This window comes from Rhizobium brockwellii (assembly GCF_000769405.2).
Taxonomy (GTDB): Bacteria; Pseudomonadota; Alphaproteobacteria; order Rhizobiales; family Rhizobiaceae; genus Rhizobium; species Rhizobium brockwellii.
Window position 1 is genome coordinate 1,949,466 of record NZ_CP053439.1, and the last position, 114,137, is coordinate 2,063,602.

Below are 114,137 nucleotides of genomic sequence, written 5' to 3' on the forward strand. Positions count from 1 at the left end.
GGTGCCGCCATAGAGATGGTTGGTGGCCGGCGGCGTGCTGGCGCCGCTGCCTGCTACCTCGATGATAACGGGATGGTCGACGACATCGAGCGTCAGCGACGAGACGTTGCTGAGGCTTTTGATCGCCGTCGTTCCGGAGACCGGGTCGAAGACCTTAACGGAGCCGAACGAGGCGCCGAGATTGACTTTGACGGCTGTGGTTGCGGCCTGAATGGCCGTGTCGGAGGACTGGTTCCAGATATCGGGCTCGTTCCAGATGGTGATCTGGTAGCTTCCGTCCGATTTTTCCGTCAGCAGGCTCCGGGCCGAGGACGGCAGGCCGTCGATCGAATAATTGAGGGTCCCCGTGCTGAAGTTCGCCTTCTGAGCGCCGTCATCCGCAAGGATTTCGGTCAGATTGTGGATCGCTGTCGCAGCCGGTTTGGCGGAATAGTCGAGATGAAAAAGGCCGAAATGCTTTTCCTGATTGGTGCCCTGCGGATCGGAATAGGCGTCTAGCAGCTCGTAGATGAACGTCTGTTTCGATCCAAGTGCGGCGCCGTCCATCAGCGTATTGAGCAGGAGTTTTGCCTGCGTCGCTTCGCTGACGCCTTCCCAGCCGCCATTGGTGTCGGCGGTGAGCGAGGTGTGGTAACCGGTTTCGGTGATCGCCAGCGGCTTGCCCGGATCGGCAGCGCGCTGAACGCCGGATTCTCGGGAAAGCCATGAGAATGGCTGGTCGCCATCCTTCGCATAGGTGTGGATCGTCGTGTAGTCGGAGGCGGAAGCGACGGTATATCCGGTAAAGCCGAGGACCGGGATGTTCTTCAGCAAAGGATCGGTATTGACGGCGGCAGACAGGTCCTTCTGATAGGCGACCGCTGCGGCCTGGCCGCTCAGGCCATGGTAGCTGACCGGCCAGTTGTTGACCTCGTTCGGACCTTCGATGCCGACGACCGACCCGGGATGGGCCTGCACGAAGGCATGCAATCGCTGGGCCACGGCGGCGGGGTCGACTTCCCGCTGGGCGCTGAAGACGAATTGCACGCCGGCTTCGGCCGCATCGCCGAGATGCGTTTGGCCGTTGGGATCGGAAGCGGAGTTGGGGGCGTGATCGCGGACTGTATCAAGACCAAGATAGTCGAGAGCCTTAACAACTTCTCCGACACTGGAATATTTCCCGTCGGTGTAGTCGATATGCGTGTCAATTCCAAAGGAACGAATAATATCGTTTATTCTAACGGCTTGAGCCATAAGTTCTTCTCCCAGTTTACGAGGGAATTGGCGATGGGAATGAATCCCTATTTGTTGATGCCAATTCGATTTAATACACGAGGAGGGTCGTGCGGCGCGGTCTCGTTAACCATGATATGTTGTTGCGAATGTGGCCCGTTTCGGATTGTATTTATTATAAAATCTGCGCTTGCATTTTTTCGTCCGGCCGGCTGATCATGCCCGAGTGGGACGGCCCATAGGCAGAGTCTGGCGAAATCCGACATGGTTTTGGAGGATCCGATGACCGTCAATGTTCAATTCCGGTTTCGCTGCGGCTTGCCCTCGATGGCGTTCGACAATGTCCGTCTCCGCGGCAGTTGGGACGAACAAGGCCGCCCCTCGAACGAGTGGACATCTGTTCCAATGCAACGCTCTCGTGACGAGGATGGCTATGATGTCTTTGTCATCAGGGTTCCCTTTCCCGATGACGAGATCGGCACGCATTTTCGCTGGGGGATCGAACTCGATCGACCCGGCGCTTCAAGCCTGTGGGCGATCGCCGCCGAATTGGACGACGAGGCCTCGACGCGTCGCGAACGCTCCTTTGATCTCCAGCAGGGGATAGCGCCGCAGACCTATTATCTGACATGGATCGGCCGTCTGGGGGCAAACCGGGTTGAAAGGCGCGACGGTGTTGACGGCATCCGCATTTCGGTCTGGGCGCCGAACGCCAGGGACGTCTTGCTCGTGCTCGCCGATCCGGCCGTCGGCTATATCGCCGATGACGGCACCGGAGCGCTCGCAACCATCGGGATGCGCAGGACCGTTGATGAATTCTGGAGCGTCGAAACCGGCGACGACGACAGCCTCTCCGATTTCGACAGCATGGTCGGCACGGCCTATATGTACCGCATCACCAAGGATGATGGATCGCTCGCCTACCGCACCGATATCTGGTCCCTCATGCAGATCGGCGCCGGAGACTTCGATCCCGACGGAGCCGCCTATCACGGATCGCCGGCGGCATTGGACGGACCGCAAAGCTGTTCGGTCGTCTGCGACCTGAAGCGGGTGGTGCTACCGTCGGGGCAAGAGCTTGCCGCCGAGGCGTTCTGGGCCGACGAATTCGTCGGCGGCCGAAAGCTTCCCGATCGGCTCGAGGATCTGGTGATCTACGAATTGCACGTCGGCGCACTCGGTTTCGGCAAGGCCGCGCCGGGGACGCTTGATGATGCCATCGCCTTCGTCGAGCATCTCTCGGCGCTCGGCGTCAACGCCGTGGAGCTGCTGCCGATTGCGGAATTCGAGACCCGAGCCAACTGGGGTTACGGCACGTCGCATTTCTTTGCCGCCGATCAAGGGGCCGGCGGCACCGACCGGCTGAAGATTTTCGTCAAGGCCTGCCACCAGCGCGGCATCGCCGTCATCCTCGATGTCTGTTACAATCACTTCGATCCGGATGGCGAGCGGGCGCAATGGGCCTATGATTCCAACGATCACACCCGCAATATCTATTATTGGTACGCGGGACGTCCCGGCGATTACGCCGATCCGACAGGCGGCTACATCGACAACATCTCCACGGGATGGGCGCCCCGCTTCCATGAGGAAGCGGTGCGACAGCTTTTCATCTCGAGTGCGGCCTTTCTCGTCTCGGTCTGCCATATCGATGGTTTCCGGCTCGATCAGACAAGTTCGATCCATCAATATCCGGTCCTGCATGCCGATGGACGGCGCGCCGATCGGGCCGCAGCCTTCGGCGCCAAATTCCTGAAGCAGTGGACCCGGACGATGCGGCTGATCAAGCCGCAGCTTTTCCTGACGGCCGAGGACTATTCCGACTGGTCGGCGATGACGGAGCCAAGCCTGACTGGTGACGGGCTCGGCTTCGATGCGACCTGGTACGGCGATTTTCATCACAATCTGGTCGAATATCACGGCGGCGCGCAGGCGCAGCTTCTGAAGAATGCCGGTTTCGGGGACAAGCGGGCGCTGACCATGTCGTCTCTTGCCAGTGCATTGCAGACGAGCGCGCACTCCAAGGTGGTCTACAACCAATCGCATGACGATTGCGGCAATCGCGAGGGGTCGGCGCGCACTGCTGTGATCGCGGTCAATTTCGCGCCTGTTGTCGGTGAGACCAAGGCGTGGGCGGAGGCGAGATCCCGGTTCGCGGCGGCGATGACGCTGCTATCACCGGGTACGCCAATGTTTTTCATGGGCGAGGAAATCGGCGCCCGGAAGCCCTATCGCTACAATGATTTCCTCGAGAACCGGGAGAATATTCTCGGCGAAGCGGAAGGCCGCGGCGCAGGGATGCTCAGCTGTTATCGCGATCTGATCGCGCTCAGCATCCGTCAGGACGCCATTCGCTCCCGTAACATCGCCACACCCCTGGTTCACGACGAAAATCGAGTGATCGCGTTTCATCGATGGAATGACGGCGAGGATTTCCTCGTTGTGGGGTCGCTGAACGACGCTCCCTTCGAACACGGCTATCGGCTGTACAGCGAACGTCTGGGCGATGGCCTCTGGGAGGAGATCTTCAATACCGATGCTGACAAATATGGCGGCTGGAATGTCGGCAATGGCGGCGGAAAAATCAGAGCCACGGCGGGAGTGCTGAATGCCGTGCTGCCGGCATCAGGCGTTCTGGTCTTTCGCAGGCTGTGACGCGCCACGCCCGGAACGCTCAGGCAAAGCCGAGCGGTAGATTTTCGACTTTCCTGTCATTGCCGTAGTCGCGCTCATGCGGCGAGCGACGGCGCCCGTCGCTGCGAGCGGAAAGGTCGATGCGGTTTTCAGCGAAGATCCCATCAGGCCAGGTGCCGGTGTCATTGCAATCGGCATCGATCTTGGGGGCAAGAATTTTAAGGATCATCGGGGTTCCTCCACGGCGCACCATCAACACTCGAAAAGGCCGTCTGGTTCCGCTTATAAACCCCGAATTATTAATAAATTAACCATAAAGCTTGAGGGCAAGAGCATTGCTGCATCGATCCCGTCATTCTCGCAAGGGGTGACATTAGTGGACGACTGATGACGAGGACATTGACGCCAGCATCCCCTCGGTCGCCCGGATCAGCCGCGCTGCGCGCGCCATCACCTCGGCTCCGGCCTCCGTCTCGGCAATCGCGGTTGCCATACTGTCCAGTCCGTCCGCCACCTGGATCAGCCTCGGCAGCATATCTGCGCGTCCGACCGCCTCGGTCGATCTGGCGAGCTTACGCAGCGTCTCCGAATAGCTCGATATCAAAGCGAGTTTCTGGTCGGCGGGAATAGTGGAGAACGAGCGTTTCCCGGAAGGCGACAGCGGCAATTTCGGCATGGATGGCAACCTGTTGAACTGCGTGTGAACTCGCATCGCCGCTTTTTGTTCCGAGCGGCCCCATGGTCCCGAGGGCCGATCGCTTGCTTTGAAATGGAACTCCGGAGCTTGCTTGCCGTTGAGATGCATGAACACAGGAGGCTTCCATGCAGTTGATCGATACGCGAGTGACACAGACCGGTGACACTTTCACCGTAGAATTTTTAGGCGAGGGAGGAGAATCGATTTCCGTCAAAATCGACAACTCCAATGGCGAACTCGATGATACGACGGCGGTCGACCACGCCAAAGTCATGATGGTTCAGCTGACCGCCTTTGCCGGCGGGGAAGCAGACGGCAGCATCAACCGTTACGATGCCTTGAGCAACGGCAATTTCGACGAAGGCAGCAAGGGCTTGATCGGCCAGCCGAGTGCGCGTTCGGCCGGCGACAGGCAAACGCTGGAAGAGGAACTCGATGAAGGACTCGAGGACAGCTTTCCTGCAAGCGACCCTGTCTCGGCAACGGTATCGTCCATTCCCGCCAACGCGCCACGGCACTGATTTCAACGCAATCTCAAATCCAAATGCAGGCGAAGGCTGCCTCGGTTCCCGTCGGCAGCCTTCTTGTTGGATGACAGATTGATGTCAAAACTGAGAAACAGCTGAAAACTTCAGCTGTGTGATTGACATGGGAGCCTTCTAGAGAGGGCACGAGAAGGGCGCGCTCGTGAGGCGCTGCCGACCTCTCGGAGACGCACCCATGAAAATCATTCAGATCACCGACACCCATTTCAGCCCCGACAAGCCGCATTTCAATGGCAACTGGGCGCCGCTTCTGACCTGGATCGAAGAGACTGGCGCAGACCTGATCGTCCATACCGGCGACCTCACCGTCGACGGCGCCGACAAGGACGCAGACATCACCTTTTCGATGGATCTGATGCGCCAGGTGTCTATCCCGATGCTGATGGTCCCCGGCAATCACGATGTCGGGCACCTCAAGGGATCGAACCAGCCCGTCAATGCCGAGCGGCTGTCCCGCTGGCGCAGCCTTGCCGGCGACGACCGCTGGCTGGAGGATGCGGCCCGCTGGCGCTTCATCGGATTGAACTCGCTGCTTCTTGGTCACGAGGACGAGGAGGAGGAAGCCCAGTTCGAATGGCTAGCTCAGGCGCTTTCCGACAGGGCAGGGCGACGCGTTGCGCTCTTTGCGCACAAGCCGCTATTCGTCGACGCGCCAGATGAAGGTGATACCGGATATTGGAGTGTTCGCCCGTCTCAACGCCGGCGGCTCTATGATCTGATCGCGGCTCATGACGTGGCGCTGTTTGCGAGCGGCCATCTCCACTGGGCCTGGCAGGGTCGCTTCGACAATACCCAACTGACATGGGGTCCGTCGGCCGCCTTCATCATTGACAAGATGGAGCGCGAGATGCCGGGCGAACGCCTGATCGGTGCGGTCGTCCATGAATTCGATACTGGTGTCGAAAGCACGATCGTTGCCGTTCCCGGCATGACCGCACATGTGCTCGACGATGTCGTGCACGAAGTCTATCCCCAGGCGGTGAAGCAGCGGGAACCGGTCGAATGAGCGCGCTCTCGCTTCGCGGCATTACCAAGGCTTTCGGTGGCAACCAGATCCTCGATGGCGTCAGCCTGGATGTCGCCGCCGACGAATTCATCGCGCTGGTCGGCCCTTCCGGCTGCGGCAAGAGCACGCTGTTGCGCGTCCTTGCCGGCCTCGACCACGCCGACCAAGGCGAGATCCTGATCGGCGGGCAGGACATGTCCGGCGTTGCGGCAGCCGACCGCAACATCGCCATGGTCTTTCAGTCCTACGCGCTCTATCCGCATCTGACGGCCTCTGAGAATATCGCCGTGCCCTTGGCGATGCGCCGGCTGTCTAGGATGCAGCGGCTGCCCTTCATCGGGTCGTTGATGCCGGGCCAGCGCGCCACCCGCAGGGCGATCGCCCGCGACGTCAGGGATATGGCGACGTCGCTGAAGATCGATCACCTGCTCGACCGCAAGCCCGGCCAGATGTCGGGCGGCCAGCGTCAGCGCGTGGCGCTGGCCCGCGCCATGGTGCGCCAGCCGAGCATCTTCCTGATGGATGAACCGCTCTCCAATCTCGACGCCAATCTGCGCGTTCACGCCCGCGGCGAGATCGTCGACCTGCATCGCCGCGCCGGCGTGCCGACGCTCTATGTCACCCACGACCAGGCGGAAGCGCTTTCCATGGCCGACCGTGTCGCCGTGATGATGGGCGGAAAGCTGTTGCAGATCGCCAGCCCTGAGGTCATCTACGACGATCCCGCCCATATCGAGGTCGCCCGCTTCATCGGCCAGCCGCGCATCAACCTGCTGCCGGCCTTTGCCGAAGGCGGCGTCGTTCTCTGCGGCGGCCTGCGCCTGACGCTTGAAAATTTGCCCGACAGAAAGATGCCGGTCACGATCGCCATTCGCCCCGAATTCGTCTTTCTTTCCAAAAGCCGACATGACGGCCTTGCCGCCCGGATCGAGCGCGTCGAATTCCTGGGCTCCGAAGTCATCCTCCATTGCCGGCTCGAGGCGATCGGCGAGACTATCGTTGTCAAGGTTCAACCGGCCGAAGCCTCCGGCCTTGTGGCCGGCGATCCGGTCGGGCTGCGGCTTTCGCCCGGCCGCACGCTGATCTTTGCCGAGGACGGCAGCCGGCTGCCCGGCGGCGTTGCAACGGGTGATGCCGGGCTCGGCGCTGCCGATGCCGGGCTCGCTTCAAGCGATGCCGGGCTCGCCAATAGCGATGCCCAGCGGGAGAGGGCGCATGGCTAGCATCGTCTCCATGGCCGTGCCGCACGATGCCGCCGTTGCGCATCGGCGCAGCGAGGCCCGCATCGCCTGGATGCTGGTGATGCCGGCGATGGTCCTGATGTTGCTCTTCGTGCTTCTGCCGGTCGCAGCTGTCATCGTGCTCGGCTTCACCGATTTCGAACTCGGCTACGGCAAGTTCCGTTTCGTCGGCTTCGAGAATTACGCGCACCTGATCACCGACCGGACGTTTCGCAAGTCGCTCTGGAATACGACAATCTATACCACGATCGTCGCACCGGTCTCGATCCTTCTCGGCCTTGGCATCGCCATGCTCATCGAGAGCGAGACCAAGGCGCGCAGCTTCTTCCGCACCGCCTATTTCTTGCCGGTCGCCTCCTTGATCGTCGCCATGGCGACCGTCTGGCAATATATGTTCCACCCCACAATCGGGCCGGTCAATGCATTGCTCGCCCTCGTCGGACTTCCCGGCCCGAACTGGCTGGGCAGCTCCGGCACGGTGCTTTACAGCCTCTCGATCATCGGCGTCTGGCAATCGGCCGGATTCAACATGGTGCTGTTCCTGGCCGGACTGACGGCGATCCCGCGCGAGCTTTACGCGGCCGCCGAGGTGGATGGGGCCAGATCCTCCCTCGACCGCTTCTTGCTGGTGACCTGGCCGATGCTCGGGCCGACGACGCTCTTCGTCATCACCATCAGCATCACCAATTCAGTCAAGGTCTTCGAAACGGTGAAGACGCTGACTGACGGCGGCCCGAACAAGGCGTCGGAAGTGCTGCTCTTCACGATCTACCAGGAAGGCTTCGTCTATCTGCGCGTCGGTTATGCCTCGGCGATGACGGTGGTCTTTCTGCTGATCCTGGTGGTGCTGATGTTCCTGCAGTACCGCGTTCTCGATCGCCGGGTGCATTACACATGATGACGAGCGCTTTTTCCCTCGGCAGGATCATCCGCCTGACCCTTCTTTCCTTAGGCGCGATGATCTTCCTGTCGCCCTACGTCTTCATGATATCCACGGCCGGCAAGGCCCAAAGCGACATCTTCACCTCGTCGCTGTCGCTGATCCCGGCACACCTGACCTATGTCGAGAATTTCACCAAGGCCTTGAGCCGGGTGCCGATGGCGCAGCTGTTGTGGAACGGCGTCGTCGTGTGCGGGCTGATCTTCTTCTTCCAGGTGCTGGTGGCGATCCCTTGCGCCTACGCCATGGCGAAGCTGCGCTTCGGTGCTGCCCGCGCCATGATGGTGCTTGTCATGCTCGGCTTGCTGGTGCCGATCCATGCGACCGCGCTGCCGCTCTATGTCGCCTTCGACCGCGCCGCGCTGCTCAACAGCTATGCCGCCCTTGTCGCGCCCTTCACCATTTCGGTCTTCGCGATCTTCATGTTCCTGCAGTTCTTCCGCGCCATGCCTGACGATCTGATCCATGCCGCGCGTCTCGATGGCATGTCGGAACTCGGCATCGTCGCCCGCGTCATCGTGCCGAATGCCTGGCCTGGTGTCACCGCCTTTGCCATCTTTTCGGTCGTCGCCCATTGGAACGATCTCTATTGGCCGCTGATCGTCATCAGCAAACAGGACTACGCCACGCCGCCGCTCGGCCTGATGTATTTCCGTGCCGCCGAGGCCGGCGACGACTACGGCGCTCTGATGGCGGCGACCCTCATCATTACCCTTCCCCTCGTCATCGCCTTCCTGCTTGCGCAGAAGCGCTTCGTCGAGGGCATCACCATGACCGGTCTCAAAGGCTGACCGGTTTCAACCCAGGAGAACGAGCGATGAAACATATCACCCAGCTTCTCGCCGCAGCGGCCGTCTCGATGGCAATCGCGCTTCCCGCGCATGCCGAGACGACGCTAACGGTTCATTACCCGATGCCGGGCTTCTTCAAGGACGTGATGGACACGATCTCGAAGAAGTTCATGGAAGAAAATCCCGATATCAAGATCCAGTTCGCCAGCCCGTCGGCCACCTATGAAGAAGGCATCCAGACGATCCTTCGCCAGGTCGGCACCAGCGAGATGCCCGATATCACCTTCATCGGCCTCAACCGCCTGCGCATGCTCGACGAACGCGACGTCGCCGTCGACCTCGGTCCGCTCGTCCAGAAGGACGGCAACATGGCCGAGCAAGGGTTCTCCGACACGATCCTCAAGCTCGCCCAGGTCAAGGGCAAGCAGGTTGGTCTGGCCTTCGCGACCTCCAACCCGATCATGTATTACAACGCCGATCTCGTGAAGGCGGCCGGTGGCGATCCTGAAAACCCGCCGAAAACCTGGGATGAGGTCATCGCGCTCGGCGGCAAGATCAAGGCGCTCGGCAATGGCGTCGACGGCATTGATTACCGCTGGCAGGGCGACGACTGGATGTTTTCGGCACTGCTCTTCGGCGCCGGCGGCAAGATGCTGAGCGACGACGAAAGCAAGGTTGCCTTCAACGGCCTGGAAGGTCAGAAGGCCGTCGAGGTCCTGCATCGCCTGGTCACCGAAGGCGGCATGCCTGTGTTCACCAAGGCCGCCGGCGAACAGGCTTTCGCAGCCGGCAAGGTCGGTTTCGAGTTCCAGACAACGGGCGCGCTGCGCAACACGATCAAGAATGTCGGCAACAAGTTCGATCTGCGCACCGCCAAGATTCCGTTGATCGATCCGGTGAACGGCCGCCTGCCGACCGGCGGCAACGCCGTCGTCATCCTGACACATGACGCCGCCAAGCAGGATGCTGCCTGGAAGTTCGCCAAATTCGCCGCCGGCCCTTACGGCGCCTCGGTCGTCGTGCCCGGTACCGGCTATGTCCCGAACAACGAGCTCGCCGCGAAATCGGCCGATTATCTCGGCGACTTCTACAAGCAGAACCCGCTGTTCCAGGCAGGCCTCAGCCAGATGCCGGTGATGATCCCGTGGTATGCCTTCCCCGGCTCGAACGGCGTCAAGGTCACGCAGACGATCGTCGACAACCTCTCGCGCATCGTCGACCAGTCGGCCGAACCGAAGGAAGCGCTCGACGACGCAGCCGCCGATGTCGAGGACATGCTGCCGCGCAGTTGATCGGCTTCCCGATCGGGAACAGGGCAGGGCCGCCACGCCGGGCGCGTGGCGGCCTTGTTGTTTCGCAAGCGTCAGATGGCGCGGACGGTGCCGCCGCGGCGAAGCGTATAGGCGACATCGAGATGGCGGGCAGGGGCGGCATTCTCCGCCATATCGAGAAGCAGCGAGGCGGCCGTTGCCCCCATGCTGGCATCCGGCATTTCGATGGTCGTCAGCGGCGGATCGATCAGCCGGCCGATGGCGATGCCGTCGAAGCCGGCGACTGAAACATCCCCAGGCACCGACAGCCCCTCGCGCTTCAGCGCGCCGAGGACGCCGAGCGCCAGGAGATCGTTGGAGGCGATGATCGCCGTTGGCGCAAGCGAAGTCATCGTGACGCCAAGATCGAGCTGATCATAGCCGCTGACGAACGGGATCTGCACGGCATCGAGGGGTGTCAGCCCGTTCTCCGCCATGGCGTCGAGATAACCGCGGTAGCGAAGATGAGCACGGTCGGAGGCGGCGAAGTTGCCGGAGAGAAACAGAATGCGGCGATGGCCCATGCTGATCAGGAATGTCGCGATCTCGCGGCCCGCGCCGCGATTGTCGGCGGTGACGGCCGCCGGAAACTGCGCCGTCGGCAGGTTGTTGAGCAGCACGGTCGGCGGGAGCTTCGCAAGCAGCGCCTTGCTGGTCGAGGGGTCACAGACAGTGAGGATCAGCCCGGTCGGCCGGTCGTTCAAAAGTGCGGCGACGGCATCGGCCTCGCGCGCCGGATCGTAATTCGACTGGGCGATCAAGACGCCATGCCCGGCCACCAGCATGCGGTTCTGAATGCTCGACAGCGACGAGGCAAAGACCGGATTGGTGATGCTCGGGATCAGCACGCCGACCACGGGCCTGCGCCCGAGCCGGCCGGCAGACAGGCCGCCCGGGCGATAGCCGAGTTCTGCGGCCGCACGGCGCACCTTGCGCACCATCAGATCGCTGGCCGGTCCGTTGCGGTTGAGAACGCGGCTTGCGGTCGCCAGCGAGCATCCTGCCCTGAACGCGACCTGCTCCAATGTCGCCATCGAAAACGCCTCCTGGTGACAGCATCGAGGCGCAATCCCTTAGGCGGGTTCGATGACATTGGTCTGACACCCAGACTATGATGCCGAAAAGTGTGAGCGGTTTTCGGACGACATCAGGCTCTAACTCTTTAATTGAGAACAGGATTCAGATTTTAGGTCGACCGGGCCTGAAATCATCCTGTTCTAGGCAGAGTCATCTACTTCTTATTCATTACAAACATGGAAGTTGATGGGAAATGCAACCTGTGGAATAGTCGGATTGAAGCCATCTGCCCCTTCATTCTCATCACCTGGACAAGAATGTCTCACAAGAAAATGGAATGCTCCACGGCGTGGCGGTTTCTTGCAGCGGTCTCGCTTGTCGCAAACTTCACGTCGCCAGCTTATGCGGACAGCCCGTCCGTGTCTTGGCCACAAACGCAAAGCGACATCCAAGCCGAGTCCGATGTACATTTTGGCACGCTCGCCAACGGTATGCGGTTTGCGATCATGCGCAATGTCACGCCGCCCGGACAGGCAGCTATCCGCTTTCGCATTGGCTCCGGTTCGCTCGACGAAAACGACGACCAGCAGGGCTTGGCGCATGTCCTGGAGCACATGGCCTTCAAGGGTTCGACACATGTCGGCGAAGGGGAGATGGTCCGTATCTTGCAGCGCAAGGGCTTGGCCTTTGGGCCGGACACCAACGCCAATACCTCATATGAGGAGACTGTCTATGCACTCGACCTCCCTGAGGTCGATGCAGACACTGTTTCGACGGGCTTGATGCTCATGCGAGAGACGGCGAGCGAGCTGAGCCTTGATGCCAGCGCCTTCGATCGCGAACGCGGCGTCATCCTGTCGGAAGAGCGGTTGCGTGATACGCCGCAGTACCGCGCGGCGCTCGGCATCATGAATTCGCTGCTGGCCGGTCGGCGCGCGACCATGCGCGTGCCGATTGGTAAAGTTGACATCATCAGCAACGCGCCCGTCGACCTGGTTCGTGATTATTACCGGGCCAATTACCGACCCGATAGGGCAACGCTGATAGTGGTGGGCGATATCGACCCCGCCGCTATGGAAACGGAAATCCGGCAGCGCTTCGGTGACTGGAAGGCCGTGGGTCCGACGCCGACAAAACCGGATCTTGGCACCCTGGAGACGAAAGGCGAAAGCGCCGACCTCATCGTTGTTCCCGGCGGCATGACGAGCGTACAGATCGCCTGGACGCGTCCCTATGACGCCGCGCCTGACACCTTCGCCAAACGCCGCACTCAGCTCATTGAAGATCTCGGTCTCATGGTGCTCAATCGCCGGGTGAGCGCCATCGCCAGCAAGGCGAATGCCCCTTTCATCAGTGCGGGCGTCGGCTCCCAGGATATTCTCAATTCCGCGCATGTGGTCCTGATCGCGGCGAACTCCCAGCCGGACAAATGGCAGGCGGCGCTCGCAGCCATCGACCAGGAACAGCGTCGTATCCAGGAGTTCGGCGCTACACAGGCGGAGATCGATCGCGAAATCCTCGACTATCGCTCGGCCCTGCAGGCGGCGGCTGCCGGAGCCGCGACGCGCATGACCACCGACATTGCTTCGGTGCTGGCGAGCAGCGTCGATGACGATCAGGTCTTCACCTCGCCCGCCGAAGACCTCTCGCTGTTCGAGACGATGACGAGCGGCGTTACGGCCGCCGAGATCAATCGGGCTTTGCAGCATGCGTTCTCCGGCAACGGTCCGCAGGTCGTGCTCCAGACGGCCCAATCACCTGAGGGCGGAGCCGACACGGTTCGCCAAGTCTATGACGCCTCAAATGCCGTTGCCGTCTCGGCACCATCCGGTGCAGCTGACGTCGCTTGGCTCTACACCCATTTCGGCGCGCCGGGCGCTGTGATCGAACGCCGCGCCGTCGTCGATCTCGGCTTGACCATGGTGCGCTTTTCCAACGGTGTGCGGCTGACCGTCAAACCAACCAAGCTGCGCGCCAACGAAGTGCTGGTGCGCGAAGATATTGGCCGCGGTCGGCTAGGCCTGCCTAACGACCCTTCCGCCCCGATCTGGGCATCTCCGGCCGTCGTGCTGTCCGGCGTTAAGGCCATGGATTACCAGGATATCCAGAAAGCACTGACAGCCAACATCGTCAGCATCGACTTCTCGGTCGGCGACAGCTCCTTCAGGTTCGACGGTCATACAAGGACGGAAGATCTTGTGACCCAACTGCAGCTCATGACCGCATACACCTCGGATCCCGCCTACCGTCCCGAGGCGTTCAAGCGCGTGCAGCAAGCCTATTTGAGCGGCCTCGATCAGTACGAGGCGACGCCTGGCGGCGTTGTCAGCCGCGATTTCCCAAGTCTCGTGCATTCCGGCGACCCGCGCTGGACCTTCCCCGACCGCGCGCAGTTGTCCGCCGCCAAGCCAGACGTTTTCGAGGCGCTGTTCCGGCCTATGGTCTCCAACGGCCCGATCGACATCACCATCGTCGGCGACGTGACGGTGGACGACGCAATCCGGCTGACAGCTGAGACTTTTGGTGCCTTGCCGCCACGCCCGGAGACGGCGTCGAGCAACGATCGGGACGACGTGCGTTTTCCGGCGACGACCGAGAAACCCGTTGTGAAGACCCATAGCGGCAGGGCAGATAACGCCGCCGCCGCGGTAGGGGCTCCGATTGGCGATTTGCTTTCCAATCTGCCACGCTCCTTCACCGCCAACATTGCCGCCCAGATTTTTCAGAACAGGTTGATCGACCAGTTTCGCATTGTCGAAGGAGCAAGCTATGTCCTGGAGGGCGACGTTGACCTGTCACGGGAAGTCCCCGGCTACGGCTACGCATATTTCTACGTCGAGACAGACCCGGCAAAGATCGCGCGCTTCTACGCACTTGTCGAGGAGATCGCCAAGGACCTGCGGTCACGTGATGTTTCCCCGGATGAGCTCGCCCGCGCCAGGGAACCCATCATCGAGACACTGAAGCATCAGCAGCAGGGTAACGAATATTGGATCGAATATCTGCACGACGCTCAGACGGATTCGCGTGGCTTAGACCGGATACGCGACAATCTCAGCGGCTACGACAAGGTGGCCGCCGCAGATATCCGCGCGTTTGCCACGGCCTATTTCAGCCCGGAAAAATTCTGGAAATTCGAAGTGCTGCCGCCGGCAGTGCGATAGGTCGCGAGCACTGTTCAGGAACGGCGTTTGACCACGCGCATGTTCATTTCCGAGCGAAGAGCGAAGCCCTGCGTTTCGTAAAGAGAAATGGCCGAGGTATTCGCCGCATAGGCATGCAGATAGGCCGTGTCGCCGCTGGATGCGATTTCGCCGGCGACGAAACGGAAGAGCAGGGTGCCGAGGCCGCGCCCCTGAAAATCGGGATGGGTACAAAGCCCGCTAAGCTCGGTAAAGCCGGTCTGCCGCATCCGCTGCCCGGCCATCGCCACCAGGCGGCCCTCGCTTCTGATCCCCCAGAAGCTGCCGAGGCTCTGGGCTCGCAGGGTGAACGGCCCGGGTTTGGTCAGTGTCGCCAGCGCCAGCATGTCGGCGGCATCGGTCTCCGTCAGCGGCTCGATGCGGGAATCCGAAATCCGCCCATGGGGCCGCTCGGCCACCATCTGGACCACCGACGCCTCCGTCATAACGGCAAGACCCGGTGGAATGGCAATCGGCCCGGATTCGACGAGAATCATGCTCTCCTCCCGCGAAGGCAGGTTCTCCAGGGCGTCGAGGCTCTCCGGCGTGTCGTCGGCGGACGCCGCGAAAGGCACGATGGAGGGTGGGTATCGCCGCGCGGACTTGCCGCCTTCGGCAAGATCGGCATGGTCCGTCTCCAGCGCGCTCCAGATGGGTCGGTCGAGGATATGGGGCATTATCGTTCCTCCTTGGCGGCGTTGCGGCGCGCAAGCGGAACCGCCGCAAGCCCGTCCTCGATGGCCGCGAGCTGTTCGAGGATAGGCCCGTTGAGATCGCCGCAGAGATCCGCAACGGCGGCGGCGATGCGCGGCCAGATCACCTTTTTCGAATGATCGACGAGGTCCTGTCCCTTGTCGGTCAGCGAGACCAGTCTGCGGCGCTGATCATCCGGCGCCGGCTGCATGTCGACGTAACCGAGTTCGAGAAGCTGGCCGGTGGTCCGCGTTGCGCCGGGCTGGGTGATGCCTACCGCCTGCGCCAGCTCGCCGACCGTCAACGGTCCGGCCCGGTCGATCGCTGCAAGGAATGGATATTGGCCCGCCTGGATGCCGAGACCGGCCTCGTCTATGACCTGCTGCGTATCGGCCTGCAGCCTCTCTGCGATGCGCCGCAGCCGGCTGCCCATGCACAGAAACCCCAGCGTCCGGACCACATCCTCGACCATGCCGATCTCCATTTGTTTGGCAAGTTATATAACATGTTATACAATAAATGGCAATTCTTCTCCGCAAAGGGCCGGCAGGTTAAGCCGGGGCAGGGCGGCACGAGCGTGCCTCGATCAGTCCCGCCATCTCCTGGCCATCAGAAACACCGCCAGCACACAGCTGAGCAGGCCTAGGGACAATGGCAGACCCTGATGTCCGATGAGTTGCATGGCCAGTCCTGTTGCCGGCGAGCCGACGATGCCGCCGATGCCCCATACCAAGGCGAAGGCGGCGTTACCGGCGATCAGGGCCTGGCCGGTGAAACGCTCGCCGAGTTGGATCAGCGACAGGGTGTAGATCCCGAACGAGACCCCGCCCCAGACGAAAAGCAGCGGCCAGATAAGCCACGAATTGAAGGCCGACGGCAGCAGTAGGCAGCTGGCGAGGCAAGCCAGGACGCAGAAGAGCATCATCCGTGTCGAGCCGAACCGTTCAGCCACGCGCCCGAGCAAAATCTGCAGCACGGCATTGCCGGCGATGAAACAGGTGATGAGCGATGCGATGCGCTCCTCGGCGCTGCCGAGTGCTGCGCCATAGACCGCGAAGAGGGAAAGCAGAATCTGCTCGAAGGCGGCAGCCGTTAAAACCGCAAACAAAAGCAGCGGCGCCATGGCGAAGAAACCGCCGACCGACGTTGCCTCGCCTTCACCAGGCTTCTCAGGCAGGCGAGGGGCGACGGCAAGCACGATCAAGCCGCAGAGAAGAAAGGCCGCAATGCCGATCACGAAGGGCGGCCAACCCTCAGAGCCGGTGAGCCAGAGCGAGAGCGGGCCGATGGCGAAGCCGCCCGAAACGATCGACGAATAGAGCCCCATGATCCGGCCCCGGCGCGACGTCGGCGTGATCGAAATCAGCCAGGTCTCGCTGATCACATAAAGCGGATTGGCGAAGACGCCGAGCAGGAAGCGCAGCGGCATCCAGGCCCAGACGCCCTCGGTCCAGGCAATCGTCATCAGGGTGACGGCGGCCAGGATCGAACAGAGGATCGCTAGCCGCGCCTCACTCACACGCCGCGAAAGCGCCGGAATGAAGGGCGCCGATACGATGAAACCCAGCGGCGTCATCGCCGCCGACAGGCCGATCAGGCCTGATGTCGTGCCCTGCCGCTCCAGGATGAAGCTGAGCAGCGGATAGGTCAGCCCCTGCGCCACGGCAAACACCGTGACGGTCGCGATGATGCCCGCCATCGCGGCCCAGGGGATCCGATCCGCGCGCGCTGATGTGATGCTTTCGGCAGTCATGCAGATGTCCTGGTCAGACCGTATGGTTTGAGGGCCGGGGAGCCTCAACGTCAAAGAGGATGAATTCTGCAGGAGGCAGGGAGCGTCGTACTTAAGTTTTTCCAAAAAGTTCTCAAAAACGTCCAAAGGGACTAAACAGGTCAGCATCGCATTTTGCCCCGACCCAAAGTCGTCACAACCGAAATTTTAGCCAGACATCATCAGGACGATCCGGAATGACCACCTCACCTTCCTTTCTCGGCCTTCCCGATCACCTTGCCGATGGGTGTTTGCCCCGTGCGGTGATCTACGCAGCCGCTCATGGCAGCACCTATCCCGGCAAAGACAGCAGCGGCTACGCCCTGGCCGCCGGCGCCATCCGCGCTGCGAGTGAGGAGGATGCCGGCCTCATCGAGCATTGGGATTTCGATCTCGGCGGGCCGCTGTTCGACGGCAGGCCGGTCTCATGCATCGACGCTGGAGACATTCCAACCGCCCTGCACGACAATGCCGGCAACCGAGCCCGGATCGAGGCAAAGACGCGCGAGGTCCTGGAATTGCCGGCCATACCGATCCTGCTCGGCGGCGATTGTTCCGTGACCATTCCCTTCCTCGCCGCCTTTGCGGATCACGGACCGGTCTGGATCCTGCAGATCGACGCCCATATCGACTGGCGCGACGAGGTGCATGGCGAGCGCCACGGCTATTCGAGCCCGATGCGTCGGGCGAGCGAGATGCCGCATGTCGCCGGCATGGTCCAAGTGGGCCTCCGCAGCGTCGGCAGCGCCCGCCTCGCCGACATCGAAGCGGCGCGGGCCTACGGCAGTTGCTTCGTGACCGCCCGCGAGATTCATGCCGAGGGGGCCGAAGCCGCTCTCAGACACATTCCGGAAGGAGCGCGGGTCGTCGTCACCCTCGACTGCGACAGCCTCGATCCCAGCATCATGCCGGGCGTGGCGGCGCGTACGCCCGGCGGCCTTACCTACACCGAGGTGATCGACCTGATCGCGGGCCTCGGCAGGCGGGCGAGGATCGCAGGATTCGACCTTGTCGAGCTCTATCCTCCTGCCGACATTGACGGCCTGTCGGCCCTGACCGCCGCGCGCCTTCTGGTCAATGCGGTCGGCGCCATCGTCCGGCAAGACTGAAATCCTGCGTCCTCTGGCAACAAGCAGTGCATGGTGCGGTGCGTTTTCGCTTCTAGGCGACCTTGCCCAGACGAGGCTCCGTCCCGGCCAGTAGCCGCCGAATGTTGGTGCGATGGCGTGCAATCACGTAAATGCCGCCTGCGATCACCAGCAGCCGATGGGGCAGCGGTTGTTCCAAGCCGCAGACGAGAGCGATGGCCGTCAACGCCGCCAGCATCGAACTCAGCGAAACAATCCGGAAGGCAGCCAGTGCAACGCCAAAAACCACCACAGCGCCCAAACCTACGGGCCATGACATCGCCAGCAACACGCCGAGTCCCGTGGCAAACGACTTGCCTCCCGTAAAGTTGAGCCAGACCGAACGGCCATGCCCCAACAACACGGCAAGTCCCGCCAGGCAAACAGCCCAAGGCGCCGAGCTTTGCAGATCAAAGGCTGCCGGTGGCGTGCCCGATGAGACTGTCGCGAACCAAGGGTAAAACCAGCGGGCAAAGATGACTGCTCCCACACCTTTTAAGACGTCGACCAGAAGCACCACCAATGCAGGCCATTTGCCGAGCGTTCGCAATACATTCGTTGCTCCGGTGGATTTAGAGCCATGCTCCCGGATATCGATGCCCTTGAGCAGTTTGCCCGCCAGATAGCCCGTGGGTGTGGAGCCGAGGAAATAAGCGATCGCCAATCCAACCGCAACCGCTATCCAGAAAACCATGGGTGTCACCTCGATGCTCTATTTCAGGCGGTCATTATTCGGTCGCTACCGCCATCAGCCACAGAAACCGATTTACACTGCTCGCGTCTTCGATGCCACGCGGCCTAAGCGGACGAACAGTTCCATCCAAGCTTTAAAGACTCTAGGATGCGCCTCATGCAAGGATCGCGTTTTGCCTTTGGTCCGTTCGTGCTTGATCCGGCTGCGGGAACGCTCCTTCGGAACGACGATCCCGTTGCCGTTGGCCATCGCGGGGTAAAGCTGCTTGTCGCACTCGTCGGACGACCCGGCGAAATCTTGGGGAAGGCCGAGTTGATGGACGCGGCGTGGCCGGGCAGGGCAGTCGAGGAAGGCAACCTCACCGTCCAGATCGCGCAGCTGCGCAAGCTGCTCGGTCCGGCCGCCGACGGTGGTGAATGGATTTCCACGGTGCCGCGCGTCGGCTACCGCTTCACAGGCGCCATCAATCAGCTCGGCAGCGTCAGACGAAAACCTTTGCCGCTGCCTGATAAACCATCGATAGCAGTGCTGCCCTTCGTCAATATCAGCAACGATCCCGAACAGGAATCCTTCGCGGATGGGCTGACCGAAGACCTGATCACCGACCTGTCCAGGATGCCCGGCCTCTTCGTCATCGCCCGCAACTCGGCCTTCGCCTACAAGGGAAAGGCGAGGGATGTGCGCGAGATCGCCGAGGAGCTCGGCGTGCGCTACCTGCTGCAGGGAAGCGCAAGACGCGCGGCGGGACAGGTGCGCATCAACGCCCAACTGGTCGATGCTGCAAGCGGCGATCATCTATGGGCGGAACGCTTCGATCGCAGCCTAGACGATATCTTTGCCGTTCAGGACGAGGTCACCGGCAAGATCGTCGAAGCGCTGTTCGGGCGGTTGCGCGCACCGCCATCGCGCAATCGGCCCAAAAATCTCGAGGCTTACGATCTCTGTGTGCGGGCGCGCAGGCTGATGGATGATACGCCGCAGGCGGCGCGGGAAGCGCATCTGATGCTGACGCGCGCGATTTCCCTCGATCCCGACTATGCCGAGGCCTATCGCTGGCTTGCCATGAACCACTGGATGGGAGAGGTGCATTCCGGCGGACCAACGCAACCCGCCCGCAGCCTTGCTTTGGAGCTGGCGCGCAAGGCGGTGGCGATCGATCCCAACGACGCCGGCTGCCGTTGGATCCTGGCTTACCTGCTTGCCTATGAGCGCAGCTTTGCCGAGGCTGATGCGGAATTCGCCAAGGCGATCGAACTCGACCCGAACGAGGCCGACACCTTCGCGGCACTATCCGACATTGCGGTCCTGGCCGGGCGGGTCGGGGAGGGTCTTGAGCATATCGCCAAGGCCTTCCGACTGAACCCGTTTCCGGCGAGCTGGTACTATCTGACGCTCGGCCAGGCGCAATATGCTGCTGGCCAATACGAAGCCGCCGTCGAGACGCTGCGCAGGGACGAGACCTATCGGACAAGCTCACGCCGTTTCCTGGCAGCAAGTCTTGCACAACTCGGCCGGCTCGACGAGGCACGCGCCGAGGCCGAACTGTTCCTGGTCGCCAACCCGCATTTTTCAACCCGCCACTGGGCGGCGACGGAACCCTTCCGCGACGCTCGGACGCTTGAGCATTTCGTTGGCGGCTATCGCAAGGCGGGACTTCCGGAGTGATGCGCCCCCAAAACCATCGTCATCCGGCCATCGATCACCTTTGACTAGCATCTAAAAGGGGACTGCCACCGTCATTACGGATGGGTGTCGGCGAGCCAACCAAGATCAAAATGCTCATCGACCTGGTAGGCGAAAGGTTCAAAGGGCAGTGGTCGGGCGCGACCCAAAATTAAGCTTGAGAACAAGACCCAGTTGCAAAAGATTGAGCTGAAGTTCTAGTCTGCTGACGCCTGGGGAAATTTCAAATGTCAGCTTTGTCTCGCGTATTTATAGCCGGTGCTCTGTCTGTGGCACTTGCTTCCAGTTGCTTTGCCGAGAGCCCGACTTCTTCGGGCACTGGCTTCGCTGTGACCGGTGACGGGTGGCTCATGACAAACGCCCACGTCGTCCAAGGCTGTGAGCGGATCGAAGTGAAGGGGAAAGGCGATGCGTCCGATCCTCGCATCGACGCGACGAATGACCTTGCCCTAATAAAGGTTCAATCGCCCTCCCCCCTCAAACCGGTAGTCTTCCGTCAAGCTCCGACTCGTCTCGGAGAAGATATCGTCGCTGTCGGTTATCCGTTGGCGAGCTTGCTCGCGGATTCCGTCAAGGTCACGACCGGGAACGTCAATGCGCTCGCCGGGCTTCGAAACGATACACGTTACATACAGATTTCGACGCCGATACAGCCGGGTAATTCGGGTGGCCCGGTTGTCGACCGCGACGGATTCTTGCTCGGGATCACAAGCGCGACATTCTCGAAGCAGGCTGCTGACGAAATTGGAATCACGGCGCAAAACATCAACTTTGCCATCCGCGCATCGGTTGCCGAGCTATTCATGCAGTCGCAGAGCATAGTCGGTCAGTCCGGTGATCGCGCTGCCGATCAGCAACCAATATCTACGGCCGACCTTTCGGACAAAGTGACGCCTTCTGTATTTCAGATCCTTTGCTACGGGAAGCCCGAGGAGCAGGCGTCGATCACGCCTTCGGGCGCGGCGACAAGCCTACCCACGCCGTCGGTCAGATCCGCTCTCATAGACGCCCGCGGTTACGACGCAATCGGGTTTGACTATCGGACCATCAAGGACGTTACTTTCGCCGGCTGCCATGAAATCTGCGAGGGCGACAGCCAATGCAAAGCGATCACATACAACACGAAATACCGCGCCTGCTTCCTTAAGGACAATGTCATGGCGCTGATCCGAAACGGCGACGCGGTGGCAGCGTATTCGTCGGCCAAGGCAGCCGACGTTATTATGTCTGATTTCACGAGCTACAGCGGCATGGATCTGCCGGGTGGCGACTACAAGCGGCTCCGCGAAAGCAGCTATATCCAATGCTTTACGGCCTGCATTGGTGACAATTCATGCAAAGCCTTCTCGTACGTGCCGAAGAAGTCCGAGTGCTGGCTCAAGGATGCTTTGGGGCGCCCAAAAACAACCAAGGGTGTCGAGCTTGGTGTGAAGTGACACAGACTCAACTTCTTAGCTGACCGCATGACTGTTCAACTCGGCCGGCTCGCCGAGGCCGAGCTATTCCTCGTCGCCAACCCGCATTTTTCAACCCGCCACTGGGCGGAGACCGAGCCATTCGGCGACGCTCGGACGCTGAACATTTCGTTGACGGCTATCGCAAGGCCGGACTTCCGGAATGACTCCGGCCTCAAAGACGGCCCGAGATTAGATGGTGCCGGGCCGCGCGGAGGTCGTAAATTGGCTCGCGGAAGACAGAAAATCCTCTTCGGCGGTAGGGAGTTTTCCGTTTGGCGTCAGGTCGTCGACCGCTTTGGGAAGATCGCGCTTCAGTCGCCCCAGAATCTCTTGATGCGAAAGGCCGGTATTGGCAGCGATCTCGTTCAGAACATCCGGGCCCAGTGCTTCCGCGAGCTGGCCGTCATCGATGTCCGCATTCGGACCGGGCTTTACCCAAGACTCCGCCGTATCACCGTGACCATTCTGCTGGAACGTCTTCAGCAGATCGCCGAGACCACCGCTGACGATACTGCCGGATGTGAGCCCGCCCAGAAGGCCGCCGAGACCACCCGAACCGGCCAGCCCGCCAAGAAGGCCACCAAGCCCGCCGGGCTGCGGGTTTCCCGCGCCATCCGGCTGAGGGTTCTGGATGCCCCGCAGAAGCTCTCCGATCTTGTCTCTGTTTTGGTAGCCGGCAACGGCAAGGACGGCGAGAAGCGCCTTCAATTGACCGCTCATCATGATGAATCCTCCTATGGTGCTCCAAGATGCACGCGACCCAAAACAGAGCGCTGCAAGGGCAGCAATGTCCAGAGGGGCCAAAGGTTCCGCCGCTTTGAAAACAAGGCCGAAGGCTGCAATCCTTCGATGATCTCGAAGGCTCGGCCGTCCACCTCATTTGCTCACGCCGAGGTCAGATTTCCGGGCAGCCTCGCCGGTTTGCAAAGGTCATTCGTTCCGGTCCACGGCGCGTCATCCCCTGCACAACGATACTGCGGGGAGACATGCGTACGATCTGCGCTCTGCGAAGTCCTTCGCTACGTGCGATGTCGAGAGCATCATTCGGGTCGCATCCGCGCGGTCCGCGCCGATCATACCCGTCACGATCGCGATTGCGATCGTAAACGCCGACGCCACCAGGGCCAACCCGCAACTCCAAGTCTTGCGCTGCCGCGATCGTCGGCGAGATCGTCAAGCCGCTTATCGCAGCCAAGCCAACCAGTACGAATTGAAGAGATTTCCGCATGAGTTCCTCCCATGGTTCTATGTTTATCGTAGTGACAACATCGCCATGCGAGATTTGTTCCTTTAGGTAAGAGTACTCGGTGCGGACGCCGAACGTGTTGTTCGTCTCATCGAAGGCGCGTCGCATGAATCCGATTCGATGCGACGCGCTTTAAAGATCATTCGTTTCAAACAGCCATGTTCGACGCTGCCGACATCACTTCCCGAGGGGCGGGACCGCCGAACATATGGCGGCCATCCTCCTCGACTTCCGTGAAACACCAGCGCACGACGCCATCCCGATCGAGCAGGAATTCGCCAACGAGCTGGCCGCGGCCGGTGGCGATCATCTGCTCGTCATCCTCGGTGATTTCATAGCCGTCCGCCTTGTCGAGGAATTCCGACGCCGCCATCGGGTCCATAGGCACTGGAAGCTCGCCCGGCATGTCCATGCGCATCGACATCACCGTGCTCATGCTGACTTTGCGCGGCCACTCATTCTCATCTTCGGTGAATTGAAGATTCGGCAGGCCGAAGGCCCTGTGCGATACCCGTTCCGGGTCGGAGGCGGCCAGCAGATTGGGAAGCGGATGGTAGCGGAAATAGAGGCGGGCGCGGTCGATCGGCGTGTTGACGACGGTCAGGCTGTCGATGCCTTTCTCCTGCAATGCGCCGGTGAGTTCGGCCATGGCGGCGATCTGCCGGCGACAGAAGGGGCAATGCAATCCGCGGAATAACCCGACGAGCACCGGCTTCTGGCCGCGAAAATCGTCGATGGCGACCTTGCCCTGGCGGGTGATCGCATCCAGCACCACGTTCGGCGCCCGATCTCCCGGCTGCAATGGTCTTGCGGCGTGGTTCTCCTGCATGTTTCGTTCCTCCCTTTATGTTTTTGAATCGATTTGCCAAATCGATCTCCGGCGATCACTGCAACGAGGACAAGTCAGTCGAGAAACGGCAAGACGATGAGCGTGCCTGGATCGAGGTTGTGGCGGATGCACACATCCTGTGCCAGCGTAAAATACCGTTCCGCCTCGTCCATGTCGTCATGCTCGAGGCTCAGTGTCGCCAAGCCATCATAGCACGGAAAGAGCAGTTGCGGTTCATCAATTTCCTTCGCAACCTCAAGGGCTTCTTCGTAATACTTACGAGCTAGCTTCGGCTGCCCGTGGCATTGATGAATCTGGCCCAGCACGATCAGCGGCACGGAGAGATGGTCTCGCTGATCGAGCGCCCGGTCGATTTCGACGGCCTTCTCCGCCGCCGGTACACCCTCGGCGGCGCAGCGATCGGTGAAGGTACAGCAGGCAACGGCGAGGTTGGCGAGAAGGCGCGCCTGGAAGCCGAGATCGCCGATACGGGTCGCGAGCTCCAGTCCGCGCCGGCAGATTCTGATGGCGTTGGCCGGGTCGACGATCGTGTAGAGAACGCCGAGATTGGAATAGGCGCGACAGGCGGCACTTTGCAGATCGGCCTTTTCGGCAACCGAGAGGCTGCGCTCCACTTCCTGTACGGCCTCGCGGCGACGCCCGAGCCGCGCAAAGGCCGCACCCTTGGTATTCAGCGCCTCCGCCATCGCTCGCGCCGTCTCCCGTCCGGCCTCGGTCGTCCCGTCGATCGGCAGTGTTTGCAGGCACTGCAGCGCCTGCGTCGCCCACTCTGCGGCAGCGGCCTGATCCCCCATGCGGAAGGCCAGATGGCCGCGCTCCTGCAGGACATGTGCACGTTCGACTGGCGCATCGATCGTTGCGATCATCGCTTCGGCCTCGGCCAAATGTGTCTCCGCTTGATCGCGGCGTCCTGCATCGAGATGCAAACGGCCGATCTTGCGTAATATCCGCGCCGCGGCGATAGGATCGTCTTTGGTGCGGTGGATCGCCAGCGCTCGCTGATAATGGTTCAAGGCGGCGTCGCGCAGGCCCGCTGGGCCGCAGAGATCGGCAAGACGCTCCAGGAGCGCCTGTTGCTCCGGTGTCACCTCCGCCTCGTTTGCGAGGGCCGCAAGGGCCTGACGGTAGAGGCGCATTGCATCGTCATTGGCGTAGGCCTTGCGCGCCAGATCGCCCGCCGCCATCAGATAGGTTGCGCCCTTGGCCTTTTCTGCGGTCAGGCTGAAGTGATGGCCGAGCTGCGCCAGATGTTCCGGCCGGTCGGGCGCTGCACCATATTGACGTTCCAGAGCCTGACCGATCCGTCGATGAAGCTCTATACGCCGTTGTAGCAGGAGATTGTTGTAGATGACGTCGTGCATCAGCGTCTGGCTGAAGCGATAGCCCGGCGACCCGCCGGCATCGGGCCCGCGCAATTCCTCGATGATATTGGCATCGCAGAGATGATCCAATGCGGCATCGATGGCGGCCGGGTCCGTGGCGATGGTGCGGAGCAGGGCGGTATCGAACTTCGGGCCGACCACCGCCGCCTCTTGCGCCAGCCGTCTGATGTCCTGCGGCAGACGATCGACGCGGGCAAGCAACAGGGCTTGCAGGTTCACCGGGATATCGACGTCCGTGTCTTCCGCTGCGACATGCCAGCGCTGGCCGTCATTGTGCAACGTGCCCATGTCGATCAGCGCCCGAAGGATTTCTTCGATGAAAAGCGGATTGCCGCCGGCTCGGTCGAGGATGCGCTTGCGCATCGTGACCGGCAACTTGCCATGATCCTCGCCGAAAAACGCAGCAAGCAGCTTCTGCCCGTCGGCCGCAAACAGTGGTGCAAGACGCTGCACGGTGACGCTGACACGATTGGAGTCCAGTGGGTCAGTCTGTGATGTCGGTCGGTAGACCGCCAGCAGCATCAACCGGCTGCGCTCCAGCCGGTCCATCATGAAGCGAAGCACTTCCAGCGAGGCGGCATCCGCCCAGTGCAGATCCTCGATGACGAGCAGCAGGGGACCTTGCGCCAGCCGCCGCTCGAAGACGGTGCGGACGCCATAGAAGATCTGCCGCCGCAGCTGCTCCGGCTCGATGTACCGCAAAGCGCCATCGGGATCGCCGAGACCGAGGACATGCAGAAAGAGCGGCAAAAGTCCCTCGACCTCCTCCTGCGTCAGATCGAGCGCGCGGAACCCCGTTGCCAGCAATTGGCGCGCCCTGTCGAGATCGTCCCGCTCGCCAATGCCGTAGGCGCTGCGCACGACCGCGCCGAGCGTGCCATAGGATTGTTCGCCGAGGGGAGAGCAGGTGGCTTTGCGGATGGCGAGGCCCTGAAATTGGGCGGCATTGCTGGCTATCGCGACGAATTCATTGACCAGCCGCGACTTGCCGATGCCCGCTTCGCCGATCAGACGGACAAGCTGCGCAGCACCGCCGCAGGCAAGATCGAGGCATGTCAGCAACCGCGACAGCTCCGTATCCCGTCCGATCATCGGCGCCTGAAGGCCGAAACTTTCGAGTCCGCGCGCCGTATGCGGCGCTTCCGACAGCCCTGTCAGCCGGTGGACAAGGACGTTGCCGCTTTTGCCACGCAACGCCTGCGCGCCGAGACTCTCGAAGGCAAAGGCATGGCGGGTGAGGCGATAGGTCAGCGGCCCGACAAGAATATCGTTTTCACCGGCCATGGATTGCAGGCGTTGGGCGGTGTTTACCGTGTCGCCGGTCACCGAATAGGATTTTGTACTGACCGCGCCGAAGCCGCCGGTGACGACAGGGCCGCTATTGATGCCGATATGCAGACGCAGCGGCACGCCGGCGCGGGCGCGCCAGCGCTCGCCGACCTGCGTCGCCCGACCGATCATATCGAGTGCGGCACCAAGTGCCCGGACGGGATCGTCCTCATGAGCGACCGGCGCGCCGAACAGCGCCAGCAGCGCATCGCCGACGAACTTGTCGACGAAGCCGCCATAGGCTTCGACTGCCTGGGTCATCTCTTCGAACAATTCGTTCTGCAGCACCCGCATGACTTCAGGGTCGATCTGCTCGCTCAACGTCGTGAAGCCGCAGAGATCGGCAAAGAGCACGGTCACCGGCCGCCGGTCGGCATCGTTGTCTGATTTATAGGATACCGCCTCGATCTTCGGCTTCGATGAGGATTGGATTTTGCCTGATATCGACGCGCCACATCCGGGGCAGAAGGCAAAATCGGGCTGACATGCATAGCCGCAGGCGGCGCAGGTGACAGGCTGCCTTGCGCCGCATCGCGGACAGAAAGCAAAACCACTCTGAATATCGAACCCGCAGCCGCTGCACTCCATCGGACGCATCTCACGAAACCCCGATGTACGGCTATTTCAGCCGCAACCAGCAGGCCTCAGACAGGGGACAAGCATGAACCTGCTGCCCCAGGCCCGCAAGCACTAAGCAAGCGGCGGATCTGGCGACAGCTTTGGCAGCTTGAGAACGGTGATCTGCGGGCTGCAGGATCGCACGGTTTGCTTTTGGGGTGTTCGATCACCGGCCGTTACTGCCGAAGGGCGTCGGCGAACCTTGCAACCCGGCAGTCAAAGAGCACCGGCCGGTCCACATTGATCATCTCCTCGATCCTGGCATCGAGTTCGCTCGGGCTCTCGCAGCGAAGGCCGACGGCGCCATAGGCTTCCGCGAGCTTGGTGAAATCGGGCAGCGAGGCCGAATAAGCGCGCGATCGACCATTGCCATCCGGTACCTGACGCCATTCTCGCGCCATGCCCGGATGCTCATCGCTCAAAATGAAGATCTTGATCGGCGCTTGATGTTGTATCGCCGTCGACAGCTCCTTCATCGTCGTTTGCACCGACGCGTCGCCGGCAATATCGATGACAAGGCGGCCGGGATTTGCGATCTGCGCCCCCAGCGCGGCAGGAAGACCGAAACCCATAGTCCCCAGTCCCCCGGAGGTAATCCAGCGATTGGGTTCGTCGAAACCGAAGAACTGCGCCACCCACATCTGCTGACCGATCTCCGTGGCGATGATGGGGTCGTACGGCTTTGTCAGCGCATGCAGACGCTCCAGGGCATGTTGCGGCATGATTGCATGGTCCAGCCGCTCGTAGGAAAACGAATGACGGGCTCGCCAATGATCGATCTGCGTCCACCACGCCCGCAATCGCTTCTGGTCGGGGACAGTGGAAAGCGACTGCCAGGCACGGATCATGTCCGCCAGCACATGCGCGGCGTCGCCTTGAATGCCGATATCGACGGGAACGCGTTTGTTGATCGACGAGGCATCGATATCGATCTGGATCTTCTTCGAGCGCGGTGAAAACTCATGGACGCGCGAGATCGCAAGGTCGTCAAACCGCGCACCGATGGCGACCATCAGATCGCACTCGCCAACTGCCATATTGGCTTCATGTGAGCCGTCCTGTCCGGCGACTCGCAGCCAGTTCGGCCCGGTGGCGGGATAGGCTCCAAGCCCCATGATGGTGGACGTTACGGGAAAGCCCGTGAGGTCGACGAACTCGCGCAACAATCTCGACGCCTCAGGTCCCGAATTGATGATGCCGCCGCCGATATAGATGATGGGGCGCCGGGCTTCGGCCATCAATGCGACCGCCGACCGGATCGCGTTCTGATCGCCTTGCATTGCCGGCTGGTAGCGCGGCAGCGGAGCTACGTTGTCAGGTGAGACGTAGATCCCGCTGGCAAACAGCACGTCCTTCGGCATGTCGACCAAAACAGGACCGGGTCGACCGGCCGCCGCGATCTGGAAAGCCAGATGGATCGTCTTGGCCAGATCGTCGACGTGTTTGACGAGGAAATTGTGCTTCGTGCAGGGACGGGTAATGCCGACCGTATCGCATTCCTGAAAAGCGTCCGTGCCGATCAGACTTGTCGGCACCTGGCCGGCGAGGCAGACGAGCGGAACGGAGTCCATAAGCGCATCCTGCAGCGCCGTAACCGCATTTGTAACGCCTGGTCCCGATGTCACCAGCATGACGCCAACTCGTCCCGTCGAGCGGGCATAGCCTTCGGCGGCGTGTCCGGCGCCTTGCTCATGGCGCACCAGGAAATGTTTGATGTCCTCCTGTTGGAAGATTTCGTCATAGATCGGCAGCACCGCTGCGCCGGGGTAACCGAAAATGTGTTCGACACCGTTGTCGCGCAGCGCTTGCAGAACGATCTCGCCGCCGTTCATGAGACGATCAGAGGGCTTGTTGAGGAAAGAGTTGGCTGTCTCGCCGGTCATATCTGGGTTCCGTCGTGAGTGAGGTGATAGTTGCGACGGGGCATAAAAAAAGGCCCCGTCAGGGACCTGTTTTCGGCGCATGGGTGGCTATTGCCGGACGATCAGACCGTCCTGCCCATGCGCGATATCACGACTACGAGAACCATTGCGATTTTCATGGGCGATAGAGCTACCTCCGAATCTACACGTCGTCAACGACGTCTCTGCGTAGATTGTATCTGCGGTTGAGAATATTTGAGATCGGTAGGGTAGCCAGTGACGAGGCAAGGGCAGGGGCGATCCGTTCGCCAGCCTATCTGGCCCGGCGCGAACCCAGGTTCTATGACGAGGTATGGGCGCCATCGAGGATCTGCCGCGCCTCGGCCCGCGGCGCGGCGACGGAATGACGCTTAACGAGCGAGCATTCGAGCTTCGCGATTGGATAGCGCTTGCCCGGTGTACTTTCCGGGTTGAGATGTTCGATCGCCCATTGCCCCATGGCAAGATGTGGAAGGACCGAAGTCGTCAGCGGCGGTACGAGATGTCGTGAAATTTCTTCGTCGTCATAACCCACCACCGACATGTCCTGGGGAATGCGAAGCCCTGCATCCTTGAGCGCTTCGTAGCACCCGATGGCAGTGCGGTCGTTCTGGCAGAAGATCGCGGTGGGCGGCTCTTTCAGAGCAAGCAGTTTCATCGTGGAGGCATAGCCGGCACTGGCCGACCAGTCGCCTTCAATGACCAATTCAGGATCGAAGGGTATATCGGCGGTCGCTAGGGCGCGGCGATATCCCGTCAGCCGGTCCTGCGCAGCCTGCATCCAGATTTCGCCGGTGATCGTCGCGATGCGGTGGTGTCCGTGCGTGATCAGGTGCCGGGTGGAGCTCTGCCCTCCCGCGATCTCGCTCGGCACCACGGCGGGAAAGGCATGGTCGGCCGTATAACAGTTCAGCAGGACCGTCGGGATGTTGAGCTCGCAGACATAGGAGGGAAGCTCTACCTGGCGGGTATAGATCGTCATATAAATGAGCGCCGATATGCCTCCGCACGTCAACGCCTCGATTGCCTTCGGCTCCATGACGGGATCACTGAGCGTCTGGGTTACCAAAAGGACATTGCCGGCGTTCCAGGAGGCTTGCCGCGCGCCTTCGATCGCAACGATCGCTTCCGGGCTGGTGGCGAGCTGATCGACGGCGAAGCCGATGACGTTGTCCAGTCCCGAATAAGAGGCCTTCGTTGCATAGGTCTTCTCCATGTAGCCGAGCTCGCGCGCCGCCTCCCATACGCGATCGCGCGTCTGCTGGGAGATACGGGTGCCGGGCGTGTCGTTGAGGACGAAGGAGACGGCCGCCTGCGAGCAGCCAGCTGCGGCGGCGATATCCATCATCGTCACACGCACAGGCTTATTCCTCTTTTGGGTCTTGGGTTTTCGCATTCGTGGAAACTGTCTCTGCTTCAGATAATGGGGCAGGGTGATTGATTGTCGTTTTCTGCTAATAATATTAGCATCTATCTGAAAGCGTTGGCAATTGCATGAATTGCTTCAACACCAGCGGTTATTGGCAACTTCCAGTACGAAATTGCAGCCCTGACCACTGGGCGATGAAATGTTTCGATCTGCATTGATAATACTATTTACTAATTAAAATTCTTGTATACCGTCAGGGAGCGATCGGAACCTATGCCACTCGTCGCTTTGCGACGGCCCTGGGAGGGGGCGCATCCGGCCGGCCGTAAATCGGAAACGGGCCCGTGCAACTGCGGCCCCTCGGGAGGTGTATTATGAAACAGCTGAAACGCAATGCAGCCTTGTTTTTCGCCGGGTTGATGCTGAGCGCGGCGCCGATTGCCGTATCGCATGCTGCCGACAAGCCGACACTTGCATTTGTCGTCAATGGCGCATCCGACTTCTGGAAAGCCGCAGAGGCGGGCGTGAAGAAGGCGCAGGGCGAGATGCCAGACTACCAGATGGAGCTGAAGTATCCTGAGCAGGCATCGGTCGCCGTTCAGCAACGGCTTATGGAAGACTTGGTCAGTGCCGGCGTCAAGGGGGTGATGGTCTCCGCGGTCGATCCCAAGACCCAGACGGACGGCTTGAACAAGATCGGCTCGCAGACTGCTCTCTTCACGACCGATAGTGACGCGCCGCAGACCAACCGCGTCGCCTATATCGGCTCGTCTAATATCGATGCCGGCATGCAGGCCGCCGAGATCGCCAAAAAGGCGATGCCTGACGGCGGCAAATGCATCGGCTTCGTCGGCCTGCTCGGCGCCGACAATGCCAAGGAACGCATCCAGGGCATGAAGGACGGCCTGAAGGGCACGAAGATCGAGCTGACGGATGTCCGCGGTGACGATATCGACCAGACGCGCGCAAAGAAGAACGTCGAAGACGCGCTGGTGGCCAGCCCCGACGTCACCTGCATGGTCGGCTTCTACTCCTACAATACGCCGCGCATCTATGAGGCGCTGCGCGACGCCGGCAAACTCGGCCAGATCACCGTCGTCGGCTTTGATGACGATCCGATCACGCTCGGCGGCGTCAAGGAGGGCACGATCGCAGCGACCGTCGTGCAGCAGCCGTTCGAGTGGGCCTATCAGGGCATGAAGCTGATGGCGGCCTATCTCAAGGGCGACAAATCAGGCGTTCCCAGCAACGGCTTGATCATCATCCCGACGGTGATCATCGGCAAGGATGACGTTGACAAGTATGCCGCCAGCCTGAAGGCTATGTCTGGAAAATAACCCTCCTTCGCGGCGGCGGCACTTGCCGCTGCCGCGACTGACGTGTCGTGCCGACACAGCATTAGTTGCCATGGACAGGCGATGAACCACAGCTCTGACATCCCGTCACCGGACCCGCTTGCAACCCCGTTCCTTTCGCTTTCCGGCGTTGGCAAGACCTATCCGGGCGTCGTTGCGCTTGAGGGCCTGTCGATCGACATCATGCCGGGCGAGGTCATTGGCCTCGTCGGCGAGAACGGGGCTGGAAAATCGACCCTGATGAAGATTCTTGGCGGCGTGATCGCACCCGACCGAGGCACGATCCTGCTCGACGGCACAGAGCTTCGCTTCCTCACTGTGGAATCGAGTATCGCATCCGGCATCGCCTTCGTGCACCAAGAACTCAATCTCTTTGAAAATCTCGACGTTGCCGCCAATATCTTCCTGGGCCGCGAACCGCTGAAGGCGGGACCTTTCAAGCTCGTCGATCGTGATCGACTGCGAGACATGGTGAAGCCGCTTTTGAAGCGGGTGGGGGCTCATTTTTCCGCCGACACACCCGTGGCATCGCTTTCCCTTGCCGAGCAGCAGATGGTGGAAATCGCCAAGGCGCTGTCCATCAACGCCAGGCTCGTCATCTTCGACGAACCCACGTCCAGCCTGCCGCTGGCCGAAACCGAGCGGCTCCTGAGCATTATCAAATCGCTGAAAGCGGATGGCATCAGTGTCATTTTCATCTCGCATCGCCTTCACGAGGTCGAGCGCGTCGCGGACCGGGTCGTAGTCCTGCGCGACGGCACGCTTGTGGGCACGCTCACCAGGAAAGACATCGGCCACGACCAGATGGTCAAGCTGATGATCGGCCGGGTGCTTGCGGCCCGGACCGCAAAACCGCAGCGCTCGCCCGGCTCGGTTGCGCTGAAGGCAAGCGGCGTGCGCACCGAGGCCTATCCCGGCCGTCCCGTTGATCTGGAAATCCGATATGGAGAAATCATGGGGCTTGCAGGGCTCGTTGGGTCGGGGCGCACCGAGCTTGCAAAAGTACTCTTCGGCATCGACCGGAGCTACGGCGGAGCCATCCTGCAGGACGGGCGGCAAATTGCGGTCAGTTCTGCCCGGGACGCCGTCGCTCGTGGCATTTTCCTGGTACCGGAGGATCGCAAGCGCAACGGCATTCTTCTTGATTTCCCGATCGCCCAGAACATAACCCTTGCCGATCTCCCCAAGCTCTCCAGCCGCTTCATGCTTTCTGCTGAGCGGGAGAGGGCGGCGGCCGAAAAGCAGCGCGTTCGCCTCGGTATCAAGGCGCCCTCCGTTTCGACGCGAACCGGCACTCTGTCCGGCGGCAACCAACAGAAGGTGGTGCTTGCCAAATGGTTGTCGATGAGCCCGAAGGTGATGATCTTCGACGAGCCGACACGCGGCATCGATATCGGCGCGAAGAACGAGATCTACGGCCTGATGCGAGCGCTTGCCGATGCCGGAGTCGCCATCCTGATGATCTCCAGCGACATGGAAGAGGTGATCGGCGTTTCCGACCGCATCGCCGTCATGCACGAGGGCCAGATCGCCGGCATATTGGAAGAGGACGAAATCAGCCAGGAAAGTGTCCTTTTGCTTGCTGTCGGCAAAAGGGTAAAATAGCGGCTGCGGCCCATAAATAAGTATCGGGGGATGGATCTCGAATGATCAAAAAAGATCTCGGACTGCTGCTTTTGATCGTCGTCGTCGGCATCGTCGTCGCCATCATCAACCCGCGCTTCCTCCTACCGATCAACCTGGCCAACACCGCCAACTTGATCGGCCTGTTCGGCATCCTGTCGATCGGCCAGGCCTTTGTCATCATTACAGGCGGTATCGAGCTTTCCGTGGGCTCGCTCGTTGCGCTTCTCGGTGTGCTGTTCGTCGATTTCATCGCGGTCCAGGATATGTCATGGATGCTGGCGCTGCCGTTCATTCTCGCACTCGGCGCGGTCATAGGCGCCGTCCACGGCTGGCTGATCACCCGGCTCAACCTGCAGCCCTTCGTCGTCACCCTCTGCGGCCTCCTGATTTATCGTGGGGCAGCGCGCTTCTATACGGCCGACGGAACGGCGGGCTTTGCTTTCGGCCAAAATTTCCCAGACCTCGAATTCCTGACCGCCGGACGGTTTTACGGCGTTCCCAACACCTTCATCGCACTCGTCATCATTGCCGTGGTCATGTGGATCATGCTGCATCGCTCTGTCTTCGGGCGTTATCTTTACGCGATCGGGAAGAACGAGGAGGCGGCCCGCTATTCCGGTATCCGTACCGGCCGCATGATCATGTCGGCCTATGTCATCTGCGGGCTGCTGACGGCGCTTTCGGCGATTTATTTCGCCATGTACACGCGCTCGATCTCGCCGGCGAGCCATGGCCAGTTCTACGAACTCTACGCGATTGCCGCTGCCGTACTCGGCGGCTTTTCGCTCCGCGGCGGCGAGGGGTCGATCGTCGGCGTCGTGCTGGGGACGGTCCTGCTCCAGGAGTTGCAGAATCTCGTCAACCTACTTGGTATTCCCTCGTCGTTGAATTTCGCTGTCATGGGTGGCGTGATCCTCATCGGCGTCCTGATCGACCAACAATGGCACGCGATCCGCGCAAAGCGCCGCCTCGTCTTTGCCGCCCGGCAGACCGAAACCCGTCTTTCGAACGAAGGCAGTTTGCCGGTGGTTGCCAATCAGGACTAAGTCGGTGGATGGGCCATCGCGCTCGGCAAGCTTCTCGGCCGCCAAGGTTGGTCCGAAGTCTGCATAGCGTTAGCGAACCAGCGTCACCGCGTAATCCCGAACACCATCGCTGATCCGGTTGTTCGACGGCCGACCGATCGCCTTGTGCCGGATCGACGCCGCACCACCAATTCGGATCCGCTCCAGCAGCCGACGCACCTGGCGCGTACTCAGATCAAGCATATGCGCCGCCGACACCAACGTCATCCGGCCGGCGATGACTTTCGACAAAATCTCGATCCGCTGCAGATCGCGCTCGCTCATCGCAATCAGTCCCATCCGCAATCTCCCAGGTCATCAAACCCGGGGAGTGTGACATTCCAACTTTGCAGAAACAGGACACTTCAACTTTGCGGCTACATACATGTATCGCATAAGATAGATTATGGAACATATAGCCTAATGAAATAGCCTCTCAGACCGCTGAAGATGCGGCTATCGCCGATTGGCGTTACGATTTAGATATCAATGTGTTCGATGGCGAAGTTACGACTTCGGTAGAGTATGAATTCGAGATTTCCCGATGTACAATTGTCGAGATGTCTTGCCTGAGGCTGCGCGTCCAATTCGGCATTACACACATCAGGTTTGATTGAGAAAAGTCAGCATGCCTCCGAAATCGATCAAGGAACCCTTCTCTTGCAAGAGCACAATCCGGGACTCCACCAGTTCCTTTAACTGACTACTCGTTGACTTGAACCCAAGCCCGCGCGCGACCGCATTCACCGCCTGATCTACGGTGGCCCCGAGGCTCGTTCTGATGACTGTGATAAGCCCTTCGTCAATTTCCATCGGCGGCAGCATTTCGATCCGACGCAGGCTGAGAGACGTGACGCCGCTACGATCTCTGAGCGTGATTTCCTTGTCCGGCCAAAGCAGAAACTCTCCGTCGCGCACGATCTCCTGAGAATTCTGGGCGATCGTGATCGCCGCGCCGACATGGGCATCGATCCGGTTTCCCGCCCGCTGAAGACCCCAGGCCGACCTGATGCGGGTGACGACCTCGTCCTGATGCACTGGTCCTTCTGCTCCGACCGTTTGCTTTACCAGCGCGATCACCACGCCGATCGGCGCTTCGTGAAGTTCGCCTACGATATTCGGTCGCAGCACGGCCTCCTGATACAAGGTTGCGCTCGAAATTTCGTCGACGATAACCGGCTGCAGACCAATCTCTGTAACGTCCGCACGTTCGATAGTGACGACCTCGACCGGTACCGCTCGCCTCGACAGGTGTTCCTCTGTTCCCGACCTGACGTCGGCCTTGGCCCGCTCGATGGCGGCAACGAGGCGTTCAAGTTCCGCTTTGGGCCTTTGGAACCAGTCTGCACTCCAGATGCGATAGATATTCCAGCCATGATCCTCGAGGACCGCCTGTCGAAGCCGGTCTCGGTCACGAGCCGAACGCGAGTCATGGTATGCGGCGCCGTCGCATTCGATCCCCAGAATATATCTGCCCGGTATCTGCTCGTCGGCCACCGCCAGATCTATGAAGAACCCGGCGATTCCAACCTGCGGATGAACCTGATAGCCCCTCTCCTTAAGCGCAGCCATGACCTGTTCTTCAAAGACGCTGTCCATGCCACGGTCGGTGCGCTGGGTCATCGAAAGCCTGCCCGTCCGAGCGTAATGGAGAAACAGTTTGAATGCGAAGACGCCTTTGCCTTTTCCACGTTCGAGATCGATGTCCTCGTCGGTGATCGAAGCGTATACCTCGCAGCGCCGCTTCGCGCGGCTGATAAGAACATTGAGACGACGTTCGCCTCCCTCGGCTCCCAACGGCCCGAAGCGCATGCTCATTGGCGCGCCACTTGGCCCCTTGGCATAGGCGACGGAAATGAGGATGACGTCGCGCTCGTCGCCCTGAACGTTTTCAAGGTTCTTGATGAAGAAAGGCTCGCTCGGATGCGAGTGGAAGAACTCCTCGGTTTCTGGGTTGAGGCGTCGCAGCAGTTCCAACTGGTCCTGGATCTCTCGACGCTGCTTGATGGAGAATGCCGCGACGCCGAGCGACAGGCTCGGCGATTGAAGCGCATGCCGTATGATCGCTTCGGCGACGACCTTAGCCTCTACCTTGTTGACGCCATCCTCGAAGACGCCGCCAGGCACATGCTGAAAGCGGAGGCCCATGCCCGCCTCGGCCGTATAAGGACTCGGTACAATGAAGAGCTTGCTATCATAGAACTGGCTGTTTGAGACCGCGATCAGAGACTGATGGCGGCTTCGGTAGTGCCATCGGAGCATCTTTTCCGGAAGGCCTCGGGCGGAAAAGAGTCCCAGGATACTTTCAATATCTGACACCTGAGCGCCGTCCTGGGCGTCGTCGTCATCCGACGTGCTGGAGGTCATTTTCGAGAAGAAACGGGTCGGCGGCAACTGACGCTCGTCCCCAACGACGACCACCTGTTTAGCGCGGGCTACCGCTCCCAACGCGTCTACCGGCTGAATTTGACTGGCTTCGTCCATGACGAGGAGATCGAACTGCAGAAGACCGGGCGGCAGGAACTGTGCTATGGAAAGCGGGCTCATCATGAAGACTGGCTTAAGGGCCTGTATCGCTACGGACGCGCGCTGCATGAGCTGGCGGATCGGCATGTGACCGCGACGGCGCGCCATCTCTCCCCTAAGGACTCCGACAGGACCGATCCCACTGACGGCAGGAATTCGTTTGTGGTGAGCGCGGACGACCTCAAGACGGGATAGCGCCATTCTGCTCCGGTCCAATGTCGCGAATTCGTTCACGAGTCGCCCGTGCACCTCGCCGTCGAAACGAGATAATTCGGGGTCGGCGGAATGCTGATGTCTGAGGATCCCTTCGTAGATCGCCATCTCCACATATGGCACGACGTCATCCGGCTTCACCCGCCCATCTTCGAGGCGTTCAACAACAAGACCGACGCCGGCGTTCGCAGCGTCTTCCGCTCTTCCGCGATAGGCGGCCCATTTGGATAGGTGCTCCTCGGTCTCGACCCATTTCGCGAGCTTTTGCGCGACCGTCGCAAGCTCCGTCTGTCCGATTTCGTGCGCGCCGAACACAATCGACACATCCGCCTTCAGGAAGCCGAGCAAAGCTTGGAGATCGTGTTGAAGGATCGCTCCTCTCGCCAATGCATCGCGAGCTTTCACAGCCACCGCGGGGCGGTCGGATACGCGCGAGCTTAGCAGGCGGATGTCGGAGTTGTATGAAATCCACTCAGTCGTGCGAGACAGCAGCGACCAGTCCGACTCCGTCCCCTTCCAAAGCGGACCGAAGGAAGCCCGGCCGAGGGAGTCCAGCCGCTCCAGCGTGGATTTCAGGCCGCGCGCCAATGCGAGCAGCTTCAATAGCGCAAGACGGTGTGCGTTGGTTTCCGGAACAGAGCGGACCAGCGTCAGGAAGACCTTGTGGGCATCGGCGATTTCGCGGGCGAATTGCGATGTCTGTGTAAGCGAGACGCCATCTGGGCCTGGAGCGTCCGAAAACAAAACTGACGCCTTCTCACCAAGATCCTTCCATAGACTGAGCAGAAGACGTCGTGACTCGTCCAGCAGCGCCCTCACCTGCTCACAACGGCCCGCTACCGACGTCCTGTCGGAGAGACGGCCGGCTATCAACCGTGCTTCGACACCGACACCGCGCAGGCTTCGCATCCAAAGTACGAGGTTTTCAAGCGGCTTCGGGTCCGACTTTTCTCCGCGCCAGTCCGCTCCGAAAGCAGATCTGCCGAGGCTGTCGCCGTCCTTGATCACAGCGCGGGCGCTCTTGCCCTTCTGGAGAAGATCAAGGATTCGAACAGTTTCGTCGGGCGAAGTCTCGTTGGGCATCACGCTGCGCAGAAGCGCCTTTGCCTTCCGCCACTCACCGCTCATGAACCTGAAGAGACGCTTGCCATGGACGGCGACCGCTGCCCGCACCTGCATAAGGTCGATATCCCAGGCCTGCTCAGAGATCTTGCCTTCAAGCTCGGCACGAATACGCCGAAAGTCTCCCACGGCCTCAGCGAGATCGGAGGCCTGGTCAAGGCCTCGTTCCCAGATGGCGGCAACGAAGGCGTCGGGGCTCGCGTCCGGGGCTTCGGCTACGCGCTGTCCGATGACGATGAGCCGATCAATCGATGCCAAGGTCGGAGAGGCATTGACGCCGAGCAGGGTACGCAACGCGCCCGCGCCCGCCAGGAAGCGCGGCAGCACAGACGCAAGCTGTTCGATCGTGGCAAACCCGCTTTGTGAGAAGTCTGCAGAAAGACGGACGAATTGCGTGGCAATCGGCTCCGGATCAGATTCCCATGCGGACGGCGTCATGCGGGCCGCGACTTCGGCCGCGTATGTCGAGAATTCGGCGCCGCCAACGACAAGATCGCGTACCCGATCCAGTTCGGTCGCCCATGCGTCGTTTGCCAATGCCTCCGAAGATATCTCCGAAGGACACGAGGCGACCCTTTCCGCGGTCGACGCGATGTCCATAAAGTTTGCCAGCGAGTGAGGCGATGATAGTTCGAGCGTCTGCGATACGTCATCCATCTGGCTGCGCAATTCAGCCAGTTCCGTGGCCGCCGTTTTCAATCTCGTCGTCAGACGTTCAAGATCGAGCGGGGTAACTCCGGTAAGCCCGACGCCGTACCACGGATGGTGCTTTGGCAGGCCGATGTCCTTGATGCGTTCAGCAAGTTCCGTCAGCAGCGCCTTCGCCCGCTCGCGCACCTCTGGCGTCCAGTCCGCAGCAACCGGCAGCTCGATATCCGATGGAGCCATGCCCTCGCGACGCAGCCTTGCAAGGTGTCCCATGACTTGGAACGGGGAAAGCGAGTAGGGTTGATACACGCGGTGAATGCGTGCCGGATGGGCGTTAAGTAAATCGCGTGCGTCCGTGAGGCGCTGGTCGAGCGCACTGCCGGATTCCCCTTTGGGCGTGCCGAGCTCCCAAGTATGCTGCAGCTCTGCGAGGACGGCGCGCTTGTTCGCCTTGTTACTATGGAGTTCGAGGCAGGCTTCACCGACGCTCGCCTGGTCAAGGCGTCGTTTCACGACCTCGAGCGCCGCCATCTTTTCGGCTACGAACAGCACCGTCTTGCCGTCGGCGACCGCCGACGCGATAATGTTGGCGATTGTCTGGGATTTTCCCGTGCCCGGCGGGCCTTGAATGACGAGGTCCCTCCCTCGCCTGACTTCGTGGATCGCGGCCGTCTGCGAACTGTCGGCATCGACGATATGCGTCATCTCGGAAGGCGAAATGTGCTCGTCGATCTTGACGTCCTCGCCAAGCAGCTGTTCGCCGCCCTCGAAGCCATCGGAAACCAAACCGGTGATGAGTGGCAGCTCGGTGAACTTGGCATCCTTAGGCCAGAGCGTGGGATCAAGGTCTCTGTACATGAGGAATTTGGCGAAGCTGAAGAAACCGAGCACGATGTCGTCGGGTTGGACGGACCAGTTTGGCTTCATCGAGATGCACGCCGCCACCTTCGCGGCGTAGTCCTCGAATGTGAAGTCGTCGCTCGCCTCGAACGCCGGCATTGAGATCTGATGGACACGGTCGAGAAAGGCCTCGAGGGAGAGGTTTGAAGCGAGGTCCTCCTGGCGTGCTCGAAGCTTGAAGCGCTCGGCTGCGCTGCCACGCTCCAACGACACCGGCACGAGGATGAGCGGTGCGTAGCGGACGTTCTCCGCATTGTTGGGATCGATCCACTTTAGAGTGCCCAGCCCGAGGAACAGGATATTCACCCCCTGCTCTTCCTCTAATGTCCGGGCATCGAAGTAAAGGTCCAGCAGACGCTTCTGGAGAGCATTTGGCGTCATGCGGGTCTGGAGCTTGGTGTCGCCATGACGGACAAGCCGACCGTCGCCGTCGCGCTCATCATCGTCCGGGAGCGCGAGTTCGATCAGTTCGTCACCGTCGCCGTCATCCTTGGATTCCCGCCCCTTCGCCCCCGCCAGGAAAGTCATGGTCCTTCCATCGGTCACAAGGATCCGAAACACTTCGGACGACTTCTCGTCGACAACGTCGATGGTTTTCGCACTTTTCGAAAAGCGGGGAACGTTCAAAAGGCGGTTGCGCGCAGAAAGGTCAAGTAGTTCGGTTCTGGCCTTTTCGATCTTGGCTTCTACGGACAGATTACTTTGAAAGATAGACGTTTCATTTTGCTCAGATGCGCCGTCTGCCATGTCGATCATATTCTCGCTCCCTGCTAACCTTTAGATGCAGTAAATTGATCAATCAGTCTAGCAGGACGTGTAGTCATGTTAGGTCAGTTGGCTCTTCCCGGAGAGCGATTCGTGCGGCCGGTGCCGCCGGTTGGCAGCAATGTTCGGGCGGCGAACGACATTGGAATGGACTCCCGGACGCTCCCTGCTGGCGCTGGCGGCGCGCAGTATGGGCGGACCGCTGATGCGGCGAGCCGCCAGGAGGCCGCTCTCGGAAGTTTGAGATCAGACCTATGTGTTGCTTTGACGGGATTTGATGGAAAGCAAGCACGTGGGGCTCGCCGCGGCTATTCCTCAAGTGTCGAGATGACTTTCGATGGTCTTTGCAGCTCTGACGCGGCGGCGGTTGCCGCTGCATCGGCGGGACCGCCGGAAACATGAACGGTCGGCGTTGCAAACTGGATGCCTTTTTCCGCGAATGTCTTCTTGAGCATGGCAAGGGCCTTTCGGCGAACGCCGAACTGTTCGCCGGGTTTCGTCATGAACTTCAGCCGTATCTGCACACCATAATCCGCCATCTGCTCGATCCCTTGCATTTTCAAGGGCTCGATGATGTTAGGCCCGAGTTCGGCATCCTCCTGAAGCTCAACGCCGATACGCTTGATGGTCTTGCGCACCTCCTCGAGGTCGCTGTCATAGTTCAGGGTGAGCGTAATGATGTCGATGACCCAGTCACGGCTGAGGTTTTGCACCGCGCCGAGTTCGCCGAAGGGAACGATGGTGACCGGGCCGCGGTGATGGCGCAAGCGGATCGATCGCAGCGAGAAACCTTCTACCGTCCCCTTATATTTCGCCGCCTGGATGTATTCGCCGATGCGAAAGGCATCGTCGAACAGATAGAAGACGCCGGAGATGATGTCCTTGACGAGTGTTTGGGCACCGAAGCCGACGGCTATGCCGACGACACCGGCGCCCGCCAGCAGCGGTCCGATCTGAATGCCAACGGCATCCAGGATCATCAGGAAGCCGACGGCTCCGATTGCCAGGAACAGCACATTGCGAAGAATGGGAAGGAGGGTATTCAACCGCTGACGTCGCCGCGCGTCGGGACCCTCGTGATGTCCCCCCTGCTCGCTTCGCGACGCCACCGCCATCTGGCTGTCGATCAACGTGCTTGCGAGCTTCCAGATTACGTCGGTCACCAGCAGCACGATAACGATGCGGATTCCTGCGCGGATCAAACGCGTGGTCACCGTTTCGGCTGCGGCGAGATCACTGAGATTGACATTCCACGCCCGGGCAATGAGCAGCGCGGCGACCACGATGAGGCCGTTCCGCAGCGTTTGCATGATGACAACAGACCATCCGACGATGGCCGGATCCTCGACCGCCTGCCCCTCCCCGGATTGAATAATGCGCCGAATGATATCACGAGCCACCGCAACGGTAAGAGGCAGAAGCGTAATGATGATCACCGTCCAGAATGCCCCGTGGAGCCCGGACACCCATAACAGCCACGATACTATGATGCTCGCGCTGAAGCCGACACAGACCAGCCGGCTCACCGGCGGCCCGTCGGAACGAAAGTGCCGCAGCCAGATCATAACGATCAGAGCGATTGAAACGACACCAAGCCATGCTGCGGTAAAGAGGTCGAGCAAGATGGGTGAAGCCCCGATCGTCCCGATCATTTCAATGGTGGCCCAGCCAGCCGCCAGCACAGCGACGATTCCGAGGAGCCAGTAGTACCAGAACCAGGCAAGCGAGGTGACAAGCGTCAGAAGCCGCATATGCGGCAGGCGGGCGCCTGGCGCGATGACAATGCGGCCCACGAGCACGCCAAGGCGCACCATGAGCGCGGCTGACAGCATGATGAGTGCAATATCGCGAAACACGGCAGGCCATGGAAAGAGGATAAACGCGCCGAGACTTCCGATCAGGTAACCGATCAACGCCAGAAGACCCATTGAAAGCCGGGCGGCGTGGAGCCTGATCCGCTGCCGGACTGTGTCGGCAGGCGCGTTCAGTACAAAATGAAGCAGCCCTCGCCCTGACCACCAGGCAAGGCGCTGCGCAACGAACCCGCCTGCGACGAAGAGTATGACCGCCAAGATCAGGCCGACAGGTTCGATACGATCATCCGTTTGGAAGACCTGGATCGCCGATTGGATCTGACCGGGCAGCGTCGGAACGGCATCGACGAGTGTGAGCAACCTCTGGCGCAAATCCTGCAGCGACGTGGCGATCGACGTCGGTGCCGCCTCTTGCGAGACTGCTACCGGCTGCGCCGGTTCCTGATTGCCCGGAACGATCCGATTGACCAGCGCTCGTCCGGAATCATCATTCGGCAATTCGATAATAACCCGGATCGGCGCCGAGGAATTGGTCGGCTCAGCCGCCGATGCGGGGTTTGCACTCGCCAGCAGAAGCATTGAAAATACCACCGTCAGGAATGCGCACACTCCTCGGCGGGGATGACGGTCGTCGTTGATGCGCATATAGCCGTGGTCCCCGCGACGGTGTCGTCGCTTTTGCTGGGTTGGTCGAAACTTCGGACTTTGTGAAGCGTTGCACGACCAACGTCAATCGACGAACCCGTCTGGCGGACGCAGACTGCAAACCACGGGCTAGGCGGCTTTAAGACCGCAGGCTTCTGAAAGCGTCCCTGATCTCATGACTAAAGAGTTCTGGCTCCTCCCAAGCGGCGAAGTGACCGCCCTTGGAAGCGCGATTATAGTAGATGAGCTTCGGATAGGCTTTTGACAGCCAATGCCTTGGCGGCTTGTAGACCTCGCCGGGGAACACTGTGACGGCGACCGGTACTTTGACGGCCGTGAGCTTGGCGCCCGACATGACGTTTTCCCAATAGATCCGACCACTCGAGGGGCCGGTGTTCGTCAGCCAATACAGTGTGATGTTGTCGAGGATCGCATCCTTGCCAAGAGCCTGTTCGGGATCGCCGCGTGTATACACCCAGTCGGCGATCTTGTCGTAAAGCCAGGCGGCCAGGCCAACTGGAGAATCCGCAATACCGTAGCCGACCGTCTCCGGCCGTGTGCTCATGATCGCTGCGTAGCCGAAGCCGTTGTTGAGGAAGTCCCGGGCCTCAACGAAGACAACCTTTTCATCTGCAGACAAGCTGTCGGGAGCCGGGCCTCCATTTTTAAGAGCCTGCGCTGCGTCCGACGGGAAAGTCGTAGCACGCTCGACTCGGTTGACATGGATCGCGAGCAGCCCTTCGGGTGCCTGCCGACCCAAGGCGTCGCTGATGATCGCGCCCCAGTCGCCGCCCTGCGAGACATAGCGGTCATAGTTCAGTCGCTTCATCAGCACGTCCCAGGCAACGGCTATCCGCTGGGGGTTCCAACCTGTTGCCGGAGGTTTCCCGGAGAAGCCGAATCCTGGAATCGAAGGGATCACCAGATGGAAGGCGTCTTCCGCCGTGCCGCCATGCGCCGTCGGATCCGTGAGCGGCCCGATGACATTAAGCAGTTCGAAGACCGAACCTGGCCAGCCGTGAGTCATGATCAGCGGCAGCGCGTTTTCATGACGGGAGCGGACATGGATGAAATGGATGTCCAGTCCATCGATATTGGTGAGAAACTGCGGAAATGCATTCAGCCTGCTCTCCGCCTTCCGCCAGTCATAGGACGACTGCCAGTAGCGCACCAGTTCCTTCAGCCTGTCGGGCTGAACGCCCTGCGAACGGTCCATGACGGTTTCGCCGTCGGGCCAGCGGGTCTCGGTGAGACGCCGCCTGAGGTCTGTAAGCGCCGCCTCGGAGACATCAACCTTGAACGGTCGGATCTCCTCGGACGCGACAACGACATCAGCGGCGTCGGACGCGCGCGGAAGGAGCACAGCGGTTATGCCGGCCGCGGCAAAGCCTGACAGCAGCGAGCGGCGCGATACGTCGCGGTGTTTCAAAACGTTCAGCATTGCCATGATGCCGTGTCCTTTCGTGATATCGAGGAGGGGAAAACCATGGCCCTGCCCCGCTTCAATGCCGAAAACGTCAGGCCGCGTCGGCGCCGGAACGAAAGATCAGAAACTTGTTGCCTTCCGGATCGCGAAAATATGCGCAGTAAGGACCCGCACCGTTCTCGCCACGCGGACCAGGAGCCCCTTCGTCCGAGCCGCCCGCTGCCAATGCCGTTGCATGGGCTTCGTCGACCTTTGAACGGGACGGAGCTTCGAAAGCAACCATTCCACCGTTGCCGACGGTGGCAGGGCGGCCATCGAACGGCTTGATGATGCCGAATTCGAGCGTGCGATGACCGTAGTAGATGGCTCGGTTAGGCTGGACGAGGACTCGTCCGATTCCGAACACGGCCAGAAGTCTGTCGTAGAATACCGACGCGGCATCCAGATCATTCGTGCCGACAGTGGCGTGGCCAGGGAGGCTGCGGACCTTGTTGGGGTCGGCTGCCAGCTGTCTGCTTTGGGTAATGTCGTTCATATCAGTTCTTCCTTATATTGTCGCGGCCGACGCTCTGCCTTCCGCACGCAAACGCCAACGAGCTGTCTCAAATCGGCGGCTGGTGAATATTTGGGCGGGTCGACGGCCGGCCGGCACCTCGGGAAAGTGAGAGGCACCCTCTCGTTCAGATGTCAGCCTTGGGCAGCGGGTTGCAGCGCTGCCGCCGTCGAGAGGGTTCCTCTCGCTTTCTCCGGCTACCGCGAGCTGACGCCGTGCCCAATTATTTGTGGAGACAGCCGGCTCTTTGGGCTTTGGCTGACCGCCGTTCAGAAAGGACATCCTATGTCTAAGGACAAAACCGTAAATGCTGCATCAGTTGCGGCAACTCCCGCTTCCCACTCGTCTGAAGCCTTCGCTTCTACGCAAGCCGCGCACGCCGCCGTCGGCTTCATCGAGATCGACGAAGTCCTGACGCTGAGGAGGATGATTGTTCGCGCCCCCGCGCCAAAAGGCACCGTGCTTTTCCTGCATGGATTTCCGGAAACGCTGACAGTCTGGAACGACATCGCGACAACGCTTGCTCTCGACTACGACGTCCATGCCTTCGATTGGCCGGGCTACGGGCAATCGTCGCGCCCGGCTTCGGAACGGTTTTCCTATGCCCCGAGGGCGTACGCCCAGGTGTTAAAGGCCTATATCGAACGGGCAGGCATCGATCGATCGAAGCTCGTGATCTACGCGACTGACATCGGTGCCCTCCCCGTCCTGCTGCTTGCTCTCGACGAGCCGACGATCGCCAGGCAGCTCATCGTCGGAGACTTCGCGCCGTTCGACCGACCGCAATATATGTGGGAGAACCTGCAGAACCTCAAAGCCGAGCCGACCGCTTCGCCGACCCGGGCCCACATGAATAAGACGAGCGACGAGATCCTCCAGAACGTGCACAGGCGCGGCCTCTCTCCCGCTGAACAATTCGATCTGCCGGCTGACGTCCAGCAGGACATGACCCGTTCTTGGAGCCTTGACGGGATGACTTCAGCGGATGCCTTCGCTCATTACTATGCGAATTTCACCGGCGATCAGCATTATCTCGAGGCCAACCTCACCCGGCTGAAGACGCCCGTGAAGGTGGTCTGGGGCGAGAAGGACATCTACATCACAAGCGAGATGGGCATCGAGTTCGCCGGCAAGATCGATGCAAAAGTCGATATCCTCTCAGGTGTCGGTCACTTCCCGCATCTTCAGAACTCGAAACAAACGGTTGAAGAGATCCGCGCATCATTCAGATAATGTTTGATTATCTTTGTGATGACTCGCGCAGCCGTGGCAATGACCAGTCGACGAAAGCCCGTACCTTCAAGGCGAGAAGCCCCTGGCGGGCGTAGACGATATGAATAGGCTGCGGCGCGCCGTCGAAATCGCGGAGGATGGGAACGAGCGCGCCAGACGCCAGTTCGTCGGGAACCTGATAATCGAACAGCCGCGCGATCCCCGCCCCGCCGACGGCCGCCGCCACGCAGTTCGCCGCGGTATTTACCTCCAGCCGGTTGCAGGGCACCGCCTCCATCGGCGTGCCGTCGACGTCGAATGTCCAGAAGAATGTCCGCTTGTTGAAGATGATCCCGTCTCGATGGATGAGATCGCCGGGACGCTCAGGTGTGCCATGCCGCTCAAGATAGGCGGGGCTGGCGCAGGTCAATAGGCGGAATTCACCGATCTTGACGGCATGGAGGGCGCTGTCGGCGAGCTCGCCGAGACGGATCGCGATATCCACCTGCTCGGACACGAGATCGACCGTGCGGTCGAGCGACAGAAGGTTCAGCGATACCTCGGGATATTTTTCCATAAAGCTCAGCGCAACGGGCAGGACGTAGCGGCTGCCGTACTCGATCGGCATCGTGATCGTCAGCACGCCTCTGGGTGTCTGGTATTCCCCGGACGCCCTTCGCTCGGCCTCCTCCAGATCCGCCATGATCTTTCGGGCGGCGTCGACATAGTCGCGCCCCGCATCGGTAAGCTGAAGATTACGGCTGGTGCGAACGATGAGGTTCGCCCCAAGATGGCGTTCAAGTTCGGCCACCTTGCGACTGACGCTGGGTAGAGGCGCGTTGAGCTTCCTGCTGCCGGCCGAGATGCTTCCGGCGTCGACGACGGCCAGCAACATGCGCATCGCTTCGAGACGATCCATCGGACACCGCCAATACCGCTTATGTGCAACCCAGCCTAAGGCTAGGCTTTAGAACATGATGCCAAAAAGTGTGCGCGTTTTCGAACGGCATCATGCTCTAACTCTCAGATTTAGAACAGGATTCAAATTTTAGGCTGACCGCGCCTAAAATCATCCTGTTCTAGTCAAGCAGCTTGCGTATGGCCATGATCCCCTTTGCGGCATCCGACCAGGATTGACGCCAGATCAAAATGCCGACGCTCAGGATGGTCGCAACAGCGAAGGGGATTGGCCCGAGAAACCAGAAGGCGGCTGCGAAGGTGAAGTAATAAGACCGGACGCCGACGCTGAACGATCGAAGCGCAGGGTTCAAAACCAGGGTCAGGGCGTTCGTCCAGCCGGCGATGTCCCTCTCCTCATCGCGGGATGGGCTCGCCCCGATCGCCGCCAGGCAGTAGTTGATCTGCCGGACCGCCCAGATGAAATCGGATAGTCCCCGCAGCAGCGTCGCCATGATCAGGAGGACTTTGCACTGGAAAAACCACGCTGGGTCCTGGGCCGCAAACATTGCGATCAGCCCGCCACCCGACCCATAGTTCGGCTCCATGAACAGCGCGCCGCTGAGCCCAACGATGACGATGAGATTGGCGGAGCCGAAGAAGGATGCCGAATTGATCGTGTGCCCAAGGATCGCGGCGTCGCCGATGAAGTTGTTGTCACGCGTCAGAACCTCGCGCATCCAGGCTGTGCGAATGCGCACCATATCGACGGAAAGGCTATCGTTCCTTCTCGGCCATCCCGCTGCCATCAAAGGCTCGACCGCCACCCAGACGAGAAGGAAGAAAACGATCGCCGCGACGTTCAGAAAATCCATGGTGCCCCCGAATTCTATCTGGATTTTCTGAACACTACTTCGAGCTAACGGCAGCTCCAAGCGTCTATCGCCGCCCTGCCCTTCAGATCGACACGCCTATATAAGGACGTTCCATGGTCCGTCGCGGACCGCCGCGAGGTAACGGGACATAGTCGCAGCCCGAAGCCGAATGTTCTCGATCGCCTGCTGCGGCGTCACGGCCAGGAAGCCGACATGGTCGCGTGGGCGTAGCTGGACGAAGGCGTCCAGATCCGAATCCACCACCGTGGCGATCTTGGGATACCCTCCGGTCGTCTGGTGGTCGGCCAGCAGAATGGCGGGAACACCGTCTCCGGCAACCTGCACCGAGCCCCGCACGATCGCTTCCGACGGCATGTCCAGCGCGACGCTTGGTGCAAGCGACGGACCTTGTAGGCGTACGCCCATGCGGTCATAGGCGTCACTCAGGCGGAAAGGCGACGAAAGGAAATTCGACAGGGTTTCTTTCGAGAAGAACCGATCCTGTGGACCAACCACCACACGCAGCTCGGATCGCGGTCTTGCGATGACCGGACATATGATCGGACCATGTCGATCATCCCGCACGTCCGGATCGGCGACGGTGACCGTTTGACCGGCTGCAAGGCGCCCGCCGCCGAGGCCGGAGAGACTGTGCGTCGACATGCTGCCCAGCCAGGTCTTCGCCTCGATATGACCGGCGAAGGCCAGATATGTCCAGCTTCCCCAGTGTCCCGGACGGATGGCCAGCCGCTCCCCGGCCCTCAGCGTGGCGACCATCCATGCGCCGCGCTTGTCGCCGGCATGCTCTACGATGAAGCCTCCTCCGGCGACGGCGAATGTAACGTCCCCCGACACGCAGTCGAGAACCAGGCCGCCCATGGAGACTTCGATTGCGGGCTGACCGGCAGGATTGCCGACGGCGGCGTTGGCGGCGGCAAACGAGGTCCTGTCCATCGGACCGGAGGCCGGAACGCCATACCGCATCAATCCGTGACGTCCTTCGTCCTGGATCGCGACGTGAGGACCCGCGAAGTTGATTGCAAGCACAGCTTCGCTCATGCGAGGCACCTCGCGTCGAATTCGGCCCTCGATATGCGGCGGAAACGCACCGCGTCGCCGACGTCGAAAAGGAATGGACGGTCGTTGGACGCGGCATCGAGGATCTTCGTCGGCGAGCGGCCGATGATCCACCAGCCGGTCGGCATGGTGAGCGTGCTGACCAGGCACTGCGGACCGGCGATCAGCACGCTTCCGGCGGCGATGCCGCGAATAGGCGCCGGCTTTCTCGGCTGCTGAATGGCTTTGGGCACGCCTGCAAGATAAGCGTATCCCGGAGCGAAGCCGTACATGAAGACGTTGTAGTCGCCGGAGAGATGGGCGGATACAACGTCTTCCGGCGATAATCCGCTTGCCTCGGCGACGGCGGCAAGATCGGGCGCAAGATCAGGATCGTAGCAAATTTCGACTTCGCGCATCGCTCCAATCGTCTCTGGAATCTCAGCCCCCAGACGCTCGGCAATGGCCGCCCCCGTCGTCCGGTGATCGGCCACGAGCGGATCGAAGCAGACGAGAATGCTGGCATAGGCCGGAACGGCTTCGACGAATCCTGGAAAGGGTGCCGCCTTCAAGGCGGCGTCCAGCTTGACGACCCGATCGTGGATCCGTCTATCGATGGTCGTGCCGAATTCGACGAGTACCGCGTGCCCGCCCACCGGGCGGTAGTTCGGAACGCTGCCGGACGATGCGGAAGAGTCCTGTGACACGTCAGTCGGCGCCTTCGATCAGAATGAAGTCCCCATCTGCGGCCCGCGCGCAGGTCCCATAGGCATCCGGATTGGTAAGGGTAACCTGGGCGATAAGATAGCCTTTGGCCATCACCTGTTTTCCTTTGTCGGTTGGAGGAATGGTGCCACCTCGATACCTGCCTTCTGCAGTTCCCGGCGTACGTGGACGGCCATGGCAAGTGCTCCTGGGCTGTCCCCATGAACGCAGATCGAGTGCGCATCAAGAGGGATCGGAACGCCGTCGACCGTCGGCATGAAGCCGCTGGACAGGTACCCGATCAATCTCGATGCCGCCTCTGCTGGGTCATGGATCATCGCTCCCGGCAAGTTGCGCGGAACGAGCCGACCCGTGGAGAGATAGCCGCGGTCGGCAAAAATCTCGCTGAAGACGGTCATCCCGGCATCGCGGGCCGCATGCTCCAGCTCTGTGCCGGAGATCGCCAGTATGGCAAGATCCGGCGAAACCGCTCGGGTTGCGCGGATGATGGCGTCGGCGACCGGCCGTTCGTCGGCGGCCCAATTGGCGAGTGCGCCGTGTGGTTTGATGTAACGGACTCGGGCGCCCGCCAGAGCCGCAGCTCCCATCAGCGCCCCTGTCTGCGTCGCAACAAGCTGCTCCACTTCCCGAATGCCCAAGGGGATCAGCCGTCGTCCGAAACCCTCGCGATCTGCAAAGCCCGGATGGGCTCCGGCGACGACACCCCGCTCGCTTGCAAGGGTAAGCGTCTCCACCATGGTCGCGGGATCTCCTGCGTGCCCCCCACATGCGATGTTCGCACTCGTAACGACGTCAAGGATCGCCTTGTCGTCGCCCATGCGCCAAAGTCCAAACGCCTCCCCCAGATCAGAATTGAGATCGATTTTCGTCATGATTTTCGTCAACCCTTCGCGCCGGTCTTGTCAGCTTCGTCGCATGTTGGAACCTCGAAGCCGAGGTGGAGCACACCTTCGCCATACGCGTCAAGAAAACCACGCTGCTGGCTGCGCGTGGCGAGCTTGTGTGGCGGTTTCGGGTCGCCTTTAGCGCGGAGCTTCGGTGGCAAGCTTACCATTCATCCGGCACAGATCGAACCCGTCAAAGTGGTGTCCTGCTAAACGAGGAACCCTTAAATCGATTCCGATTTGAGGAATTATGCAGTAAGATCGGCGGCGAAATGGTCGAGCACGTCCTATTCTCTCAAGAGCCGGGGGGATGTGATCGACCGGCAGCAGCGGGGATGTGGAATGAACCTTGTTAACAGCATCGGAACGTCCGAATTTTCCGTTGCCGAAGAGCCTGGCATTTTCACCTGGGATTTGGCGACCGACACGGTCTATGCGGATTCGGCGCTGGCAAACCTCTTTGGGCTTGATCCGGAAGAGACAATCTCGGGGTTGCCGATCATAAGGTACCTTGACCGGATTCACCCGGACGACAAGCCATCTGTCGCCAAGGCGATTTCAGAATCGGTGATCACGGGAGATCCGTATCGCCATGACTATCGGGTGTTTGATCGAAGCGGGCAAATAGTAACCGTGGCTGCCTTCGGCCGGTGCTTCAAGAATGAAGCCGGAAACCCGTCGCAATATGCGGGCATCGTCTTCCCGACGAATGATCAGGTCAAGCAGGACCAATTGTCTGCTCACTGCAGTGAGGCCTTGAAAATTGCGCGGTCATCCGGCCTGCAGGCGACGGCCGAGGCGCTTGAAGCGATTCTCAAAGAGCTTGCCAAGCCGATGCCTTCGGACACCGTGCAGGTCCATTGATTATTTCCCAAGTGTCAGTTGTCGCATCAGACCTTCGTGATGGCGATGGTTTGTGCGAGCCTTGGATACTTGGCACCCTCAGAGGACGCTCTTCTCCTGGAAGTTATGGACGTTGCGGTCATCGGCAACGCGCCGCGCGCACTGCAGTTAGTGGCAAAGAACAGTGGGCATTTCGAGGCGGGTCAACAGCGATCGTGTGACCCCTCCCAGGATGAATTCGCGCAGCCTCGAATGACCGAACGCGCCGGCGATAAGCAAGTCTGCCTTGCGTTCTAGGGCGGCAGCTTGAATGACGCTGGCCGGTGAGTCTCCCTTCCCTTGCACGGCTGCGACATCGACGGCAAGCCCAGCCTTCCGAAGTGCAGCCGCAAGGTGATCTCGACTGCGCTCGTCAATCTGCTTATCATCGGTGATGGAAATCAGGACGACACGCGAAACCTGTTCCAGCAAGAACCTGGAACCCGCCAGTGTCCGCGCGACAGTGGCTCCTCCATCCCAGGCGACGGCAACAGCATCGATCCGGCCGCAGAAATTATCCGGGGGAAAAAGCAGGAGCGGTCTCCCGCTTTCAAACAGCACGCTCTCGATCAGCGGCCTCATCAGCACAGATGCTTCCAAAATGGAAAGATCGTATGCGCGCGACAGCTCGGCAAGAGTTTGTGCGACAAATGGCTCCCTCGCATCGAATGGCTGGATCTCGACCTCGACCTCAGCTTTTCTCGCATAATCATGGAGTGTCTGCCCGAGAACGGTTCCATTGTCCTTACTCAAGCGCTCCGCGTCCGCACGCATTTTGTCTACGTCAAGGAGCGATGGAAATCGCGGCTGAAAGGATTCGATCCTGACCAGCGGCATGCTTGCCGTCAAACCGGCCTTCTGGTGAAGGGAAACAGCGACGGCGTTCTGAAGGAGCGAGAACGAGCTTGCGTCTGGATAGGTGGCCAGCGGTAAATGGAATTGCGCTTTCACGGCTGATGTCCTCCCGATGATTGGAGTTATCATAGCGCAGAGGTGTCTGCCGCGCTTGACGAAGATCAAGGTCGTTCCACCGCGAAAGCGCGAGCGTGATATTGAACCCCATCATGAGGAAGGAAGCGGAATTCATTGGGCGAAGCGGCAAAGATCTATGCTAAGCGATGAAGTGCGATGCGCGATTGAATATCAGCACTTCGCGGAGCAGACCCGTCCGGACGCCGCCGAGCAGCAGCTTGCGGATGAACAGCAATGGCATATACGGCGCAGCTGCCTTCGATGAAACGGCCGGCGCGTCTGGACCCATCGGATGATGACATCATTGGTGACGACAGAAGCATTCCAGCGCCTCAGTCTGGCGCTTGCAATCGGCATTCTTGTCGGTATTGAGCGCGGCTGGCAGGATCGTGAGGCTGCTCCAGGCAAAAGAGTAGCCGGTATCCGCACCTATGGCATGTCAAGTTTCCTGGGCGGCTTCTGCGGTTTCCTGCAGCCTGTGACAGGGCCGATTTTACCGACAGCTATCTTTGTATTCTTTTGCATCACCGTTCTCCTCTTCAGCCGCATGCAGGCGGCACAAGAAGAGGACTACAGCGCCACCGCCACCATTGCGGCCCTGGCGGTTTTTGCGCTGGGCTTTGGCGCGGTCGTGGCGGATATGACGGTAACGGCCGCAAGCGCTGTGGCAATAACGGCCCTTCTTGCAGCGCGGGAGCCGTTGCATGGATTTCTTCGCCGGTTGACCTGGCTTGAACTCAGGGCCGCCCTGATCCTGCTGACGATGACCATCGTCATCCTCCCTATCCTTCCCAATAGGCCGATTGATCCTTGGCAGACAATCAATCCTTTCGAGCTTTGGATGATGACAATCCTGGTGGGAGCCGTTTCCTTTGCCGGTTATATCCTCATCAGGCTGAGCGGCGCCCGCGCCGGAATACTGCTGACGGGGGCCAGCGGCGGCATCGTTTCCTCGACGGCCTTGACGCTTTCCTTTGCCCGTCAGTCGAAGCAGATGCCTGCCCTCTCGCCACTCCTCTCAGCGGGAGCAATGCTAGCGGGAGCCGTTTCTCTCGCCCGCGTGCTTTTGATTTGCGGCGTCATAGCACCGGCAGTTTTCGGAGAGCTTGCTCCATCACTTGCTCCGGCTGCTGCCACCCTCGCCATAGCAGGCGGCTTCGCCGCATTGCTGCAACGTCCGGATGACAGCAACGATTTTTCACCCCGAAACCCGCTCGAGGTGATGGTCGTGCTGCGCTTCGCACTCGTTCTCGCCGTCGTGACAGTCCTGACGCGAATGACCTTGATCGTTTTTGGTACTCAGTCGCTGATGGTCCTTGCATTCATCACAGGACTGGGCGATCTCGATGCGATAACGCTTGCCATTGCGAAACTGTCATCCGTCCACGTGCCTGCAGACACGGCCGCTCGAGCCGTAGCGGTCGCCGCTTTTGCCAATCTTCTTGCGAAAGCCGTTCTTGCAGGAAGTATGGGGAGCATCGCTTATGCGGTTCGTTTTGCGATCGCAGGTAGTGTCGCGACCTTGGCCGGAGTTGCCGGCTTGGTTTTGGCATGAGCGCATCGGTGCCTGGAACGATATTCGTCCGCACCAGGCAGTCACCATCAACGATCGTCACCGCGGTCTCGCCTCGGAGAAATGACCGGCAAATCCCGCAAGCATGGCCCCGAGCGGAAGACGCCGAACCAGCGTGGCTGCAATGAAGGTTGCGCCGATTGCCGCGGCAAGTTTCAGCCAGGGATACTCGCCTAGCTGGACATGCGCGCTTGCGTCCACCGATGCCGCCTTGGCTTTCAACGCCGCTTCCGCATCCTCGCGCAGCATGCCTATGCGGGCATTCAGCAGCCTGACCTCATGCTGCAGGGCGTTCAGGCTCTCGTCGGCCTTTTCACGCGCGGTTTGCTCAGCGGCATCGGCAAAGGGCGGATCGCCTTCTGCGATCAGTTCGTCGGGATCTGGCGGAAGGCCGTGGCGGTTGATGGATGATTGCATGGACGTATCCTCGAATAGGTGAGCGAGAGGCAATAAGGCCCGGCATTGCGGCCGGGCCTCATAATATTAGTGGTCGCGCCGGAAACCCTGGCTCTCGTGAGATCCGCCTTGCGATTGTGTCTGCGATTGGCGATTGGTTTCGTCCGATGACGGGGTGTCGGGGTCGGGCAAGGTATAAGCACGCACCTTGGCGCTTCCATGCGTGGTGTCGCGCATTGCAACCGGGCGCGCATCATCGAACGCGCTCTCGGACACAGCGAGATCTTCCGACGATTTGCCGCCAGAGGGTTGGCCGGCAAAGCCGGTATTGGATGCGCCTTGCTGTCTGTCCTCCAACGACCAGAGATCTGCCCGCTCATCCATGTCGATGCTGCCCTCGTCGTCCAGAATATCGTGGACGGTCTCATAAAGCGCGTCATCGATATCATTGACCTGGACGAGGAAGCCGCCTCGCCGCAGCCCTTCTGCGTAGACCGCACGATCCTCGTCGGGGAAAAAGAAGTCTGCCAGCGCGTCGAAGAAGCCACTGCGGTCGTCGCTCGTCGCGCCGGCATTTTTTCCATCCGCCTCATATCCGGGCATCAGCCTTATTCTCGCAACCGGCACGCCCGCGTCTTCAAGACGGGAGACGGCGGATTCGGCCTCCGATCGGTTGTCGAAAAATGCAGCAAGGCTGCTGCCGCCTGTCGGGCCTGAGAAGGCCGGGTTGGTATCGCTGTAAATGCTGCCCATGGGACTCTCCTCTTGATCTGGATCCAGCCGCCAATCCGAAGTTGGCCGGAATCTGGTTTCCTGACTTGAAGAACCGGTGGCTGAGTTGAATGTTCCAAGGGAATGGCAATGGGAATAACGATGCTTCGCCATGTCACCCGCGGTTCCATAACGTTGCCGGCAATACGCAGAGTCGCAAATTGCGCCGTTCGCGAAATCCCTCGGCGGTTGACGTCAAACCTTCGAGACGCTAGCACGGCTTTGACGCATTGGGGATAATTCATATGGACATGTTTACGGCAGCCGGTCTGACGGCTTTGCTGCAGGTCATCGCTATCGACCTCGTTCTCGCCGGCGACAATGCCGTGGTTATCGGCCTTGCCGCTGCCGGCCTCGAGGCCACGCAACGCCGCAAGGCGATCATTGTCGGCATTCTGGCCGCGACCGTTCTGCGTATTCTCTTTGCCAGCGTCGCAGTCTATCTGCTGGCAATCGTCGGCCTGCTGCTGGCCGGCGGCCTGCTGCTGCTCTGGGTCTGCTGGAAGATGTGGCGCGAGCTTCGCGCCGGCCATGGCGAGAACCACGAAGCCACAGGTGCCGAAGGCGCGCCGAAAAAGACCTTCTTTCAGGCGGCGACCCAGATCGTCATCGCCGACGTCTCGATGTCGCTCGACAACGTACTCGCCGTTGCCGGTGCAGCGCGCGAACATCCGAGCGTACTGGTCATCGGTCTTGCCCTGTCGATCGCGCTGATGGGTATCGCCGCAAACCTGATCGCCCGCCTGCTCACCAACCATCGCTGGATCGCCTACGTCGGTCTGCTGATCATCCTCTATGTCTCGCTCGACATGATCCACCGCGGCAGCGTCGAAGTGCTGCCTTACGTGCAAGCGAGCGGGTTCAAGCTTTAAGCCTGACCTCGGTCTCGAAGCTCATCTGGTCATACGCCGGCACCACATGGTCCGGCGTCTCGGCCATCACTACGTCGTAGTCGAGCGGCGTGTGCATATGGGTGAGGATCGCCTGTTTTGGCTTCAGCCGGCCGATCCAGTCGAGCGACTGTTCCAGCGACAGATGGCTTGGATGGTAGGTATATTGCAGCGCGTCGATGATCAGCACGTCGAGGTTCCGAAGCTTTTCGACGGTCTGCGGCGGGAAATCGCTGATATCGCTGCAATAAGCCACATCGCCGATCCGGAAGCCGAGCGAGTGGATGTCGCCATGCTGCTGGATATGGGGATGGAAAGCGATCGTGCCTCCGGGACCGTGGATTTCTAAGGGCTCGTCGAGGTTTCCGATGACGATCGGCAGCACGATCGGCGGATAATTGCTGCCCGGCGGCGTTTCCAGGCAGTAGCCGAAGGCTTCCCGCAGCCTGTCCATGGTAAATTGGTCGGCAAAGATCGGCACTCGGCGGCGGCTATTGTGAAAATAGCCGCGCAGATCATCGATGCCATGAATATGATCGGCATGCGGATGGCTGTAGAGCACGGCATCGACATGGTCGGCCCCTGACCTGATCATCTGCTCGCGGAAATCCGGCCCGGTGTCGATGACGACGGTGGTGACACCGCCATCGGGTGCGAATTGCTGCACCATGAAGGCAGCGCGGGTGCGCCGGTTCTTCGGATTGTCGGGATTGCAGGCGCCCCAGTCGCCGGTGATGCGGGGCACGCCCGGTGACGACGAACAGCCGAGAATGGTGAAACGCCGCCGGTAGAGCACGCCGCTAGATCCTCGGCATCTTCGAGAACAGGCGGAAAGCGTTCTCCGTCGTGATCCGCGCGACCTCTTCGGTGGAAAGGCCGATCGTATCGGCGAGCACCTCGGCCGTGTTGACGACGTAGGACGGCTCGTTGCGCTTGCCGCGCCAGCGCTTCGGCGCCAGATAGGGAGCGTCCGTTTCAACCAGCAGCCGCTCATGCGGGATCGTCCTGGCGATCTCGCGCAGCTCTTCCGACTTCGGGAAGGTCAGGATACCCGAGAAGGAGATATAGCCGCCGAGCGCGACGCCGGTCATGGCCAGCTCCGGGCCTGCCGAGAAGCAGTGGAGAATGAAGGGGAAGGCCCCCTTCCCGCTTTCCTCGGTCAGGATGTCGGCCATGTCCTCGTCGGCGCTGCGGCTGTGGATGACGAGCGGCAGCTGCGTTTCCCGCGCCGCCGCGATGTGGCGGCGGAAGCCGGTCTGCTGGTCCTCGGGCTTTTGCGTGTCGTAGAAATAGTCGAGGCCGGCCTCGCCGATCGCCACCACCTTCTCATGGGCATTGGCGAGACGCACCAGCTCTTCCGTCTGGATATCCAGCTCTTCGTCGGCATTGTTCGGATGCGTGCCGACCGAGCAGAACACCGAAGGATATTTCTCTGTGATGGCAAGCAGCGTCTCGAGCTTGCGCACCCGTGTCGAGATCGTCACCATCTGCGCAACACCGGCCTGATGCGCGCGCGCGACAATCTCGTCCCGTTCCGCCTCGAAGTCGGCGAAATCAAGATGGCAATGCGTGTCGATCAGCACGGCCTCAAGCCTCCGGAGCCACGTAGCGCGGGAAGACCGGCGTCGGCGCTTCGAGGGTCGTTCCGGCAATGAGACGGCCGGCTTCGCCGAGGGCAGCAAAATCGCGCTTGTCTGCAGGTGCCGCGACCAGATCGAGCAGCTTGCCTGATGAATCCGGCATGAAGGGTTGCAGCAGGATGGCAATCTGACGCACGACTTCGGCAGTCACGTAAAGCACGGTGCCCATCCGCTCCGGATCTGCCTTCTTCAGCGCCCACGGCGCCTGGCCGGCAAAGTAACGGTCGGTCTCGGAGACGACCGAAATGATCGAGGCGAGCGCCCGGTGGATCTGCTGCTTGCCCATATCCTCGCGGGTCGATGCATGCAGCGCGTCGACCTCAGCCAGCATGGCCTTGTCCTCGTCGCTGAGCGCCCCGCATTCCGGGATCTTGCCGTCGCAATTCTTGACAATCATCGACAGCGAGCGGCTGGCGAGATTGCCGATGCCGTTGGCGAGATCGGAGTTGATGCGCGTACCGATCGCCTCTTCGCTGTAGCTGCCGTCCTGCCCGAATGACACTTCGCGCAGGAAGAAGTAGCGCACTTGGTCGAGGCCGAAATGGTTCACCAGATTGACCGGATCGACGACGTTGCCGAGTGACTTCGACATCTTCTCACCCTTGTTGAGTAGGAAGCCGTGGGCAAAGACCCGCTTCGGCAGCGGCAGCTTCGCCGACATCAGGAAGGCCGGCCAGTAGACGGCGTGAAAGCGGATGATGTCCTTGCCGATGATGTGCACGTCGGCCGGCCAGTATTTCGCCCGCGGGCCGTTCCTGTCCTCGATATAGCCTGTCGCGGTGATGTAGTTGGTCAGCGCGTCGACCCAGACATACATGACGTGGGCGGGATCGTCCGGCACCTTGATGCCCCAGTCGAAGGTCGTGCGCGAGACCGAGAGGTCCTTAAGGCCCGACTTGACGAAGGAGATCACCTCGTTGCGGCGCTCGGACGGGCCGATGAAGTCGGGGTGTGCTTCATAATGCGCAAGCAGCTTCTCCTGGTATTCGGAGAGCTTGAAGAAATAGCTTGCCTCTTCCACCCATTCGACGGGCGTGCCCTGCGGCCCGTAGCGCACGCCGTCGGCGCGCAGCTCCGTCTCGTTTTCCTGGTAATAGGCCTCGTCGCGCACCGAATACCAGCCGGCATAGCTGTCCTTGTAGATGTCGCCATTGTCGGCCATCAGCTTCCAGATGTTGCGCGACGTTTCGTGATGGCGCTCCTGCGTGGTGCGGATGAAATCATCGTTCGAAGCGTTGAGCAGCGTCGCCATCGCCTGGAATTCGCCGGAGTTGCGGTCGGCGAGCGCCTGCGCGGTGATGCCTTCGGCGCGCGCCGTCTGCTGCATCTTCTGGCCGTGTTCGTCTGTGCCCGTCAGGAAGAAGACATCCTTGCCATCCAGGCGCTGGTAGCGCGCCATCGCATCGGTTGCGATCAGCTCATAGGCATGGCCGATATGCGGCTTGCCGTTAGGGTAGGAAATCGCGGTGGTGATGTAGAAGGGTGTCTTGTCTGTCATGGCGGCCAATGTCCGGCTAACTCTATAAAATGGTCAGCCGCTCTTAGCGCATGTCACCGTCAAGCGAAACCTCAACTTTCCAGCCGTCGATGATTTCCGGGACGATGGGGCGTGAACTTGACTCAGCTTCTCGCCCGATCTACCCGTCTTGGGAAAGAGGACGGGACAAGAACGAAGTGCCAGTTTTTATCTGCCGGATTTGTCGTGGCCCCGCGCCGTCGGGGGCGCTTGTTTGACATTCGAGCCGCTCTATTCGCTTTCCGGCCTGTTCGTCGGCGCCCTCGTCGGCATCACTGGCGTTGGTGGCGGTTCGTTGATGACGCCCGTGCTGGTGCTGCTCTTCGGCGTCCATCCCGCCACCGCCGTCGGCACCGATCTTCTCTATGCGGCGATCACCAAGACGGCGGGTACAGCCGTTCACGGCATGCATGGGCGGATCAACTGGAAGATCGTCGGCAGCCTGGCCATCGGCAGCGTGCCGGCCGCCCTGCTGATGCTCTGGCTGTTGGCCGGCGTCGACCGCAAAAGCATCGGCGTCACCAATACCATCACCACGGCGCTCGGCTGGCTTCTCGTCATGACCGCGATCATGCTGGTCTTTCGTGGCCCGATCCTCGAATTGGCGCGCCGCGCCATCGGCGATCGAACGCCGCCGAAGCCGACAACCATCCTCGCGCTCACCGTCATTCTCGGATTCGTTCTCGGCGTCCTCGTCACCTTGACCTCGGTCGGCGCCGGCGCGCTGGGGGTGACGATCCTGCTGATCCTTTATCCCAGGCTCGATGTGCGCGAGATCGTCGGTTCCGATATCGTCCATGCGGTACCGCTGACCTTGATCGGCGGCACGGGCTATTGGCTGATCGGCGAGATCGACTGGCCGATGCTGTTTGCCCTGTTGATCGGCTCTATCCCCGGCATCATCATCGGAAGCCTTCTGGCGCCGAAACTGCACGAACGCACCATCCGCATTGTCCTTGCCGCCACGCTTGCTGTCGTCGCATTGAAGCTGCTGACCGGGTGATCAAGGCATGATGCCGAAAAGTGTCAGCGTTGACGCGCTTTAGAGGCCCGGCTGCTTGATATCGGCGAGGATGCTGATGATCGTCTGCTTGCGGTCGAGATTGTAGCCATCGGAAATGGTCAGCCGCTCGGTGATCTCGGAATAGAGCCGCGCCAGCCGCTCCGCCGCGGCGATCTGCCCCTCGCCGGCCGCCGCGCGGGCGCGGTTCATGATGTCGTCGCCGACATGGCTGACGAAGAAATCGAAGATCGTGTCGCTTTCCCGACCTGAAAGTGCGTCGGCCAGCCGATGCATTGCCTTGCGGGCTGTCGGTCCCTCGGCGGTAAGCATCTCGTCATAGGCAGCGATGATCTCGCCGCCGCCGTAGTTCAGGAGTTTCAGTGCCTCGCCGACGCTGCCCTTGGCGGCCGAAAGCACCGCCCCGCCTTCGCCTGATATGCCGAGATGGGCAAGGGCCGCGAAGAGTTCATCGTCGGCAAGCGGCGCCAGCTTCAGCGGCAGGCAGCGCGAGCGGATGGTCGGCAGCAGCCGTCCCGGCGCATGCGAGAGCACCAGGAACAGCGCCCGCTTCGGCGGCTCTTCCAGGATCTTCAGGATGGCGTTGGCCGCATTGCGGTTCATATCGTCGGCCGGATCGATGATGACGATCCGCCAGTTGCCGGTGCCAGAGGTCTGCGAGAAGAATTTGCCGGCGCGGCGCACCTCGTCGACGGTGATCGCCGATTTCACCTTGCCGGTCTTTTCATCCACCGGCCGGGCAAGGTGCAGCAGATTGTGCGAGGCGCCCGACGCGATCTGCCGGCTGACGGGAGAGGCAGGATCGGGATCGCCGATCGTCTCAGGCGCTGTCTCGGGATCGGGATGCGAGAGCACATGATTGGCAAAGCGGAAGGCGAGTGTCGCCTTGCCGATGCCCTGCGGCCCCTCGATCAGGATGGCGTGATGGCCCTTGCCGGACCGATAGGATTGCGCAAGGAATGCTTCCGCCTCCTTATGGCCGAACAGCCTGGTGTTTTCCCCTGGCCAGATGGCGCCGTCGAGCAGTCCGGGCCTTTCCTCACTCATAATGGGCTTCACTCATGATGGGCGGCTTCCGGCATTCGGGCACGGCCGGCGGGCGACAGCAGTTGTTGGACGATCGCCAGGATCTCGGCGGCGATTGCCTCCTCGCTCTGCATGGCGTTGACCACGTGGCAGCGCTCCGGTTCGCGCGCGGCGATATCGAGAAAGGCCTCGCGCCGTTTTTCGTGCGTTTCCAGCCGCTCCTTCTCGAAGCGATCGGGACCGTCGGCGGCGGCGCGCTTCTGCGCCCGCTCCAGCCCGACCTTGGCGGGGATGTCGAGAATCACGGTGCAATCCGGCATGACGCCGTTGATGGCGATGCGCTGCAGCGTCTCGATGAAATCGGGCCCGAGATTGCCGGTGATGCCCTGATAGACGCGGGAGGAATCCATGAAGCGGTCGCAAAGCACGACCTTGCCTGATGCAAGTGCCGGCCGGATCACCTCTTCGACATGGTCGTTGCGGGCCGCGGCAAAGAGGATCGCCTCCATCCGCGTGCCGAAGGCTTCGGCAGCCCCCGACAGCAGCACATGGCGCACGGCTTCGGCGCCCGGCGATCCGCCTGGTTCGCGCGTCATCAGCACGTCGTGACCTTCGCCCTTCAGCGCCTCGGCGAGGCGGCGGATCTGCGTGGATTTCCCAGCGCCTTCCCCGCCTTCAAACGTAACGAACAATCCCGTACCGGATGACAATGACAACTTCCCGCATTCCAGGCGCCGCACGCGCCTCGCTCCTTCTATCTATCTATCCGAAGATATCAGGGAGGAAAACCTTTCGCCGCGGCGACATATTCACCTTTCCCGGCAATTTGCGTTGGAAACAGCTGTCAGACGGGTGCGGGCTTGTCCCAGAGCCAGGAGAAGAACAGCGATTCGCCGAGTTCCAGCATGGCGTCGACCGCCCGGCTGCTGAGCGAACCCTCGCCGACCGCCTGCACGGTATAAAGCGGCACTTCTCTGAGCAGCCGGCTGCCGGCGAAAATCCTCAGCGTCCCTGCCTGGATATCTGGCTTGACCGGCGCCGTCAGCGGCCAGCGATAGATGATGCGCGCCGACAGCCGGTCGGGATTGCTGATCGGGATATAGACGCTGACCGGTGCCTTGGCGACGAGATCGACGGTACGCGCCGTGCCGCCATAGACGCTGGCAGCACCAATCACTTCCTTCTCGCCGAAGATCTGCCGGTTCTCGAAGGCCGTCAGGCCCCATTCGAGTACGCGTTTGGCTTCCTCTGTCCGCTCCTTGTCGGAGGCAATGCCGGCAAGCGCCACAAACAGCCGCCGGCCGTCACGCTCAACCGAAGCGACGATCGAATAGCCCTCGCCCTCGGTAAAGCCTGTTGCAAGCCCGTCGGCGCCGAGATCGAGCCCGAGCAGCGGGTTGCGATTGCGCTGGAAGATCTTGTTCCACTCGAAATCCGGTTGCGCAAAATAGGGATAGAGGGTCGGATAGGATTGCTGAAGGGCGGCGGCGAGCGTCACCATCTCGCGTGCCGTCACCTTGCTCTTGCCATCAGGAAGGCCGGTGGAGTTGCCAAACTCTGCCTTCTCCATGCCGAGCTCACGAGCACGCCGTGTCATCGACACGGCAAATTGCTGCTCGCTTCCGGCCATGCCCTCGGCGAGGATGATGCAGCTGTCATTGGCGCCCTGGATGGCGACGCCCTTGATCAGGTCCTCGACGCGCACGCGCGATTTGAGGCCGGCAAACATCGTTGCCGTCCGCGACGGCGCGCCGCCCGTCCGCCAGGCATATTCGGAAACGGGATATTCGGTGTCGAGCGTGATCTGGCCCTTGGTCACCGCCTCGAAGACGAGATCCATCGTCATCAGCTTGGCAAGCGAAGCCGGCGAAAAGCTCTGGTCCTCGTTCTTGGCGAGAAGCACCGTGCCGGTGGCAGCCTCGATCATATAGGCCTGCGCCGCCTTGGTGGCGAAGCCGGCGGCACCGCCATCGGCTGCAAAGGCGCCGGTGGCGAACGGCATCAGGCATGCAAGCAGGCGAAGCGCGGGCTTCAGCATCGCAATTTCCATTTATGGAGCGGCGTATGTCGGGAGGTTAGAGCGAGGGGGAATTCGATGCAATGCCATGCTCAGCGGGCGGCGGACTTTGCGTGCTGGCGCTTGGCCGATGCAAGGATGGACTCTTGCGTCAGCCCGTCATTGCGAACCATCACGGCGTCGAAGGCGAGATCGACGGTCACCGTCTTCACCTCTTCGTTCTGGTAGCCGAGCGCCAGCGAATTCTGGGGCCGCTCATAGGGCATCGGACCGATTTCCGGCAGCACGACCATCTGGTCCATGGCCTGCGCGCCATTGTTGAAGGACGGCGCTGATGGCGCCACCAGAACATGGGCAGCCGGTGCCACAGCGGGTGCTGCATTGTAGCGTGCGCTCGGCGTCGAGCCGGCATAAGAAGTGGCCGACCTCGGTACCGGCACGTTGTCCGGCGTCTCGTAATCCTCCGAACTCTGCAGCTGGTCGCGGCTGATCTTGCGGCTGTTGGAGGCGACCATCACGCCGGTTGCAATCTGGCCTTCCGGATTGACGCCGGGAATACGGCTGCCCTTCGGCGCGTAGGAGGCCATCAGATAGGGCATGTCGTGGCCGTCCATGCGGGCGCGGCCGACATATTGCACGCGCACCTTGCCGGTGCCGCTGTGCTGCAGATCCAGCATGTCGGCCGTCTTGTTGGAAAGGTCGATGATCCGGCCTTCGTGATAGGGACCGCGATCGTTGACGCGCACGATGACGGAGGAACCGCTTTCGAGATTGGTGACGCGCGCATAGCTCGGGAGCGGGAAAGTCGGATGCGCGGCGGAAAGATGCATCTGGTCGTACACTTCGCCGTTCGCCGTCAGGCGCCCGTGAAAGGCCGAACCATACCAGGAGGCGACGCCGACCTTGTTATAGGCGAAATCTTCCTTCGGATAATACCACTTGCCCTTCACCTCGTAAGGGTTGCCGACGATGTAGCGGCCGCCGCCCTTGGGGATATTGTTGCCGGTGGCGACTCGCGGGCTCGCCTTCACGCCATATTCGGATTCGGAGAAGTACTCTTTGCCGTGGGATTTTTTCTTCGGCACCGCCTGTGTCGTGCCGCACGCCGCAACCGTCGCACACATCGCCGAGATCGCCAGCCACCGTGCTGTCGTTGCGAAAGACGCCGCCCCGTAATCCAGTTTCATATGCCCCACGCCGCTCAAAGATCGTTATGGTTAAGGAACCTTGCCCCATCTTGGGCCAACAACGCCTTATTCCCACCCGCCTAACGAGGCTTTAATCTTGCTAAGTTCGTGGCAAATTTACGAACGATTTCGCAGCGATAGCGACAATTCTAATGATTATGGTTTATAAATCACTAACGAAAGCGCTTTCCGCCTGCCCTTCCGCCGCCGCAATGAGGCCCGAAATCATCGTGCCGAAGCGGGGCATATGGTGAACATCCGGCGCTTCCGGACACCCCAAAGCTCCATGTTGAAACATGGCCCGCGCGCATCTAATGCGCGGCAGCGGGGCGGCGCTTCCTTCTGTATGGGAACGAATTGTCCGCCACGGACTTTGAAGTTTTAGACCTTTGGAGGATCACCATGAACGATGAAACCATTATGCAGCTCGAGACAGTCAGCCAGCAGTTGCATGCCCGATCTCGCGCGCTTTCCCAGCCAGATAACGACAATGACGTAGCAATCCTGATGTCAGCACTCGCCGTGACGATGGAGGCAGTTCGATCTCTCAGCGAGGATATGAACCAACTCAACGGCCCGAGGGGCCTGGGATCTGACGGAAGTTAGATGTCTCATGTCTCCGGCGCAGTTCAAAGAGAGCTTGCGCCGGAAACGAGACACGCGCGAAACACTCATCGTCGACATGGATAGGAAGCAGTAGGCCGCCACCTATGCTGCCGGTGGACGATATCGAATCGACTTCGCTTTTTCCAAGGCTTCGATCGTATCCTCGACGCTGAGGAGGACAGTGGTCTCCATGGAGCTGAGCGCGCCTCCTGCACCGATAGCAAGCGCGACTGCCGCCATCGATACGTTGTCAGGCGCCTCCCACAGATTCCAACCATCATGCTCGCCGAAGGCGTACCAGAACCCATGGAGCTTTCCGCCCACGGATTCAATGTAACTACCTGCCGCCTCTCGGCGATCCTCGGGGGTTTCGATCATCCGTGCCCAGGTCTCGGGCGTGTAGCTGAAGCGCGTGAGATACATGGCCATGGTTTGTTTCCTCCGCCAGAACAAAACAGTTAACGCTCAAGTCGGGGAGAACGCGAGTCATTTCCAATATATGGAACGGGCTCCCAACGGTCTCGGTCGGCAGTCTCCAGAAGAGCAGCGAGTTCCGCCGTCAGAAGGTCGCGCGGCGTTCATCGAAAAGTAGATTTTAGCCGCTATTCGGAAGCCGCTTCTCATCTCACATCGGATTCCGGCGATGGATCTTGCGACAGTCCTTCTTCTACACAAGTCTTCCTTCATCGTTGGAGCGATCTGCTTCTTTTACGTGAGATGGCGTTCTGGATCGACGCCAGGGCTCGGCGTACTTGCCCTCGGTTTCTCTTTAATGGCGATCGCCTCGACGCTCGCCGGTTTAGATGAGAGCCTTCACATGTCCAGTGATGCCAGGACGTTCTGGAGCTTTTCGCTGGGTGCCAATGGCTACGGGCTGATGGCAGTTGGGCTTTTCGGCCTCAGCCGGCGTCAAAACTCTCTACGAGACTGGTGGCCGTTGCTCCTGCCCATCGTCCTGACGCTGAGTGCGACGATCACGCCATGGTATTTGAACAATGGGTTGAGAGCATCCGTATTCAATGGCAGCGCCACCATCCTGCTTGCCTTGTCAGGTTTCGTGATCGCCCGCGACTTCTTCCGCGAGCGTCTTACAGCACGGCTCGGCCTTTCCGCCTCAATATGGGTGGCGACGTCTCTCTCTGCTTTGGTCGTCGTTGGTTTCATCTTTCCAGACGATGCGCCTCTTCCCCCGCGCTACGCATTCTTTCTGCTGATCATCTGTCACTTTGCAGTGGCTCTGTTCGTGCTCGTCCTCGTCCAGGAAAGAGCCGAAGAAAAGCTTATCAGACTTGCAAATACCGATATGCTGACCGGCATTCCCAACCGGCAGCATTTCTTCAATTCCCTTCCGAAGGTCCTCGGCGCTGGGGACGCCTTCGTCCTCATCGATATCGACTTTTTCAAGCGTGTTAACGATATGTACGGACACGACAAAGGCGATGTCGTTCTCATAAATGTGGCCCGGACGATTGCTCAGAGTGTCCCCCCTTCCTGTGCGTTCGGTCGGCTGGGCGGCGAGGAGTTCAGCCTCTTTCTTCGCGGCCAAACGCAATCCTCTGCTTTTGCGGTCGCTGAGCAGATACGCGAGGCTGTCAACGCCGTGAGCCTTGTCTTCGAAGGAAATCAGATCACACCTTCCGTCAGTGCAGGTGTGGCACTTTGGGAAGCGGGTCTGACCGAACAAAACGTCCAGAAGCGTGCAGATCAGGCGCTCTATTTTGCCAAAAACAAGGGTCGCAACAGGGTTGAGCTGTTCAGCAGCATCGGGTTGACCAGCAGCTCACCTTCGCTGGAACTGCGATCGGCTCGCGCGGGCTGAGGAACAGCTGAAGATCGGCCCAGCTCGAGCTATTCGCCCGTCACAACGGAGATGCCGGCAAATGCTGAAGAGCAAGTTGACGCTGCTATCAAAGCTGCTAAAAAGCCAGCCATCGAGTGATTGGGTAGCAAATCGGCTGCAATGTCCGGTTGGTAGAAATCAACACAATGTTGATGACCTTTTCAATCAGATGGAAGAGTGTCCGAGTGGTTTAAGGAACCGGTCTTGAAAACCGGCGTGCGGGAAACCGTACCGTGGGTTCGAATCCCACCTCTTCCGCCATATGTCGTTTTCCGAAAATTGCGAGTTTGCACGAGATCCAACCGTCAGGAAGGTTGGTCTTCCCTGAGGGCAATAAATGAGTTTCACGCCTGCTCCTTTGCGTCGACAATGAGATGATGTAGATGCTGCCGTAGGACGCGACCGCCATTAACTTAAGAATGGGGTCGGGCGGCAGATTGACGTCACGTCGCTGCCACGAGATCACGTGGCCGTCCTCCGGTCGGCATGCGCGCAGCTTGACCCTGCACGAGTGCAGCAGTCGCCTATCTCGACTGATTTGATATTATTGGGCCGCAACGGCAAGGGAAGTGACTTTGTTTGGCAGCGCCCCTAGGTCTTCAGGTTTCCAATTTGGTATGCCGGGTGCTTAAGCGGCACAACAAGCGCGAGGCTCGTTTTATGATCGTTCAAGCTTGCATCAACGGCGCGCGGTCGAGCGATTTCCATCCCCGTCTTCCCCTGACGATCGATGCCATGGTGCGTGATGCCACGGCTTCGGTTGCTGCCGGCGCTGCGGAGCTCCACGTCCATCCGCGCGAAGCCGATGGCAGGGAGAGCCTTGTCGCCGTCGACGACGCGGTTGGCGCAATCCGCCGTGTCTGTCCGGGAACGCTGATCGGCGTTTCAACCGGCGCCTGGATCGAAGGCGATCGGGAGAAAACGCGGGAAGCCATCCGCCGCTGGCGCGTTCTGCCGGATTATGCCTCGGTGAACCTCTCGGAAGACGATGCGCCCGGTATCATGCAGCTGCTGCGGCAGAAGGGTGTCGGCATCGAGGTCGGACTGGCATCGGTCGCCGATGTGGAGCGCTACATCGGCCTCGATGATCATGAGCGGGTCTTTCGCGTGCTCATCGAGCTCGATGACGAACAGGATTTGCAGCGCGCATGCGATATCGCGGACGGCATCATCAACGTGCTCAGGGATAGCCGGGTCAAGCGGCCCATTCTTCTGCACGGTTTCGACGAGACCGTCTGGCCCTTCGTCAGGATGGCGCGCGAGCGGCGCTACTCCACCCGCATCGGCCTGGAAGATGGCAAGCACCTCCCGGGTGGGACGATTGCGAACGACAATGCCGCGCTGGTCACGGCGGCCGTTGCGATCTTCCGTGGCCACTCGAACTGATCCCTATACGTGGGCGCCCTGTATCTCTTCGGCGCCATCGAGGCCGGTATCGTCAAGGCGCAGAATGTTTCGAAAATATGGGCTCGGCGAAGTCGATGTTTCGCCGGACAGCCCTCACGAGAAGTACGAATATATCAGGACGCCGACAGAACCCCAGAAGATTAGAGGCGTCAGTATCATCCCCGCAACGAACATTTTAGTCACAGCAAAACTCCGAACACCTCCACGCATGTCGAAGCTACCTATTGCATCGACGGAAAGTTCCTATGGGCACGAAGTCCGGGATGGATCGGACCTTGGTCGGGGGTTCGCTGGCGCTGCAGATCAGTGCCGGGCTCAACTCTCCCCGAGCGCTCGGCGGCGGCGGTAAGTCCCGAGCGCAATAGCGAGCGCGACGATAATCAGTGCTGCCGCGACGGCGAAGGTGATCTGCATGCCTGAGGCAACGGCTTCGGGATGCGCCACAGCGACATCGGATGTTCCCGAGGCAAGCGCGAAGACGGCGCCCATCATGGATGCGCCGGTAATCAGCCCGAGATTGCGCGACAGGTTGAGCATGCCGGAGATGACGCCCCGCTGGTCGGGACGGACATCCGCCATGACAGCGGTGTTGTTGGCCGCCTGGAACAGTTGATAGCCGGGCGTCAGCATGGCGATGGCGGTGATGTAGCCTGATATCCCGGGAAGCAGGGCCATGGCGATGGAGCCTGCCGTCATGGCGACGAGCCCTGCGACAACCACGAAGGACGTGTCCAGACGGTCGACCAGGCGGCCGGCCGGGACCCCGCTCAAGATGGAGATGACGGGGCCGATCGACATGACGATGCCGACGAGAGCCTGATTGAGCCCGAGCGCTTGGGAAAGGTAGAATGGCGCCACCACTAGCGTCGCCATCATCACGGTCGAAACCAGTGCGTTCATCGCCAGGCTGGCGCTGAGCACGGGATTGCGGAACACCGTCAACTGGATCAGCGGCGATGTCGCTCTCGCCTCGGCGAAGACGAAGAAACCGATGCCGAAGCACGGCAAACGAGAGCAGAGCGATGTTGAGCAGGCCAAAGCGGCCGTGCCCGATCGTCATCGCCAGCGCATAGGCCGAGAGCGTCAGCGCAAGCAGCAGCGTGCCCGCCATGTCGAAGCCCTTCCGATCCGTCTTCCCCTTGCTGATATCGGCAGGCAGGTGGCGATAGGCGAGAACGAAGGTCAGAATGCCGAGCGGCACGTTGACGAGAAAGATTGCCGGCCAGCCGAGCCCGGCGATCAGCAGGCCGCCGAGCGAAGGCCCAAGAGCGGTGCCGATCGCTGACATCGTTCCGAGCAGCCCCATGGCGCTCCCTGTCTTCGCCTTCGGCACGGTTTCGCCGACAAAGGCCATGGTGAGCGCCATCATGATGGCCGCACCCAGACCCTGCACAGCGCGCGCGGCAATCATCAGCCATAGTGTCGGCGCGACGCCGCAGAGGATCGAGGCCAGCGTGAAGAGCAGGATGCCGATGAGCAGCAGCCGACGGCGGCCGGTGATGTCGCCGAGCCGTCCGACGCTGACGATCAGGGTGGTGATGGCAAGCAGATAGGCGAGAACGATCCACTGCACATCCTGGAAGGGTGCGTCGAACGCCTGCGCCAAGCTCGGCAGGCCGACATTGGCGATGCTGGTGCCGAGTGATGGCAGCAACATGGAGAGGGAAAGACTGGCAAGCGCCCATCGTATGGAGGGTGCTTGCTCGGCGACTGTTTCGCCTCGCGCTGCAATGATCGATTTCACCCGTGAACTCCGTTTTCTCTTAGCTCCCCGAATGGAACTGATGAAAAACTAGTCCTCTGCTTGATATGGCGAAAGGCGCATGATTTGCACTTCATTCATGCGTTTGGCGCCACATCAGCATGAAACCGTGTTATGGCTGATGCATGTCGACACCCGATCTCAACCTGCTGGTCACCCTCGATGTGCTGCTTGCCGAGGGCGGCGTTGCGCGTGCGGCGCAACGGCTGCGGCTCAGCCCGTCGGCGATGAGCCGGGCCTTAGCGCGATTGCGCGAGACGACCGGCGATCCGCTGTTGGTTCGCGCCGGCCGCGGCCTCGTCCCAACGCCGCGCGCGCTTGAACTGCGCGAGCGGGTTGCCCGGCTTGTCGAGGATGCACAGGCGGTTCTGCGTCCTGCCGAGGCGCTTGATCTTGAACGGCTGGTCCGGACGTTCACGCTGCGCACCAGCGAAGGCTTTGCCGAGAGCTTCGGGCCTGATCTCATCGCTCGCCTCGGCCGACAAGCGCCCGGCGTGCGGCTACGCTTCGTGCAGAAACCGGACAAGGACAGCAGCCCGCTTCGCGATGGGACCGTCGATCTGGAAACCGGCGTCGTCAGCGAGAGGACCGGTCCGGAGGTGCGGGCGCAGGCCTTGTTCCGGGATCGTTTCATCGGTGTCGTGCGCTTGGGGCATCCGCTTTGCGAGCGCGAGATGACGCCCTCCCGGTATGCGGCCGGCCGGCACATCACTGTCTCGCGGCGCGGGCTCGACAAGGGACCGATCGATGAAGCCTTGAACGCGCTCGGGCTGGAACGGCAGATCGCCACCATCGTCAGCGGTTTTTCCACCGCGCTGGCGCTCGCCCGCGTCTCCGATCTGATCGCCAGCGTGCCGGAACGACATACGGGAGCCTTACGCCAGGGAATGCATAGTTTCCCCCTCCCCGTCCCGACGCAGGAGATCACGGTCTCATTGCTCTGGCACCCCAGGATGGAGGCCGATCCAGCACATCGCTGGCTGCGCGGCTGCGTTCGGGATGCCTGCGCGGCGGTGTGATTGAAGGGCCGCCTACGGGCCGAAGGTCAGGCCGACTGATCGTTGACTATTCCAAGCCAACATGATTTTCCGTCCGGATCATCAAGGGAAGACATCATGGCCGACGACATCATCGTAAAGGACAGCAACGGAATCCAGCTTCACGATGGCGATTCCGTGACGCTGATCAAGGATCTCAAGGTCAAGGGAACCTCGGAGACGCTCAAGGGTGGAACGCTGGTCAAGGGCATTCGCCTGACGGACAATCCAGGCGAGATCGAGTGCAGCACCAAGCAGGTTAAAGGCCTCGTGCTGAAAACCGAGTTTTTGAAGAAGGCATAGGATCTGCCTCGCCCGCGATGCTCGGTGTCGACGCATCGGAAGGCCGCAGCCGATCAATCGGCTTTCCCCGCCTCCTGCGGCACTTCCTCGGTGGTCACCTCGAAACGGGAGAGTGTTGCCGGGCCGAAGGCCGTCGACATGGCGACGTCGGTGGCGTCGCGGCCGGTTCCCATCAGAATCCGGCCGATGCGCGGCGTGTTGTGGCGGGCATCGACCGTATGCCAGTGGCCGCCGAGAAAGACCTCGAACCAGGCGCTGAAATCCATCGGATTGGGATCGATCGGGACGCCGATATCGCCGAGATAGCCGGTGCAATATCGTGCCGGGATATTCATGCATCGGCAAAGTGCGATGGCGAGATGGGCAAAGTCGCGGCAGACGCCCGCCTTGTCGGTGAAGCCGCCATGTGCGGTCCTGAGCACGTCGGCCTTCAGGTAATCGAAGGTGATGTGATCATGGACGAAATCGCAGATCGCCTGGACACGCGCCCAGCCGAGCGGCGTCGACGAGAACCTGGCCCAGGCGAAATCTGCAAGCCTGTCGGTGTCGCAATAACGGCTGCCGAGCAGGAAGACCAGCACATCGTCCGGCAGATCATTGATCGCGTGCTGAACGGCATCGTCGGGAACGATGTCGGGTTGGCCGCTGTCATAGATCTCGAATTCCGTCGAGATCGTCGTCCGCCCCGGCGGGGCGACGATCCGGCTGCAGGCGTTGCCGAACACATCAGTATAGCTCCAGGCCTCGATGGGCTGGTCGAATGTCAGGATCTGATCGCTGAGAAGATCGGCACGACGGGAGGGATGGATATTGAGGACGAGCAGCATCGGCGTTGGCTGCATGCATTCGTAGCCCAGATTAAACCCGGCGCGTATCTTCATTGTGGCTTCCTTGTCGCGTCTCCGCTTTGGCAGCGGTGAGTAGAGAACGCTGATCGCGCTACCCGGTTCCCACAGGATCGGGACTGTCACCACGCGGCTATCCAGATTACCTCGTGGTGACGTTGACCTGCACCGTCATGCTGTCGAAATCCTTCCCATCCCCATCATAGCTGCCGCTCAACGGGACTGCCTGGCGCGGATCGCGGGCAACCGCGACACGAATGAGATCGCGGTTGCCGACGATGCCGTTGGTCGGATCGAACTCCGTCCAGCCAGCGCCTGGAAGATAGATCTGGCACCATGCATGCGTGGAACCGCCGCCGAGCACGGTGGAACCGTCCCGGTCGGGAACATAGACATAGCCCGTAACGAACCGCGCCGCGAGACCGAGGATGCGTGCCGCCTCCATCATCAGCAGCGCGAAATCCCGGCAGGTGCCGGAGCGAAGCTGCAAGGTCTGCACCGGCGTCTGCGTTCCATGTTCCTGGCGCCGCGCATAGACGAAGCTTTCCCGAATGGCGTAGCAGAGCGTCATCAGCAGGTGCCCGGTCTCCGTCGGACGCCCTTGGCGCAGGAATTGGCGCGCCCAGCGTCCGACCTCGTCGTTCGGGTCGGGATAATGGCGCTGCATTGCCGGCGTCAGATCGGCGATCTCGTCCTTGTCGTAGGAGAATGGATAGGTCAGGGCCGCGTCGTCGACCTTGAGATCCAGGGCGACCTGCGGCGTATGATCGAGCGTGATCCAGGTTTCGAAACGAAGTTCGGACGCCGGCCTCGAAAAATCGACGAGCGCCACGCAATTGCCGAAAACATCGTGGATCCAGCGCACACGACTTTCCTCAGGATAGATCGTCAACGACGCTTCCATCAGCCGCTGGTCGAAACTGTCACGCGGCCGGAACATCAAGCGATGCTCGCCGAATTCGACCTCCCTGACGTAACGATAGGACGTGATGTGGCGGACAGAGAAAATCGTCATAAGCCGCCGTCGAATCTGTTCACTTTGCTGCTCCAAGGCGGCAACGCCACCTCTCCTCTGCGGAAGCGCCCTGCCGGCCTTCCCGCTCATCCTGATTTCTTGTCATATAAGCACGTTCGAAAGATTGCTATTGTATCTTCACCGATCGGCGGCAGGGCCGTCCAACCTAAGAGGATAACATGCATATCATCTGGGACGTTCTGACGCTTCTGCTGACAATCGGCTCGCTCTATGGCGGTCGCGAATACCGGATTATTCGCGCTCGTGCCCGCGCTCAGAACTGGGGCAACTTCTGACCTGATCCCGATATCCCTGATTCGATTTAGAATTACGGTCGCATCGGATCGTTGTCGGCGCTGTTACGTCGAATGACGTAAAGCCATGCCTTTAAGAAAATGCTTTATTAGTTGAGGCGGAGTCTATCCGTCCATTCTCCCTGTTATTCTAAGCCCGCCTCACCCCAGGCGGGCTTTTTTATTCCATCGGCTGCGTCACTTCTTGGCGCCGGCGGAAAGCACCCGATGAGTTGCGTTGTCCATGGCGTGGCTCGCTTCCTGTCCATCCTTCTTCAGCCCGTATGCGGTATTGCCGCAGCCCGAAAGTGTCAGCAGGCAGATGCAGGCGATGGCGATTGAAGCTTTTGACATCAAGTGTTTTCCCCGGATTGGATGGCGTTTCAGAGCATGATGCCAAAAGTTTCAGCCGTTTGGGACGACACCATGCTCTAACTCTCAATTTGGAACAGGATTTTAGGCTGACTGGGCCTAAAATCATCCCGTTCTAGAGAAGATGACGAATTCTTCGTCAAAATCAATCCGCAGGTAACTGGCGGCATGGAACCCCGCGACGCCGCAGGCGTTAATGGGAGCTATCCAAACCGGGGTTAACGACATGGATTATCAGATTGCCTTCGCCGCAACGGTCGCAACGGCGTCTTTCCTCTTCTACATGCTGATCGTTCATCGAACCTGATTGCCCGCCAGCGGCTGTGATTACTGGAATAGCGCCGACCGTTTCCGGCCCGCTTTTCTGCGATCCGTAGAGATTGCATCTTCGGGTGCAACTGCTTCTGTAGCCAATGTGGGCGAGGTGTCGCAGACCGGAAGGCCTGGCGCGCAAAGATCGTAGATGATCGTCAGCTGACACGGCAAGGCTGCAGAAGAAACGTTTCGTCACCCGCAAGTATTACGACAACAGTGAATGTATTGAATTTTAATTAATTGCCAGCTTTAACTATCCGTTAACAATATTGTTGCGCTCCGTCAGCTTCCGCTTATGCTTTACGCAAAACGGGAGAGGAAAGATGTTTAGCAAAAGCTTGATTATGCCGTTCAGCTTCGCAATGCTCGCCATAGCTGGCCTCCTGTTCCAGATTGCCGCCCACGCGCTCTACTCTCCGGTCACCATGTTGCAGCCGTGAGTCACATAAGTTGTTGAACCTGCAAGCAATCTCAGTAACTGGGAGTGGAACTTCCTCTCGTTTCGTGCATTCTGTGACTCGTTTTGCCAGGAGGGAGATAACCATGGAAAGCGCAGGCGTGGGTTGGATTGCAGCCATCATTATCGGCGGTGTCGCTGGATGGCTGGCGGAAAAGGCTATGAGCAGTAGCATGGGCTTGCTCATGAACATATTGCTCGGCATCGTCGGCGCTATCGTCGCCAACTGGATCTTGGGTCTTTTGCACATCCAGCCGCTCGCCGGTTGGCTGGGTTATCTGATAACCGGTTTCGTGGGTGCCTGCATCTTGATCGCCATCGGGCGCGTCATCCGCCGCTGACTTGGTCGCGCCAGCTGAGCCCGGTCGCGTCAGCTGGCCGGTTCCTTTTGCTGACGGATGCAAACACTAAAAGCCGGGCGTTCATAGCGCCCGGCTTTTTTCATTCTAGATTCCCGTTCAGCGACGGCTGAGCAGGCCGAACACGTAGGCAATGCCTGCGGTCACGGCGAGTGCCACGAGCGGTTCTTCGCGTACCTTGTCGCGCAGTCGTTCCGTCATCACCGAAGCCTCGTCGGTCACCGCCGACTTCGCCCCCTGCCCCAGCGCGACCACGCTTTCCGTCAGCCGGGAGAGATCGTTGCGAAGGGCTGCGACCTGCGCCGACAGATCCTCTGCTGCTATATCAGCCTTGACGCGCGCAGCGGTGGATTCGGCGGAAGCGGTTTTCAATTCTGCCATGGTCTGCTCCTGTTTCATGGGATGCCGCTTCAACGAAATGGCGGCCCGAAAGGTTCCGCCGCAACCGATCTTTTGTTCACCGCAAAGCCGTAGCGGCTGAGCGCCCGCCTTGTGCAGCTTTTCGCACGACAAACCCTTCATTTCCTGTCGGGTTTGTTTTAAGGAACGTCGAATGTCCGCCCGCGCGCGGGTCAATGATACTGCGAGGTTTGCGTTTCTATGTTCCACATCCTGAGAAGAGCTGCTCAGACCTGGGTCGCCAAGCTGCTGATGCTTCTGCTCGTCGCGTCCTTCGGCATCTGGGGCGTCTCCCGGTCGCTGATAACTGGCAGCAACAGCACCACGGTCGTGACCGTCGGCGATCAGCATGTGGACGTCAACGAATTCCACCTCGCCTATCAGCGCCAGGTGGCAAGCGTCAGCCAGCAGTTCGGCACGCGCCTCACCCCCGAGCAGGCCCGCGCCTTCGGCATCGAGCAGCAGGTGCTTGCTCAGCTCGTCGCCGGCGCCTCGCTCGACCAACTCGCCGAAGACATGAACCTCGGCCTGTCGCAGGATCGCCTCGCCCAGCTGATCGCCGACGATCCGGCTTTCAAGGCCGTCAACGGCCAGTTCGACCGCGAGCTTTTCGTCTCGCGTCTTCGCAATGCCGGCATCCGCCAGGACGATTACATCAAGGAGCGCAGCAAGGTCGCTGTCCGCAGCCAGGTGGTCGATGCCATCTCCAACGGTTTCACGGCCCCGAAGACGCTGGTCGATGCCCTGAAGCTCTACGGCGATGAAAGCCGCAGTATCGACTACCTCCTGCTGACCAACGCCAATATCGAGCCAATCAAGGCGCCCGCCGACGACGTGCTGGCGACATGGTTCGATGGCGTCAAGCAGCGCTACCGGGCGCCCGAATACCGCAAGCTCGTTTATCTCAAGCTGCAGCCCGCAGATATCGCCGATGCCGCGACCGTCACCGACGACCAGATCCACGAAGCGTTCGACAAGAGCAAGGATACCTATCGCACGCCGGAAAGCCGCACCATCGAACAGCTGACCTTCACCAGCAAGGATCTTGCCACCGCCGCCGAAACGGCGCTGAAGAGCGGCACCAGCTTCGACCAGCTGGTTTCCGACCAGGGCAAGACGGCAAGCGACGTGCTGCTCGGCGAATTCACCAAGGACAAGGTTCCCGACCAGGCCGTCGCCGATGCGGCCTTTGCGGTTTCGCGCGATGGCGGCACGACGCCTGTCGTCGATGGCTCCTTCGGCCCCGTCATCCTGCGCGTCACCAACATCAAGCCGGAAACGACGAAGAATTTCGACGAGGTGAAGGAGGATATCCGCAAGCAGTTGGCGCTCTCCAACGCCTCTCAGGAAGTGATCAACGTTCACGATCGCATCGAGGATCTGCGCGCGGGCGGTTCGACGCTCGAGGATATTGCCGGCCAGCTGAAGCTCACCGCCGTGGCCGTCGACGCCGTCGATATGACCGGCGCCGACAAGGACGGCAAGGAGGTCAAGGATCTCCCCGCCAAGCAGCAGCTGCTCGGCGAAGCCTTCAAGACCGAGGTCGGCGTCGATGCGCCGCCGCTGCCGATCGGCAACGACGGCTATGTCTGGTTCAACGTCCGCGAAATCACGCCGGATCGCGAGCGCCCGGTGGCCGAGGTGCACGAAAAGGCCGTCGAAGACTGGACGGCGGAGCAGCAGAAGGCCGAGCTCGCCAAGAAAGCCGGTGAATTGAAGGCCGAAGCGGCCAAGGGCACGGCACTTGCCGATATCGCGACACCGCTCGGCATCGCCGTCGAGAGCAAGAGCGGCGTCACCCGCTCCACCGATGATGCGGTCCTCGGCCGGGCCGGCATCACCGCCGCCTTCTCCGGCCCCGTCGACACGGTCGCAAGTGCTGTCGGCGCCGATCCGTCGACGCAGATCCTGCTGAAGGTCACCGAGGTCAACACCCAACCGACCGGCGATGTGCTGAACAACCGCGATGCCCAGATCACCGCCATGGCCAATGCCGCCGGCGATGATATTCTCGATCAGATGGTCAACCTGCTGCAGACGCAGTATGGCGCGCAGATCAACCAGACGCTCGCCGAACAGGCGACGGTCCGCTAGGAGGCTTTATGACCGATCTGAAGCCGTTCCTGGCCAAGGCCGCAAGCCGCGAGCCGCTGACGCGTGAGGAGGCCCGCGCCGCCTTCGACATCCTGATGTCGGGCCAGGCGACGCCCTCGCAGATCGGCGGCTTCCTGATGGCGCTGCGCGTGCGCGGCGAAACCGTCGATGAGATCGTCGGCGCCGTCGCCTCAATGCGCTCGAAAATGCTGACCGTCGATGCTCCGGCCGATGCGATCGACATCGTCGGCACCGGCGGCGATGCCAGCGGCACCTACAATATCTCGACGCTGGCGGCGCTGATCGTCGCCGGCGCCGGTGTTCCCGTCGCCAAACACGGCAACCGGGCGCTGAGTTCGAAATCGGGCGCGGCTGACAATCTGGCCGCACTCGGCGTCAAGCTCGATGTCGGTCCCGAGATCATCTCCCGCTGCATCGCAGAAGCCGGCGTCGGTTTCATGTTCGCGCAGATGCATCATTCCGCCATGCGTCATGTCGGCCCCTCCCGGGTCGAACTCGGCACGCGCACGATCTTCAATCTGCTCGGCCCGCTCTCCAATCCGGCCGGCGTCCGTCGCCAGTTGCTCGGCGTCTTCTCTCCGCAATGGCTGGTGCCGCTTGCCGAAGTCATGCGCGATCTCGGCTCCGAATGCGTCTGGGTGGTCCATGGCGACGGCCTCGACGAGATCACCACGACAGGCATTACACAAGTCGCGGCGCTCGAAGACGGCAAGATCCGCAACTTCGAGCTCTCGCCCGCCGATTTCGGCGTCAGCCCTTGCGTGCTCGCCGACATCAAGGGCGGCGATGGTGTCGCCAATGCCGCAGCGCTTCGCGAGGTGCTCGGCGGCGCCAAGAACGCCTATCGCGATGTCTCGCTCGCCAATGCCGCCGCCTCGCTTGTCATCGCGGGCAAGGTCGCAACCATCCGCGACGGCATGACGCTAGCCACACAGTCGCTGGATAGCGGCTCTACTGCGCTCGCTCTCGACAAACTCATCGCCGTTTCCAACGATATCGACTAGGATTGCCCGATGACCGATATCCTGAAGAAGATCGAACTCTACAAGCGCGAGGAGATCGCCGCTGCCAAGGCGACCGTGTCGATTGCCGATCTGAAGGCGATGCAGGCTGATCAGTCCGCCCCGCGCGGCTTCCACAAGGCGCTCGTTGCCAAGCGTGATGCCGGCCGCTTCGGCCTGATCGCCGAGATCAAGAAGGCGAGCCCCTCGAAGGGTCTCATTCGCCCGGACTTCGATCCGCCGTTGCTGGCGAGCGCCTATGAGGCCGGCGGTGCCGCCTGCCTTTCGGTGCTGACTGACAGGCCGAGCTTCCAGGGCGCGCCGGAATTTCTGACAGCCGCCCGCGCTGCCTGCACGCTGCCGGCGCTGCGCAAGGATTTCATGTTCGAGACCTACCAGGTGCACGAGGCCCGTGCCTGGGGCGCCGACTGCATCCTGCTGATCATGGCCTCGCTGTCGGACGATGAAGCCGAACGCCTGCAGGACGAGGCCTTCGACCTCGGCATGGACGTGCTGGTCGAGGTCCACGACGCCGAAGAGATGGAGCGGGCGCTGAAGCTTTCTTCGCCGCTCATCGGCATCAACAACCGCAATCTGCGTACCTTCGAGGTCAGCCTGACCGTCAGCGAGGCGCTGGCCCCCATGGTGCCGGACGATAGGCTGCTGGTCGGCGAAAGCGGCATCTTCACCCATGCGGATTGCCAGCGCCTGCAGGCCGTCGACATCAATACCTTCCTTGTCGGCGAGAGCCTGATGCGCAAGGACGACGTGGCAGCCGCCACCCGCACGCTTCTCTTTGGCGAAGCCGCCATCGCGGCCGAATGATATGAGCGGCGCAGAGCCCGGTCTGACTCATATCGATGCCTCGGGCGAGGCGCATATGGTCGATGTCTCCGATAAGGCCGAGACGGTGCGCATCGCCACTGCCGAGGGCCATGTGAAGATGGCGCCGGAAACGCTCGCTCTCATCCGGCAAGGCAATGCCAAGAAGGGCGATGTGATCGGCACGGCGCGCCTTGCCGGCATCATGGCGGCAAAACGCACCGCCGATCTCATTCCGCTCTGCCATCCGCTGATGCTGACGAAAGTCACGGTCGAGATCGCGGAAGATGCTGCCCTGCCCGGTCTGCGCGTTATGGCGACCGCCAAGCTGTCCGGCAAGACCGGTGTGGAGATGGAGGCGCTGACCGCTGTCTCGGTCGCTTGTCTGACGATCTACGATATGGCCAAGGCGGCCGATAAGGCAATGGAGATCGGCGGCATCAGACTTCTTGAAAAGTCCGGCGGAAAATCCGGCGATTTCCGTCATCCGGAGGCAAGATGAACCTTCTCCCGGTCGCCGAGGCCCTGAACCGCTTGCTCTCTCGCGCAAAGCCCATTGCTGCGTCCGAGACGCTGCCGCTGGCCGAGGCTGAGGGCCGCGTCCTGGCCGTCGATCTGACGGCCTGCCTGACCCAGCCGCCCTTCAATGCCTCCGCCATGGATGGCTATGCGCTACGCCGCGAAGACGCGCCGGAGCCGGGCGCCGAGCTGAAGGTCATCGGCACGTCTTCCGCCGGCCACGGCTTCGAAGGAAGCGTCAGCCAGGGTGAAGCCGTCCGTATCTTCACCGGTGCGCCTGTTCCGCCAGGCGCCGATAGCGTCCTGCTGCAGGAGGATGCGGAGAAGATCGAGGGCGGCATCAGAACTAATTTCCCCGTGCGGCAGGGCCAGCATGTGCGTCCCCGTGGCCAGGATTTCGCGGAAGGCGAAGCCGTGCTGTCTGCCGGCACCGTGCTCGATTTCTCGCGGCTAACGGTCGCTGCCGGCATGAACCGGCCTAATGTCGAGGTGGTGCGGCGCCCGCTGATCGCCATCCTCGCAACCGGCGACGAACTGCTGCCGCCCGGAAGCACGCCCGGCCCTTCGCAGATCATCGCATCCAATACGTTTGGTATTGCAGCCCTTGCCCGCAAAGCTGGCGCCGATGTGCTCGATCTCGGCATCGTGCCTGACGACAAGGCCAAGATCACCGCGGCGATCGACACGGCACGGGACGCCAAGGTCGATGTGATCGTCACGCTCGGCGGCGCTTCGGTCGGCGACCATGATCTGGTGCAGGCCACGCTGATCGAAGCCGGCATGCAGCTCGATTTCTGGCGCATCGCCATGCGCCCCGGCAAACCGCTGATGGTCGGCAGCTTCGGCGAGACGCATGTGCTCGGCTTGCCAGGCAATCCGGTCTCTAGCCTCGTCTGTTCGCTGCTCTTCCTTGAGCCGCTGATTCGCAGGCTCGCCTCCCTGCCGCCGGTGCAACGCGAGGCAACGGTGGAGGCGGCCGTCACACTGCGCGCCAACGACCACCGGCAGGACTATATCCGTGCGAAACTTTCGAAATCCGCCGGCCACTGGCTCGCCGAACCCTTCGGCAAGCAGGATTCTTCGATGATGAAGGTCTTCGCCGCAGCCGACTGCCTCGTCATCCGCCCGCCGCATGCACCGGAGCTGCCGGCCGGAACGCCCTGCCCGGTCATGCTGTTGCGGCCTGACCTCCTGGCATAATCTCGCCTTCAACTTTGCCGGAGAGCGCAAAGACATCCGCCTGCACGGCACCGCCGCCAGTGCTCCCGCCGAAATCCGCAACTGAATGGGTGGCGATTCGGTTGAGTTCTCCCTGCGGCAGGTGGGCCCGCTCGGGATCGCCGATCAGCACCTCGACGCCGCTCGCCTGGCAACGCCGCAGGAAGGCCATCACCCGCAAGGCCAGCGAGGGATCGTAGAACAGGTCGCCGACCACGAGAAGGTCAGTCGCTGGTGGCTGATCCTCGATAATATCGGCGGCCAAGGCCACGATGTTCACACCGTTGATCGCTGCGTTGAGCCCGATTGCGGCAATGGCATTGGCATCGATGTCGATAGCGGTCACCGTGGCTGCTCCGGCCTTCGCCGCGGCAATGGCGACGAGCCCTGAGCCCGCGCCGAGATCATGCACCCGGCGGCCGGTCACCATTTCCGGTCGATCGAGCAGATGGCGGGCAAGCACTGCGCCGCCGGCCCAGGGATAGGCCCAGTAAGGCGGCGGATCGGCCTCTCCGCGGCCGGCAAGCCGCCAGAGCCCGCTCGCAGGCCCTGCCGTATGAAGGCAAATCTCGGGGATCGAGGGAACGGTTGATATAGGCAGGTTGGCACGGATGAAGACGGCCGGATCGGGTTGCAACATGTCCGGGCGTTTCATCGTCATCTGCTCCTGCCGGCGCTGTAACTGCCTATCGTTTTTAATAGCAAGAGCAGGCCGCCGTTGTAAAATTCCGCGCCATTTATGCACGCTATGATTTGGGTGGAATAATGAAGCCGAGCTAGGCTTTTCGCAAGGAACTGCACCGGTACTCGTGATGAGGTGTGCCGTATGCCATTTAAGAACGCAACACAGGCCGTTGAAGCGAGACCGTTTTGGGAGCCTCGGCGCGCGCGAGATCTGCAAGAAACTGCTCCATCAGCGGGGAATCACCAAACCGGCGATAGTTGCGCTCTGTTTCAAGCGAGAAGTCGGGCTTTGCTTTGACCAAACTGGCCATGGTCGCCTTGGCCTTGTCCAGCTCTGAGCGACCAGCCTGCAACGCGGTTTGAATGAGCAGGCAATTCGAATCCTGCGGCGCGCGGATCAGGCACTCTTGGATAACGCTCGCAGCTTCATCGCTACGACCAGCCGCATAAAGCGCCTGACCATGCACATAAGCATAATATTCGGGAGCTATGGGATGAAGACGGCGAGCACGCTCAGCATTCCGTAATGCTCCATCGTAGTCACCAAAACGAACCTGGGCTTTTGCGAGCGCCATCATGCTGTCAGGATCATTCGGATTGAGTTCCACCGACCGGTGTCCCGCTTGCAAAGCACCAGCGTAATCGCCGCTTGCAGCCAAGCCGTAGCTCAATACCTGATATCCCATCGCCAGATTTGGATCGAGTCGGATGGATTGACGCGCCTCGCTCAAGCCAATCTCCAGGTCTCGGTCTGTGGCGTGGCCGCTGACGTTTTGCGTGACATCGAAGATATAGGTCATACCGAGATTGGCACGCGCCACGGCATAAGCCGGGTCTAATTCCAAAGCCCGCTGGAAAAGTCCTCGGGCGGAAAGAAGCCCCTCGGCATCTTTCGAATCATGCGTGAAACGAGCGCGTGCCTGAAGAACGAGATCGTAGGCCTGCAAATCCTTGGTTGGGCGTTTCATCGCCTCTGCGGCTTCAGACTTGCGGACAAAGGAAACAAGGTGGGCAACGATCTCGGATGTCAACTCGCTTTCGACCGTGAATATATCATCGATATGGCGGTCATAGCTGCGCGACCAGAGGTGAGCTCCGCTATTCACGTCAATAAGTTGAGCGGCGACGCGGAGTTTATCACCCACCCGTCGAGCGCTACCTTCGATGACGTAGGCCACACCCAATTTCTCGCCGACCTTGCGGACATCGGCTTCCTGGCTTCGCATCGCATAAGCCGAGTTGCGGGCAATCACCTGAAGTTCCGAGTTTCGGGCAAGTTCAGTCGTGATGTCTTCCGTCAGCCCATCGGCAAAGTAGGCCTGTGTTGCCTCGCCGCTCATATTGTCGAAAGGCATAACAGCCACAGACGGCCGAGGGTCCGGCCGTTCACCGCTGGCAAGCAGCGAAAGCTCAGCCGGTATCCGGCCGATCATTGCCGCGAGAGGAAGCGGCTGGATTGCGATTCCGATGAGCACGAGCGACGCAGCCCCAAGACAATAGCCAAGGCGAGCGCTCACGTGCGGGACAAGAGCCGCGTACCGGCTCCATTTGCTTCTCCGTCGTCCAGCGCGCGTGACCGCATAGACATCGAGTGGTTCAGGAAGGTTTTTGGCATTCCGACGTCCAATGCGGAAAAACTCGTCGCCTCGACCCCGGTCAGCACTCAAGACCACCGCACCACTAACAAAGATACTGCCAGGATCTGCCATTGCCTCAAGGCGCGATGCGACATTCACGCCATCGCCGTACATGTCACCATTGTCTTCGATGACGTCACCAAGATTGATGCCGATCCGAAATTCGAAGGGCCGCGTATCGAAGCCGTTCTGAATCTCCACCGCCGCATTCAACGCTTCGTTAACGCTCGGGAATGTAGCGAGGAAGCCATCGCCAGAGTTTTTGAATGTTCGGCCTCCATGGTGCTGGACCGCTGGATCGATCACGTCGTCAAACACGGAACGCAACTCCGCATACGTCGTCGCTTCGTTTTCCGCCATGAGCCGACTGTAGCCGACAATGTCCCCGGCGAGAATCGCTGCGAGCTTACGTTGCATCGCGGAACTTCCTGTTCGCATTTCTGTCACGTTCCACTGCCGATCGTTCTTCCGGGTGGAAGATCCACCATGGGCAGTGAAGAGCGATAGCAAAGAACGAACGGCTGGATTAGCCGTCGTTGCTCGCATGAAGTTATGAATGCGGTTTCTAAATAGGCGAACTTCCGCGCTGCAACCGATGTCTGCAGAACCTCTCCAAGGGAAGCTTAAGCTCAACTGATTGCATGCTGCGGCAGGCATCAAGAGGGTTGAGTCCTGCTGGTGCAAAAAAGGCAGACAACCTTCGTCGACGATCGTTGGCTGTCGGGCATTTATGAACCTCATTTCTAACATCATGCAGATAGTACCGCCTAATGCTCCATGCTGAGGCGAGGTAACGTCCCCAACCAACCGCCGTCTCCAGTGCGATGCCATGTCCGGAGAAGATGAGGCGCGTCTTGGGTCTAAGGTCTTTAGCGCGGCCTGCCAGCAACGGCGCTGGCGCGCGCAAATCGACCGTCCTTTCAGGGCTTCGAAAGCCTGTATTCGGGAAGAACACGCATGACAAAAATTTTTGCTTCCGTTGTGATCTCCACCTTGATCCTTGTGTCGGCGACGGCTCCTGCCGCAGCGGAGGGAGATGTCGCCTTGGGACAAAAAGCGTTTCAGCGCTGTTCCGCCTGTCATTCGACCACGGACCAGAAAAAGGCTGGACCGGGGCTCGGTGGCGTTGTCGGGCGTGCAGCCGGCTCTGTGGAGGGCGCCCGCTATTCGGCGGCCATGAAGGCGTCGGGATTAGTGTGGGACGAGGCGACGTTGGACCGGTTTCTAGCAGCGCCTCGCGAAGTTGTACCGACAACCACAATGACCGTGAGCGTGTCCAAGCCTGAGGATCGGCTAAACATCATCGCTTACCTGAAGTCCCTGTCGGAGTAGCGGCGAACCTCTTGGGCTCAGCAAGCCGGCGATCGATGGCCCCCCAACCCGGCTGATCATCGCTGACCCCGTCTTGGGTTGACGTGTCAGCTCGTGCTTTTGCTTCGCATTCAGAAGCCGCCTTTCTAACGTCGTGCAGGTTTCGCCAACTAATTCGGCGGCGCCGGACAAGCTAACGTTATCGCGGAGAGCAGGCTCTTGGTCGACGGCGTCTCATCATCCCGGAGGTGTTGGCGGCACTCCCGTCGCCGTCACTCTCCTTAGAGATCGACGGTCAACGAGCACATCCAGTATGAAACATCGGAGAACCGACCAGTCATGATCACACTGAATATCAACGGTAATCAGCACGAGGTCGATGCCGACCCGGAGACACCCATCCTTTGGGTCCTGCGCGACACGCTCGGCATGACCGGGACCAAGTTCGGCTGCGGCGCCGCGCTTTGCGGCGCGTGCACGATACATCTGGATGGTGAGGCCGTCCGTTCCTGCAGCACCCCTCTCTCCGCTGCCGAGGGCCTGAATATCACCACCATAGAAAAAGCGACCGACGGCAGCGACCGTGTCGGCGCAGCGGTGCACGCAGCTTGGGTCAAGCACGATGTAGCGCAGTGCGGGTATTGTCAGAGCGGTCAGATCATGAGCGCCACGGCGTTCCTCGCATCCCTGCCCTCCGGTTCGCAGCCGACTGCCTCGGAGATCGATTCGGCAATGGAAGGCAATATTTGTCGTTGCGGAACTTATGTCCGCATCCGCGCCGCCATAGCCGATGCTGCCAGCAATCTCGTCTGAAGGAGACGCCATATGTTGCCGAACATGGATTATAGCGAATTACCACGTGCGCTGCAGCACATGCTGGAACGGGGTCGTTCGACGGCGGTTCAGGCGTTGCCACGCCGCAGCTTTCTCAAGCTGACGGGGGCCCTCGGTCTGGCTGTCGGCATTTTCCCGCATCTGGCCGCGGCCCAGTCCACCGACGCGGATGAGGTGCCCACCGCTCTGAAGCCGACCGAGCGGCCTTCTGCATTTGTTCAAATTGCGCCAAATGGCGAAGTTATGGTCACAATCAACCGGCTCGAGTTCGGTCAAGGCGTCCAAACGGCATTGCCGATGATCCTGGCCGAAGAACTCGACGCGGACTGGAATTCAGTACGCAGCCAGCTCGGCACCAATGACATGGCCTATGTTGATCCGCTCTTCGGAATGCACCTTACCGGCGGTTCGAACACCATCAAGAACAGCTTTACGCAGTATCGCGAGTTGGGTGCCCGCGTCCGCGCCATGCTACTCGCAGCCGCGGCGGACCGCTGGAACGTGGATGTTTCGACGCTGCGAACCGAGGCCGGTGTGGTTCTGGCTTCTGATGGCCGCAAGCTCGGTTATGGAGAACTTTCCGAAGCGGCCATGGCCCTGCCCGTGCCTCAGAAAATAGCGTTGAAGGATCCGAAGGATTTCCGCATCATCGGCCAACCCACCCAGCGTCTGGACGCACAAGCCAAGAGCAGTGGCCAACAGAGTTTTGGCATCGACTTCAAGTTGCCGGGACAATTGACGGCCGTGGTGGCTCGCCCTCCGGTCTTCGGAGCCAAGATAGCCTCCCTGGACGACAGCGCAGCACGTTCAGTAAAGGGCGTGAAAGCTGTTTTGCGGGTGCCGCTGGATCGCGGTGCAGAGGGCGTTGCCGTGGTGGCCGACGGATATTGGCAGGCATCTCAGGGCCGCAACGCACTTAGGGTGGAGTGGGACACATCGGCTGTCGAAAAGGTCGATAGTGAAAAGCAACTTGCCCAGTTTCGCGAGATCGCCAATCGCCCCGGCCCGCGCCAGTTCGATGCCGACATGGCGCCATTGGAAACCGCACCCTTGAGTCTGGAAGCCGAGTTCGTGTTCCCGTATCTCGCCCACGCGGCGATGGAACCGCTGAACTGCACGGTTCGGCTTTCCGACGATCGTGCCGAGATCTGGATGGGGAGCCAAAGTGCAGGGCTAGATGCCGGCGTTGCAGCAAACGTGCTCGGCCTCAAGCCGGAACAGGTCGTGGTGAATGTGCAAACATCGGGTGGTGGCTTCGGCCGGCGCTTTTCCAGCAGCAGCGACACGGCAATGGAGGCCTGCCAGATAGCCAAAGCCGCCAGGGCGGCGGGGCTGAAGGCGCCAGTGCGCACGCTATGGAGCCGCGAGGACGATATGAGGGGCGGCTACTACCGTCCAACGCATCTTCACCGCGCTCGCATCGGCTTCGACAAAGAGGGCAATGTACTGGCCTGGGACCACACCATCGTCGGCCAGTCCATACTGACGGGAACCGTGTTCGAGAAGTTCCAGGTGAAGGACGGCATCGATGCCGCCACAACCGAGGGGATGCGGAGCCCCTACCCGCTTCCCATGCGCCTGACAGTACATCATCCTGCTGCCAACGTGCCGGTTCTGTGGTGGCGCAGCGTTGGCTCCACCCATACGGCTTTCGTTATGGAGACCTTGCTCGACGATATAGCGAGAGCCACCGACCAGGATCCGGTCGCATATCGAATGAAGATGTTTGGCGATGAGCATCCTCGTCATCGCGATGCACTGCAACTCGCCGTAGACAAGAGCGGTTACGGCAGTAGGACATTGGCAGAAGGCCGGGCCTGGGGTGTGGCCGTGCACGAATCCTTTTCATCCGTGGTGGCCTACGTGGTGGAAGCCTCCGTCGTCGATGGGCAGCCCAAGCTGCATCGGGTCACGGCGGGGGTGCACTGCAATCTGGCCGTCAACCCTCGGACCGTGGAAGCGCAGGTCCAAGGCGCGGCGATCATGGGCTTGTCGACGTGCCTTACCGGCTCGGAAATCACGCTCAAGGACGGTGTTGTGGAGCAAAGCAACTTCAGCGAATTCACGGTGGCAAGGATCACGGATGTGCCAGAATTCGACGTCAACATCGTACCAAGCGCGGATGCACCGACGGGCATGGGCGAACCCGGCCTGCCACCTTTGGCGCCGGCATTTGCCAATGCCATCTCGCGTCTGACAGGCAAGCCAGTCCGGCAGATGCCTTTCAACCTCGCTTAGAACCTGGCTCGGACGAGAGCCTGCCCCGGTCCTGTGTGCCGCTGAATGCAGCGGGCCGCACAGGGCCGCGATGTTCCTGTCGCGTGACGTCTCGACAACCATAGCGCTAAGACTTCGCGGTCGGCGGTGACCGCGCGCTTCACCAGCAATCAGGACAGGCAGGACTTCACGTCTATCGGCAATCGCGCGACTGAGAAAAGTCCCCCAACGCATCGCGACCATCTTCCGGACAGCCCTGGCAGGAGCGTCAGCCTTTGAAACGAAGCGCCTCGACGAGGAGCGCAAACGCAGCCGTATGCTGACGTCGGCTTGGGTAATACAGGTGATAGCCAGGGAACGGCTGACACCAATCGTCGAGGACCCGGATCAGTCGCCCGTCTGCAATGTATTGTGAAACCTGACTTTCGAACGTATAGGCAAGACCAAGCCCATCCAAAGCAGCGGCTTCCAGCATCAAACTATCATTGATGATGAGCGGCCCGTTCATTCTGACCACAAGCTCCTCGCTGTCGCGCTCGAACTCCCAGGCATACAATCCACCTCCTGTGGTTTGCCGGTAGGTAATACCCCGATGGTCGCCGAGATCGCGGGGCGTCATCGGGATTGTGCGGTTCTGGAAGTAGGACGGCGATCCGACGACTGCCATGCGAAGGTCAGGGCCGATCCTGACGGCAACCATGTCTTTTTGAACCTGTTCTCCAATGCGAATACCGGCATCGAACCGGCCGGCCACGATATCCGTCAGGCCCTCGTCAAGAATGACCTCCATTTCAATATCCGGGTATTTCGCCAAGAACGTTGTCATGACCGGCCAAAGCACGCTCATGGCGGCATATCGAAACGTCGTGATGCGGATAGTGCCGGCCGGCTTGTCACGAAGTGCGGTGACGGCTGCGATCTCGCTTTCGATGTGTTCAAAGGCAGGGCGGAGGCTTCGAAGCATACGCTCTCCGGCATCGGTCAGCGATAGGCTGCGTGTGGTGCGTGAGATCAGCCGCACGCCCAGCCTCTGCTCCAGCATTCTGACTGAGTAACTGACGGCAGACTGGGAAAGTCCCAGCTTGGCGGAGGCGCGCGTGAAACTTCCGGCCTCGGCGACGGCGATGAAGGCTGCAAGCTCGCTGAAATCACCGTGCCTCATTTATCTCTCTCATTTCTAACTTCATGCAGATTATACCAACTAATCAAAGTTTGTCCTCATTGCTACCTGTCATTTCACAAACCGCTTGAACGGCATGCAAGAGAGACAATGATGATGGAAGCCACCCGAGCACTATTTGAACCGTTCGTTTTCACCAATGGGATCACGCTTCGAAACAGGGTCGTCATGGCTCCGATGACGACGTGGTCAGCCAATGACGACGGAACAGTTTCGGATGAGGAAGTGTCGTACTATCGACGCAGGGTGAACGGCGTTGGCCTCGTTCTAACCGGCTGCACGCATGTCTCGCCCAACGGCATCGGGTTCACGGGCGAATTCGCTTCTTATGATGACAGCTTCACACCAAGCCTCCGGCGTCTGGCCGAGGCGGCCAAAAGCGGCGGTGCACCGCCGATTCTTCAAATTTTTCACGCCGGCAGCAAGGCCGTGCCGGCGCTTGTTCCCGACGGAGACGTTGTCAGCGCCAGTTCGCTGCAAGTCTCACCCGGTCCTTTCAATCCAGGCGGCGGCACGACGCGCGCACTCAGCCACGACGAAATCCTTGATGTGATTTCTGCTTTCGGCGAAGCAACCCGCCGCGCTATCGAAGCCGGCTTCGATGGGGTCGAACTGCATGCGGCCCACGGCTTCCTGATCCAGAACTTTTACTCGCCGCTCCACAATCATCGCGACGACGAATGGGGAGGCACGCCGGAAAACCGGATGCGGTTTCCGCTCGCCGTGGTCCGCAACGTGAGGCAGGTGATAGGCGCACACGCGACGCGTCCGTTTCTTCTGGGATACCGGGTCTCGCCCGAAGAACCTGAAGAGGGCGGCCTCCGTATTGAAGACACCTACGAACTCATCGAGCATCTGATCGACGGCGGCGTGGACTACATCCATGCTTCGCTGACGAGCGTACTCGAAGCCCAACCACTCGAAGCCATCGCTGATCAGCCTATCGCTGAACTGATCGCTGCCAGGGTAGCGGGGCGCATTCCGGTTATCGCCGCTGGCCAGATCAAGTCACCCCAACAGGCGGAAAGTGCCCTTCATCTGGGCCTTTCGCTTGTGGCTGTAGGCCAAGGGCTGGTGATAAACCCGGAGTGGGTCGAACTTTCACGGAGTGGCAAAGAGAAACTGATCGAGAACGAGATCAGGACCACGACAATCCCGGAAATTGCCCTTCCGGCCAAACTCTGGGGCGTCATCGAGGCGGCCACCGGCTGGTTCAACATCAACGATGATCACGATGCGCAGCGGCAGAAGGCCACTGTATAGAGCATCGGCACACAATCTCGCATGAAGGAAAATTCGATGACTAAGGTTTGGTTGATCACAGGAGCCGGGCGCGGCATGGGCCTGGATTTCGCAAAGGCGGTTCTGGCTGCTGGCGACAAACTCGTTGCAACCGGCCGCAATCCGGAGCGCGTTGCCAAGGCGATCGGCCAGTCGGAAAATCTGCTTGTCGTCACGCTGGATGTAACCAAGCTGACCGACGCGGCATCTGCCGTCAAAGCCGCACTCGAACGCTTTGGTCGCATCGACATATTGGTCAACAATGCCGCAAACTTCTACTCAGGCTATTTTGAGGAACTGACGCCGGCTCAGGTCGATCTGCAACTGGCCAGTAGTCTCCTCGGGCCTATGAGCGTCACCCGCGCTGTCCTGCCGGTGATGCGCCGGCAGGGATCCGGCAAGATCATCTCGATCTCATCGACGGCCAGCCTGCTGGGCTTTGAGTTTTGCAGCGCTTACTCTGCCGCGAAGTTTGCCCTCGATGGCTGGATGGAATCGCTGCAGCCCGAAGTGGCGCCGTTTGGTATCGAAACGATGATTGTCAATCCGGGCTTCTTCCGCACGGAATTGCTGACTGACGAATCAACCCAATATGCTCCGTCATCTGTCAGCGACTACGACGAAAGACGCGCCCAACACCTGGCATTCTGGAAATCCGCCGACGGCCAGCAGAGCGGCGATCCCGCAAAACTCGCGCAAGCGCTGATCACCCTGGTCAACCAACCGGAGCTACCCCGCCGGTTCATCGCCGGAGCTGATGCTGTTGGCATGGTGGAACAGAAAATCGCGCTGCTGCAGCAGCAGATCGACGCCTATCGGGACCTTTCAAGTTCGCTTGCCTTCGACGTGAAAACGCAAGCCTGAGGCTACGCTTTGCTGAAGCTCAGTAGTTCTTCATGGCAAGGTGCGGTATGCCGCCATCTAGGAATTCCGCGCCATAGGCGACGAAGCCGAAACGCTCGTAGAGCGGCAGCTTGTCCGCCTGTGCTGTGAGATAGAAGCGGTTGTCGCGGGCAGCGCGATGCAGGTCTATCGCTCGCTCGATCATTGCGGCTGCAATGCCGTGGCCGCGCCATTGGCTTGCAACCGCAACCCGGCCGATCTTCACATGTTCCTCGGCGTAAATGACCCGCAGGGTGCCGGAGACTTCGCCCGCCGTGACGGCGGCAAGATGATGAGCGTTAAGATCGTCGGCATCGAATTCCTCGGCTTCGGGAACCTTCTGCTCATGCACGAAAATAGCGCGCCGCAGCCGGAAGGCCTCATTGCAGAGCGTACTGAAAACCGGGACGCTGAGGATCGCCGTTTCCATCACCATCCTTGCCTCCCTCAGAGATACGGCCCAAAGCCCTCCGCCGGACCAGCGAAGGGCTGCCGGCAAGATCAGCCGGGCTTCTTCTTTGAAAACTTATTCTTCGGAGCGCCGCCGCCCTTACCCTCATATTTGGGGGCCTCGGATCTCGGGCCTTCGAATTTCGGCTTGTCGGACTTCGGGCCTTCGAAGCCGGGTTTGCCCGGCTTCTTGCTCCAGGGCTTGCTATCCCGTCTTTCCCCGCCGCTATTATCGGCCGCGGCATAACCGCCGCCCGGACCCTTGCCGAACTTGTTCTTCGGCCGCTCGCCGCGGAACGAATCATCCGGCCGCTCGTCACGGGATGGCTTGCCGGCATAGGGTTTTGGCGCAGGCGCCCGGCTGAAATCCGGTGTGCCGGAAAGCCTGGTCACGCGGATGCCGCGTTCGAGCGCCTTGTTTGGACCGATCGCCGCCAGGAAGCTTTCGGCACTCGCCGCGGCGATCTCCACGAAGGTTTCCTCAGGCTGCATCTTGATCGCGCCGATCTCGCGCTTCGTCACATTGCCGTTGCGGCAGAGCATCGGGATCAGCCAGCGCGGCTCGGCATTCTGCTTGCGCCCGACCGAGACGGAGAACCAGACACTGGCGCCGAAATCTTCGCGCGGTCCCTTCTGCGCCGGCTCGTAGGGCTCGGCATTGTCGCGGCGCTTGCGGCTGCGGTCGTCCTGCACGGTAATCTCAATGAGGTCCTCAGGCGCCGAATGATTGGTGCGGTAAAGACGCAGGAAGGCTGCGGCGAGCTTTTCGGCGCCGTGGCTGGCGAGAAGCTGCTGTACTAGCCCCTGCTCTTCCTCCTGCGGCGTTTCGTTGAAGATCGGATCGGCGAGCAGCCGCTCGTCGTCGCGCTCGCTCACTTCCTCGGCCGAGGGCGGCCGCGCCCAGGCAGCCGAAATACCGGCATTCTCGAGCAGGCGCTCCGCCTTGCGCCGTGCATTCAACGGCACGATCATGGCGCTGATGCCCTTGCGTCCGGCCCGGCCGGTTCGGCCGCTGCGGTGCAGCAGCGTGTCCGGATTGGTCGGCAGGTCGGCATGGATGACGAGATCGAGCCCCGGCAGGTCGATGCCGCGGGCGGCAACGTCGGTCGCGATGCAGACACGGGCGCGTCCGTCGCGCATCGCCTGCAGCGCGTGGGTGCGCTCGTTCTGCGTCAGCTCGCCGGACAGCGCCACGACGGCGAAATTGCGGTTGTTGAAGCGTGCGGTCAGATGGTTGACGGCGGCGCGTGTCGAGCAGAACACGATGGCATTGGTCGCCTCGTAATAGCGCAGCACGTTGATGATCGCGTTCTCGCGGTCGCTCGGGGCAACCATCAGCGCGCGATATTCGATGTCGATATGCTGCTTTTCCTCGGCCGCGGTGCTGATGCGCACGGCATCGCGCTGGTAGCTCTTGGCAAGCTTGGCGATCGCCGCCGGAACCGTTGCCGAAAACATCAGCGTCCGGCGTTCGTCCGGCGCCGCATCGAGGATGAATTCGAGGTCTTCGCGGAAGCCGAGATCGAGCATCTCGTCGGCCTCGTCGAGCACGGCGGCCTTCAGTTCCGACATGTCGAGCGCCCTGCGGCGGATATGGTCGCAAAGCCGGCCGGGCGTGCCGACGACGACATGGGCGCCGCGTTCGAGCGAGCGGCGCTCGCTACGGATGTCCATGCCGCCGACGCAGCTGACGATCACCGCGCCGGTCATCTCAAAGAGCCATTCGAGCTCGCGCTTCACCTGCAGGGCAAGCTCGCGCGTCGGGGCAATGACGAGGGCGAGCGGCGCGGCGGCATTGCCGAAGCGCTCCCTGCCTTCGAGCAGCGTCGGCGCCAGCGCCAGGCCGAAGGCGACGGTTTTGCCGGAGCCAGTCTGGGCCGAGACCAGCGCGTCGGAAGCGGCAAGCGCCGGATCGAGCATCGCCTTCTGCACCGGGGTGAGTTCGGCGTAACCACGCTTCTGCAACGCCTTGGCGATCGCCGGAACGACGCCGTTAAATTCTGTCATGAGTTCGATCTTTCGGAGCTGTCAGGCGCGTTGCTGCGCCATGGCCGGAGCCAGCCGGCGGGGTATTTGCGCCGTTCCTAGCCGCTCCCGCGGCGATTGTCAAAGCGTGCGGCTGCGCCACAGCCAGGCGTCGATGCGGCTTGCCCGGCCGCGCAGCGCCGTTTCCAACGGTCCCTCCATCCGGCCGGACTGCGTGAGCACGCTATCGGGGCCGGCGGCGCGGACGATTTCGGCGCTCAGCGCCAGTTCGACGCCATGGCGGGCGGCGACCTCCATCAGCCGGCTGCCGACATTGATGGTGTCGCCTGCCGCCGTAATCTGCTGCCGGTCGCCGGTGCCCAATCGCGAGGCGACGATCGGGCCGCAATGGGCGCCGACCTTGAAGCCGATCTTCTTCGGGGCAAAGCCCGCATGCGCTTGAAGCCAGGCCCTTGTGCGCTCGCAGAGGCTGACCGCGCAGGCAGCGGCGCGAGCGGCATCGTCATCGGCGGGCTCAGGCAGGCCGAACAGGATCATCGCCCCGTCGCCCATGAAGCTGGTTATGGCGCCGCCATTGGCGCGCGCCTCCTCGTCGACCAATTCGAAGAAGCCGCTCAGCATTTCGCTGACCGCTACCGGCCCCACATTTTCGCTGAGGCCGGTAAAGCCCGAGAGATCGATGAAGATAACGGCGGCGTTCTGGCGCACCGGCGCGGCGAGGAAATTCGGATCGCGCGCCAGCCACTCGCCGAGGCCAGGCGCCTCGATGCGCTGCAGGAGCGCGCTCTGCTCGGCGAAATGACGGGCGCGGCCACGGTCGAGCCAGAGTTCGGCCGCGCCATAAGCCAGCGCCGGCGGTAGTGCTGCGGCGATCGGCAGCGCCGCACTCAGCCAGTAGCCATGCGCGAAGGCCGACAGATTGAGCATCGACCAGACGATCAGCGTCAGCACGATGATGACATAGCCTGCCGCACTCCGGCGCCAGGCGACCAGCGACACGAGGACAATCGCCAGTCCGACGGCGGTGGCGGCATCGATCAGCCGCATCCTGTGGTCGCGCACCATGCCGTCGCCGGTGACGAGATGGGTGATCGCCGTCGACATTACCTCGACGCCCGGCATGACGGGATCGAACGGCGTCGGGAAGACGTCGCCGCCGCCAGTCACCGTCGAACCGATGACGACGATGCGATCAGTGACCGCATCCGCCGAAAGTTTGCCATCCAGCGCATCGGCGGCGCTGAAGGTGGCGATGCTGCCGTGCCCGCCATAAAAGGTCACCGGCAGGCGCTGGCCGATATCGGTGGGAATACGCAGCTTTCCGAGCATGATGGCATCGGGTTCTATGGTGGGATCGACGCCGAGCGCCACCGACGCGACACGCAGCGGAAAAGCCGGATCCAGCCGGTCTGCGGAACGCGAGATCAGCGGAATGAAGCGCGGCGTGCCGGTCTGGTCGGTTGCGACATTGACGATGCCGACCGCAGCTGCCTCGGCAAAGCGCGGAAGCGGCAACAGCAGCTGGTTTGCCTCAGGGATGGCGGCAAGCGGATCGCCTGCCGCATCCGTGACCCGCTGGCTGCTTTGCGCGAAAGTGGCTGCGGCCGCAATTACGCTCGGCCCCTGGCGAAGGGCAGCGGTCAGTGCCGCATCACCCGCCTCCGGCCCCGGATCGACCAGCAGAATGTCGATCGCCAAAGCCTTTGGCTTCAACGCGGTGATCGCGTCGGCGAGGCGCGCAAGTGTCGCCCGATCGAGCGGATAGCCGTGCGCTGCCGCGGTGCGGTCGTCGATCGCAACGATCGAGACGACGGGAGGCGGTGTCTTCGCCCCGACGATGGCGCTGCGGATATCGACAAGCGAGGCTTCCATCCGGTCGAGAAGGCCGGTTCCGGCATTGAGATTGGTATAACCGAGCGCAGCTCCCCAAAGACCGGCGAGCAGCAGCGCGATCACTGTCAGCAGGCGATGGTTCATGGGACTTATTGGCCGAGACGGGCAAGAAGGGCAGCGGCGCGCGGCGCCGGCCAGCGACGCACGACGAGGGGTTCCGTTCCGCCGGTAACATCGACGCCCTCGCCCGGCGACAGCACCACCGCCTCGCCGGCCGGCCGGCGGACTGCGACGCTGCCTCTGACGACCAGCACCGAGGTCTTGCCGCCTGCGACATCGACAGCCCATTGGGTGCCGCGCACGGCAGCGATCGCCTGCGGCGTCACGACCTGGAAACCGCCCGCGTGCTGACTGCTGTCGACATCGACGAGGATGGCCTTGCGCCGCAGCGACGCCGAATCAGGGCTGCCGTCGCGGTTGCGGTCGACGAGGCTGTAGGCGGCTCCGGCCTCTGCCGTCACCGTCACACCGCCCGGACAACTGAGCACCTGGCGGGCACCGGCATCACGCGATACCGTGCAGCCGGCAGACTGCGCAAAGGCCGCCCCATGCGGAATCAGGCCGAGAGCGAGTGCGGCGGCAAGCAGGCTGCGAAGCGTCGTATTCATGGAAAGTCCCCTTGACCGTGCGGAACAGCTCTTTTGGAAAGCGCCCGCCAACCGTCTTCTTCCATATGAGGCATGATAGCCGAATTCAAATATTTCCCTAGGCAAAAAAAGCAAACCGGCGCAATCGCCGGCGGAATTCTTACGTTCTACTATCCGTTTCAAGCACCGGTCCGGCATAACGCGCCCGCGGCCGGATCAATTCGCCGCTGTCAATCTGCTCCATCGCATGTGCAAGCCAACCGGCGGATCGGGCAAGCGAGAAAATGATGATCGGCGCCTCCCTCGGGAGATCGAAGGCGGCGGCCATTGCGGCAAGCGCGAAATCGACGTTGACCTTCTCGCCGACCATCTCCTCGCCGGTTTCCCGGACCTCGGCAAACTGCGGCGGCAAGTCAAAGTGCGAAAGCAGCGCCAGAGCCCTGACATCGCCATCGGGATAGAGCGGATGACCGAAGGCCGGCAGCCGATTGCCCTGGGCGAGCGTGCGGCGGATCGCGTGCTCCGCCCCAAGGGCGGAAGCGGTGTCGAGCAAGGCGTCGACGCCTTGCCAGGCGGCACCATGCAGCGGCCCTGTCAGCGTCGCCAGACCGGACAGCACGGCGGCCGAAAGGGCTGCGCCCGCCGATGCCGTGACCCGCGCCGCAAAGGTCGAGGCGTTGAGTTCGTGATCGGCAAGCAGCACCAGCGCGCGGCGCAGGCAATCGGCAGCGTCCGGCCGCTGCCAGCTTGCCGCAAGCCGCAAATGCAGCGGCTGGTCGAAGGGCCCTGGTGCCAGTGCATCGGCGACGGTGCGGAGAATGCCATTTGCTTCACGGCGAAGTGCTGCTTGCGAGCGGCCGAGCGACGGCAGATCCGATGTCACTCGCCCTGCCAGCGCCAGGAACGCCGCCTGAAGCGATGGAGCGGCATGTCCGGTCCCGCTTCCGGAGGGGAGTGTTTCCGCGCCGTTCCAGAGCAGCGCCGCCGTCTGCTCCAGCGTCGCGGCTTCAGCGAAACCGGCCGCATCCTTTCCACGATAGAAAAGCCGTCCGCCGATGATGGTGGAGATTGCCGAGGACAGAACCGGATCGCCCCAGCGGATCGCCTCGGCGGCCACCGTTTCAGTCTTGCGGCGGCCGGCATGGCGTTCGGCAAGCCGCTGCACGTCGGCAGCCTGGTAGAGGCTGCGGCGCGGGTCGGCGGGATCGGGCTTGGCGCGGATGCGCCCACGGCTGACATTGGCATAGAGCGTCTGCGGCTTGGTCTTCAGCGCCTGCAGCGCCTCCTCGGCGGTCAGCCACGACATCGGAACCTCACATTGATCAATTGCATCAAGATTGACGTCAATGAGACTAGGTCCGATCATCCCGGTCGTAAAGGAGAAACAATATGAAAAACGGCTTGGAAGATATCATTGCTGCCGAAACGCAGCTTTCGGATGTCGATGGCGAAGCGGGACGACTGATTATCCGCGGTGTATCGCTGGATCACCTGGTTGCAGACGGCACCTATGAAGGCGTCGCCGCACTCTTGCTCGACGGGTTGATGGAAAAAAGCTTCGACGAAGCGGAATTGCGCGCTTGGCTGGCGCAGGCGCGAACGGGGGTTTTCGACCATATCAAGGCCGCTGACACCGCCCTGCTCGCCCTGCCTCCGGTCGATGCAATGCGGGCGCTGATTGCCCGGCTGCCCGACGGGGAGGATTTCGATACCGCGCTCAGCCTTCTGGCAGCGCCCGCCGTCTTTCTGCCGGCGGTTTTGCGCCTGCAACGCGGTGAAAAACCGATCGCACCGGACGCCTCGCTGCCGCAGGCGGCCGATATCCTGCGCATGCTGACCGGAAAATTGCCGACCAGGGAGCAGACAGCGGCACTCGACACCTATCTCGTGACGATATCGGACCATGGCCTCAATGCCTCGACCTTCGCATCGCGCGTCATTGCCTCGACGCAGGCCGGCCTCACCTCTTCCGTGCTCGCCGCACTGAGCGCGCTGAAAGGGCCGCTGCACGGCGGCGCGCCCGGTCCTGTGCTCGACATGCTGGATGCGATCGGAACGGCGGAAAATGCTTACCCGTGGCTCGGCGAAGCGCTTGATCGCGGCGAAAGGCTGATGGGCTTCGGCCACCGCATCTATCGCGTCCGCGATCCGCGCGCCGATGCACTGAAGGGAGCGCTGAAGCCGCTGATATCTACCGGACAGGTGAACAGCGCCCGCGGCGCTCTGGCGGAAGCCGTGGAGGCCTCTGCGTTGGCCATCCTGAAGGCGCGCAAGCCGAACCGGCCGCTCGACGTCAATGTCGAGTTATACACTGCGCTTCTGCTCGAAGCGCTCGGCTTCCCGCGTGAGGCCTTCACCGGTGTCTTCGCGATCGGCCGCACCGTCGGATGGCTGGCGCATGCCCGCGAACAGGCGCTCGACGGCCGGCTGATCCGTCCACGTTCGGTCTATATCGGGCCGCTGCCCGCCGCTGCCTGAAAATTGAATTCGCCGGCAGGGGCATGTCCTTGCCGGCGATCATCAACCGCCGACGAAGGTGGCGAGGTTGTCGAGCGTCGAGCGGCAACCTTCCTCATTGTCTTCGAGGCGAATGCCGGAGGGGATGTTGTCGCAGACCATCGTCACATCGGTGCCTCCATCGGCGGGCGACAATGTCGTGCTGACCGTCATCTCGCCGGAAAAACCTTCATCTTCGGAATCGAAGACCGTAGCCCAGACGATGCTTTCGTCAGGCACGAGCCGTGCAAAACGGCCTTCGAATCTGTCGGTCTTGTCGGAGGTCTTGCCCGGCTGCGACGCCTCGTCATCGGGATAGACGAGCGACATGCTGAAGGCGCCGCCTTCCCTGCCCTCGAAGGCATGGACGATGCCCTTCATCGAACCGGGCGGAAGCCAGGTGGCCACCGCATCGGCATCGAGGAAGGCGCGGTAGATGCGCTCGCGCGGCGCTGCGATGAAGCGTGAGACGGTCGTGCTGCGTGAAGGGGTCATGCCGGCAAGTTAGCGCAGGCACGGATGTTATCCAGATCGCGCCTGAAACAACGCGATCTGGTTTGCATGCATCAGACGAGACGGCTCTGTTCCGTCGCCGCTTCTATGAAGCTGGCAAACAGCGGATGCGGGTCGAGCGGCCGGCTCTTCAGTTCCGGGTGGTACTGCACGCCGATGAACCAGGGATGATCCGGATATTCGATCGTCTCCGGCAGAACGCCGTCCGGCGACATGCCGGAAAAGACCAGGCCGCAGTTTTCGAGCCGATCCTTGTAGTCGATATTGACCTCGTAGCGGTGGCGATGACGCTCGGAAATATCAGTGGAACCGTAGATATCCGAGATCTTCGTGCCCTTCTTCAGCGCCGCCTTGTAGGCGCCGAGGCGCATCGTGCCGCCGAGATCCCCGGCTGCCGTGCGCTTCTGCAACTCGTTGCCCTTGACCCATTCGGTCATCAGGCCCACCACCGGCTCTTTCGTCGGGCCGAATTCGGTCGAGGAGGCACCGGACACGTCGGCGAGATTGCGCGCCGCCTCGATGACCGCCATCTGCATGCCGAAGCAGATGCCGAAATACGGCACCTTGCGTTCGCGGGCAAAGCGCGCAGCATGGATCTTGCCCTCCGAACCGCGTTCACCGAAGCCGCCGGGCACCAGGATGCCATGCACCTTTTCGAGATAGGGCGCCGGATCTTCCTTTTCGAAGACCTCGGATTCGATCCATTCGAGGTTGACCTTGACGCGATTGGCAATACCGCCGTGATGCAGAGCCTCGATCAGCGACTTATAGGCATCCTTGAGGCCGGTATATTTGCCGACGATCGCGATCGTCACCTCGCCCTCCGGCGTGCGGATGCGGTTGCAGACCTCTTCCCATGGATCCAGCCGCGGCTTCGGCGCCGGCTCGATACCGAAGGCCGCGAGCACTTCGTCGTCGAGGCCTTCCTTGTGGTAGGCTATCGGCACGTCATAGATGTTGGCGACGTCGAGCGCCTGGATGACGGCGGACGGGCGAACGTTGCAGAATAGCGAGAGCTTGCGGCGTTCGGCTTCCGGAATTTCCCGGTCGGCGCGCACCAGCAGGATATCGGGATGAATGCCGAGTGCCTGCAGTTCCTTGACCGAATGCTGCGTCGGCTTGGTCTTGAGCTCGCCGGCCGCCGGAATATAGGGCATCAGCGTCAGGTGAACATAGACGGCGGTGCCGCGCGGCAGGTCGTTGCCGAGCTGGCGGATCGCTTCCATGAACGGCATCGCCTCGATGTCGCCGACCGTGCCGCCGATCTCGCAGATGACGAAATCGTAGTCGTCATTGCCCTCGATGACGAAATCCTTGATCTCGTTGGTGACGTGGGGGATGACCTGCACCGTCGCGCCGAGATAGTCGCCGCGCCGTTCCTTGTCGATAATGTTCTTGTAGATGCGGCCGGTGGTGATGTTGTCAGTCTTGGTCGCCGAACGCCCCGTGAAGCGTTCGTAGTGACCGAGATCGAGATCGGTTTCCGCGCCATCGTCGGTGACGAAGACCTCGCCGTGCTGGGTCGGGCTCATCGTGCCCGGGTCCACGTTCAGATAGGGGTCGAGCTTGCGAAGCCGAACCCGATATCCACGGGCCTGCAGCAACGCTCCGAGAGCTGCGGCCGCAATTCCTTTTCCGAGAGAGGAAACCACGCCGCCAGTGATGAATACGTATCGCGCCATGGGATTCACCGGATACCTTTTCAAAAACGATTCCACCAGCCCAAAAATTCTTTTCCAGAACTTTCGATGCATGGCGCAGGAATCTGAACAAAAGAAAACCGGCAGACCCGAGGGCCTGCCGGCGTTTATGTCGAAGCCCGGTTTACTGTCCCGTCGGGACGCCGGAGGGCTGAGCCGGTGCCGGTGCGGCCGGAGCTGCGGGCGCAGTCGCTGCTGGAGCAGTCGTTGAAGGCGCGGTGGCCGCCGGGGCCTGAGTTGCTGGAGCAGTCGTTGCCGGCGTTTGAGCGGCGGGAGCCTGCGGTGCGGGCGTCGCCGCCCCGCTGCTCGGAACGCCGTTACCGGCCGGCTGGGTCGCCGGAGCCTGTGCGCCACCGCCGAGCGAATCGAGAATGCCGTTGCCCTGGCCGCCTGTTGCCGGAATGCGATCGAGAATGTCGCTCGGACGACCCTCGTAACGCGTCAGGATGCCGAGGCCGAGCGAGGTCAGGAAAAACAGCGTCGCAAGGATCGCGGTGGTGCGCGTCAGCGCATTGGCCGTGCCGCGGGCCGACATGAAGCCGGAACCGCCGCCGATGCCGAGGCCGCCGCCTTCCGAGCGCTGAATGAGCACGACGCCGACAAGGGCGAGCACGATCATGAGATGGATGACAATCAATACGGTCTGCATGGGTCCAGTCCTGCCCGCCTGGAGACGGACATAAGTAAGAATTCTGGCGGCTCTTTACATGAGGCTTTCATCTATTCCAAGCCCTTCGGCCCGGAATAAAACTAGGAATAAGCAATGCCTCAGGCGAGCAGCGCCTCATAGGCCCGGTAGATGGCGAGGAAGTCGGCCGCTTTCAAGCTTGCTCCGCCGATCAGCGCGCCGTCGACATTGGCGATGCCCATCAGCTCATGGGCATTGGCCGGCTTGACCGATCCGCCATAGAGAAGACGCATCTTGCGGCCTTCGCCGCCGAAGCGGGCCACAAGCTCTGCCCGCATGAAGGAATGCGCCTTTTCAACATCACCTGATGTCGGCGTCACACCGGTGCCGATCGCCCAGATCGGCTCGTAGGCGATAACGGTATTTTCGGCCGTCGCGCCATCGGGAACGGAGGCGGAAAGCTGACGTTTGATGACGTCAAGCGCCTGGCCTGTCCGGCGTTCATCCGCCGTCTCGCCGATGCAGATGATCGCCGTCAGCTCTGCGGCGAAGGCCGCCTCCGCCTTGGCGCGCACCAGATGATCGGTTTCGGCATGGTCGGTGCGCCGCTCGGAATGGCCGACGATGACATAGGTGCCGAAACAATCGGCAATCATCTCGGCCGAGATGTCACCGGTATGCGCACCGGACGGATTCTGATGGCAGTCCTGAGCGCCAATCGCCAGCGGGCTGTCGGTGCACAGCGCCGTCGCCACGTAGAGCAGCGTCGCCGGCGGGCAGATCAACGCTTCGACCTTGTCGGCCAGCGGCGAGCGAACACCCTCGGCGATCGTCTTGATCTGATCCAGGGAGGCACGCATGCCATTCATTTTCCAGTTTCCCGCCACAAGCGGGCGTACATCAGGTGTCATGCTGGCCTTCCACAATCTGCTTATGCCTTGGGCAATATCAAAAGCTTGCAGCAAAGAAAAGCATCATGCCCTTGACGTAAGGGGAATCTCTGCGATCCCGTGCATATTTCTGCCGAATATCGTCGGCTACAGCGCCGCGCGTCTTTTGAGACACGCAAAGGTAGCATTTTGAATTCATGCATCGTGCGTTCTAAAAATCGTCTCCGAATTTCCGACCGATGCGCTAGCGGGCAAGAATCCAGTTCACCACCCTGCGCCAGTCGATCATCCGGATCGGTGTCCCGTGATTGCCGGTCTGAAACAGCGTGAAACGCGCCGGATATTTTGCCTTGTGCAGGCTTTCGAACAGCGCCTGCTGGTCGGAGGCGGCATAGACCGGGTCGCGGCTGCCATGGGCGAACCAGAGCGGCAGCTTTGCCTTGTAGAAGGCGCTCCTGGTGAAATCGGGATCGGTGACTCCGCTCATGATCAGCATGCCCTTCAGCCGCTTGACGCTGTCACCATCGCGCGCAATGCCCCAGCAGACCTGGCTGCCCATCGAGGCGCAGGAAAGGATGATCGGCCGGCCGGGCGATTTCGCGCTGGCATAGCGGATGAGGCCGGCGATCGCCGCAACGCCGCTGCTGTCGAAGCCTTTGACCGTCGGAGAATAATAAACGCCGCCATTGCCGGCGACGAGGTTCTTCAGCCGGTTGAAATTGCCGCCGAAGCTGTAGTCGTTGGCGCCGAGCCGCCGGTCGCCGTCGCGCCCATGGATGAAAATCACCGTGAAAGCGGCATTCCCGACCGGTCCCACCCTGGTGACATCGAGCTTGATGCCGTCGAGAGACAGCGTCTCGTCCGCCTGGACCTTGCGGATGCCGAGCGCCACATATTTCTGCTGCACCCGCTTTTGCGGGATCTGGTCGCGGCCGTTGATATCGCGCATCTCGTCGTAATCGATGACCTCGAAGGCGCCGTCATCGCCTGTCTGCAGCACGGCCTGCTTCGAAAACAGATCATCCTTGAAAGGCGGCAAAGCATCGGCTGCCTGCGCCGGGCCAACAGCGGAGAGGATGGCCGCGGACAAGAAAAACGCCGCAATTGCGGTGAAGATGGTGCAATGACTTGTGGACATTCGCATTCGGATGGTTCCTGAAGCCCGCCGCCGCTTGCCATTCTGCACCCGGCAACGCAAATCATTTGGGAAAAGCCCGCCAAAACAGGCGGTGTCGCGTATAGATGTGCTTTCTGGCAAAATCTGCCTGATTCGCAAACGTGGCATGAAATGCGGTGATTTTGGGTCGGCGGCGGATTTCCGCCCAAGTCAGACCTAAGACAGGATGAAGATCTGAACGGCTCCATGGACGATAGCAACGACCTCTTTTCCGGAATGCCCCTCTCTGAAAAACGCGAGGAGGCGCAGAAGCCTGCGGCGCCCGCCGAACGGCCGCCGGTGACGGCTGCGCCCGCCGCCGCAGCACCCCCTGCTGCTGGAGCCTCAGCGCGTCCGGCGCCCGCCGCCTCGAACTCCGATGACTACGGTGCCTCGTCGATCCGTGTCCTCGAAGGCCTTGAGCCGGTGCGTATGCGCCCGGGCATGTATATCGGCGGCACCGATGAAAAGGCGCTGCATCACCTGTTTGCCGAAGTCATCGACAATGCGATGGACGAGGCGGTCGCCGGGCACGCCAATTTTATTGAGGTCTATCTCGACCTTGAGGGTTATCTCACCGTCTCCGACAACGGCCGCGGCATCCCGGTCGAGAACCATCCGCAGGTGCCGGGCAAATCGACGCTCGAAGTCATCATGACCAAGCTGCATGCCGGCGGCAAATTCGACGGCAAGGCCTATGAGACCTCGGGCGGTCTGCATGGCGTCGGCGTCTCGGTCGTCAACGCGCTCTCCGACGACCTCGAGGTCGAGGTAGCGCGAAACCGCAAGCTCTACCGGCAGCGCTTCTCCCGCGGCCTGCCGCAGGGCGGTCTCGAAGAGTTGGGCGACGTTCACAACCGCCGCGGCACCCGCGTGCGCTTCCATCCCGACCCCCAGATCTTTGGGGATCACATGAAGTTCGATGCCGCCCGCGTCTTCCGCATGGCGCGCTCGAAAGCCTATCTGTTCGGCGGCGTCGAAATCCGCTGGAGCTGTGAGGCGGGCGTGCTGCCCGAAGGCTCCGAGGTGCCTGACAAGGCCGTCTTCCACTTCCCCGGCGGCCTGAAGGACTATCTCCAGGCGACGATGGGCAAGGAATTCACCGTCACCCGCGAGATCTTTGCCGGCAAGACGGAGAAGGTGAGCGGCCACGGCTCGATGGAATGGGCGATCACCTGGTATGGCGGCGATCCGCAGGTGCATTCCTATTGCAACACCATTCCGACGACCGAAGGCGGCACACATGAAGCGGGGCTGCGCATCGCGCTGACCAAGGGTCTGAAGGCCTATGCCGAGCTGACGCAGAACAAGCGCGCCGCGCAGATCACCACCGACGACGTGATGATTTCGGCCGTGGGCATGCTGTCGGTCTTCATCCGCGAGCCGGAATTCGTCGGCCAGACCAAGGACAGGCTTGCGACCGTCGAGGCGCAGCGCATCGTCGAGAACGCGCTCCGCGATCCCTTCGACCATTACCTTGCCGACAATCCGAACGAGTCGGCCAAGCTGCTCGACTGGGTGATCGAGCGCGCCGAGGAGCGCCTGCGCCGCCGCAAGGAAAAGGAAGTCAACCGCAAGACGGCGGTGCGCAAGCTGCGCCTGCCCGGCAAGCTCGCAGACTGCTCGCAGAACACCGCCGTGGGTGCCGAACTCTTCATCGTCGAGGGCGATTCGGCAGGCGGCTCGGCCAAGCAGGCGCGCAACCGCGCCAACCAGGCAATTCTGCCGCTGCGCGGCAAGATCCTCAACGTTGCCAGCGCCGGCCGGGAAAAACTTGGCGCCAACCAGCAGCTCGCCGATCTCGTCCAGGCGCTCGGCTGCGGCACGCGCTCGAAATACCGCGACGAAGACCTGCGTTACGAACGCATCATCGTCATGACCGATGCCGACGTCGACGGCGCCCATATCGCCTCGCTGCTGATCACCTTCTTCTATCAGGAGATGCCGGAGCTGGTGCGCGGCGGCCATCTCTTCCTCGCCGTGCCGCCGCTCTACAAAATCACCCAAGGGGCGAAATCCGCCTATGCCCGCGACGACAATCATCGCGCCGAGCTGATGCAGACGGAGTTCAAGGGCAAGGCCAAGGTCGAGATCAGCCGCTTCAAAGGTCTCGGCGAGATGATGCCCGCCCAGCTCAAGGAAACCACGATGGATCCGTCCAAGCGCACCCTGCTCAAGGTGCTGATCGACGAGGTGGATTTCGAAGGCACGCGCGCCGCCGTCGACGATCTGATGGGCACCAAGCCGGAAGCCCGCTTCCGCTTCATCCAGGACCGCGCGGCCTTCGCCGAAAACCTCGATATTTAGGGCATGGTGCTACCTACCCGGCTTGACTAGTTCAGGGAGAACTTGCGGCCCAGGTAAGCGCGAATTGGCACATCGAAACGAATGTATAAAACATGTGCCACTCCAACAGCGGCTAAGACGGTGACGCTCACGGTGATTGGCCTTGGAATGAAGCCATCGGTAAAGTGTACGAATTGAGCACCAAGCTGAAAAACAGGCTGATGGACCATATAGAGAGGATAAGACAGCTTTCCGAGATATCCAGCGAATGGCCGCTCCTCACTCAGTAGGACTGCAGCCGCTAGCGCGACCACGATCGGAATCACGATCGCGATGCAGATGAAATCGTAGATCTCTCTCGGGACCGTAAACGGAAAGAACAGAACACCGATCAGGACGAAAAGTGGGATTTGAGGTGGTGTCGCTCCGACGCGACGATGGATCTGCCAGCGAAAGATCAGAACGCCGGCAAGAAACGAAAAGCCCACTCTGACAAATCCTTCAAAGAACGCTCGCCAGCTCCCAAATCCAACTGGCCCGATAGTACCCTCGATCGCGACAATCTGGAAAAGCGCCGCCGCCAATAATACGAGAACTGCTATCTCATGCCACAAATGAAATCGTCGGCGAGCGGCGAATCCGTAAGCCACGCTGGCGGCCATTTCAAAACAGAGGGACCAGAGCGGATTGTTAATCGCGAACGCCTCTTGCCCCACCATAAACCCCAGGGGCAATAGGAGTAGTGCACCAACCGCAAGAATTGAAACGTCGGCGAAAGAAAGACTTGACGTGGAAGCAAACAGCGACGCGAGTACGCCAAAGGCGACGCCAGCCGCGATCATGGGATAAAGCCGAACCACGCGCTTCAAGAGGAATGTACTGCTCCGCAGAACACCGGACTTCAGCTTTTGGTCGTACCCATTTGCGAGAACGAAGCCGCTAAGGCAAAAGAAGAAATCCACGCCCAGATAGGCGTACGAGAGACCGAAGCCAAAGATCTGGCTGGCGTGTAGGAGAGCCACCGATAGCGCAGCTATTCCCCGAAGCTCGTCCAGAAAGATAAAGTGGTTCTTTACTTGATCCGCCTGGCTAGCAAGATGGGAAGCATCGCCCGAACCAGGATGCACTTCCCTACGGAATGCTGAAGCGGTCAACTCGTCGGCCACAATTGAGAGCTCTTCTTACCCAAGTCTTTGATCAGCCGGAACGCCACGCATCTTGACTACTCACCTGGTCCACGAATGGCTTCGTCAGATATGCGAGCGCTGTCCGCTCACCGGTCTGTATGAAGGCCTCCACCGGCATGCGCGGAATAGGCGTCGCTCGACCAAGCCTCTGCCACTCGACATTGAAACCTAAGCCGAACGACATAGTAGATGCGACGCGAACGTTGGTCCGCGGCCACGCTCAGTCCTCGCTTCAGATCACAAGCGCCATCTTCCAAGTTGCAATTCAGCAATAATGATCATCAAAAAATGATTATAAATTGAATCTACAAATGACAAGTGAAACTTACATTTTTACCCCCATTAGAAGAAATAATGTATTAAAAATGCACTCTTGGGTGGAAAGGCTGAATGCGCCTGTGGGACGGAAGGAAGCAGTGTAGCGCGCCGCATTTTAGCATTCACGATTTCACGGAACTGACGAAGAACCGTAACAACTCCGTCAAACAACCGGCGCAAGAAGCGGTCGGCGAGCCTTCCCCTCGGGGAGGAGCAGCGCCTGTTTGAACCGTTTTCAACCCCTTGCCGGATATTTGTCATGACCAAGCGTTTTCTCGCGGCTGCCGCTTTCGTTCTCCTGTCCAGCACCGTCACCGCCAGCACCAAAGATATTGGAGCCACCGATATCGGCGCCACCTTCGAGACCGCCTGCCCCTTCGGCGATTGCGCCGCCGGCATGTCGCTCTCCTATCTCGGTGAATTCGTCATCCCCACCGGCCACATGGAAAACGGCGTCGAATTCGGCGGCATTTCCGGCCTCGATTTCGATGCCGCCACCGGCCACTATCTCGCCATCAGCGACGACCGTTCGGAAAGAGGCCCGGCCCGCTTCTACGAACTCGACGTCGATGTCGACGCATCCGGTCTGAGGGGCGTTTCGGTCGTCAAGCAGGTGACGCTGAAGGACAAGAACGGCGAGCCCTTCACTGCCCGGACCGTCGATCCGGAATCGATCCGCCTCGGCAAGGACGGCATCTACTGGGGCAGTGAAGGCGACGGCAAGGCGCTGCTTCCACCCTTCATCCGTGTCGCGTCGCCGGACGGTTCCTTCATCCGTGAATTCAAGCTCCCGGAGGGCTTTGCGCCGACCGCAGACAAGTCGACCGGCATCCGCGACAATCTCGCTTTCGAGGATCTCGCCGTCGCGCCCTCGGGCGATGTGTTCGTCGGTGTCGAAGCCGCCCTCTATCAGGACGGCCCGAACCCCTCGCTGACGTCAGGCAGCCTCTCGCGCATTATCCGCTATGACGGCGCCACCGGTGAGCCGAAGGCCGAGTACGTCTACCCGGTCTCGCCGATCCCGCAGGCCGCCATGAAGGCCGACGGCGGCAATGACAACGGCATGTCTGAAATGCTTGCCCTCGACAATCACCGCCTGCTCGCCGTCGAGCGGAGTTATACCCAGGGCTTCGGCAACAGCATCAAGATCATGATGATGGATCTGACTGATGCCACCGATGTTTCCACCATTGCGTCCCTTGCCAAAAACGACCAGCGCGTCGTTCCCGTCCGCAAGAGCCAGGTCCTCGATTTGAGGGCGATCGGCCTCGTTCCCGACAATATCGAGGCCATGTCGCTTGGTAAGGCCAAGGACGGCACCGATGTTCTCATTCTCGGCTCCGACAATAATTTTTCGACCAGCCAGAAGACGCAATTCTATGCCTTCAAGGTTCTCAACCGCCCGCAGCAGTAAGACGCTCGGGTCTGCGGGTCGAATAGCGACGCATTGTATACGCTTTCATGGTGCGGACCTTGAAACCGCCGGGTTGATGGCCCATAACCAGAGTACAAGAAAAAGAAGAGGCGCGCGTGGGTGTGTTCGACCGTCAGAAAAGCAATCATGAACCGCGATGGCTCGGATCGTCGGCGCAGACGCGCACGCCGCTGATTCCCTCCATTTCGGCGGCGCGCTGGCTGCTGGTTCTGGTCGTTGCTGCCGGCGTCTATTTCTTCTACGGCTTCCTCGTGCCGGTGCTTGCTGCCCTCGTCATCGGCTTTGCCAGTTGGCCGCTCTACCGCAAGCTTCTTGCCCGCGTCGGCGGCAATACGACGATCGCCGCGACCATCGCCATCATCATGATCATCACCTTCCTGGTCATCCCGATCGGGCTTGCGGTCACCTATACGACGGGCGAAGTGCGCACCTGGGTCACCTGGGCGATCCATGCAAACCGCGTCGGCGCCGCGACGCCCGACTGGATCGTCGCGCTGCCTTGGGCCGGTGCCTATCTCGATGAAGTCTGGACAAAATATATCGGCAGTCCCGGCGCCCTCGGCGAAGTCATCCAGGCGGTCAGCGGCGCCAATATCGGCAACATCTATCGCGCTGTGCTGGCGGCCGGGGGCGGTGCCTTCCATCTGCTGCTGACGCTGCTCTTCATGCTGATCGCGCTGTTCTTCGTCTATCGCGACGGTTTTTCCTTTTCCAAGCAGATCGACATGCTCGGCGAGCGCATCCTGCCGAACCGCTGGGAGCGCATTTCCCGCGTCGTGCCGGCGACGATCAGCTCCACCGTCATGGGCATGACGCTGATCGCGATCGGCGAAGGCATCGTGCTCGGCCTTGCCTACTGGATTGCCGGCGTGCCCTCGCCGGTGACGCTCGGTGTGCTGACCGGCGTGATGGCGCTGATACCGGGCGGTGCGCCGCTCTCCTTCACGCTGGTCTCCATCTATCTGCTGGCGAGCGGCTCGCATGTCGCCGGCATCGGTCTCTTCGTCTGGGGGACGGTCGAGCTCTTCATCGTCGACAAGACCCTGCGGCCGAAACTCGTCGGCGGTCCGATCAAGCTGCCCTTCCTGCCGACCTTTTTCGGCCTCGTCGGCGGCGTCAAGACGATGGGTTTCCTCGGCCTCTTCATCGGCCCGGTACTGATGGCGCTGATCGTCGCCATCTGGCGCGAATGGATCCATGAGGCCCGCAACGCCGACAAGAGCGAAACCGGACCGCAGATCATCATCGACGAACCAGCCCCGCCGCCAGTCCCCGGTTCGCCGAAAACCTTGCCGCGCGTCGCCGAAGGCTGAACATACCTTCGCAGACGGGCTACGCTAGCTGCTTTTCCATGAACAGGCTGAGCGGATCCGGCAGATAAGCGCCGAACGGCTCGATTTCCCGATATCCGTATTTGCGGTAGAGCGCGATCGCCTCGGGCTGGTAGATGCCGGTTTCGAGCCGGATCGCCTTCAGCCCCTTTTTCTCTGCGATTGCTTCGAGCGCATTCATCAGGCCGCTGGCGATCCTCAGCCCCCTCGCCTCGGGATCGACGAACATGCGCTTGATCTCCGCCGTGCCGTCACCGGCCTCGACCAGCGCGCAGCAGCCGACGATCGCATCGTCGCTGCGCGCGACGAGGAAGCTCACCGAAGGTTTCTCCAGCACGGAGAGGTCGACCAGATGGTTGCTTTCGGCGGGATAGAGCGATTGTGCGTAGGCATCGGAAAGATCGAGAAGGCGGATGACGCCCTCCTGGCGCGGTTGCTCCAGGGCGATGGTCACGGACATGCTGACTTCCTCTGCTGGCGCGGGGCACAATTTTTCCCGACATGACAAAGAGTTAATGCCGTTGCCTTCATTCGGTTGGAATTGCGCCCTCTAAGACGATCATGTGCTCAATAATCAAGGAAGCAGAATATGCAAGCGGTGTTGATCGCGATGACCATTCTTGGCTGCGACGATTCCATCAGCCAGTGCAACTATGTCGCGACGGTCGATAAACGCTGGGAAACCGTTGCCGCCTGCGATGCCGAAGCCGAACGACGGCTGAAGACCTATGTGAATGTCAACTATCCCTCGGTGATCGCGGTGTGCGAGGCGCCGAAAGCCATCGCCGCCGCCGAGCCGCCGAAGCCGGCGCCCGTGCCTGCCGCTGCGCCCGAGGTCGCTGTCTCAGAGCCTGAGGAACCCGCGGGAAGGATCGCCGGTTTTGCTGAAGGCATCGCCGGGCAGGTCCGCGCCCATCTGCCCTCGGGCAAAAGCGTCAGGGACACACTCACCAAGCCGGTGCATTTCGTCTCCGCCAGCTATTCCTGGGTGGTGACGCGGCTCGCTGATTAGGCCGCCGCAAGCGCCGCGTAGACGCGGGCCGATTGTCGCTGCTCGTTAACGTGCAGCTTTTCCACCATGTCGAGCAGTTCGCTGATCGCGCCATGCGCGTCATGATGGCGGAATTTTTCGAGAAGACGGCCGCAGACATTGCCGAGCACGCTGCCCGGCGCTTTTCTGGCAGCGTCGCGCCACAGCATCGTCGCCTCGACGAAGATCACGCTGATATCCCTCGGCAGGCCGGCGGACTCGTAGAGCGCGCGCACGGCATGCATGCGCCCGGTTGCCAGGATCGAGCGCACGCGGCGCTCGCTGCATGCGGTCAGGTCGACGATCGCGCCGGCAAAGAAGTCCACCTTGCCGGCGCAGAGCGCATGCATCAGGAAGGACGGCGTCAGCCGGCCGTTGAGGCGCAGATGCTGGACGAGGTCGGGTATTTCGCGCGGGGCAATGTCACCGGCGATCGAAACGATGGCTGCCTCGGTCGCCTCGCGGCTGATGCGCTGAAGCCGCTGCAGGCCGATTGCCGCCTGCGCCAGCGGCAGCCCGATCAACGCATTGCTGACATGCTGGGTGAGCAGCTGGCGGGCATCGGCGGGAAGATCGCTGCGCTCGAGAAGCAGGTTGCGGACATCGCAGCAGTCGCCTAGCCGTTCGGCAATGCGTTTCAACGATAGGCTGGAGATCACCGCGCCGTCATTCTCGAGCAGGCAGAGCAGTTCTTCCTCGTCGCCGACCTCGGCAAGGGCGGCAGAAACCGGGCGCGTCACATGCGCTCTGGCGGCGATCAGCATGCGACTGGCGCCGTTTCCGCGCGCGGCAAGGTCGACGAGATCGGCATCGCTCAAAAGCGGCGAACAGGTCACCGCGTGGCAGGCGACCTCAGGCTGGTCTTCGGCAAGCGAAAGGATCAGGTTACGCGGCGCATCGGGCGACCAGGCGATCGCCTCGGCAAGCGCAAGCCGCACGCGCGGCGACGGATCGTCGAGAAGAAAGGTCATCGCCATTTCGGCCGCCGCCCGCTCGGCCGCGGACATTTCGGACTGCAGATAGGCGCGCCCGAGGGCGTTTGCGGCCCGGGCCCGGTCACCGGTCTTGGCCGTTTCGATCCAACGAAGAAAAGCTTCTACGATCACGCGACGCCCCAGCACTTGAACGCGATTCCCTCGCGCTTCATTCAATGCTGCGACCGTAGCCGCAAAAGGTTTAAGATTGGTTCACCATGTTTCTTAAGCCTTTGGACGCCTTGCCGGTTGGGCTCAGCCTTGCTGCGGCTTCGGCCGGATCATCTCGAAAACATCGCTGCCTTCGCTGTAATCCATGTAACCCATGCGGGCGACAGGCCGGGCGATCGACATGTCGAGGCGGCCGTCCCTGACGATCGCTTCGTCGATGTGGATGCCGACCACTTCGCCGAAGACGAGGACGTTTTCGGAAGGTTCCCCCGACAGCGTCCTCGGCTCGATGATCTCGGTCACCTTGCATTCGAGCACCGCGAAAGCCTCGCCGACATAGGGCGCGTCGATCAGTTCGGCCTGCTTCGCCGTCAGGCCGATAAAATCGAATTCGCTGTCGCCGTAGGGCAGCGCCGCCGAGGAGAGGTTCATCTTCTCCGCGAGATCACGGCTGACGAAATTGCAGGTGAAGACGCCGGTCTCGGCCGCATTGCGCTGGCTGTGCTTGCGTCCGGCGGAAGAAAACATCACCAGCTTCGGCCGGTCGGCAACGGCATTGAAGAAGGAATAGGGCGCGAGATTGATTGATCCGTCTCTGCCCTTGCTGCCGATCCAGCCGATCGGGCGCGGCGACACGATCGCCTTGAACGGATCATGCGCGAGCCCGTGCCGGTTGCTGTCGGTGGTGTAGAACATCAATCCTCTCCGCCGACCCAGGTCACGGTATCGGCAAGTTCCGGCCGCGGCCGCTCGATTGCCGGAAATGTCGTCGAGCCGATATGGATGAAGCCCGCCACCTTTTCATCAGGGCTGACGCCGAGCAGCGGATAGGCGCGCTCGTCATAGGCGAACCACTCCGTCAGCCAGTTGGCGACATAACCATTGGCATTGGCGGCGAGAATGACGTTGAAGCAAAGCGCGCCGGCCGACATCAACTGCTCCCATTCCGGGATCTTGATATGCGGTCCTGCCTTGCTGACGACGGCGACGACCACCGGCGCGCGGGTGAAACGGCTGCGCTCGACCTGGATCATCTCTTCGGAAAGGTCGGGCTTTGTCTGAAGTGCCAGCGCCAGCAGCTCCTCGCCGAGACGAACGCGCTGCTCTCCGCGATAGACGATGAAGCGCCAGGGCGCGATCTTGCCGTGATCGGGAACACGTGAGGCAAGACGCAGGATCTCTTCGATCTCGGCCTTCTCGGGGCCTGGTTCACACATCTGGAAAGCGGGGATGGAGCGGCGCACGGCGAGGTAGTCGATCAGCTTGATATCGGATTTCATACGGGAGAAGCTCTCATTTTTATGCTGCTGCAAAGGGTGGGTCTTGAATTTGCCATCGCGTTGGTCTTGAAGTGACCTTTGCGATTTCAGAAGTCAATCGGTTCACGAAACAGATGTTTGGCATTTTGCCTTTTGCACGCATCGGCCTTGCCATTGCCCTGATGGTATTGACGCCCCTCGGCGCCGGCGCTCAGGATGCCTTCAAGGAATTCAAACAGCTTG

Annotated in this window: 100 protein-coding genes, 1 tRNA gene and 3 pseudogenes (2 of these 104 cut by a window edge); 45 read left to right on the forward strand and 59 right to left on the reverse strand. The window is 61.0% G+C overall.

The window, feature by feature from the left end:
* Positions 1-1,233, reverse strand: partial view of a calcium-binding protein gene (locus tag RLCC275e_RS09870; protein WP_033182650.1) — the 5' portion only. Its footprint begins 630 nt before the window's first position; 1,233 of the gene's 1,863 nt are visible here — the first part of the coding sequence; it begins with the start codon at positions 1,231-1,233; its stop codon lies off the left edge, out of view.
* Positions 1,234-1,494: 261 nt separating this feature from the next.
* Here RLCC275e_RS09870 and RLCC275e_RS09875 point away from each other — a divergent pair, with 261 nt between their 5' ends.
* Positions 1,495-3,867, forward strand: coding sequence for an alpha-amylase family glycosyl hydrolase (locus RLCC275e_RS09875; protein ID WP_033182770.1), 2,373 nt, complete (start codon positions 1,495-1,497; stop codon positions 3,865-3,867).
* A gap of 19 nt (positions 3,868-3,886) precedes the next feature.
* Here RLCC275e_RS09875 and RLCC275e_RS09880 read toward each other — a convergent pair whose 3' ends face one another.
* Entirely contained in the window at positions 3,887-4,075 is a 189-nt protein-coding gene (locus RLCC275e_RS09880; protein WP_033182651.1) for a hypothetical protein, read from the reverse strand.
* A gap of 144 nt (positions 4,076-4,219) precedes the next feature.
* Positions 4,220-4,522, reverse strand: a complete 303-nt coding sequence (locus RLCC275e_RS09885) for a hypothetical protein (protein WP_033182771.1) — start codon at positions 4,520-4,522, stop codon at positions 4,220-4,222.
* A 146-nt stretch (positions 4,523-4,668) separates the two neighbouring features.
* Between RLCC275e_RS09885 and RLCC275e_RS09890 the strand changes: the two genes are divergently transcribed.
* The 6 genes from RLCC275e_RS09890 (at position 4,669) to RLCC275e_RS09915 (ending at position 10,358) form a co-directional block, all read left to right on the forward strand.
* Positions 4,669-5,064, forward strand: coding sequence for a hypothetical protein (locus RLCC275e_RS09890; protein ID WP_033182652.1), 396 nt, complete (start codon positions 4,669-4,671; stop codon positions 5,062-5,064).
* 199 nt (positions 5,065-5,263) lie between these two features.
* Complete coding sequence (locus RLCC275e_RS09895) at positions 5,264-6,094, forward strand: metallophosphoesterase family protein (RefSeq protein WP_033182653.1); 831 nt, start codon at positions 5,264-5,266, stop codon at positions 6,092-6,094.
* Positions 6,091-7,317, forward strand: coding sequence for an ABC transporter ATP-binding protein (locus RLCC275e_RS09900; RefSeq protein ID WP_033182654.1), 1,227 nt, complete (start codon positions 6,091-6,093; stop codon positions 7,315-7,317). Before RLCC275e_RS09895 ends, RLCC275e_RS09900 begins: the two co-directional genes overlap by 4 nt.
* Positions 7,310-8,233: a carbohydrate ABC transporter permease gene (locus RLCC275e_RS09905; protein WP_033182655.1), complete on the forward strand. Its 924-nt coding sequence runs from the start codon at positions 7,310-7,312 to the stop codon at positions 8,231-8,233. The genes RLCC275e_RS09900 and RLCC275e_RS09905 overlap by 8 nt, the downstream gene beginning before the upstream one ends.
* Positions 8,230-9,066 carry a carbohydrate ABC transporter permease gene (locus tag RLCC275e_RS09910; RefSeq protein WP_033182656.1) on the forward strand — a complete coding sequence of 279 codons (837 nt, stop codon included), beginning with the start codon at positions 8,230-8,232 and terminating at the stop codon, positions 9,064-9,066. Before RLCC275e_RS09905 ends, RLCC275e_RS09910 begins: the two co-directional genes overlap by 4 nt.
* Before the next feature lie 26 nt (positions 9,067-9,092).
* On the forward strand, positions 9,093-10,358 hold the full coding sequence (locus RLCC275e_RS09915; RefSeq protein ID WP_033182657.1) for an ABC transporter substrate-binding protein: 1,266 nt from the start codon (positions 9,093-9,095) through the stop codon (positions 10,356-10,358).
* 71 nt (positions 10,359-10,429) lie between these two features.
* Here RLCC275e_RS09915 and RLCC275e_RS09920 read toward each other — a convergent pair whose 3' ends face one another.
* On the reverse strand, positions 10,430-11,410 hold the full coding sequence (locus RLCC275e_RS09920; protein WP_033182658.1) for a substrate-binding domain-containing protein: 981 nt from the start codon (positions 11,408-11,410) through the stop codon (positions 10,430-10,432).
* Between the two features lie 300 nt (positions 11,411-11,710).
* Between RLCC275e_RS09920 and RLCC275e_RS09925 the strand changes: the two genes are divergently transcribed.
* A complete protein-coding gene (locus RLCC275e_RS09925; RefSeq protein WP_130707620.1) occupies positions 11,711-14,557 on the forward strand; it encodes a M16 family metallopeptidase in 2,847 nt (948 codons plus the stop codon).
* A 14-nt stretch (positions 14,558-14,571) separates the two neighbouring features.
* On the opposite strand, the gene RLCC275e_RS09930 is transcribed toward RLCC275e_RS09925, so the two are convergent.
* The 3 genes from RLCC275e_RS09930 to RLCC275e_RS09940 all read right to left on the reverse strand — a co-directional run bounded on the left by RLCC275e_RS09930 (position 14,572) and on the right by RLCC275e_RS09940 (position 17,021).
* Positions 14,572-15,252, reverse strand: a complete 681-nt coding sequence (locus RLCC275e_RS09930) for a GNAT family N-acetyltransferase (RefSeq protein WP_033182659.1) — start codon at positions 15,250-15,252, stop codon at positions 14,572-14,574.
* Entirely contained in the window at positions 15,252-15,740 is a 489-nt protein-coding gene (locus RLCC275e_RS09935) for a MarR family winged helix-turn-helix transcriptional regulator (RefSeq protein WP_033182772.1), read from the reverse strand. The genes RLCC275e_RS09930 and RLCC275e_RS09935 overlap by 1 nt, the downstream gene beginning before the upstream one ends.
* A 114-nt stretch (positions 15,741-15,854) precedes the next feature.
* On the reverse strand, positions 15,855-17,021 hold the full coding sequence (locus RLCC275e_RS09940) for an MFS transporter (RefSeq protein WP_033182660.1): 1,167 nt from the start codon (positions 17,019-17,021) through the stop codon (positions 15,855-15,857).
* A 215-nt stretch (positions 17,022-17,236) separates the two neighbouring features.
* Between RLCC275e_RS09940 and RLCC275e_RS09945 the strand changes: the two genes are divergently transcribed.
* Entirely contained in the window at positions 17,237-18,148 is a 912-nt protein-coding gene (locus RLCC275e_RS09945) for an agmatinase (protein WP_033182661.1), read from the forward strand.
* A 52-nt stretch (positions 18,149-18,200) separates the two neighbouring features.
* On the opposite strand, the gene plsY is transcribed toward RLCC275e_RS09945, so the two are convergent.
* Positions 18,201-18,860, reverse strand: a complete 660-nt coding sequence (plsY, locus tag RLCC275e_RS09950; RefSeq protein WP_033182662.1) for a glycerol-3-phosphate 1-O-acyltransferase PlsY — start codon at positions 18,858-18,860, stop codon at positions 18,201-18,203.
* A gap of 156 nt (positions 18,861-19,016) precedes the next feature.
* Here plsY and RLCC275e_RS09955 point away from each other — a divergent pair, with 156 nt between their 5' ends.
* The 3 genes and pseudogenes from RLCC275e_RS09955 to RLCC275e_RS09965 form a co-directional block, all read left to right on the forward strand.
* The gene (locus RLCC275e_RS09955; RefSeq protein ID WP_033182663.1) at positions 19,017-20,525 is read left to right on the forward strand and encodes a winged helix-turn-helix domain-containing tetratricopeptide repeat protein; all 1,509 of its coding nucleotides are present in this window, start codon (positions 19,017-19,019) and stop codon (positions 20,523-20,525) included.
* A 245-nt stretch (positions 20,526-20,770) separates the two neighbouring features.
* The gene (locus RLCC275e_RS09960) at positions 20,771-21,979 is read left to right on the forward strand and encodes a trypsin-like peptidase domain-containing protein (RefSeq protein ID WP_033182664.1); all 1,209 of its coding nucleotides are present in this window, start codon (positions 20,771-20,773) and stop codon (positions 21,977-21,979) included.
* A gap of 33 nt (positions 21,980-22,012) precedes the next feature.
* Positions 22,013-22,164, forward strand: a pseudogene (locus RLCC275e_RS09965) (adenylate cyclase); the annotation flags it as partial.
* Positions 22,165-22,189: 25 nt separating this feature from the next.
* Here the strand turns inward: RLCC275e_RS09965 and RLCC275e_RS09970 are convergent.
* The 6 genes from RLCC275e_RS09970 to RLCC275e_RS09990 form a co-directional block, all read right to left on the reverse strand.
* A complete protein-coding gene (locus RLCC275e_RS09970) occupies positions 22,190-22,723 on the reverse strand; it encodes a YidB family protein (protein WP_033182665.1) in 534 nt (177 codons plus the stop codon).
* A 172-nt stretch (positions 22,724-22,895) separates the two neighbouring features.
* Positions 22,896-23,228: a hypothetical protein gene (locus RLCC275e_RS34240; protein ID WP_033182773.1), complete on the reverse strand. Its 333-nt coding sequence runs from the start codon at positions 23,226-23,228 to the stop codon at positions 22,896-22,898.
* Positions 23,229-23,394: 166 nt separating this feature from the next.
* Positions 23,395-24,075, reverse strand: coding sequence for a peroxiredoxin-like family protein (locus RLCC275e_RS09975; protein WP_033182666.1), 681 nt, complete (start codon positions 24,073-24,075; stop codon positions 23,395-23,397).
* 74 nt (positions 24,076-24,149) lie between these two features.
* Positions 24,150-27,395, reverse strand: a complete 3,246-nt coding sequence (locus tag RLCC275e_RS09980; RefSeq protein WP_033182667.1) for an adenylate/guanylate cyclase domain-containing protein — start codon at positions 27,393-27,395, stop codon at positions 24,150-24,152.
* A 206-nt stretch (positions 27,396-27,601) separates the two neighbouring features.
* Positions 27,602-29,308 (reverse strand): biosynthetic-type acetolactate synthase large subunit, encoded by a 1,707-nt coding sequence (gene ilvB, locus RLCC275e_RS09985; RefSeq protein ID WP_033182668.1) that lies wholly within the window; start codon positions 29,306-29,308, stop codon positions 27,602-27,604.
* A 319-nt stretch (positions 29,309-29,627) separates the two neighbouring features.
* A complete protein-coding gene (locus tag RLCC275e_RS09990) occupies positions 29,628-30,722 on the reverse strand; it encodes a LacI family DNA-binding transcriptional regulator (protein WP_033182669.1) in 1,095 nt (364 codons plus the stop codon).
* A 347-nt stretch (positions 30,723-31,069) separates the two neighbouring features.
* On the opposite strand from RLCC275e_RS09990, the gene RLCC275e_RS09995 reads away from it, so the two are divergent.
* From RLCC275e_RS09995 to RLCC275e_RS10005, 3 genes are all read left to right on the forward strand, one after another.
* On the forward strand, positions 31,070-32,032 hold the full coding sequence (locus RLCC275e_RS09995) for a sugar-binding protein (protein WP_012757474.1): 963 nt from the start codon (positions 31,070-31,072) through the stop codon (positions 32,030-32,032).
* Positions 32,033-32,113: 81 nt separating this feature from the next.
* Complete coding sequence (locus RLCC275e_RS10000; RefSeq protein WP_033182670.1) at positions 32,114-33,655, forward strand: sugar ABC transporter ATP-binding protein; 1,542 nt, start codon at positions 32,114-32,116, stop codon at positions 33,653-33,655.
* A gap of 41 nt (positions 33,656-33,696) precedes the next feature.
* Positions 33,697-34,722 carry an ABC transporter permease gene (locus RLCC275e_RS10005; RefSeq protein WP_012757476.1) on the forward strand — a complete coding sequence of 342 codons (1,026 nt, stop codon included), beginning with the start codon at positions 33,697-33,699 and terminating at the stop codon, positions 34,720-34,722.
* 72 nt (positions 34,723-34,794) lie between these two features.
* Here the strand turns inward: RLCC275e_RS10005 and RLCC275e_RS10010 are convergent.
* The 5 genes and pseudogenes from RLCC275e_RS10010 to RLCC275e_RS10030 form a co-directional block, all read right to left on the reverse strand.
* Positions 34,795-35,040: pseudogene (locus RLCC275e_RS10010) on the reverse strand (helix-turn-helix domain-containing protein); the annotation flags it as partial.
* A 303-nt stretch (positions 35,041-35,343) separates the two neighbouring features.
* Positions 35,344-40,905: a DUF3320 domain-containing protein gene (locus RLCC275e_RS10015; protein ID WP_033182672.1), complete on the reverse strand. Its 5,562-nt coding sequence runs from the start codon at positions 40,903-40,905 to the stop codon at positions 35,344-35,346.
* A gap of 317 nt (positions 40,906-41,222) precedes the next feature.
* Entirely contained in the window at positions 41,223-43,373 is a 2,151-nt protein-coding gene (locus tag RLCC275e_RS10020; RefSeq protein ID WP_033182673.1) for a mechanosensitive ion channel family protein, read from the reverse strand.
* A 139-nt stretch (positions 43,374-43,512) separates the two neighbouring features.
* Complete coding sequence (locus RLCC275e_RS10025; RefSeq protein ID WP_033182674.1) at positions 43,513-44,820, reverse strand: epoxide hydrolase family protein; 1,308 nt, start codon at positions 44,818-44,820, stop codon at positions 43,513-43,515.
* A 70-nt stretch (positions 44,821-44,890) separates the two neighbouring features.
* Positions 44,891-45,334: a VOC family protein gene (locus RLCC275e_RS10030; protein WP_018494604.1), complete on the reverse strand. Its 444-nt coding sequence runs from the start codon at positions 45,332-45,334 to the stop codon at positions 44,891-44,893.
* Positions 45,335-45,637: 303 nt separating this feature from the next.
* Here RLCC275e_RS10030 and RLCC275e_RS10035 point away from each other — a divergent pair, with 303 nt between their 5' ends.
* Complete coding sequence (locus tag RLCC275e_RS10035; RefSeq protein ID WP_033182675.1) at positions 45,638-46,585, forward strand: alpha/beta fold hydrolase; 948 nt, start codon at positions 45,638-45,640, stop codon at positions 46,583-46,585.
* Between the two features lie 7 nt (positions 46,586-46,592).
* Here RLCC275e_RS10035 and RLCC275e_RS10040 read toward each other — a convergent pair whose 3' ends face one another.
* From RLCC275e_RS10040 to RLCC275e_RS10060, 6 genes are all read right to left on the reverse strand, one after another.
* Complete coding sequence (locus RLCC275e_RS10040) at positions 46,593-47,483, reverse strand: LysR family transcriptional regulator (RefSeq protein ID WP_033182676.1); 891 nt, start codon at positions 47,481-47,483, stop codon at positions 46,593-46,595.
* Between the two features lie 160 nt (positions 47,484-47,643).
* Positions 47,644-48,336, reverse strand: a complete 693-nt coding sequence (locus tag RLCC275e_RS10045) for a DUF599 domain-containing protein (RefSeq protein WP_018481899.1) — start codon at positions 48,334-48,336, stop codon at positions 47,644-47,646.
* Positions 48,337-48,432: 96 nt separating this feature from the next.
* Positions 48,433-49,404, reverse strand: a complete 972-nt coding sequence (locus RLCC275e_RS10050; RefSeq protein ID WP_018481900.1) for a 5-oxoprolinase subunit C family protein — start codon at positions 49,402-49,404, stop codon at positions 48,433-48,435.
* Positions 49,392-50,099 carry a 5-oxoprolinase subunit B family protein gene (locus RLCC275e_RS10055; protein ID WP_171816958.1) on the reverse strand — a complete coding sequence of 236 codons (708 nt, stop codon included), beginning with the start codon at positions 50,097-50,099 and terminating at the stop codon, positions 49,392-49,394. Before RLCC275e_RS10055 ends, RLCC275e_RS10050 begins: the two co-directional genes overlap by 13 nt.
* A gap of 1 nt (position 50,100) precedes the next feature.
* Positions 50,101-50,211 (reverse strand): hypothetical protein, encoded by a 111-nt coding sequence (locus RLCC275e_RS34845; RefSeq protein ID WP_018481902.1) that lies wholly within the window; start codon positions 50,209-50,211, stop codon positions 50,101-50,103.
* Positions 50,211-50,990, reverse strand: a complete 780-nt coding sequence (locus RLCC275e_RS10060) for a LamB/YcsF family protein (RefSeq protein ID WP_033182677.1) — start codon at positions 50,988-50,990, stop codon at positions 50,211-50,213. The genes RLCC275e_RS34845 and RLCC275e_RS10060 overlap by 1 nt, the downstream gene beginning before the upstream one ends.
* A gap of 354 nt (positions 50,991-51,344) precedes the next feature.
* On the opposite strand from RLCC275e_RS10060, the gene RLCC275e_RS10065 reads away from it, so the two are divergent.
* Positions 51,345-51,866 (forward strand): PAS domain-containing protein, encoded by a 522-nt coding sequence (locus RLCC275e_RS10065; RefSeq protein ID WP_033182678.1) that lies wholly within the window; start codon positions 51,345-51,347, stop codon positions 51,864-51,866.
* 147 nt (positions 51,867-52,013) lie between these two features.
* On the opposite strand, the gene RLCC275e_RS10070 is transcribed toward RLCC275e_RS10065, so the two are convergent.
* Positions 52,014-52,835 carry a universal stress protein gene (locus RLCC275e_RS10070; RefSeq protein ID WP_033182775.1) on the reverse strand — a complete coding sequence of 274 codons (822 nt, stop codon included), beginning with the start codon at positions 52,833-52,835 and terminating at the stop codon, positions 52,014-52,016.
* A gap of 55 nt (positions 52,836-52,890) precedes the next feature.
* Here RLCC275e_RS10070 and RLCC275e_RS10075 point away from each other — a divergent pair, with 55 nt between their 5' ends.
* Entirely contained in the window at positions 52,891-53,121 is a 231-nt protein-coding gene (locus RLCC275e_RS10075; RefSeq protein ID WP_165402795.1) for a hypothetical protein, read from the forward strand.
* A 27-nt stretch (positions 53,122-53,148) separates the two neighbouring features.
* Positions 53,149-54,411, forward strand: coding sequence for an MgtC/SapB family protein (locus RLCC275e_RS10080; protein ID WP_033182679.1), 1,263 nt, complete (start codon positions 53,149-53,151; stop codon positions 54,409-54,411).
* 57 nt (positions 54,412-54,468) lie between these two features.
* Here RLCC275e_RS10080 and RLCC275e_RS10085 read toward each other — a convergent pair whose 3' ends face one another.
* Together RLCC275e_RS10085 and RLCC275e_RS10090 are read right to left on the reverse strand one after the other, a co-directional pair.
* Complete coding sequence (locus RLCC275e_RS10085; protein ID WP_033182680.1) at positions 54,469-54,846, reverse strand: hypothetical protein; 378 nt, start codon at positions 54,844-54,846, stop codon at positions 54,469-54,471.
* A 66-nt stretch (positions 54,847-54,912) separates the two neighbouring features.
* Entirely contained in the window at positions 54,913-55,578 is a 666-nt protein-coding gene (locus tag RLCC275e_RS10090; protein WP_033182681.1) for a hypothetical protein, read from the reverse strand.
* A gap of 263 nt (positions 55,579-55,841) precedes the next feature.
* On the opposite strand from RLCC275e_RS10090, the gene RLCC275e_RS10095 reads away from it, so the two are divergent.
* Positions 55,842-56,468 (forward strand): TerC family protein, encoded by a 627-nt coding sequence (locus tag RLCC275e_RS10095; RefSeq protein WP_003559493.1) that lies wholly within the window; start codon positions 55,842-55,844, stop codon positions 56,466-56,468.
* Here RLCC275e_RS10095 and RLCC275e_RS10100 read toward each other — a convergent pair.
* The 3 genes from RLCC275e_RS10100 to metG are packed head-to-tail and all read right to left on the reverse strand — an operon-like array spanning position 56,458 to position 59,624.
* Complete coding sequence (locus tag RLCC275e_RS10100) at positions 56,458-57,282, reverse strand: MBL fold metallo-hydrolase (RefSeq protein WP_033182682.1); 825 nt, start codon at positions 57,280-57,282, stop codon at positions 56,458-56,460. The two genes, RLCC275e_RS10095 and RLCC275e_RS10100, sit on opposite strands and share 11 nt — an antisense overlap.
* A gap of 4 nt (positions 57,283-57,286) precedes the next feature.
* On the reverse strand, positions 57,287-58,069 hold the full coding sequence (locus RLCC275e_RS10105) for a TatD family hydrolase (protein ID WP_033182683.1): 783 nt from the start codon (positions 58,067-58,069) through the stop codon (positions 57,287-57,289).
* Positions 58,070-58,073: 4 nt separating this feature from the next.
* A complete protein-coding gene (gene metG / locus RLCC275e_RS10110; protein WP_033182684.1) occupies positions 58,074-59,624 on the reverse strand; it encodes a methionine--tRNA ligase in 1,551 nt (516 codons plus the stop codon).
* Between the two features lie 232 nt (positions 59,625-59,856).
* On the opposite strand from metG, the gene RLCC275e_RS10115 reads away from it, so the two are divergent.
* Positions 59,857-60,645, forward strand: a complete 789-nt coding sequence (locus tag RLCC275e_RS10115; protein WP_033182685.1) for a sulfite exporter TauE/SafE family protein — start codon at positions 59,857-59,859, stop codon at positions 60,643-60,645.
* Between the two features lie 39 nt (positions 60,646-60,684).
* On the opposite strand, the gene RLCC275e_RS10120 is transcribed toward RLCC275e_RS10115, so the two are convergent.
* The 4 genes from RLCC275e_RS10120 to RLCC275e_RS10135 all read right to left on the reverse strand — a co-directional run bounded on the left by RLCC275e_RS10120 (position 60,685) and on the right by RLCC275e_RS10135 (position 64,893).
* The gene (locus tag RLCC275e_RS10120) at positions 60,685-61,710 is read right to left on the reverse strand and encodes a DNA polymerase III subunit delta' (protein WP_033182686.1); all 1,026 of its coding nucleotides are present in this window, start codon (positions 61,708-61,710) and stop codon (positions 60,685-60,687) included.
* Positions 61,711-61,718: 8 nt separating this feature from the next.
* Positions 61,719-62,399, reverse strand: a complete 681-nt coding sequence (gene tmk / locus RLCC275e_RS10125) for a dTMP kinase (protein ID WP_033182687.1) — start codon at positions 62,397-62,399, stop codon at positions 61,719-61,721.
* A gap of 134 nt (positions 62,400-62,533) precedes the next feature.
* Positions 62,534-63,727, reverse strand: a complete 1,194-nt coding sequence (locus tag RLCC275e_RS10130) for a D-alanyl-D-alanine carboxypeptidase family protein (RefSeq protein ID WP_033182688.1) — start codon at positions 63,725-63,727, stop codon at positions 62,534-62,536.
* Between the two features lie 71 nt (positions 63,728-63,798).
* On the reverse strand, positions 63,799-64,893 hold the full coding sequence (locus tag RLCC275e_RS10135; protein WP_033182689.1) for a septal ring lytic transglycosylase RlpA family protein: 1,095 nt from the start codon (positions 64,891-64,893) through the stop codon (positions 63,799-63,801).
* Positions 64,894-65,295: 402 nt separating this feature from the next.
* On the opposite strand from RLCC275e_RS10135, the gene RLCC275e_RS10140 reads away from it, so the two are divergent.
* Positions 65,296-65,499, forward strand: a complete 204-nt coding sequence (locus tag RLCC275e_RS10140; RefSeq protein WP_033182690.1) for a hypothetical protein — start codon at positions 65,296-65,298, stop codon at positions 65,497-65,499.
* A gap of 102 nt (positions 65,500-65,601) precedes the next feature.
* Here the strand turns inward: RLCC275e_RS10140 and RLCC275e_RS10145 are convergent, their stop codons facing one another.
* On the reverse strand, positions 65,602-65,928 hold the full coding sequence (locus tag RLCC275e_RS10145) for a GYD domain-containing protein (protein WP_033182691.1): 327 nt from the start codon (positions 65,926-65,928) through the stop codon (positions 65,602-65,604).
* Positions 65,929-66,142: 214 nt separating this feature from the next.
* On the opposite strand from RLCC275e_RS10145, the gene RLCC275e_RS10150 reads away from it, so the two are divergent.
* The 3 genes from RLCC275e_RS10150 (at position 66,143) to RLCC275e_RS10160 (ending at position 68,725) form a co-directional block, all read left to right on the forward strand.
* Positions 66,143-67,318 carry a GGDEF domain-containing protein gene (locus RLCC275e_RS10150; protein ID WP_033182692.1) on the forward strand — a complete coding sequence of 392 codons (1,176 nt, stop codon included), beginning with the start codon at positions 66,143-66,145 and terminating at the stop codon, positions 67,316-67,318.
* Between the two features lie 192 nt (positions 67,319-67,510).
* Positions 67,511-67,600, forward strand: a tRNA-Ser gene (locus RLCC275e_RS10155).
* Positions 67,601-67,999: 399 nt separating this feature from the next.
* The gene (locus RLCC275e_RS10160; RefSeq protein WP_033182693.1) at positions 68,000-68,725 is read left to right on the forward strand and encodes a 3-keto-5-aminohexanoate cleavage protein; all 726 of its coding nucleotides are present in this window, start codon (positions 68,000-68,002) and stop codon (positions 68,723-68,725) included.
* A 336-nt stretch (positions 68,726-69,061) separates the two neighbouring features.
* On the opposite strand, the pseudogene RLCC275e_RS10165 reads toward RLCC275e_RS10160, so the two are convergent.
* A pseudogene (locus RLCC275e_RS10165) lies at positions 69,062-70,490 on the reverse strand (MFS transporter).
* 143 nt (positions 70,491-70,633) lie between these two features.
* Between RLCC275e_RS10165 and RLCC275e_RS10170 the strand changes: the two are divergent.
* Together RLCC275e_RS10170 and RLCC275e_RS10175 are read left to right on the forward strand one after the other, a co-directional pair.
* Positions 70,634-71,527 carry a LysR family transcriptional regulator gene (locus RLCC275e_RS10170; RefSeq protein ID WP_033182695.1) on the forward strand — a complete coding sequence of 298 codons (894 nt, stop codon included), beginning with the start codon at positions 70,634-70,636 and terminating at the stop codon, positions 71,525-71,527.
* A gap of 96 nt (positions 71,528-71,623) precedes the next feature.
* A complete protein-coding gene (locus RLCC275e_RS10175) occupies positions 71,624-71,848 on the forward strand; it encodes an alkylphosphonate utilization protein (protein WP_033182696.1) in 225 nt (74 codons plus the stop codon).
* A gap of 53 nt (positions 71,849-71,901) precedes the next feature.
* Here the strand turns inward: RLCC275e_RS10175 and RLCC275e_RS10180 are convergent, their stop codons facing one another.
* From RLCC275e_RS10180 to RLCC275e_RS10190, 3 genes are all read right to left on the reverse strand, one after another.
* The gene (locus tag RLCC275e_RS10180) at positions 71,902-72,729 is read right to left on the reverse strand and encodes a transglutaminase-like domain-containing protein (protein WP_033182697.1); all 828 of its coding nucleotides are present in this window, start codon (positions 72,727-72,729) and stop codon (positions 71,902-71,904) included.
* Between the two features lie 106 nt (positions 72,730-72,835).
* Entirely contained in the window at positions 72,836-73,708 is an 873-nt protein-coding gene (locus RLCC275e_RS10185; RefSeq protein WP_033182698.1) for a transglutaminase family protein, read from the reverse strand.
* A gap of 491 nt (positions 73,709-74,199) precedes the next feature.
* Positions 74,200-74,355, reverse strand: coding sequence for a hypothetical protein (locus RLCC275e_RS10190; protein WP_033182699.1), 156 nt, complete (start codon positions 74,353-74,355; stop codon positions 74,200-74,202).
* 876 nt (positions 74,356-75,231) lie between these two features.
* On the opposite strand from RLCC275e_RS10190, the gene RLCC275e_RS10195 reads away from it, so the two are divergent.
* Positions 75,232-75,486 (forward strand): GlsB/YeaQ/YmgE family stress response membrane protein, encoded by a 255-nt coding sequence (locus tag RLCC275e_RS10195; protein WP_033182700.1) that lies wholly within the window; start codon positions 75,232-75,234, stop codon positions 75,484-75,486.
* 117 nt (positions 75,487-75,603) lie between these two features.
* On the opposite strand, the gene RLCC275e_RS10200 is transcribed toward RLCC275e_RS10195, so the two are convergent.
* Positions 75,604-75,885, reverse strand: a complete 282-nt coding sequence (locus RLCC275e_RS10200) for a hypothetical protein (RefSeq protein ID WP_033182776.1) — start codon at positions 75,883-75,885, stop codon at positions 75,604-75,606.
* Between the two features lie 219 nt (positions 75,886-76,104).
* Between RLCC275e_RS10200 and RLCC275e_RS10205 the strand changes: the two genes are divergently transcribed.
* From RLCC275e_RS10205 to RLCC275e_RS10225, 5 genes are read left to right on the forward strand one after another with little or no spacing between them, the layout of a single operon-like run.
* Positions 76,105-77,997 carry a peptidylprolyl isomerase gene (locus tag RLCC275e_RS10205; RefSeq protein ID WP_130668421.1) on the forward strand — a complete coding sequence of 631 codons (1,893 nt, stop codon included), beginning with the start codon at positions 76,105-76,107 and terminating at the stop codon, positions 77,995-77,997.
* Positions 77,998-78,005: 8 nt separating this feature from the next.
* The gene (trpD, locus tag RLCC275e_RS10210; protein ID WP_033182701.1) at positions 78,006-79,022 is read left to right on the forward strand and encodes an anthranilate phosphoribosyltransferase; all 1,017 of its coding nucleotides are present in this window, start codon (positions 78,006-78,008) and stop codon (positions 79,020-79,022) included.
* A gap of 9 nt (positions 79,023-79,031) precedes the next feature.
* Positions 79,032-79,844 carry an indole-3-glycerol phosphate synthase TrpC gene (trpC, locus tag RLCC275e_RS10215; protein WP_130694682.1) on the forward strand — a complete coding sequence of 271 codons (813 nt, stop codon included), beginning with the start codon at positions 79,032-79,034 and terminating at the stop codon, positions 79,842-79,844.
* 1 nt (position 79,845) lies between these two features.
* Positions 79,846-80,343 carry a cyclic pyranopterin monophosphate synthase MoaC gene (gene moaC, locus RLCC275e_RS10220; protein WP_003559540.1) on the forward strand — a complete coding sequence of 166 codons (498 nt, stop codon included), beginning with the start codon at positions 79,846-79,848 and terminating at the stop codon, positions 80,341-80,343.
* Complete coding sequence (locus tag RLCC275e_RS10225; protein ID WP_003559542.1) at positions 80,340-81,560, forward strand: molybdopterin molybdotransferase MoeA; 1,221 nt, start codon at positions 80,340-80,342, stop codon at positions 81,558-81,560. The genes moaC and RLCC275e_RS10225 overlap by 4 nt, the downstream gene beginning before the upstream one ends.
* On the opposite strand, the gene RLCC275e_RS10230 is transcribed toward RLCC275e_RS10225, so the two are convergent.
* Both RLCC275e_RS10230 and RLCC275e_RS10235 read right to left on the reverse strand, forming a co-directional pair.
* Positions 81,529-82,233 carry a class I SAM-dependent methyltransferase gene (locus tag RLCC275e_RS10230; protein ID WP_033182777.1) on the reverse strand — a complete coding sequence of 235 codons (705 nt, stop codon included), beginning with the start codon at positions 82,231-82,233 and terminating at the stop codon, positions 81,529-81,531. The two genes, RLCC275e_RS10225 and RLCC275e_RS10230, sit on opposite strands and share 32 nt — an antisense overlap.
* 178 nt (positions 82,234-82,411) lie before the next feature.
* The gene (locus tag RLCC275e_RS10235) at positions 82,412-84,316 is read right to left on the reverse strand and encodes an adenylate/guanylate cyclase domain-containing protein (RefSeq protein ID WP_003559546.1); all 1,905 of its coding nucleotides are present in this window, start codon (positions 84,314-84,316) and stop codon (positions 82,412-82,414) included.
* Between the two features lie 540 nt (positions 84,317-84,856).
* Between RLCC275e_RS10235 and RLCC275e_RS10240 the strand changes: the two genes are divergently transcribed.
* The 3 genes from RLCC275e_RS10240 (at position 84,857) to RLCC275e_RS10250 (ending at position 88,282) form a co-directional block, all read left to right on the forward strand.
* Complete coding sequence (locus tag RLCC275e_RS10240; protein ID WP_003559548.1) at positions 84,857-85,231, forward strand: c-type cytochrome; 375 nt, start codon at positions 84,857-84,859, stop codon at positions 85,229-85,231.
* Positions 85,232-85,549: 318 nt separating this feature from the next.
* Entirely contained in the window at positions 85,550-86,023 is a 474-nt protein-coding gene (locus RLCC275e_RS10245; protein WP_003559550.1) for a (2Fe-2S)-binding protein, read from the forward strand.
* Between the two features lie 12 nt (positions 86,024-86,035).
* A complete protein-coding gene (locus RLCC275e_RS10250) occupies positions 86,036-88,282 on the forward strand; it encodes a xanthine dehydrogenase family protein molybdopterin-binding subunit (RefSeq protein WP_033182702.1) in 2,247 nt (748 codons plus the stop codon).
* Between the two features lie 247 nt (positions 88,283-88,529).
* On the opposite strand, the gene RLCC275e_RS10255 is transcribed toward RLCC275e_RS10250, so the two are convergent.
* Positions 88,530-89,423: a LysR family transcriptional regulator gene (locus tag RLCC275e_RS10255; RefSeq protein WP_130707623.1), complete on the reverse strand. Its 894-nt coding sequence runs from the start codon at positions 89,421-89,423 to the stop codon at positions 88,530-88,532.
* A 108-nt stretch (positions 89,424-89,531) separates the two neighbouring features.
* Here RLCC275e_RS10255 and RLCC275e_RS10260 point away from each other — a divergent pair, with 108 nt between their 5' ends.
* The gene (locus RLCC275e_RS10260; RefSeq protein WP_033182703.1) at positions 89,532-90,704 is read left to right on the forward strand and encodes an NADH-dependent flavin oxidoreductase; all 1,173 of its coding nucleotides are present in this window, start codon (positions 89,532-89,534) and stop codon (positions 90,702-90,704) included.
* Between the two features lie 36 nt (positions 90,705-90,740).
* Positions 90,741-91,586, forward strand: coding sequence for an SDR family oxidoreductase (locus tag RLCC275e_RS10265; protein WP_033182778.1), 846 nt, complete (start codon positions 90,741-90,743; stop codon positions 91,584-91,586).
* A gap of 19 nt (positions 91,587-91,605) precedes the next feature.
* On the opposite strand, the gene RLCC275e_RS10270 is transcribed toward RLCC275e_RS10265, so the two are convergent.
* The 5 genes from RLCC275e_RS10270 to RLCC275e_RS10290 all read right to left on the reverse strand — a co-directional run bounded on the left by RLCC275e_RS10270 (position 91,606) and on the right by RLCC275e_RS10290 (position 97,826).
* Complete coding sequence (locus RLCC275e_RS10270) at positions 91,606-92,040, reverse strand: GNAT family N-acetyltransferase (protein WP_003559560.1); 435 nt, start codon at positions 92,038-92,040, stop codon at positions 91,606-91,608.
* A gap of 65 nt (positions 92,041-92,105) precedes the next feature.
* On the reverse strand, positions 92,106-94,061 hold the full coding sequence (locus RLCC275e_RS10275) for a DEAD/DEAH box helicase (protein ID WP_033182704.1): 1,956 nt from the start codon (positions 94,059-94,061) through the stop codon (positions 92,106-92,108).
* Positions 94,062-94,160: 99 nt separating this feature from the next.
* Positions 94,161-96,017, reverse strand: coding sequence for a CHASE2 domain-containing protein (locus tag RLCC275e_RS10280; protein ID WP_033182705.1), 1,857 nt, complete (start codon positions 96,015-96,017; stop codon positions 94,161-94,163).
* Positions 96,018-96,022: 5 nt separating this feature from the next.
* Positions 96,023-96,541: a FecR domain-containing protein gene (locus RLCC275e_RS10285; RefSeq protein ID WP_003559567.1), complete on the reverse strand. Its 519-nt coding sequence runs from the start codon at positions 96,539-96,541 to the stop codon at positions 96,023-96,025.
* A gap of 139 nt (positions 96,542-96,680) precedes the next feature.
* Positions 96,681-97,826, reverse strand: a complete 1,146-nt coding sequence (locus tag RLCC275e_RS10290; protein ID WP_033182706.1) for a citrate synthase — start codon at positions 97,824-97,826, stop codon at positions 96,681-96,683.
* A gap of 83 nt (positions 97,827-97,909) precedes the next feature.
* On the opposite strand from RLCC275e_RS10290, the gene RLCC275e_RS10295 reads away from it, so the two are divergent.
* Positions 97,910-98,998, forward strand: coding sequence for a citrate synthase/methylcitrate synthase (locus tag RLCC275e_RS10295; protein ID WP_033182707.1), 1,089 nt, complete (start codon positions 97,910-97,912; stop codon positions 98,996-98,998).
* Between the two features lie 42 nt (positions 98,999-99,040).
* On the opposite strand, the gene RLCC275e_RS10300 is transcribed toward RLCC275e_RS10295, so the two are convergent.
* The 4 genes from RLCC275e_RS10300 to tpiA form a co-directional block, all read right to left on the reverse strand.
* Entirely contained in the window at positions 99,041-99,511 is a 471-nt protein-coding gene (locus RLCC275e_RS10300; protein ID WP_033182708.1) for an SRPBCC family protein, read from the reverse strand.
* Positions 99,512-99,582: 71 nt separating this feature from the next.
* Positions 99,583-101,211, reverse strand: a complete 1,629-nt coding sequence (gene pyrG / locus RLCC275e_RS10305) for a CTP synthase (protein WP_012757532.1) — start codon at positions 101,209-101,211, stop codon at positions 99,583-99,585.
* A 142-nt stretch (positions 101,212-101,353) separates the two neighbouring features.
* On the reverse strand, positions 101,354-101,878 hold the full coding sequence (secG, locus tag RLCC275e_RS10310) for a preprotein translocase subunit SecG (RefSeq protein ID WP_033182709.1): 525 nt from the start codon (positions 101,876-101,878) through the stop codon (positions 101,354-101,356).
* Between the two features lie 119 nt (positions 101,879-101,997).
* Positions 101,998-102,768: a triose-phosphate isomerase gene (gene tpiA, locus RLCC275e_RS10315; RefSeq protein ID WP_033182710.1), complete on the reverse strand. Its 771-nt coding sequence runs from the start codon at positions 102,766-102,768 to the stop codon at positions 101,998-102,000.
* On the opposite strand from tpiA, the gene RLCC275e_RS10320 reads away from it, so the two are divergent.
* The gene (locus RLCC275e_RS10320) at positions 102,716-102,940 is read left to right on the forward strand and encodes a hypothetical protein (protein ID WP_165418906.1); all 225 of its coding nucleotides are present in this window, start codon (positions 102,716-102,718) and stop codon (positions 102,938-102,940) included. The genes tpiA and RLCC275e_RS10320 overlap by 53 nt on opposite strands.
* A 51-nt stretch (positions 102,941-102,991) precedes the next feature.
* Here RLCC275e_RS10320 and RLCC275e_RS10325 read toward each other — a convergent pair whose 3' ends face one another.
* Positions 102,992-103,891 (reverse strand): phospholipase, encoded by a 900-nt coding sequence (locus RLCC275e_RS10325; RefSeq protein WP_033182711.1) that lies wholly within the window; start codon positions 103,889-103,891, stop codon positions 102,992-102,994.
* 219 nt (positions 103,892-104,110) lie between these two features.
* Here RLCC275e_RS10325 and parE point away from each other — a divergent pair, with 219 nt between their 5' ends.
* Positions 104,111-106,210, forward strand: a complete 2,100-nt coding sequence (gene parE, locus RLCC275e_RS10330) for a DNA topoisomerase IV subunit B (RefSeq protein WP_018481949.1) — start codon at positions 104,111-104,113, stop codon at positions 106,208-106,210.
* Between the two features lie 26 nt (positions 106,211-106,236).
* Here the strand turns inward: parE and RLCC275e_RS10335 are convergent, their stop codons facing one another.
* Positions 106,237-107,355: an acyltransferase family protein gene (locus tag RLCC275e_RS10335; protein ID WP_018481950.1), complete on the reverse strand. Its 1,119-nt coding sequence runs from the start codon at positions 107,353-107,355 to the stop codon at positions 106,237-106,239.
* Positions 107,356-107,953: 598 nt separating this feature from the next.
* Here RLCC275e_RS10335 and RLCC275e_RS10340 point away from each other — a divergent pair.
* Positions 107,954-109,108, forward strand: coding sequence for an esterase-like activity of phytase family protein (locus RLCC275e_RS10340; protein ID WP_033182712.1), 1,155 nt, complete (start codon positions 107,954-107,956; stop codon positions 109,106-109,108).
* 116 nt (positions 109,109-109,224) lie between these two features.
* Positions 109,225-110,442, forward strand: coding sequence for an AI-2E family transporter (locus RLCC275e_RS10345; RefSeq protein ID WP_033182713.1), 1,218 nt, complete (start codon positions 109,225-109,227; stop codon positions 110,440-110,442).
* 19 nt (positions 110,443-110,461) lie between these two features.
* Here the strand turns inward: RLCC275e_RS10345 and RLCC275e_RS10350 are convergent, their stop codons facing one another.
* Complete coding sequence (locus RLCC275e_RS10350) at positions 110,462-110,920, reverse strand: GNAT family N-acetyltransferase (protein WP_033182714.1); 459 nt, start codon at positions 110,918-110,920, stop codon at positions 110,462-110,464.
* A gap of 129 nt (positions 110,921-111,049) precedes the next feature.
* Between RLCC275e_RS10350 and RLCC275e_RS10355 the strand changes: the two genes are divergently transcribed.
* Entirely contained in the window at positions 111,050-111,472 is a 423-nt protein-coding gene (locus RLCC275e_RS10355) for a hypothetical protein (protein ID WP_033182715.1), read from the forward strand.
* On the opposite strand, the gene RLCC275e_RS10360 is transcribed toward RLCC275e_RS10355, so the two are convergent.
* The 3 genes from RLCC275e_RS10360 to RLCC275e_RS10370 form a co-directional block, all read right to left on the reverse strand.
* Positions 111,469-112,611 (reverse strand): DUF2336 domain-containing protein, encoded by a 1,143-nt coding sequence (locus RLCC275e_RS10360; protein ID WP_033182716.1) that lies wholly within the window; start codon positions 112,609-112,611, stop codon positions 111,469-111,471. The genes RLCC275e_RS10355 and RLCC275e_RS10360 overlap by 4 nt on opposite strands.
* 108 nt (positions 112,612-112,719) lie before the next feature.
* Complete coding sequence (locus RLCC275e_RS10365) at positions 112,720-113,331, reverse strand: flavin reductase family protein (protein ID WP_033182717.1); 612 nt, start codon at positions 113,329-113,331, stop codon at positions 112,720-112,722.
* The gene (locus tag RLCC275e_RS10370) at positions 113,331-113,915 is read right to left on the reverse strand and encodes a nitroreductase family protein (RefSeq protein ID WP_033182718.1); all 585 of its coding nucleotides are present in this window, start codon (positions 113,913-113,915) and stop codon (positions 113,331-113,333) included. Before RLCC275e_RS10370 ends, RLCC275e_RS10365 begins: the two co-directional genes overlap by 1 nt.
* Positions 113,916-114,028: 113 nt before the next feature.
* On the opposite strand from RLCC275e_RS10370, the gene RLCC275e_RS10375 reads away from it, so the two are divergent.
* A protein-coding gene (locus tag RLCC275e_RS10375) for an RgsD C-terminal domain-containing protein (protein ID WP_033182719.1) crosses the window boundary here: on the forward strand, positions 114,029-114,137 show its start. Its footprint extends 992 nt past the window's final position; the window shows 109 of its 1,101 coding nt (coding positions 1-109); it begins with the start codon at positions 114,029-114,031; the stop codon falls past the right edge of the window.

Excerpts from the sequence above, each read along its gene's own strand:
- RLCC275e_RS10160 (WP_033182693.1), top strand. The coding sequence starts at position 68,000 with ATGATCGTTCAAGCTTGCATCAACGGCGCGCGGTCGAGCGATTTCCAT.
- RLCC275e_RS09890 (WP_033182652.1), top strand. The coding sequence starts at position 4,669 with ATGCAGTTGATCGATACGCGAGTGACACAGACCGGTGACACTTTCACC.
- RLCC275e_RS09920 (WP_033182658.1), bottom strand. The coding sequence starts at position 11,410 with ATGGCGACATTGGAGCAGGTCGCGTTCAGGGCAGGATGCTCGCTGGCG.
- RLCC275e_RS10320 (WP_165418906.1), top strand. The coding sequence starts at position 102,716 with ATGCCATTCATTTTCCAGTTTCCCGCCACAAGCGGGCGTACATCAGGT.
- RLCC275e_RS09975 (WP_033182666.1), bottom strand. The coding sequence starts at position 24,075 with ATGCAGGAGAACCACGCCGCAAGACCATTGCAGCCGGGAGATCGGGCG.
- RLCC275e_RS10355 (WP_033182715.1), top strand. The coding sequence starts at position 111,050 with ATGCAAGCGGTGTTGATCGCGATGACCATTCTTGGCTGCGACGATTCC.
- RLCC275e_RS10225 (WP_003559542.1), top strand. The coding sequence starts at position 80,340 with ATGAACCTTCTCCCGGTCGCCGAGGCCCTGAACCGCTTGCTCTCTCGC.
- RLCC275e_RS10080 (WP_033182679.1), top strand. The coding sequence starts at position 53,149 with ATGATGACATCATTGGTGACGACAGAAGCATTCCAGCGCCTCAGTCTG.
- RLCC275e_RS09895 (WP_033182653.1), top strand. The coding sequence starts at position 5,264 with ATGAAAATCATTCAGATCACCGACACCCATTTCAGCCCCGACAAGCCG.
- RLCC275e_RS10180 (WP_033182697.1), bottom strand. The coding sequence starts at position 72,729 with ATGAAGATACGCGCCGGGTTTAATCTGGGCTACGAATGCATGCAGCCA.
- RLCC275e_RS10095 (WP_003559493.1), top strand. The coding sequence starts at position 55,842 with ATGGACATGTTTACGGCAGCCGGTCTGACGGCTTTGCTGCAGGTCATC.
- RLCC275e_RS10065 (WP_033182678.1), top strand. The coding sequence starts at position 51,345 with ATGAACCTTGTTAACAGCATCGGAACGTCCGAATTTTCCGTTGCCGAA.
- RLCC275e_RS10200 (WP_033182776.1), bottom strand. The coding sequence starts at position 75,885 with ATGGCAGAATTGAAAACCGCTTCCGCCGAATCCACCGCTGCGCGCGTC.
- RLCC275e_RS09955 (WP_033182663.1), top strand. The coding sequence starts at position 19,017 with ATGCAAGGATCGCGTTTTGCCTTTGGTCCGTTCGTGCTTGATCCGGCT.
- RLCC275e_RS10045 (WP_018481899.1), bottom strand. The coding sequence starts at position 48,336 with ATGGATTTTCTGAACGTCGCGGCGATCGTTTTCTTCCTTCTCGTCTGG.
- RLCC275e_RS10290 (WP_033182706.1), bottom strand. The coding sequence starts at position 97,826 with ATGTCGTGGCTGACCGCCGAGGAGGCGCTGCAGGCGCTGAAGACCAAG.
- RLCC275e_RS10270 (WP_003559560.1), bottom strand. The coding sequence starts at position 92,040 with ATGGTGATGGAAACGGCGATCCTCAGCGTCCCGGTTTTCAGTACGCTC.
- RLCC275e_RS10120 (WP_033182686.1), bottom strand. The coding sequence starts at position 61,710 with ATGAGTGAGGAAAGGCCCGGACTGCTCGACGGCGCCATCTGGCCAGGG.
- RLCC275e_RS10245 (WP_003559550.1), top strand. The coding sequence starts at position 85,550 with ATGATCACACTGAATATCAACGGTAATCAGCACGAGGTCGATGCCGAC.
- RLCC275e_RS10135 (WP_033182689.1), bottom strand. The coding sequence starts at position 64,893 with ATGAAACTGGATTACGGGGCGGCGTCTTTCGCAACGACAGCACGGTGG.
- RLCC275e_RS10295 (WP_033182707.1), top strand. The coding sequence starts at position 97,910 with ATGAAAAACGGCTTGGAAGATATCATTGCTGCCGAAACGCAGCTTTCG.
- RLCC275e_RS10005 (WP_012757476.1), top strand. The coding sequence starts at position 33,697 with ATGATCAAAAAAGATCTCGGACTGCTGCTTTTGATCGTCGTCGTCGGC.
- RLCC275e_RS09885 (WP_033182771.1), bottom strand. The coding sequence starts at position 4,522 with ATGCCGAAATTGCCGCTGTCGCCTTCCGGGAAACGCTCGTTCTCCACT.
- trpD (WP_033182701.1), top strand. The coding sequence starts at position 78,006 with ATGACCGATCTGAAGCCGTTCCTGGCCAAGGCCGCAAGCCGCGAGCCG.
- RLCC275e_RS09910 (WP_033182656.1), top strand. The coding sequence starts at position 8,230 with ATGATGACGAGCGCTTTTTCCCTCGGCAGGATCATCCGCCTGACCCTT.
- RLCC275e_RS09880 (WP_033182651.1), bottom strand. The coding sequence starts at position 4,075 with ATGATCCTTAAAATTCTTGCCCCCAAGATCGATGCCGATTGCAATGAC.
- RLCC275e_RS10130 (WP_033182688.1), bottom strand. The coding sequence starts at position 63,727 with ATGCTGAAGCCCGCGCTTCGCCTGCTTGCATGCCTGATGCCGTTCGCC.
- RLCC275e_RS10230 (WP_033182777.1), bottom strand. The coding sequence starts at position 82,233 with ATGAAACGCCCGGACATGTTGCAACCCGATCCGGCCGTCTTCATCCGT.
- RLCC275e_RS10255 (WP_130707623.1), bottom strand. The coding sequence starts at position 89,423 with ATGAGGCACGGTGATTTCAGCGAGCTTGCAGCCTTCATCGCCGTCGCC.
- RLCC275e_RS10250 (WP_033182702.1), top strand. The coding sequence starts at position 86,036 with ATGTTGCCGAACATGGATTATAGCGAATTACCACGTGCGCTGCAGCAC.
- RLCC275e_RS09960 (WP_033182664.1), top strand. The coding sequence starts at position 20,771 with ATGTCAGCTTTGTCTCGCGTATTTATAGCCGGTGCTCTGTCTGTGGCA.
- RLCC275e_RS34240 (WP_033182773.1), bottom strand. The coding sequence starts at position 23,228 with ATGCGGAAATCTCTTCAATTCGTACTGGTTGGCTTGGCTGCGATAAGC.
- RLCC275e_RS09945 (WP_033182661.1), top strand. The coding sequence starts at position 17,237 with ATGACCACCTCACCTTCCTTTCTCGGCCTTCCCGATCACCTTGCCGAT.
- RLCC275e_RS34845 (WP_018481902.1), bottom strand. The coding sequence starts at position 50,211 with ATGGCCAAAGGCTATCTTATCGCCCAGGTTACCCTTACCAATCCGGAT.
- RLCC275e_RS10350 (WP_033182714.1), bottom strand. The coding sequence starts at position 110,920 with ATGTCCGTGACCATCGCCCTGGAGCAACCGCGCCAGGAGGGCGTCATC.
- parE (WP_018481949.1), top strand. The coding sequence starts at position 104,111 with ATGGACGATAGCAACGACCTCTTTTCCGGAATGCCCCTCTCTGAAAAA.
- RLCC275e_RS10280 (WP_033182705.1), bottom strand. The coding sequence starts at position 96,017 with ATGAACCATCGCCTGCTGACAGTGATCGCGCTGCTGCTCGCCGGTCTT.
- ilvB (WP_033182668.1), bottom strand. The coding sequence starts at position 29,308 with ATGACCGGCGAGACAGCCAACTCTTTCCTCAACAAGCCCTCTGATCGT.
- RLCC275e_RS10195 (WP_033182700.1), top strand. The coding sequence starts at position 75,232 with ATGGAAAGCGCAGGCGTGGGTTGGATTGCAGCCATCATTATCGGCGGT.
- RLCC275e_RS10060 (WP_033182677.1), bottom strand. The coding sequence starts at position 50,990 with ATGACGAAAATCGATCTCAATTCTGATCTGGGGGAGGCGTTTGGACTT.
- RLCC275e_RS09990 (WP_033182669.1), bottom strand. The coding sequence starts at position 30,722 with ATGCGAAAACCCAAGACCCAAAAGAGGAATAAGCCTGTGCGTGTGACG.
- RLCC275e_RS10020 (WP_033182673.1), bottom strand. The coding sequence starts at position 43,373 with ATGCGCATCAACGACGACCGTCATCCCCGCCGAGGAGTGTGCGCATTC.
- RLCC275e_RS10300 (WP_033182708.1), bottom strand. The coding sequence starts at position 99,511 with ATGACCCCTTCACGCAGCACGACCGTCTCACGCTTCATCGCAGCGCCG.
- RLCC275e_RS10035 (WP_033182675.1), top strand. The coding sequence starts at position 45,638 with ATGTCTAAGGACAAAACCGTAAATGCTGCATCAGTTGCGGCAACTCCC.
- RLCC275e_RS09970 (WP_033182665.1), bottom strand. The coding sequence starts at position 22,723 with ATGATGAGCGGTCAATTGAAGGCGCTTCTCGCCGTCCTTGCCGTTGCC.
- RLCC275e_RS10185 (WP_033182698.1), bottom strand. The coding sequence starts at position 73,708 with ATGACGATTTTCTCTGTCCGCCACATCACGTCCTATCGTTACGTCAGG.
- secG (WP_033182709.1), bottom strand. The coding sequence starts at position 101,878 with ATGCAGACCGTATTGATTGTCATCCATCTCATGATCGTGCTCGCCCTT.
- RLCC275e_RS09940 (WP_033182660.1), bottom strand. The coding sequence starts at position 17,021 with ATGACTGCCGAAAGCATCACATCAGCGCGCGCGGATCGGATCCCCTGG.
- metG (WP_033182684.1), bottom strand. The coding sequence starts at position 59,624 with ATGACAGACAAGACACCCTTCTACATCACCACCGCGATTTCCTACCCT.
- RLCC275e_RS09925 (WP_130707620.1), top strand. The coding sequence starts at position 11,711 with ATGTCTCACAAGAAAATGGAATGCTCCACGGCGTGGCGGTTTCTTGCA.
- RLCC275e_RS10285 (WP_003559567.1), bottom strand. The coding sequence starts at position 96,541 with ATGAATACGACGCTTCGCAGCCTGCTTGCCGCCGCACTCGCTCTCGGC.
- RLCC275e_RS09875 (WP_033182770.1), top strand. The coding sequence starts at position 1,495 with ATGACCGTCAATGTTCAATTCCGGTTTCGCTGCGGCTTGCCCTCGATG.
- RLCC275e_RS09915 (WP_033182657.1), top strand. The coding sequence starts at position 9,093 with ATGAAACATATCACCCAGCTTCTCGCCGCAGCGGCCGTCTCGATGGCA.
- RLCC275e_RS10265 (WP_033182778.1), top strand. The coding sequence starts at position 90,741 with ATGACTAAGGTTTGGTTGATCACAGGAGCCGGGCGCGGCATGGGCCTG.
- RLCC275e_RS09900 (WP_033182654.1), top strand. The coding sequence starts at position 6,091 with ATGAGCGCGCTCTCGCTTCGCGGCATTACCAAGGCTTTCGGTGGCAAC.
- RLCC275e_RS09930 (WP_033182659.1), bottom strand. The coding sequence starts at position 15,252 with ATGCCCCATATCCTCGACCGACCCATCTGGAGCGCGCTGGAGACGGAC.
- RLCC275e_RS10145 (WP_033182691.1), bottom strand. The coding sequence starts at position 65,928 with ATGGCCATGTATCTCACGCGCTTCAGCTACACGCCCGAGACCTGGGCA.
- RLCC275e_RS10275 (WP_033182704.1), bottom strand. The coding sequence starts at position 94,061 with ATGACAGAATTTAACGGCGTCGTTCCGGCGATCGCCAAGGCGTTGCAG.
- RLCC275e_RS10190 (WP_033182699.1), bottom strand. The coding sequence starts at position 74,355 with ATGTCAAAAGCTTCAATCGCCATCGCCTGCATCTGCCTGCTGACACTT.
- RLCC275e_RS10015 (WP_033182672.1), bottom strand. The coding sequence starts at position 40,905 with ATGATCGACATGGCAGACGGCGCATCTGAGCAAAATGAAACGTCTATC.
- RLCC275e_RS10235 (WP_003559546.1), bottom strand. The coding sequence starts at position 84,316 with ATGCAACGTAAGCTCGCAGCGATTCTCGCCGGGGACATTGTCGGCTAC.
- RLCC275e_RS09980 (WP_033182667.1), bottom strand. The coding sequence starts at position 27,395 with ATGGAGTGCAGCGGCTGCGGGTTCGATATTCAGAGTGGTTTTGCTTTC.
- RLCC275e_RS10370 (WP_033182718.1), bottom strand. The coding sequence starts at position 113,915 with ATGAAATCCGATATCAAGCTGATCGACTACCTCGCCGTGCGCCGCTCC.
- RLCC275e_RS10240 (WP_003559548.1), top strand. The coding sequence starts at position 84,857 with ATGACAAAAATTTTTGCTTCCGTTGTGATCTCCACCTTGATCCTTGTG.
- trpC (WP_130694682.1), top strand. The coding sequence starts at position 79,032 with ATGACCGATATCCTGAAGAAGATCGAACTCTACAAGCGCGAGGAGATC.
- RLCC275e_RS10260 (WP_033182703.1), top strand. The coding sequence starts at position 89,532 with ATGATGATGGAAGCCACCCGAGCACTATTTGAACCGTTCGTTTTCACC.
- RLCC275e_RS10040 (WP_033182676.1), bottom strand. The coding sequence starts at position 47,483 with ATGGATCGTCTCGAAGCGATGCGCATGTTGCTGGCCGTCGTCGACGCC.
- plsY (WP_033182662.1), bottom strand. The coding sequence starts at position 18,860 with ATGGTTTTCTGGATAGCGGTTGCGGTTGGATTGGCGATCGCTTATTTC.
- RLCC275e_RS10140 (WP_033182690.1), top strand. The coding sequence starts at position 65,296 with ATGAACGATGAAACCATTATGCAGCTCGAGACAGTCAGCCAGCAGTTG.
- RLCC275e_RS10150 (WP_033182692.1), top strand. The coding sequence starts at position 66,143 with ATGGATCTTGCGACAGTCCTTCTTCTACACAAGTCTTCCTTCATCGTT.
- RLCC275e_RS09935 (WP_033182772.1), bottom strand. The coding sequence starts at position 15,740 with ATGGTCGAGGATGTGGTCCGGACGCTGGGGTTTCTGTGCATGGGCAGC.
- RLCC275e_RS10325 (WP_033182711.1), bottom strand. The coding sequence starts at position 103,891 with ATGCGAATGTCCACAAGTCATTGCACCATCTTCACCGCAATTGCGGCG.
- tpiA (WP_033182710.1), bottom strand. The coding sequence starts at position 102,768 with ATGACACCTGATGTACGCCCGCTTGTGGCGGGAAACTGGAAAATGAAT.
- RLCC275e_RS10170 (WP_033182695.1), top strand. The coding sequence starts at position 70,634 with ATGTCGACACCCGATCTCAACCTGCTGGTCACCCTCGATGTGCTGCTT.
- RLCC275e_RS10085 (WP_033182680.1), bottom strand. The coding sequence starts at position 54,846 with ATGCAATCATCCATCAACCGCCACGGCCTTCCGCCAGATCCCGACGAA.
- pyrG (WP_012757532.1), bottom strand. The coding sequence starts at position 101,211 with ATGGCGCGATACGTATTCATCACTGGCGGCGTGGTTTCCTCTCTCGGA.
- RLCC275e_RS10030 (WP_018494604.1), bottom strand. The coding sequence starts at position 45,334 with ATGAACGACATTACCCAAAGCAGACAGCTGGCAGCCGACCCCAACAAG.
- RLCC275e_RS10175 (WP_033182696.1), top strand. The coding sequence starts at position 71,624 with ATGGCCGACGACATCATCGTAAAGGACAGCAACGGAATCCAGCTTCAC.
- RLCC275e_RS10025 (WP_033182674.1), bottom strand. The coding sequence starts at position 44,820 with ATGGCAATGCTGAACGTTTTGAAACACCGCGACGTATCGCGCCGCTCG.
- RLCC275e_RS10340 (WP_033182712.1), top strand. The coding sequence starts at position 107,954 with ATGACCAAGCGTTTTCTCGCGGCTGCCGCTTTCGTTCTCCTGTCCAGC.
- RLCC275e_RS10000 (WP_033182670.1), top strand. The coding sequence starts at position 32,114 with ATGAACCACAGCTCTGACATCCCGTCACCGGACCCGCTTGCAACCCCG.
- RLCC275e_RS10205 (WP_130668421.1), top strand. The coding sequence starts at position 76,105 with ATGTTCCACATCCTGAGAAGAGCTGCTCAGACCTGGGTCGCCAAGCTG.
- RLCC275e_RS10365 (WP_033182717.1), bottom strand. The coding sequence starts at position 113,331 with ATGTTCTACACCACCGACAGCAACCGGCACGGGCTCGCGCATGATCCG.
- RLCC275e_RS10090 (WP_033182681.1), bottom strand. The coding sequence starts at position 55,578 with ATGGGCAGCATTTACAGCGATACCAACCCGGCCTTCTCAGGCCCGACA.
- RLCC275e_RS09995 (WP_012757474.1), top strand. The coding sequence starts at position 31,070 with ATGAAACAGCTGAAACGCAATGCAGCCTTGTTTTTCGCCGGGTTGATG.
- RLCC275e_RS09905 (WP_033182655.1), top strand. The coding sequence starts at position 7,310 with ATGGCTAGCATCGTCTCCATGGCCGTGCCGCACGATGCCGCCGTTGCG.
- moaC (WP_003559540.1), top strand. The coding sequence starts at position 79,846 with ATGAGCGGCGCAGAGCCCGGTCTGACTCATATCGATGCCTCGGGCGAG.